This is a genomic window from Halopseudomonas formosensis (assembly GCF_900115905.1).
Lineage (GTDB): Bacteria > Pseudomonadota > Gammaproteobacteria > Pseudomonadales > Pseudomonadaceae > Halopseudomonas > Halopseudomonas formosensis.
The window spans coordinates 56,424-169,359 of the sequence record NZ_FOYD01000003.1 but is presented as its reverse complement, the minus strand read 5'-3'; the positions used below and the strand labels follow the sequence as shown (position 1 = coordinate 169,359).

The following is a 112,936-nucleotide window of genomic DNA, read 5'->3' as shown; positions in this document are numbered from 1 at the left end:
AGCCCCTTGCCGATCAGCAGCAGACCGCCGCCGATGGACAGCCACTTCTCGGTTGAGGTGACATTGTGGGTAGGTGGTTTGACCAGATCACGCATGGCGCGGTACATGGTTGTTGCCTCCCTCAGTTGCTGCGGCGCAGGACGGAAATCAGCTCCTGCTTGCGCATGGTCGAGCGGCCGCGGATGTTCTGCGCCCGGGCTTTCTTCATCAGCTGCTCCTTGGTCTGGTCAGCCAGGGATGCCGAGCGCGATCCGCTCTGGCGGGTCGCTGCGGCCTGCCTGGCCGAATCGCTGCGGTCGGCAGACTTGGCCTGTGACGACTTCTTCTGCCCGGAGCCGCCGCTGCGGTTGCCCCCTCCGGACTGCTTGTTGACCGTGGCCCAGGCGCGGGCTTCCGCCTCCTTGCCGGATACGCCCTTGCGCTCGTAGCTTTTCTCGATGTGTTCGGCCTTGCGTTTCTGCTTGTCGGTGTACTTGTCTTTATCGCCCTGTGGCATGGCGGTGTCTCCTCTGGAGGTCAGGGGCGGAGAATGACCTTGCGGCAGTTCTGTTCCTTGCGGTCGAACATGCGGTAACCGTCGGCGGCCTGCTCCAGTGACATGCGATGACTGATGATCACGTCCGGGTGCAGTTCGCCGCGTACTATGTGTTCCAGCAGTGTCGGCAGCAGCGGGTGTACATGGGTCTGACCCATCTTGAAGGTCAGCCCCTTGTCGAAGGCGTCTCCGAACAGGAATCCGTGGATGAAGCCGGCGTATACCCCGGGCACGCTGACCGTGCCGCCTCGGCGTACGACGGCTATGCACTGACGCAGGGCCTTGCCGATGCTGCCTTCGAGCTTGAGGTTCTTGAGGACGGTTTCGGTGGTGCTGCCCTTGGCCTCGAAACCCACAGCGTCGATGGCCGCATCAACGCCGCGGTAACCCGGGGTCTGCTCGATGATTGCGTGGGCCGGGTCGTCGTACTGGTTGAAATTGATCGGTATGACCCCGTAGGTACGGGCGGCGAACTCCAGGCGGTGCTCGTCGTCATCGACCATGTAGATATCCTCGGCCCCCAGCAGACGTGCACAGGCGGCGGACATCAGCCCCACCGGGCCGGCGCCGAAGATGGCCAGCGAGCTGCCCGGCCGTACGCCGGCGTTGACCACCGCCTGATAACCGGTAGGCAGGATATCGGTCATGAACAACACCTTTTCGTCATCCAGCTCCTGGGGAAAACGGAAGGGGCCCGCATTGGCCTTCGGCACCCGCACATACTCCGCCTGCCCGCCAGGGACGCCGCCATACAGGTGGCTGTAGCCGAACAGGGCAGCCCCGGAGGGGATCTGCTTCTTGTTCAGAATCGCGCCTCGTCCGGGGTTGGTGGTCTCGCAGGCGGCGTGCAGGTCCATGTTGCAGAAGAAGCAGCTGCCGCAGGCGATCACGAAGGGCACTATGACCCGCTCGCCCTTGCTCACAGCGGTTACGCCCCTGCCGGTTGCCACCACTTCGCCGAGGAATTCGTGGCCGAAGATGTCACCCTCCTTCACCTGCGGAATGGAACCGCGATACAGGTGCAGGTCGGAGCCGCAGATGGCCGTGGAGGTGACCCGCAGAATGATGTCGTCATCCTCCAGAATGGTCGGATCCGGTACCGTTTCGACGCGGACATCATGACTGCCGTGGTAAGTAAGTGCGCGCATGCGTTACTCCTCTGGCTGGATCAGGGCTGGTAGTTGTGTCCCGGCTCGGAGTCCGGATGCAGGATGGGGGTGATGCGGATATCGCTGATGCGACCGCCAGCATTCACAGCCGGGTGGGCTTCGATATGCGCCCGGGCCTGCTCGGGGGTGAGGTCGTCACCTGTGCTGTTGACCTCGATGGTGGTGGGCTGATCATCAACGATGAAACTGACGAGAAAGCGTTTTTCGTGCATGGGCGTAGCTCCCGGACAGTGCCCTCCCTGGCCGGTGGTCATATCTGATCTGACCATCGATACGTGGGTCGGGGTTCATTGTTTTTTCCGTTGTCTGCGCCGGCAGGCTGCGGCGGGCCTGAACTTTTGCCCAGCGGGCCGGGTCATCCGTAGACAAGGGCCTGGGCCCTGTTCCGTCATCGTCTGGGAGGTCTGTCATGGCACGGGCAATCTGGAAGGGCGCCATCAGCTTCGGACAGGTGCATATTCCCGTTTCACTGGTTTCGGCGACCACCAGCAGCGGCATCGATTTCGACTGGCTGGATGAGCGCAGCATGGACCCGGTGGGGTACAAGCGCATCAACAAGACCACCGGCAAGGAGGTGGCGCCCGAGCATATCGTCAAGGGTATCGCCTACGAAAAAGGGCGCTACGTCATCATCAGTGAGGAGGAGATCAAGGCGGCCCTGCCCAAGGCGACGCAGACCATCGATATCTTCGCCTTCCTCGACAGCGCGGACATTCCGCTGCTGAACATCTACAAGCCCTATTTCCTGAGCCCGGACCGGCGGGGCGAGAAGGTTTACGCGCTGCTGCGCGAGACCCTGATCAGCACCGGCAAGGTGGCCCTGGCCCATGTGGTGGTGCGCACCAAGCAGAGTCTGGCTGCTCTGATGCCGCTGGAGGATGCACTGGCGCTGATCATGCTGCGCTGGCCCTCCGAAGTGCGCGGCGTGGACTATCTGGATCTGAAGGACGAGGTGCGCAAGCCGGAACTGACCAAGAAGGAACTCGACATGGCCAAGCGCCTGGTCGAGGACATGGCCACTGGCTGGGAACCGGGGGATTACCACAACAATTTCGAGGAGCAGATCATGGCTCTGGTCGACCAGAAGGCCGAGGCGGGCGAGATCGAGGCGGTGGAGACCGAAGAGGCGGACGAAGAACGCCAGACCGCGGACGTGGTCGATCTTACCGAGCTGCTCAAGCGCAGTCTGGGTGGCAAGGCCAAAGGCAAGAGTGGCGGCAGCAGCAAAGGTGGCAAGCGGGCCAAGGCCTGATAACGCCGCTGCGTCGCACCCCCGTTATCGAGTGAACTGACCATGCCCAGACCTCTTACCGAGTACAACCGCAAGCGGGACTTCAAGAAAACCCGGGAACCACCGGGACAGTCTGCCCGGCACCGCGGTGCGCCCGATACTGCCCTGAGTTTCGTCATCCAGAAGCATGCCGCCCGCAATCTGCATTACGACTTTCGCCTGGAGCTGGATGGCGCTCTGGTCAGCTGGGCGGTGCCCAAGGGGCCCAGCCTGGATCCCGCAGACAAGCGCCTGGCAGTACACGTCGAGGATCACCCCCTGAGCTATGGCAACTTCGAGGGCAGCATACCCGAGGGGCAGTATGGCGGCGGTGATGTCATCGTCTGGGATCGCGGCATCTGGCAGCCCCATGGGGATCCGGCAAAGGCCTACCGCGACGGCAAGCTCAAGTTCACCCTGGTCGGCGAGAAACTGGCCGGGGACTGGACACTGGTGCGCACCCGCCTGCGTGGCAGCGGCGACAAGGAGCAGTGGCTGCTGATCAAGGAGCGGGACGGGGAAGCCCGCCCGGCGGGGGAGTACGATGTCCTGGCCGAGCGGCCGGAAAGTGTACTGTCCGAGACCCTGATCGACGCCTCCGGCAAGCGGGTGGCCAGCGGCCCGGCCACTCCCCGCAAGGCGGCTGCGCCGGCAAAGCCGACAGGCAAGGGTGCTGCCACCGGCAGAAAATCGCCCAGCGACAAGGGGGCGAGCAAGCGCAGGAAACCCAGTGGCAAGACAGCGTTCCCGCAGACCCTGTCGCCCCAGCTCGCCACCCTGGCCAGCCAGCCTCCCGAGGGCAACTGGCTGTATGAAATCAAGTTCGATGGCTACCGGCTGATGATTCGTTTCGACGCCCGGGGCAAGGTCACCCTGTTCACCCGTAACGGTCACGACTGGAGCCACCGGCTGGCGGCACAGTGCAAGGCACTGGCCAGCCTCAGACTGAAGAACACCTGGCTGGATGGCGAACTGGTGGTACTCAACGAGGATGGCATGCCGGACTTCCAGGCGCTGCAGAATGCCTTCGACGCCAGCCACACCGGCGACATGTTGCTGTATCTGTTCGACATGCCCTTTCTCAGCGGCGAGGACCTGCGTCAGCAACCGCTGGAAGCTCGGCGACAGACGCTGGAGCAACTGCTGGCAGCCCACGAACATCCCCTGCTGCGCTTTTCGGAGACCTTCGAGGCCGACTATCACTCGATCTTCCGCAGCGCCTGCGCCATGTCGCTGGAGGGTCTGATCGGCAAGCGCGCCGGCAGCCCCTATGTGTCGCGGCGCAGCGCCGACTGGATCAAGCTCAAATGCAAGCAGCGGCAGGAATTCGTGATCATCGGCTTCACCGAGCCCAAGGGCAGCCGCAGCGGCTTCGGCTCATTGCTGCTGGGTGTCCATGACGGGGAGAAGGGCGAGCTGCGTTACGCCGGTCGCGTGGGCACCGGTTTCAGTCAGGCAAAGATCACCGAGCTGCATGCCCAGCTGAAGAAGCTGAGCCGCACCAGCCAGCCGGTGGGCGGCAAGATCCCCGATGCCCGGACCGCCACCTGGGTGAAGCCACAGCTGGTGTGCGAGGTCGAGTTTGCCGAGTGGACCGGCAGCGGTGTCATACGCCAGCCGGCCTTCATCGCGCTGCGCAGCGACAAGCCCGCCGAGGAGATAGTACGCGAGGAGCCGATGTCCGCCGAACAGGTGGAGAAGGTCATGGGCCGCCGGCTGCTGTCGGGCAAGGTGGCCGGGGTGAAGATCAGCAATGCACAACGGGTCATCGATGAGCAGAGCGGTTTCACCAAGGGCGAGCTGGCCGAGTTCTACGCCAGCATCTGTGAATGGATCATGCCCCATCTGAGCGGCCGTCCGGTGTCTCTGTTGCGTGCACCGGATGGGGTGGGCGGCCAGCAGTTCTTCCAGAAGCACGCTGAGAAGCTGGCGATACCGCACATCCGGCATCTGGACCCCGACCATCAGCCCTACATGGAGGTGAACAATATCCGTGCTCTGGTCGGTGCGGTGCAGATGGGGACTATCGAGTTCCACAGCTGGGGGGCGCGCAGTACCAATCTGGATCAGCCCGACCGCATCACCCTGGACCTTGATCCGGATCCCCGGCTGCCGTGGAAAAGCATGTTGGAAGCGACCGAGCTGGTACTGGCCGTACTTGACGAACTGGAGCTGCAGAGCTGGTTGAAGACCAGTGGTGGCAAGGGCATCCACATCATAGTCCCGATAGCCCGGCATACCGACTGGGAACAGGCAAAGGCATTCAGCCGGGCGATCTCCTCGTTCATGGCGCGGCAGTTGCCGGACCGCTTCACCGACAAGATGGGCCCGCGCAACAGGGTCGGCAAGATATTTATCGATTACCTGCGCAATCAGCACGGCGCCAGTACCGTGGCGGCTTATTCGGTGCGGGCGCGCCCGGGTTTGCCGGTGTCGGTCCCCGTATCCCGGGAAGAGTTGTCAGGGCTGCGCGGTGCCGACCAGTGGCACGTGGGCAATCTGGCCCAGCGGCTTGCGGCGCTGGACGAGGATCCGTGGAAGGACTATCACCATCGCCAGCGCATCCGCAAGGAACACTGGCGCCAGCTGAATGCAAAAGCCCCCTGACGGAGCAGGGGGCCTGGGACGCAAGACTATGCGCTGTGCTCAGTTGGAAGCGGTCTTGCCGGTCACCCGGCGCCGCTCCCAGAGGCTGGCTGCACGGGTCTTGTACAGACGGCCATTGGTGTAAGTCGGCAATGTCGAGACATCAATGGTACCGATGACTTCCCGAGTGGGTGCCTGTCCCTTCGCCAGCATCAGATCCAGCCGAACCCTGCGAATCAACTGATCCACATTTTTCTGATCCCGGGGAAGCACGCGCCGAAGCTCCTTGCCATCGGCGGACTTCACCACCAGTACACAACTGCCGTCCGGGCGAGGGGCTGCTGAAATCTTGCAATCAGGCAAGGCAGCATGCCATCTGGCCAGATTGGTAAGCATCGTTTCCTCCTGTTCGTTCAGTTGAAGTCTGAATCTAGTACACGGTTATCGCTTTGCCAGATATCGGTTCGAATCACCGATGAAAGGGGGTTATCCGGAGCCATCTGATATTGCGGTGATGTGCCCGGGAGCCAAATTAGTGGCCCAATGGAATAAGGCATTTTCTCCCTGCCTTTCCCCTTCTGTTTCTTGCTGCTGGGTGCACTTGTCCGGTGTAGGCAAGATTGCGCTCCGTTCCGAATAACACGCTGAATTACCGACTTTTTAGCGATACGAGAGTTCCGGGAACCTTTTTTCGCGGGTGTTATATGGCAAGCGCGAGCCAATAAGAATTGGGTCTATAAAGGCCTTGAACGAACAATTGCCCTGTCTGCCTATTGCTATGAGTGCCGATGTCGGACTCATAACCACCGTTTCGAGCTGCTCGAGAACTTCGACCATCTCTACCGCTACGCCGCAATGCTGGGCCGGCTCGAAGCCAGGGATGCGAACAACATCCTGCAGGGCGGCACCGATCTGGTGCCCGGTCGTCCGACCTCCGAGCAGCACCACCGCGCACTGGAGATCGATCCCATGGCAAGCGAGATGACAAGCGAGGCAGGTCATGACTGACAAGCAGACACCCCCGGCTCAGCATCAGGAGAAACGTCCTGGATCTGAGCGGCGCATGGACCCGCAACCGGTATTCATCACTGAGCAGTGCCGCGGTGTGGGGATGAGCCTCAGCGAGCGCGGCATCCGCGTCAACGGTGGAACCGTGGTCAATGGCTGAACGGGCATCGGTTGAGCAGGCGCTTGCCTCGCCCAGGATTGCCATCGAAGCGGTTACACCTGCAGTGGAGGAAGGCCGCTTTGCCGCCAAGGCATTGATCGGCCGGCCCGTGGCCCTGTCCGCGGTGCTGATCTGCGATGGCCACCGCAAGCTGGGCGCCGAGGTGCTATGGCGCATGACTGCGGACGAGGAATGGCAGGCGCTGCCCATGGTGCACCTGGGCAACGACCACTGGCAGGTGGAGCTGACCCCCGAACACCTGGGCATGCTGCATTTTCGCATCCAGGCCTGGGTTGATGACTGGGCCAGCTATCGCGACGAACTGGAGAAGAAGCATCAGGCCGGCGTGCCGGTGGAGCTGGAGCTGCAGGAGGGTGAGCGCCTGATCCATGAGGGTCTGGCCCAGGCCGCGCCCGAGCATATCGACATGCTCGAAGAGCTGCTGGTGGCCCTTGCCGAGCCGGGTACCACGGCGCGGCGGGTGGAACGCCTGCTGGCGCCGCAGACCGAAGACATCATGCGGCTCAGCGGCACGCGCCCGCATCTGACTCGCTCGGGTTGCTACCGGTTGGATATCGAGCGCCGACGCGCTGAGTTTGCCAGCTGGTATGAGCTGTTTCCCCGCTCGGAGAGCGGTGATCCGGACCGCCATGGCACTTTCGCCGATGTCATCAGACGGCTGCCGGACATCGCCCGCATGGGTTTCGATGTGCTGTATTTCCCGCCGATTCATCCGATAGGCCTGACCCACCGCAAGGGACCGAACAACAGCCTGCAGGCCGGCCCGGACGACCCCGGCAGTCCCTACGCCATCGGCAGCGACGAGGGCGGTCACGACGCCATCCACCCCCTGCTGGGTGATCTGGCGGACTTCCACCGGCTGGTGGCAGCCGCCCGCGAGCATCACCTCGAGATCGCCCTGGATTTTGCCATCCAGTGCTCCCCCGATCATCCCTGGCTGCGCGATCATCCCGGCTGGTTCAACTGGCGGCCGGACGGCAGTATCCGCTACGCGGAAAACCCACCGAAAAAGTACGAAGACATCGTCAACGTGGAGTTTTACAACGAGGACGCCATGCCCGATCTTTGGCTGGCCCTGCGTGATGTGGTGCTGTTCTGGGTGGAGCAGGGCGTATCCCAGTTCCGGGTGGACAATCCGCATACCAAGCCCCTGCCATTCTGGGAGTGGCTGATCGCCGAGGTGCGCGGTCGCCACCCAGAGGTGATCTTCCTGTCCGAGGCCTTTACCCGCCCGGCGATGATGGCCCGGCTGGGCAAGGTCGGCTTCAGCCAGAGCTATACCTATTTCACCTGGCGCAATACCAAGGCCGAGCTGCAGGAATACTTCACCGAGCTGAACCAGTCACCCTGGCGCGAATGCTACCGCCCCAACTTCTTCGTCAACACCCCGGATATCAACCCGCGCTTTCTGCACCACAGCGGCCGGGCCGGTTTTCTGATCCGCGCGGCACTGGCCACCATGGGCTCAGGGCTGTGGGGCATGTATTCGGGCTTCGAGTTGTGCGAAAGCCAGCCGCTGGCGGGCAAGGAGGAGTATCTGGATTCGGAGAAATACCAGCTGCGCCCGCGCAACTGGCACGCCCCGGGCAACATCGTGGCCGAGATCGCCCGGCTCAACCGTATCCGCCGGGACAATCCGGCTCTGCAGACCCATCTCGGTTTCCAGGCCTACCACGCCTGGAATGACAACATCCTGTACTTCGGCAAGCGCACCGAGGACCTGTCCAATTTCATTCTGGTGGCGGTAAGTCTCGATCCCTTCAACGCCCAGGAGTGCCATTTCGAGTTGCCGCTCTGGGAGTTCGGGTTGCCCGACGAGGCGGTCACCCAGGGGGAGGATCTGATGAACGGCCATACCTGGCAGTGGTACGGCAAGACCCAGTGGATGCGTATCGAGCCCTGGCATCTGCCGTTCGGAATATGGCGTATACGGCCCATGGCCTGAGGGGAGAGCAATGGCGCGCAAGAACCGGGCTCCGGTATTTCTTCATGACCCGTGCTGGTACAAGGACGCGGTCATCTATCAGCTGCACGTCAAATCCTTCTTCGATGCCAACAATGATGGCATCGGCGACTTCGCCGGACTTATCGAGAAACTCGACTACCTGGTGGATCTGGGCGTCAACACCCTGTGGCTGCTGCCCTTCTATCCATCACCGCGGCGCGACGACGGTTACGACATTGCAGACTATCGCGGTGTGCACCCCGATTACGGCAACATGGCGGACGTGCGCCGCTTCATCCGCGAAGCCCATCGTCGCGGGCTGCGGGTCATCACCGAGCTGGTGATCAACCATACCTCGGACCAGCATCCCTGGTTCCAGCGCGCCCGTCAGGCACCCAGGGGATCCTGGGAGCGGGATTTCTACGTCTGGTCGGATACCGATCAGAAGTACCAGGGCACGCGGATCATCTTTCTGGATACCGAACAGTCCAACTGGACCTGGGACCCGGTTGCCGGGCAGTTCTTCTGGCACAGGTTCTACTCGCACCAGCCGGATCTGAATTTCGACAATCCCCGGGTACTCAAGGCGGTGCTCTCGGTAATGCGCTTCTGGCTGGACATGGGCGTGGACGGCATGCGGCTGGACGCCATTCCCTACCTGATCGAGCGCGACGGCACCAACAACGAGAATCTGTCGGAAACCCACGTGGTGCTGAAGAAGATCCGCGCCGAGCTGGACAGGCTGTATCCGGACCGCATGCTGCTGGCCGAGGCCAATCAATGGCCGGAGGACACCCAGCCCTATTTCGGCGGGGAGGATGGCGGCCCGGGTGATGAGTGTCACATGGCCTTTCACTTCCCGCTGATGCCCCGCATGTACATGGCCATCGCCCAGGAAGACCGCTTCCCGATCACCGATATCCTGCGCCAGACCCCGGCGATTCCCGACAACTGCCAATGGGCGATTTTCCTGCGCAACCATGACGAGCTGACCCTGGAGATGGTTACCGAGCAGGAGCGCGACTACCTGTGGAACTACTATGCGGCCGACCGTCGGGCGCGCATCAACCTGGGTATCCGCCGCCGCCTGGCGCCGCTGGTGGAGCGTGATCGACGGCGCATCGAGCTGCTCAACAGTCTGCTGCTGTCGATGCCGGGTACCCCGACCCTGTACTACGGCGACGAGATCGGCATGGGCGACAATATCTTTCTCGGCGACCGGGACGGCGTACGTACACCCATGCAGTGGTCGGTCGACCGCAATGGCGGCTTCTCCCGGGCGGACCCGGCGAGCATGGTGTTGCCACCGATCATGGACCCCCTGTACGGCTATCACACGGTCAATGTCGAGGCGCAGATCCGCGACCCGCACTCCCTGCTGAACTGGACGCGGCGGATGCTCAGCGTGCGCAAGCAGCACCAGGCCTTCGGTCGGGGAACGCTGAAGATGCTGGCGCCGGCCAATCGCCGGATTCTCGCCTATCTGCGCGAATACACCACCACCGAGGGTAACCGGGAAATCATACTCTGCGTGGCCAACCTGTCCCGCTCGGCCCAGGCCACGGAGCTGGATCTGTCGGCCTGGGCCGGCAAGGTGCCGGTGGAGATGCTCGGGGGCAGCAGCTTTCCGCCGATAGGTCAGCTGCATTATCTGCTGACCCTGCCGCCCTACGGCTTCTACTGGTTCGTGCTGGCCGATGAAAGTCAGATGCCGGCGTGGCACGTGGAGCCGGTGCAGCAGATGCCCGAGCTGGCGACCCTGGTGATCAAGCGCGATCTGTCGGAGCTGCTCAACCCGGCCTGCCGTCAGGTCCTGGAGCAGGAATCCCTGCCCCAGTGGCTGACCAAGCGGCGCTGGTTCGCCGGTCACGCCGATGACGGAGTGCGCCTGTTGTACGCCGTCCCCTTCTGCGCTGACCCCGCGCCCTGCGTGCTCTGTGAGCTGGAGGCAGGGGACAGCCACTACCAGCTGCCGCTGGGGTATCTGTCGATGGAGGAAGCGGACCAGAACGCCGGCCAGGCAGCGGCTGCCTTCGCCGTGGCGCGACTGCGTCGGGGCCCGCGGTTGGGGCTGTTGACCGACGCGGCAACCCTCGCCGGATTCACCCGGCAGGTGTTGGCCGCCATGGGCCAGGGGCAGGTGCTGGGTACCGGCTCGCAGCAGATTGCCTTCCTGCCAGCCCCAGACCTCGACTCTGAGGATCTGGCGGAGGAAGAGATCCAGGCTCTGACCGCCGAGCAATCCAATACCTCGGTGCTGATCGGCGAGCGCATGATGCTCAAGATCATCCGCAAGGTCATGCCGGGTGTGCACCCGGAAACCGAAATGGGCCGTTTCCTGACCCGGCGGCAGTTCCCCGCCATAGCGCCTCTGCTCGGCGAAGTGCGACGCACTGCCGCCGATGGCGAGCAGTACACCCTGATGATTCTGCAGGGGTACGTTGCCAGCCGTGGTGATGCCTGGCAATGGACCCGGGACACCTTGGAGCGGGCGGTGCGGGACGAGTTGGTGGGTGGCCTCTCCGAACAGGAAAACCAGTTCACCGCTCTGGCCGAACTGGAGGCCTTTGCCGCCGTTCTCGGGCAGCGTCTGGGGCAGATGCATCAGCTGCTGGCCGACCCCGAGGGGGGGCAGGACTTCGGTTTCCTGCGTTCGGGCCCGGATAACTGTCGAGCCAGCGGTGAGCACATCAACGCCCAATTGCAGGCGGCGCTGGATACCCTGGCCGAGCATGTCGGCCACCTGTCGGAGCTGGCGGGGCAGCAGATCAGCTGGCTGCTGGAGCATCGTCAGGGACTGGGCGACAAGGTGCAGCGTCTGGCACAACACGTCGAAGGTGCCATCCGTATCCGCGTGCATGGAGACCTGCATCTGGGACAGGTGCTGGTGCTGCCCGGTGATGTCTGCTTCATCGACTTCGAGGGCGAGCCAGCGCGGCCATTGGAGCAGCGGCGTCAGCGCCACAGTCCGTACAAGGACGTCAGCGGATTGCTGCGCTCCTTCGATTATGCGGCAGCCACAGCCCTGCGCAGCCTCCATGGCACCGAGCAGTCGGAGGCGGCTCAGCAGGCCAGGGCGGTCATCAGTGAAAGATACCGGGAACAATCGGTGCAGGCGTTTCTCAAAGCCTACCGGGAGGCCGCATCCGGTCTGCCCCATCTCTGGCAGCAGGACGATGGAGAACAGGCAGCGCTGGCGCTGTTCAGTATCGAGAAGGCCGCCTACGAGATTGCGTACGAAGCCAGCTACCGCCCGGAGTGGCTGGATGTGCCCCTGGCTGGGCTGGTAGAGCTGTGCAAACCCCTCATGGAGAATGACGATGGATAACGGCAAGGCGGTCGAAGAACGGATGGACGCAGCCCAGGTGCAGGCGCTTATCCGCGCCGAGCACGGTGACCCCTTCGCGTTTCTCGGACCCCACCAGCAGGGGGACAGGATCCTGGTGCGGACCTGGCAGCCCGGTGCTCTGGAGGTGGAGCTGCTCAATGGCCAGGGAGACTCCCTGGGCTTCATGCAGGAGCAGGTACCGGGGCTGTTCATCGGTCAGTTGCCCGAGCGTCAGCCCTATCGGCTGCGCATCAACTGGAGTGGCGGCAGTCAGGAAACCGAGGATCCCTACGCCTTCGGTCCGCAGCTGGGGGAGCTGGACATTCATCTGTTTGCCGAAGGCAACCACCGTCAGCTGGGACGCTGTTTCGGCGCACAACCCTGGCAGGTGGATGGCGTGAGCGGCGTGCGCTTCGTGGTCTGGGCGCCGAATGCCCGCCGGGTCTCCGTGGTGGGCAACTTCAACAGCTGGGATGGCCGCCGCCATCCCATGCGGCTGCACCCGGCGGCCGGTGTCTGGGAGATCTTCATTCCCCGGCTGGCTGCCGGCGAGGTCTACAAATACGAGATTCTGGGAGCCGATGGGCTGCTGCCCCTGAAGGCCGACCCCCTGGCACTGATGACCGAACATCCGCCGGCCACGGGCTCCGTGGTGGCGCCGCCCCTGGCATTCGACTGGCGGGACGAGCAGTGGCTGAGCCAGCGCCGGGAACGCCAGGGCAGGGATCAGCCGCTGTCCATCTACGAGGTACATGCCGGCTCCTGGCGCCATACCGACAGCGGCGAGCCCCTGGACTGGATCCAGTTGGCTGAGCAGCTGATTCCCTATGTGCAGGACATGGGCTTCACCCATATCGAGCTGCTGCCGGTGATGGAGCACCCCTTCGGCGGCTCCTGGGGTTATCAGCCCCTGTCGCAGTTCGCCCCCAGTGCCCGTTACGGGACGCCGGAGCAGTTCGCCGCCTTCGTTGATGCCTGCCACCGGGCCGGCATCGGGGTGATTCTGGACTGGGTACCGGCGCATTTTCCCGGTGATGCCCACGGGCTGGGCATGTTCGATGGCACCGCCCTGTATGAATACGCCCACCCCTTCGAGGGCTGGCATCCGGATTGGGATACCCATATCTACAACCTGGGCCGGACCGAAGTGCACGGCTTCATGATCGCCTCGGCCCTGCACTGGCTGCGCGAGTACCACATCGACGGCCTGCGGGTGGATGCGGTGGCTTCCATGCTCTACCGCGACTATTCGCGCAAGAGCGGCGAGTGGATACCCAATCGCCACGGTGGTCGCGAGAATCTCGAGGCCATCGATTTCCTGCGCCATCTCAACGACGTGGTGGCCGAAGAGGTGCCGGGCGCGCTGGTGATCGCCGAGGAGTCCACCGCCTGGCCGGGGGTCAGCCACCCGACCCGGGAAGGCGGACTGGGTTTCTCCGGCAAGTGGAACATGGGCTGGATGCACGACACCCTCAAGTACATCAGCGAGGATCCGCTGCACCGGCGCCATCATCATCAGCAGATCACCTTCGGGTTGCTGTATGCCTTTACCGAGCACTTCATCTTGCCCATCTCCCATGACGAGGTGGTGCACGGCAAGGGCTCGCTGCTGGGCAAGATGCCGGGGGATCGCTGGCAGCAGTTCGCCAATCTGCGGCTGTACCTGTCGTTCATGTGGAGCCATCCGGGCAAGAAGCTGCTGTTCATGGGATGCGAGTTCGGCCAATGGCGGGAATGGGGACACGACCGCCAGCTCGACTGGTATCTCTTGCAGTATGAAGAGCATGGCGGCGTGCAGAGCCTGCTGCGGGATCTCAACCGAGCCTACCGCGAGCAGCCGGCACTGCATCAGCGGGACGACCGGGAGGATGGCTTCCAGTGGCTGATCGGTGACGACAGCACCAACAGCGTCTACGCCTGGCTGCGCCGCGGCGAGCAGGGACAGATGCTGCTGGTGGTGCACAATTTCACCCCCGTGGTGCGGCACGGCTACCGCGTTGGCGTGCCCGAAGCCGGCCCCTGGCAGGTACTGCTCAACAGCGATGCCGAGCGGTATTGCGGCTCAGGCGCAGGCAGCTGTGGCGAGCTGCACACCCAGCCCCAGCAGAGTCATGGTCAGCCCCAGTCCCTGGAGCTGGACCTGCCGCCGCTGGGCACGCTGATCCTCATGCCCGCACGCGGCCCTTGATGCCGCGGTTCGCCGGCGCCGCCGCTTCGCACCCGGGGCGGGTGCTCCTACAGAATGAATCTTCACGCGAGCGTTGCGAAGGTGTTGCCGGGTTGCGTCGGCGCCATGGGGATGGCCTGCATTCGCACCCGAGACGGGTGCTCCTGCAAAAGGGGCTGGCGTCGGCTGCCGTAGGAGCACCCGCCCCGGGTGCGAACAGGGGCGTTCCCGGGAGGGACGAGCACCAGCTCGTCCGCGGAGTAACGGGGTGTAGCGCGCCTGCGCTACGCCTGCAGGAACCTGGTACAGCTGGGGCATTGTCGTCGAGCGGGCGCTCGACAACCCGCCTCCTTTATCGCGCTGGCTCGTGGGCGCGTTGGCGCTAACGGGATGGCCTGTATTCGCACCCGAGACGGGTGCTCCTACAAAGGGGGGCTGGCGTCGGCTGTCGTAGGAGCACCCGCCCCGGGTGCGAAGGGGCTTTCCCGGGAGGGACGACCAGCTCGTCCGTGGAGGAGCGGGGTCTAGCGCCCCGGCGCTCGACAATCCGCCTGCGCTGGCTCCTGCTGCTCCCGGGGTTCGGTGTGGGCTTCGGTGTTGCTCTCGCGCATGGCCTTGGCGCGTTTTTCCATGATCAGGTAGGTGACCAGGGCGATGCTCAGTGGCAGCAGGTAATAGAGCGCGCGATAGGCAATGAGGGCGGCGATCACTCCCCCCTTGGGTACCTCCTGGAGCAGGGCGAGGAAGATGGTTTCCAGCACGCCGAGCCCGGCAGGGATATGGGCGACGGCACCGGCGATGCTGCTGATCAGCAGTATGCCCAGCACCGTGGGATAGGCCACGTCCTCGGGTAGCAGCAGCCACATCAGGCTGGCCATCAGCAGCCAGTTGAAGGCGCCGAGCAGCGCCTGGAAAAGCGCCAGCCGCCAGCCGGGCAGCTCTATGGTATGACGCCGGACATGCCACTTGCGCTTGCGCGAGAAAGCGCAGGCGGCCAGATAGCACAGCGCAACGATGACCATGACCACGCCGATCAGCCGCAGGCCGTTGCTGCCGATTTCCCAGCTCGCGGGCAGGGGGACCACGCCGAGCGCGAAGATGATTCCGCCCAGCCACAGGTAACCGAGCCAGTTGGTAATGACACTGAGACTGAATACCTTGGTGATGGTGGGCACATCCAGACCGAGCCGGGAATACAGGCGAAAACGCAGGGCGATGCCGCCCACCAGGGCGTTGAGGTTGAGGTTGAAGGCGTAGCAGACGAACACCAGGGGCAGCACCTGGCGTACCGGCAGCGTATGACCAGTGTAATGCCGGCCCAGCAGGTCATAGCAGCTGTAATTGAGATAGCTGGCAAGGGCCAGCACAGCACCAAGGCCCAGCACCCACAGCGGATAGCCGCGCAGCGACTCGCCCACTTCCTGCCAGTCGGTGTCACGCAACTGCAGATACAGCAGGATGGGTATGGCGATCAGCAACGCCAGGGTCAGAACAGGCTTGGCCCAGCGCTGCAGCCGCTGGAACAGCGGCGCCGAGGCCGCCGAGCCGCTCACAGTGCTTTCTCCTGCTGCTCAAGGGCAGGAATGCCGCTCGGCTCTTCCGGTTCCTCCTCGGGGACCAGCGGCTCCAGCCGCGGAGTATGCGCCGGCAGGCTGCCGGCGATAGCCGGGAAGTGGCGCAGGAAGTGAAAGCTGAGGAAGGTCAGCGGTGCGCGCCACCAGAGCCCGCGGGCGGCCTTGTTCTCGGTGATCTGGCTGCAGTGCTTGCGTGACAGGGCCATCAGGTGGTCGTGGAGCTGCTGGTTGAGTTTCGGATCGCGGATGAACAGGTTGGCTTCCAGGTTCAGCGCCAGACTCAGCGGGTCGAGGTTGCTGGAACCGACGGTTACCCACTCACTGTCCATCAGTGCGACCTTGCCATGCAGGGGGCGTTCGCAGTACTCGTGGATCACCACACCACCCCGCAGCAGGTAGGTGTAGAGGAAGGTGGAGCAGTTGCGCACCCAGGGCATGTCCGGTTCGCCCTGGAGTACCAGCGTTACCTGCACACCCCGCCGCGCAGCATTGCGCAGCTCGCGCAGCATCCGGTAGCCGGGGAAGAAGTAGGCGTTGGCCACCACCAGCCGGTAGTTGGCCGAGCGGATCGCCCGCAGGTAGTGGTCCTCGATGTCCGAGGTGTGATGGCGGTTGTCGCGCAGTGCCAGCATCACCCGCGAGCTGCCGGCAAAGCGCTGGCTGTGCCGGTTCTCCGGGCGCAGGGGCAGTGGCGGTTCCTTGCGCGCATGACGGAACAGGTTGAGGCTGGCATGGCGGATATCCATGACGATGGGCCCGCAGACCTCGACCGCGTAGTCCTGTTTGGCCCCGGGGCCGTAGTCGCCCAGATGCACGGCGGTGAAGTTGATGCCACCAACGTAGGCGACTTCGCTGTCGACCACCACTATCTTGCGATGCAGGCGGCGGAACAGGTTGGTACGCATGCCGAAGCGCCGGGGCTGGGGGTCGAAGACATGTACCCGGACACCGGCATCGCGCAGGGCGGCGAGGTACTCGTTGCTCAGGTCCACTGTCCCGTAGCCATCGACTATGACCTCGACATGGGCGCCGTTGCGCGCGGCGCAGATCAGCGCCTGTTGCAGTTCCAGGCCCACCTTGTCCTCAAGCACGATGAAGGTTTCCAGCAGAACTTCCTGCCGTGCCTGGCGAATGCGTTCGAACGCCCGCGGGAAGAACTCCTCCCCATTGATCAGCAGATCGACAGAATTGCCTTCACGCCATATGTGTTTCATTGGAAGCGTACCTCGACAGCGAGAGGCGCATGGTCCGACAGGTGGGACCAGGGGCGCCGGTAGAGAGTCCTGGGTTCGTGGATGTCCAGATTGCGTACATAGATTCGGTCGAGGCGCAGCAGCGGGAAGCGTGCAGGAAAACTCCTGGCCGGCGCGCCGTGGGCCTCGACGAATACCTCCTTGAGCTCGCAGCCGGCGAGCTGGGCATCGGCCCGCTGACGCCAGTCGTTGAAATCGCCTGCGACTATCACCGGCTCATCGGCGGGCAACTGGTCGAGCAGGCGGCACAGCAGCCGCAGCTGCTCGCGCCGATGCCCCTCGCGCAGACCCAGGTGCACACAGATCGCATGCAGATCCAGCTGGCCGGGCACATCCAGAATGGTGTGCAGCAGGCCGCGTTCTTCGGTACCGGTTATGGACACGTCGAGATTCTCGTAATGCAGTATCGGGAATTTGGACAGCAGCGCGTTGCCGTGGTGCCCGTCCGGGTACACGGCGTTGCGGCCATAGGCGAAATCCGGCCACATGGTGTCGGCGAGAAACTCGTAGTGCGGGGCGTCCGGCCAGTTGTCATAGCGTTCGCCATGGCGATGATGGGTACCCAGTACTTCCTGCAGGAAGACCACATCCGATGACAGGGTGCGCACCGCATCTCGCAGTTCCGGCAGGATGAAACGCCGGTTGAGAAAGCTGAAGCCCTTGTGGGTATTGATGGTCAGTACCCGTACCGCATCCACCGTGGGAGCGGTATTGGTCAGGTGGCGTTCGGGGGATTGGTGAGAGGTCACTGAAACTCCTCGCGCAGCCGCTTCCACTCAGCGTTTCGGTGCCGCAGGCGAGGGCGGATCACTGGCAGGGAAACTTGCCTCGAGGGCTTCGTCCAGCCGTTTGTCGGCTTCTTCGGCCTTGTCGATTTCTTCGGCTGTCTTGCGAGCCGGGTCAGTCTTTTCTTCCCCGGGGCGGGTGTTGCCAACGCTGTTGAATACCACTGCTTTCATGCCATACCCTCCAGAATCATGGCGCTGGGGGCAACAGGCCCTCAGCGTCTGTTATGAATTCCGACTGGAGGCTCGCGGCTTGGTTCAGCTTTTTCACGCTCCAGCCGCAACAGCAGGACAGAGCGCCCGGTCAGCAGAAGCTCGCTTTCAAAGGCATGCTGCTCGCCGTCGCGCAGTTCCGGCCGATTGGTGTCCAGCAGGCACAGCCAGTGGCTGCCGCCGGTAACCTGGGGCAGGCAGAAGCTGACCACGTCGTGGTGCGCATTGAGCAGCAGCAGGGTGGTGTCGTCGCTGCGTCGGCGGATCCCGGAGGACTGGGCGCGTCCGTCCAGCAGCATGCCCAGACAGCGGGCATGCGGGTCATCCCACTGTTCGTCGCTCATGGGATCGCCGGAGGGGGAAAGCCAGGTGACGTCGTTGACGTCCAGCTCCTCGTTGTACTCGCCGACCAGGAACCGGCCACGGCGCAAGATCGGGTACTGGTGGCGCAGGCTGATCAGATAGCGGGTGAACTCCAGCAGTTCACGGCCGTCGTCGTCCAGGTTCCAGTCGATCCAGCCGATTTCGTTGTCCTGACAGTAGACGTTGTTGTTGCCCTGCTGGGTGCGGGCGAACTCGTCGCCGGCCAGCAGCATGGGCGTACCCTGGGACAGGAACAGGGTGGACAGCAGGTTGCGCATCTGGCGCATGCGCAGGCCATTGATCTCGGGATCATCGGTCGGCCCCTCGCATCCGTGATTCCAGGACAGGTTGTGGTCGCTGCCATCCTGGTTGTTCTCGCCATTGGCCTCGTTGTGCTTGTGGTCGTAACTCATCACGTCGCGCAGGGTGAAACCGTCATGGGCGGTGATGAAGTTGACCGAGGAGTAGGGACGCCGGCCGCGCTGATTGAAATGATCGCCCGAGGCGGTGAGCCGGCTGGCCAGGTCGGCAATCTTGCCCTCCTCACCCATCCAGAAGGCCCGCGCGGTATCCCGAAAACGGTCGTTCCATTCCGCCCAGCCCGGCGGAAAACCGCCCACCTGGTAGCCCCCGGGACCGCAGTCCCAGGGCTCGGCAATGAGCTTGCACTGGCTGAGTACCGGGTCCTGGCGGCAGGCCACCAGAAAGCCGTGGCGCTCATCGTAGCCATGGGCATGACGGGCCAGGATGGTCGCCAGATCGAAACGGAAGCCGTCCACCTGCATTTCCGTTGCCCAGTAGCGCAGGGAGTCGGTGACCATCTGCAGCACACAGGGATGGCTGAGATCCAGGGTGTTACCGGTGCCCGAATCGTTGATGTAGTAGCGTCGCTCCTCGGGCATCAGCCGGTAGTAGGTGGCGTTGTCGATACCGCGCATGGACAGGGTCGGCCCCAGCTCGTTGCCTTCGGCGGTGTGGTTGTAGACCACATCGAGGATCACTTCCAGCCCGGCGTCATGCAGATGAGCGACCATCTCCTTGAATTCGCTGATGTTTTCCGTGGCCAGATAGGCAGGGTGGGGGGCAAAGAAGCCGATGCTGTTGTAGCCCCAGTAGTTGCTCAGGTCCTTGTCCAGCAGGTGCTGGTCATTGACAAAGGCATGGATCGGCAGCAGCTCGACGCTGGTGACGCCGAGGGAGCGGATATGCCTTAGCACCTCGGGGTGCATGAGACCGGCGAAGGTTCCGCGGATGGATTCGGGAACCTCGGGATGGCGCATGGTCAGTCCGCGTACATGGGCCTCGTAGATCATGGTGCGATCCCAGTGGGTCTGCGGCCGGGGATGACGCCCCCAGGTGAACGCCGGATCTATGACCCGGGCCTTGGGCACGAAGGGCGCACTGTCGCGCTCGTCGAAGCTCAGGTCCGCGTCAGGCGAGCCTATGGTGTAGCCGAACAGGGCCTCGGACCATTGCAGCTGGCCGACCAGCTGCTTGGCGTAGGGGTCGATCAGCAGCTTGTTCGGGTTGAAACGGTGGCCGGCATCCGGCTCGTAGGGCCCGTAGACCCGATAGCCGTAGATCATGCCCGGGTGGGCATCGGGCAGGTATCCATGCCAGATCTCGTTGGTATATTCCGGCAGTTCGATGCGCTCCAGTTCGCGCTTGCCCTGGCTGTCGAACAGGCAAAGTTCGACCTTGGTGGCATGCGCGGAGAACAGCGCAAAATTCACCCCCAGGCCATCCCAGGTGGCGCCCAGGGGAAAGGGCTGGCCTTCGGCAATACGCGAGCGATGCTGGGCTGTGCGGCCCTGGTTGCTACCCTTGCTGGCATTCATGGTGGATTACTCTTGGGCGGAATCGGCGTCGGACTTCGGCTCTTTGATCTTGGTGGTGCGCGTTACCGGCGGCTTGCGCGCCTTGGCGCTGCTGCGGGCTGCCGGTTTGCCGAGCAGCGCCGGCTTTTCCAGCTGAGTCTCATCAGCCGGGACGGTGCCTGCCTTGCTGCGCGGCTTGCGGGGAGCCGCTTTCTTCTTCGGGGCCGGTTGCAGCTCACCCTGCTGCTCACTGTGCAGCAGTCGGGTTGCCATCTCCCAGTGACGCTGTTCCTGGCCCTCGGGGCGGCCCTCGCTTTCCCAGATCTGATAGGCAAGTTCACGGGTACGCTGTTCGATATCACTCATGACGTGGTGCCTGATGGTAGAGGGGTACAAGAAGGTTGACCGGGGTCTCGGCCAATAGCTCACTGACCGGCACAGCTGGTCCGCTGTGTACCGGGGTGCCGGTGAGGGCACTGCACAGCGGCACGGCGGGCAGGTCGACAAGGGTGTCACCCCAGTTGCCTGGCGGGATGAGTGGCTGTTCGCTGTCGCGCAACAGCGGCGCGGCGAGCCGGGGGACCAGAACCACCGCCAGATGCTCACCATGACGCCGGCAGAAGGCAACCAAGCGATGTGCGTGCTGGCCCTGGACCCGGAGCGGCTGATAATCGCCTCGACTGAAAAGCTCCGGAAACTGCCGACGGGTAGTCAGGACACGGCCGATGAACCACTGCTTGATCCGGCCATCGGTCCAGCTCCGCAGCAGCTCGGTCGGATCCGGACTGGAGCTCAGGCTGGACATCCGCGTGGGGTAATCCACCGGGCGACGGTTATCCGGGTCGACCATGCTGAAATCCCAGTACTCACAGCCCTGATAGAGGTCCGGCACCCCGGGGCAGGTCATGCGCAGCATGCTCTGGGCCAGACCGTTCAGTGCGCCGTTGCAGCCGGTGAGTTGGACCGCATGGGCCAGGGCCCGACGCAGCTCGATGCCCTCGCGGGCGGTCAACAGGCGCTGCAGATAGCTTTCGCAGGCTTGCTCGTAGGTCGCATCCGGTGCTGTCCAGCTGCTGCGCAGCTTGGCTTCGCGCAGGGCCTTCTGCTGCCACTGGCCGGCGCGTTCGGCCAGCGCACCGCAGCCCTGCTGATCATCCGGGTCCAGGCCCAGCGGCCAGTGGGCAAACAGCGTCTGCAGCAGCATGAGCTCGTCAGCCGGCTCCGGCGCCGGGCGACCCGCTGCCAGGGAGCGCAGTGGTTCCGCGAGCTTGTGCCAGAAGCGCACCTGGATACTGAACCAGGGGGCATGCTCGCTGACCACCGCCAGGCGCGCCCGGGCATCCTCGCCGCGCTTGTGGTCGTGGCTGGCGGTGGTCAGCAGGCCCAGGGGGAAATGTTCGGCCTGATCGATGCACTCGGCGTGGAACCACTCCGGTGAGGCACTGAAACGCCCGGGGTCGGAGCCCACATCGTTGCGCGAAAACAACACGGCGGAGCGGTAGAAGGCGGTGTCCTCCACCGCCTTGGCGGCCGCCGGCGCCGTCAGCTGGTGGAAGCGCGCCAGCAGACGCCGTTGAAAGCGCCGTTTACTGCCAGGCGGGGAGGCGTGCAGCGGATCCCCGCCAAGCCAGCGTTCGAGCTGGTCGAGTACCGGCCAGTCGTTCTGGCCCAGCTCGCCCCGGGCCCCCTCCAGCGCCCGATCGAACAGCTGCCGGTCCTGGGGTGTATGCCCGCAGACCCAGGTGTAGGTGCGGTAGACCGGGTAGTGCATGATGAGTGCGCGCAGGCTGCGGCGGATGGCGCCGAGGGTGATGTCCCGGGTGGCCAGGCTGCTGCGGGCCAGACGCAGCAGGCCACGGGCCACTACCTCGAAATCCGCCGCCAGGGAACCTTCGAGTACCATGGCACGCGCCTGGCGTACTTCCTCACTGAAGTCCCCCGGCCTGCCGGTGAGCGAACTCCACAGCTCCGTCAGTTCCCGCTGACCGTCCGAATCGTGCTGCAGCAGGGCTACCCGATTCATGAAGTCGTAGCCGGTAGTACCGTCCACCTGCCAGTCGTTCGGCAGTCGCTCACCGTCAGCGAGGATCTTCTCGACATGGATGGTGAAGGGGCCATGACCGGGCGGCAGCAGGCGTTCGACCCGCCGTCGCAGCCGCCGGCAGTAGGCCCGCGGGTTGGCCAGACCATCGATATGGTCGATGCGCAGGCCGTCAATGAGACCGTCCTGAATGAGTTCAAATACCTTGCGGTGGGTGGCCTCGAATACCTGAGGCAGTTCCGCCCGCAGGGCTATCAGTTCATTCACATCGAAGAAGCGCCGCCAGTTGATATCGTCATTGGCGGTGCGCCAGTGCGCCAGTCGGTAGTGCTGCTGCTCGAGCAGCTGATGCAGAGCCACAGCCGACTCCGGCGTCCGGTTGTTGTACCGGGCCACGGCACGCTCCAGTGCGGCGGCGGCCGGGCCGCGGGCGAGGTCAATCAGCTCGCCATGGATGGTGTGACTGATGCCGGCAATATCCATCTGATCCTCGAGAGCCGCGCAGCGGTCAGCGATGCGGGTAAGGCTGTCATCACCGCTGTCGTCGAGGATCCGGGCGTAGCTGGGAAGGGCCACGGGCAGTTGATGATCGTGGTGGTACAGGTAGAAACAGCCGGTGACCGGGACGAAGGTCAGCCGCAGATTCTCCTGTTTCAGTGTCGTCAGATAGTCGTCGGCGAGGATCGGCAGCAACACCCGGCCACGATTGTACGGATCCTGGCATTGCCAGTTGATGTCGAAGAAGCTGGCGTAGAGGCTGGTACTGCCCCACAGCAGCACATCCTGCCACCAGGGGTTGTGGCAGTCGGCGGCCATGTGGTTGGGTACCAGGTCCAGGATCAGGCCCATACCCCGCTCGCGCAGGGCATGAACCAGGCGGCGCAATGCCTCTTCACCACCCAGTTCAGGGTTGACCCTGGTGGGGTCGATCACGTCATAGCCGTGCAGGGAGCCGGGGCGCGCAGTGAGCAGGGGGGAGGCGTAGATATGGCTGATGCCCAGACGGTCGAAATAGTCCACCCATTCCACGGCGTCGTCCAGGGTAAACCCGGCATGGAATTGCAGGCGCATCGTAGCACGCAGGTCGGTCATTTCGTTTGTTTCCTGGCCAGGTTACGGCGTTCTTCATCAAGGTTCTTCAGGCGCTGTCGGGCGCCCGGTTGTTCCAGCATCCGGCTGGCGGGCAGGGGCCAGCGCCGCCGCCAGTTCGGGTGAGAGTCGGGCGCGCCGGGCAGATTGGGTTGCTCCATCTCGGCCATCACATCCTCCAGTGGCACGATCACCAGGGGCGCCGGGGTGCGGCCGAGGAAGCGGATGCTGGCGTCCAGTCGCAGCTCGTCATCAGTGCCTGTCGGCAGGTTCTCGGCGTGCAGCGCGCTGTCCAGTACCCGAATCTGATGCCGTCGTTCCTGGCGCTGCTCATCGGCCTGCCGTTGATCGCACTGGTCAACTTCCTGGCGCCACTGGATGTCGCGGCCGTTGAGCCAGCCGCAGGTGGTAGGCAGATCGTGGGTGCTGGTGGTGGCGAGGGCTCGGTCGGACCATTGGCCGGGCGCCGGCAGCTCATCATCCTGCTGCTCGAACTGCAGTACCCGCATACCGAGGATCTGGCGCTGCGCCAGGGTCTCCTGAAGGTCGTGGGGGACCGTGCCCAGATCTTCCCCTATGATCAGCGCCCGGTGTCGCCAGGCCTCCAGCGTCAGCAGGCGCAGCAGGTCTTCCAGCGGATAGCGCAGGTAGGCGCCCTGGCTTGCATCGGCGCCGTCGGGGACCAGCCACAGACGCTGCAGTCCCATGATGTGATCAATGCGCAGGCCACCACTGTGGCGCAGGTTGGCCCGCAGCATCCGGATGAAGGCGCTGTAGTCGTGATCGCGCAGGCCCTGGGGCGAGAATGCCGCCACGCCCCAGTTCTGACCTCGGGCATTGAGCAGATCGGGCGGTGCGCCGATGCTGACCCCGGCGAGCAGCTGCTCCTGACAGGCCCAGCCGAAGCTGCCGGCCGGGTCTGCGCCTATGGCCATGTCGGCTATCAGCCCTATGCCCATCCCGGCTTCCCTGGCGCTGTGCTGAGTCCGGGCCAGACCGCGCTCGGCCAGCCACTGGCCGAAGGCGTGGAACTCCAGCTCCTCGGCATGCTGACGGGCAAACTGGCGCACTTCCGGAGACCGGGGTTGACGCCAGTGCGCAGGCCAGCGTCGCCAGTCCGCCCCTTCGCCCTGTTCCAGCAGGTGCTGCTGGAGGGCCTCATGGCAGCAGTGCAACTGCAGCTGCTCGCCGCCCTGCAGGCGAAAGTGCTGAAAATCCTCCTGCGCGGCGACCGGCGCACTGCTGAAGCGCTGAAACAGCCTGCGCAGTATCTTCATGCGCAACGCGGCGGCAGCCGGCCAGTCGATCAGCGCAAGCGCCTCCAACTCGGTACTCTGTTTCTCCAGATTGCAGTCACGCAGGGTCTGTTCGACCCAGGCCGCATCGAGCACCTGAGACGGTGTCGCGTGCAGAACGTTGAAATGATTGCGACTGGAGGGGGAATAGGGGCTGTACTGCTGGGGCAACTGGGTAAACATGGCATGCAGCGGACTGATCGCGAGGACATCGGCGCCCAGGCCACCGGCACTGATGGCCAGCTCTTCGAGTGCGCCGGTGTCGCCCAGACCTCCATCACCCGGGCGGCGCAGGGAATAGACCTGGGCGGCGATACCCCATATGTGATTGCGTCCGGTCAGCTGCGTCACACTCGGGCAGGCGCCGGGGGCACAGGCCAGCAGCCACTCCCCCTCGTCACTGAACAATCGATGGTAGCCACCGGGCTGACCCGGCAGGTGGCCGCGGGCGTTTGTGTGCAGGTCGATTTCACTGCCGTCTTCGCGCTGCAGTCGACAGTGGCTGCCGGGCGGCAATCGCTCACCCAGGTCTATCGGCAGATCAGCGTCGGTGATGATCAGGTGGCCGGACTCGGCCTCCCTGCGCTGGCGCACTTCGCCAAGGCTGGCGCGGATCTGCGCTTCGCTGTCGACGGCCAGGTCCAGCGCCCTGAGCACTGCGCGCATGGCATCCTCGTCCAGCTGGGCGGCCTCGCCATGGGCATCGGTCCACTGGCGCAGCAGACCGACTTCATCGGCCAGTTCGATCAGCGGTCGGCTGCTCATGTTGCTGGATCCAGTACAGCCCGGGAGCTGAATCCGGGAAGCAGCGCTGCATCCTTCGACAGACTGGCTCGGTCGTCGTGGATGACGGTGCTGCCCGGCTCCGGCGCGCTGACCGTGACCGGATGCTCCGACAGGTTGAGATCGATACGCAGTCGGCTGCCGTCGCCCAGTCGCCAGCAGGCGGAGATGGCCTTCTCGCCGAGAATGCGTGCGCCATCGGACTCGCTGCCCGGCAGGCGGGGAATGATATGGGCACGGCGCAGTTGCAGCAGGGTGCGGTAGTAGGCGCGCCAGTCGTCCACCAGTGTCGGGTTGGCGGCTTCCCGATTTGGTACCGATGCCAGGAAGGTAGCCGGATCATTGGGGTCGGGAATGCGCTGGCGCGCTGCTTCGTCGTTGAATGCGCTGAAGTCGGCAAATTCCCTGCGTCGCCCTTCGCGTACCGCCTCGCCCAGTTCCGGCGGGTGATCGGTAAAGAACAGGAAGGGCTGCTCGCAGCCCCACTCCTCACCCATGAACAACAGCGGGATCATGGGGCAGAGCAGGACCAGACCGAGGGCGGCACGCACTGCACGATGGTCCGCCAGGGAAACGAGGCGCTCGCCCAGGGCACGGTTGCCGATCTGGTCGTGATTCTGCAGGAACAGGATGAACGCGGTCGGTGGCAGGTGGCCGCTGGGTTCGCCACGGCTCTTGCCGCTGCGGCTGACTTCGCCCTGGTAGATGAAACCCTCGCGCAGGCAGCGGGCCAGCTTGATGGTGGTGTCCCGGGCAAAATCACTGTAATAGCTTTCCTGCTCACCGGTCATCAGCACGTGCAGGGCGTGATGTCCGTCGTCGTTCCACTGGGCGTCGTAGCCGGCTTCGAGAAGGCTGGCCTGATTGTTCTCGTTTTCCAGCATCAGGTGCACCTGACGGTTGTCAGGCACACTTTCCCTGATCCGCCGTGCCAGATCACGCAGGAAGTTGTCGTCGCCGATGGCATGCACGGCATCCAGACGCAGGCCGTCGATACGATAGTCGATCAGCCACATCAGGGCGTTCTCGAGGAAGAAATTCGCCACCTCGGGCCGACTGAAATCGATCGCTGCACCCCAGGGGGTATTGCTGAGCGGGTCGAAGAAGGCGCTGGCATAATCACCCAGGTAATTGCCCTGCGGACCGAAGTGGTTGTAGACCACGTCCATGAACACCATGAGCCCGAGACCATGGGCGGTGTCGATCATGTCCCTCAGCTCGTCAGGGGTGCCCAGACTGGCCTGGGGAGCGAAGGGGAACACGCCGTCATAGCCCCAGTTGTGTCGGCCCGGGCACTGGCTGACCGGCATCAGCTCTATGGCGGTCACGCCCAGCTCGCGCAGTTCGGCCAACTGCTGGCGAATCCCGGCGAAACCGCCGCAGGCCGCCGGGTGCAGTTCGTAGATCACGGTTTCGTGCCAGGGTCGCCCGTGCCAGTCGCTGTTTTGCCAGGGGTAGGCAGCGGGGTCGACCACGCAGCTCGGGCCCTCCAGTCCCTGGGGCTGATAGCGCGAGGCCGGATCAGGTACCGACAGGCGATCATCGATCAGGAAACGGTACAGGGTGCCGGCGCCGCAGTTGACTCGAACGCTGTACCAGCCCTCGTCCTGATGCAGCATGCGGTGCACGCTGCCGTCCCCCAGACGGACGGCGACGCTGCGCGCATCCGGTGCCCACAGGGAGAAGCAGGTGGCACCGTCGGGTTGCAGCGTAGCGCCGTGCAGATGCGTCAGCTCGCGCATGCGCGGACTCTCCGGCGGCTGGAGAAGGCCGCATCAGTGCCATCTATGAGGCGACGGTAAAGCCGGTCATAGGGCTGCACGGCCTGGTGCCAGTACAGCGGGGCGGCCATCGCCTTGCGCCGCATGGCATTGAGCAGCAGTGGCCGCCGATGCACGTTCAGGGCGCGGCCTATGGCTTGCAGATAACTGTCCAGCGTGGCTTCGCGGAACAGGAAACCTGTTACCCCGTCCTCGATGGTATCGGCCAGGCCACCGGTGCGACGCGCGATCGGCAACGAGCCGTAGCACTGCGCGTAGCTCTGGCTCAGGCCGCAGGGTTCATAGCGCGAAGGCATGAGCAGGAAGTCGCTGCCGGCAATGATCCGCCGGGCCTCCGTCTCGCAGAAGGTGAGGTTGACTCCGACACGACCGGGGAAACGGGTGGCCAGCGCTTCCACTTGTTGCTCCAGAGCACGTTCACCCTGACCGATGATGGCGATCCGGCCGCCACCGGCGACAATGTGCTCGGCCGCCGCCAGGGTCAGATCGATGCCTTTCTGGTGAACCAGGCGTGACACCACGGCGAACAGCGGGCCGTCGTCGTGCAGGTCGAACGTTCGTGCCACGTGGCGGGCATGAAGCTGCTTGGCTTCCCACTGTCCGGACTTGAACCCCTGGAGCAGGCGGGGATCATTGGCCGGATCCCAACTGTCGTCAATGCCGTTGACGAAGCCGCACAGCAGGCCCTCGCTGGTCTTGCGCCGCAGCAGCCCTTCCAGCCCGCAACCGAAGGCAGCCGAGGTGATTTCGTGGGCATAGGTATGACTGACGGTGGAGATGCGGGTGGCATAGTTGATCCCGGCCTTCATGCAGGACAGCTTGCCGTAGTATTCCATGCCCTCGGGGCTCAGCGCTTCGGCGGGCAGGCCCAGCTCCACATGGCTTTCCATCTCGCACAGGCCCTGGTAGGCCAGATTGTGGATGGTGAAGATGCAGGGCGTGTTCTGGCCGCTCCACTTCATGTACGCCGGGGTCAGGCCGGTAGGCCAGTCGTTGGCATGCACCAGGTCCGGTGTCCAGTTGCGGATCCCGCTGCCACCGGCAATCTGCGCGGCCGCCAGGGCCAGGCGGGCGAAGCGGATATGATTGTCCGGCCAGTCGTTGCCCTGACTGTCGCCGTAAGGGTTGCCCTCGCGATCATACAGTTGCTGACACAGAACCACGTGCACCACCAGCTGATCAGGCAGTGTCAGTTCGCCGATCAGGCAGGGCGGGATGGCACCACGTCCCGGCAGCTTGCCGATGACCCGCATCGGCAGGCCACTGCGCATCACCTGGCGATAACCGGGGATGAGTACCCGGACATCATGATGCCGGGACAGCGCCCGGGGCAGGGCAGCGGATACATCGCCGAGCCCGCCCACCTTGACCAGATCAGTGAACTCCGACGTGACAAAGAGAATACGCTGGGCATCCGGTGGAGTGGACCGGGTCAGTGACAAGGGTGTCAGTGTTGATGCAGCGTGTTTGAACGACTCTTCCGGCAGGACCGCCGCGGCATTTCCCATACCATCCTCCAAACCCTGTAGATTGCAGCTCGATAATGTGTAGCCGACTTGGCTGACTCGGTGCCGGCAATTGCTGCCGGGGACGCTTGCTGTTCTGTCCATCACTCAATTCAGTGACCGATGGGTCTGATAGAAGTTTCGACTTTTTCGTCTGGCTGTGATCGTCGGTTGGGGGAACTTGCATGCAGGGCCAGGCGCTCTAAACCGGTATTGATCCGCGCAACGGCCAGAGGAGAACAGCAAGATGCATGAATTGCAGCCCGTGGTGGACTATCTGAAGAACAACGAACTGATTCTGGCCACCGCCGAATCCTGTACCGCCGGCCTGATTGCGGCCCGCTTGGCCGAGGTGTCCGGCAGCGGTGCGGTGATGGAATGCGGCTACGTGGTGTATGCGGTGGAGGCCAAGCGCGAGATGCTCGGGGTAAGTCAGCGGACGATCGATGAATTCGGCCTGACCAGCGAGGAGGTGGCGCGGGAAATGGCCCTCGGTGCGTTGGAAAACTGCGGTGCCGGCATCACGCTGGCCAATACCGGTCTGGCCGAAGCCGATGGCGAGCTCGATGGAACCCTGTGCTTTGCCTGCGCCATGCTGGTGGAAGGTGAACCCCGGGTGGTCAGCGAGACCATCAAATTCCCCGGTGAGCGCAACGAGGTGCGCGAGCAGGCGGCGCGCCATGCGTTGCTGTCAGTGGAGCGTTATGTGGCCCGGCTGCGCAATCCCTTCGAGAACCACTGAGTGGTTACCAGAAGCCCTCGGGATGGCGTTCGCGCAGTTCCGGCAGGGATAGCTGGAAGGCTTCACGGAACAGGTCGTCGAGCTGGGTATCCAGCACCATGCTGTTGATCGATTCCAGTCCCGCGCTGAGCCGGCGACAACTGCCCTCCGGAACCAGCAGCAATTGATGCAGCACCCGGCCGTCGCTGTCGAGTCGGATCAGATAGTGACTCGAGCGGCTGTCAGCGTCGCGGCTGACCTGCAGGCACAACTCCGGGGGCGTGCCCTGCACATGCACCCGGGCATGCAACCCGGCTTCACCGGCCGCCAGTGCGGTCCGTTCGAACAGCGGCGCAGCCCTGGCCAGCAGGACCTCGCTGTACTGCTGGCGGTGCTGGTCGGTCACGGCGGTCATGCTGGTCATGGCGGCTCCTGTCAGGACTCTGTGGTTAGAAGCTTTGACCGGCGCCCGGGCGACGAGTTGTACCGCCAGGGGGAAAAAATAACGCGAACCTCTGCCAGAGGCGGGCCTCCAACCCTACAGGTGCCCCTGCACCTGCATGTACAACCTGATTGGAGGCCAAGCACATGACTCAACGTAGAGGTGGTAAAGGCAATTTTGCTGAAAACCCGCAACGTGCAGCGGAAGCTGGCAGAAAAGGCGGTCAGGCCAGCGGTGGTAACTTCAAGAACAATCCGCAGCGGGCGGCGGAGGCCGGACGCAAGGGCGGGCAGCAGAGCAGACGGAGCTGATTGACGACGGCGGAGGTCGCCAGACCTCCGTTCCCGCCCCGTCGCCGCCCGGGCGGCGGGGTTCAGCAGTACCCCCGATCGCGGTTTACCCATCTTTGTAAATTGCAAACCTGATCATTATCCCGGTCCGGGTGGACTGTAGCCGGGCTGGGGCTGCACTGTTATGCTTCAGGCATCATCCTTCGCCCACAACGGGCCAACTCAAGAGGTAAGCATGAAGCGGAATCTGCTGGCAGCCACTGTAGCGATAGGTATTGTGACCCTGGTGGGCTGCAATAATAAGGACAAGGAACAGAACGTGGAACTCACCACGTCGATTCAGCAGGCCTCCTACGGCATAGGTCTGAACATGGGTCAGACGCTGGCGCAGGACGGTCTTAACGATCTGGATCTCGATGCTCTGAAACTGGGCATGCAGGATGCGCTGGGTGGCAAGCAGCCGCGCCTGGAGGACAAGGACATTATTGCCGCCTTCGGTGACCTGCAGGCCAGGCTGGAAGAGAAGGCCAGCGAGGCGGACGAGGCCAATCAGCAGGCCGCGGCCGACTATCTGGCGGACAATGCCAAGCGTGAAGGTGTCACTACTACCGATTCCGGTCTGCAGTACGAGGTCATTGAATCCGGTAATGCCGACGGCGCCCAGCCCGGTGCCGATGACGTGGTAACCGTGCACTACGAGGGTCGCCTGATTGATGGCACCGTATTCGACAGCTCCCTGCAGCGCGGCGAGCCCATCGATCTGCCGGTGGGCCAGGTGATTCCCGGTTGGGTAGAGGCCCTGCAGCTGATGCGTGTGGGCGACAAATGGAAAGTCACCATTCCCAGCGAGCTGGCTTACGGCCCGGTGAGCCCGAGTCCGCTGATTCCGCCGAATTCCGTGCTGGTGTTCGACATGCAGCTGCTCGGTATTCAAGGGAACGGCGACACCGAGTGAGTAGAAAGGTAACGCCCTCGGAGGGGCAGGGCAGACGCACCTGTCCCCTCGGTGTTACTGTTATGCACATTTCCCGGTGACGGTCCAGTCCCGGGAAGACGTCTCCCAGCAGATTTTGTGCCAAGCGCAAGTGCCTGTTTTTCAAGTCTTTTCTTCCTGATTAAAAAATACCCAGCAGTGTCCAGCTGCATTTTCATGCGGCTTTGGGCGATTTGATCAGGGCTTGTTCACAGAGTTATCCACAGGATCTGTGGGTAACCCCGGCGAAGGCGCCGGGGTTGTCGGGAAGGGAAGGTCAGCCCGCTTTGGCTACCTGAGCCTGCAATTGCAGCAGGTCGATGAGGATGTGGCCGGTTTCGGCGAGGAAGGGGTCCTTGGCGGCATCGACTTCGTCATCGGTATCCGGAATGCCGGCGGTCTCGAGCAGCGGATCTTCCTTCTCCAGTTTTTCCAGCGGCTCTTCGCCCAGGGCCCGGCGGCGGGCATTCTCCATGGCCAGCAGCTTCTCTTCGAACTCTTGCTGCTCGGCCCGGCGACGCTCTTCGTTCAGCGGCAGGTATTCCCGCTCCTGCATGGCCCGGTTGAGGTCGATGCGGGCCATGGTGTAGATGAACTCGGGATTCTTCTCCGCCCGTGCCTTGTGCCGGTCGATCAGCTGGGGTACCAGTACCTGCAGCATGTTATCGGCCTTGTACGGCACCGGCGGGATGGTATCCCAGGGCAGGGCGCGGGGCAGGCTGCTTTCACCGAAATCGGCGGTTTCCAGGAGCGACGGATAGAGGATGTCCGGGACCACGCCACGGTTCTGCGTGCTCTGTCCGGACACCCGGTAGAACTTCGCCAGGGTGAACTTGAGTTCGCCATGGTTGAGCGGCTGGATCGACTGCACCGTCCCCTTGCCGAAGGTCGGCTCGCCGATCACCAGGCCACGCCCATAGTCCTGCACCGCGCCGGCAAAGATCTCCGAGGCAGAGGCAGACAGCTTGTTGACTATCACCGCCAGGGGGCCGTGGTAGACCACGCCGGCATCGGGATCATCCAGCACCTGCACCTGTCCCTTGGCGTCGCGTACCAGCACACTGGGGCCCTGACCTATGAACAGGCCGGTCAGCTCGGTGGCCTCCTGCAGGGAGCCGCCGCCATTGTTGCGCAGGTCCAGAACGATGCCGTCAATGTTCTGTTCCTGCAGCTCGCTGAGCAGCCGGCGAACATCGCGGGTGGTGCTGCGATAATCCGGATCACCCCGGCGATAGGCCTTGAAATCGATATAGAAGCCGGGCACCTCGATCACCCCGATACGGTAATCCTGGCCCTGCTCGTTGAATTCCAGCACCGAGGATTTGGCGGCCTGGTCCTCCAGTTTGACCGCTTCACGCACCAGAACCACCTCGCGGCTGGTCATGTCACTGGGCGGGTTGCTGGCGGGAATGACTTCCAGGCGCACGGTGGAGCCCTTGGGACCGCGGATCAGCTTGACGACTTCATCAAGCCGCCAGCCGACCACATCGACCATTTCGCCGTTGCCCTGGGCCACGCCGATGATGCGATCGGCCGGAGCCAGCTGCTTGCTCTTCTCCGCCGGACCGGCCGGCACCAGACGGACGATCTTGGTGTGGTCGTTGTCGCTTTGCAGCACGGCGCCGATGCCCTCGAGGGACAGGCTCATGTTGATGTCGAAGTTCTCCGCGTTATCCGGAGACATGTACTGGGTATGGGGGTCGTAGACCTGGGCCAGGGCATTGATGTAGTTCTGGAAGATGTCCTCGCTGCGGGTCTGGTACAGGCGCTTCTGCTGGTTGGCGTAGCGTTTCTCGAGCAGCTCCTGGATGGAGTCGGTTTCGCGGCCGGCCAGTTTCAGCCGCAGCACCTCATCCTTGATCTGCTGGCGCCAGAGGCTGTGCAGCGCGCTGTCGTCAGCGGGCCAGTCCGCCTTCTCGCGATCGATCAGGATCATCTGGTCGCCGCTGAAGTCCAGCTTGTCTATGCCTTCGCTCAGCAGCTGACGGGCAAAGGCGATACGCTGGTCGGCACGCTGGATCTGCCGGGTATGCATGGCGAAACCGACGCTCAGGTCACCGGCCTGCAGCAGGTCATCGAACTTGTAGCGGTATTCGGAGAAATCACGGATGTCCGCTTCGGTAAAAAGACTGCGCTGTGGATCCAGCTGGCGCAGGTAGGTGTCGAAAACCTCGCTGGACAGCTCATCGTCCAGGCGGATCCGGTTGTAATGGTGACGACGCAGCAGTTCGACGGTATTGAGACTGGCGATCATCTGCTCACGGGTCGGCTGCAGACTCTCCAGATCCAGAACAGGGATAGCGCTAACTGCCTCGTCAGCGACGGCATTGCCCACGCCCAGACAGAGGAGGGCAATGAGGCAGGATTTGCGCAGGGTGGTAGATAGTGTCATCTGAGGTATCGTGTCCGGAGAGCTGAAGGTATGCTTTCTTTAGTGTGCTGACGGAAGCCGTGGGTTCCCGTTTTCAGGTCATTCAACGAATCAATATTGGAGGCACAGTGAGAGGATTGCAAGCTGAAGGTGGGGTGCTGAGCTGGCGTACGGAGCCGGCTGTCGCCCTGCAACCCGGGCAGGTTCGGGTGAGGGTCAAGGCTGCTGGAATCAACCGTGCGGACCTGCTGCAGAAAGCCGGCCACTATCCGCCGCCGCCGGGTACAACCGATATTCTCGGGCTCGAATGTGCCGGCGAGGTGATCGAAACGGCCGGTCAGACCCGCTGGCAGGTGGGGGACAGGGTATGCGCGCTGCTCGCCGGTGGCGGCATGGCCGATGAGGTGGTGGTCGATGCCCGGCACCTGCTGCCGGTACCCCGGGATATGGCCTGGGAAGACGCAGCGGCGATTCCCGAGGTGTTCAGTACTGCCTGGCTGAACGTGTTTGAGCTGGGCGCAGCCCAGCCCGGGGAGAAGGTGCTGATCCACGCCGGGGCCAGTGGTGTCGGCACCGCGGCGATCCAGTTGTGCAAGGCCTTCGGCAACCCCTGCTGGGTGAGCCTGGGCTCCCAGGAGAAACTGGAAACCTGTCAGGCCCTGGGGGCTGAGGGCGGGGTGCTGCGCCATGATGGGATTGCCGCTCTGAAGGACTTCGGGCCCTTCAATGTGGCGCTGGATCCGGTCGGCGCCACCTATGCTCCCGAGCATCTGGATCTGCTGGCCCAGGACGGGCGCTGGGTACTGATCGGTCTGATGGGCGGTCGTAATGCCGAGCTGGATCTGGCCAAGGTACTGGTCAAGCGGCTGCAGCTGACCGGCTCCACGCTGCGCACCCGCAGCGCCGACTTCAAGGCCGGACTGCTGGCGCGGATGGAAGAGAAGCTCTGGCCCCTGTTCGAATCCGGACAATTGAAACCTCTGGTGGCCCGGACCTACACCTTCGATCAGGCCGAGGAGGCCTTTGCCGAGCTGGCCAGGGATCAGGTGGTCGGCAAGATAGTGCTGGTCAACAACTGAGGAGTGAGGGGCGGCGGTCCGACGGTCCGGTGCCCGGGGTTCGCACCGGGGCGGTGCTCCTACAGTTGCGGCCTTGATGTCTAATCGTTTTTGTGGGAGCCGCCGCCCCGGGGGCGAATGGGGGCGAATGGGGGCGAATGGGGGCGGTGCCCATGCCGACTGCGTTTTGCACGGAGCGGCCCGGCGTTGCCTGCGGTTCGCATCGAGCGGTCCGGCGTCCCGGCGGTGCCTGGGGTTCGCACCGGGCGGTCCGGCGTCCCGGCGGTGCTCCTACAGTTGCGGCCTCGATGTCTGTTTGTTTTTTGTAGGAGCCCCCGCCCCGGGGGCGAATGGGGTGTCGAGCGCCTGCGCTACACCCCGGCCTTCACACCTGCGTACTGTTGAGAAACGCGGTCAGCACCTTCTGCAGATATTCCACATCCTTCACCCCCGCCAGCTCGCGGATCGAGTGCATGGCGAAGGTCGGCGCGCCTATGTCGACGGTACGCACGCCCAGACGACTGGAGGTGATGGGCCCTATGGTGCTGCCGCAGCCCATGTCGCTGCGCACCACGAAGGTCTGCACCGGTACCCCGGCCTGCTGGCACAGATGGCGGAACAGGGCCGCGGTTTCGCTGGTGGTGGCGTAGCGCTGGTTGTTGTTGATCTTGATCACCGGACCGGCATTGAGCTGCGGGCCGTGATTGCCGTCATGACGGTCGGCATAGTTGGGGTGGATGCCATGGGCGTTGTCCGCTGATACCAGCACCGAACGCTGGATGGTGCGGATGCGCTGCTGGTCGTCGGGAATCAGGCGACGCAGGACATCCTCCAGGAAGGGGCCGTCGGCGCCGCAGCAGGAGCTGGAGCCGACCTCTTCGTGGTCGGTACAGACCAGCAGGCAGGCCTGCTCACCATCGCTGGCCAGCAGCGCCTCCAGCCCGGCATGGCAGGACAGCAGGTTGTCCAGCCGGGCCGCAGCCAGAAAATCGCCATCCAGACCCACCACCGCCGGCGCCTGGGTGTCGTAGAAGCTCAGCTCGTAATCGAGCACGGTCAGCGGGCCGTGTTCGGGGTGACGGCCCTGCAGTTCGCTGGCCAGCAGGGCGCGCAGGTCCCGGCCGGGTTCGATGCTGTGGGCCAGCACCGGGGGCAGGTCGGTTTGGGGGTTGACCGCAAAGCCGCTGTTGACGTCGCGGTTGAGGTGGATGGCCAGGCTCGGAATGATGGCAATGGCGCGCTGGAAATCCACCAGCAGGTTGAGCAGCTGCCCCTGGGCATTGCGCGCAGTCACGCGACCTGCCAGCGACAGGTCACGGTCGAACCAGGGCGCCAGCAGAGCGCCGCCGTAGACTTCCACGCCCAGTTGCCAGAGCCCCTGACGGTTCAGTTCCGGCTGCGGCTTGACCCGCAGGCAGGGACTGTCGGTGTGCGCGCCGATCAGCCGGATGCCGCGCTCCAGCGCGCCGGGCTGACCCAGGCTGAAGGCAATCAGCGAAGACTGGTTGCGCAGCACGTAGTAGCGCCCACCAGCCGTGAGATCCCACTCGTCACGCTCGTTCAGCTGCTGATAGCCGGCGGCCTGCAGACGTTCCGCCAGGCTGCGGGCGGCATGGAAGGGCGTGGGGGAAGCCTGGATGAAATCGGCGAGGGATTGACTGGTGCTGTTGTGCAACGTGAATTCTCCTGTTCAGAACGGGGCCGGGCTGTCGAATACCATGCGCTGACCGGTCTGCGGATGGTTGATCTCCAGCCGCGCGGCATGCAGGGCCAGTCGCGGGCAGGCGTTGAGTGCCTGTTCATGGGCGTAGAGCCGGTCGCCCAGCAGCGGATGGCCGATGCTGAGCATGTGCACGCGCAACTGGTGGGAGCGTCCGGTTATGGGGGTCAGCTCCACCCGGCAGTAATCGCCAAGGCGTTCCAGGACCTGCCAGAAGGTCTGCGCCGGCTTGCCCAGCTCATGGTCGACAATGTGCCGGGGTTTGTTCGGGGGATCATACCGCAGGGGCAGGTCGATATGCCCGGCATCGGCCTCCGGCTGGCCCCAGCACAGGGCAATGTAGCGCTTGCCGGTCTCGCGGTCGTGGAACTGGCGGGACAGCTCGCGGTGACTGTCCGGGTCCCGGGCGATGACCAGAATGCCGGAGGTTTCCCAGTCCAGACGGTGCACTATGCGCGCTTCGGGGTAGCCGTTGTCCTGCAGGCGGGTGATCAGGCAGTCCTTGTTGTCCTCGGCACGCCCGGGCACCGAGAGCAGCAGGGTGGGTTTGTCAACGATCAGGAAGGCGGGATCCTCATGGAGGATACCGATATCGGTCAGGGGCATCGGGGGTCCAAGGTGCCGCCCGGGGACGGCACCTGTCTGTCAGCGATCGGGGAGGGTGATGTTCAGTTCGAGGATGGAGCAATCGTCCTGATTATCCAGGGCTACATGCACCTGATCCCGGTCGATGGGTACGTACTTGCTGATCACGTCGATGATTTCCTGCTGCAGCTGCGGCAGGTAATCGGGCTGACTGCGCTGGCCACGTTCATGGGCAACAATGATCTGCAGGCGCTCCTTGGCCACGGAAGCAGGGGATTCCTGCTTCTTGCGCCGGGTGAAGTAATCGAACAGGCTCATGGTCATCCTCCGAACAGGCGCTTGAGCAGCCCTTTCTTCTGGGCTTCGAGGAAGCGGTGGGGCACTTCCTTGCCAAGCAGGCGTTCGACGGCATCACTGTAGGCCTGACCAGCATCGCTCTTGTCGTCCATGATCACCGGGATGCCCTGGTTGGAGGCCTTGAGGACGGCCTGGGACTCGGGGATCACGCCCAGCAGCGGAATCGACAGGATATCCTCGACGTCGCTGACCGAGAGCATCTCGCCGCTTTCCACGCGGGCCGGGCTGTAGCGGGTCAGCAGCAGGTGTTCCTTGATCCGCTCGCCCTGTTCGGCACGGCGGGACTTGCTCGACAGCACGCCGAGCATGCGGTCGGAGTCGCGGACAGATGACACTTCCGGGTTGGTGACCACGATCGCCTCGTCGGCGAAGTACATGGCCAGGTGAGCGCCCTTCTCGATACCCGCCGGCGAATCGCAGACGATGTAATCGAAGGTTTCGCTCAGCTGATTGAGAACGCCTTCCACTCCCTCCAGAGTCAGCGCGTCCTTGTCCCGGGTCTGGGACGCCGGCAGGATGTAGAGGTTGTCCGAGCGTTTGTCCTTGATCAGCGTCTGATTGAGGTTGGAGTCGCCGTTGATCAGGTTGACGAAGTCGTACACCACACGACGCTCGCAGCCCATGATCAGGTCGAGGTTACGCAGCCCCACATCGAAGTCGATGATGACCGTCTTGTATCCACGCAGAGCGAGCCCGGTACCGATGGCAGCGCTGGTAGTGGTTTTGCCAACGCCCCCCTTGCCTGAGGTAATGACTAGGATCTTTGCCAAAATGACCTTCCTGACTGATCTTTGAATGTTTGATGGGGCGCACAAAATGCTGTGACTGGGCGCCGTTGCTGCTGACCGGCCTGGCCCGGTAACAGCGCTCCAGGCCACGGCATACGGGTGTTTCCGACTGGGAAAACAGTATCTGTCAAAGGGCTGTTATCTTCAAGCTGTCCCCCTCAAGTGCGATCTGCGACGCCGCTTTCCACAACGGCTGCCGGCGCAGGTCCTCGGCGACCTTGTACTGACCCGCCACCGAGACCAGTTCGGCCTCCAGCGACTGACAGAAGATCCGTGCCCCGGTGTCCCCACGCACCCCGGCCAGGGCGCGGCCGCGCAGCGGGCCGTAGACATGGATGTGGCCGTCGGCAAGCAGCTCCGAGCCGGCGCTCACCGGTGCCAGTACTATCAGGTCTCCACCAGGTGCATATACCTGCTGCCCGGAGCGTACCGGCGTGGTGATGACCCTGGTCGGCGTCGGCTGGGCGGGAGCCACTTCCGGCGCCGGCGGGTTGGCGGTTGGTTGTTGGGCAACAGCCTGCGGCTGGGGTTCCGTGGTTTCCAGCGGTTTGTCGCGGCCGCCCCGTCCCGGGGGCAGCAGCACCAGGCTCGACTGCTGCGCCAGCGGGCGGTAATCCTCGGAGCCACGCAGGGCGACCGGCAACAGTCCATGGTCGCGGCAGATGCGCAGCAGCGCAATCAGGCCGGAGATGTCCAGCCGGTCATCAAGTTTTTCCAGGCTGATCAGTACCGGGGTGTCCTGGAAGAAATTCGGTGCCTGCTCGACCTTTTCCGCCAGCTGAATGGCGAAGCGTTCCGGTGCCTGGCGCACCAGTTCCACCACGGTCATGGCCAGCATGCCGCCCTTGAGGTGGAAGACGGGGTCGCTGTCGAGCAGGTCGAGGTTCGAGTTGGAAGTCATGATGGATCCATAGAGCATTGGGTGGGCACACTTATATAGTCTGCAAGAATTGACGGCAAGCCGAAACCGGAATTGATCTTCCTGCCGGGATTTTCCCTCCCGGCGACGGGCCGGGTAGAATGGATGCCCCGTTTCTGTCTGCATGGTTCTGCGATGACTCGTCCCGGCTTCAAGGCTGCACTGCTTCACCCCCGCTACTGGCCGATGTGGCTCGGCCTGGGGGTGCTCTGGCTGATCATCCAGCTGCCCTATCGGGTTCTGCTTCCTTTGGGGCGGGCCGTGGGCTGGCTGATGTACCTGTTCATGCGCGAGCGGCGGGAGATCGCCAGGATCAACCTTGAACTGTGCTTTCCGGACTGGAGTTCGGAGCGCCGGAAGAAGGTGCTGCGGGAGAACTTCGCCTCCAACGGCATCGCCCTGTTCGAGATGGCCATGGCCTGGTGGTGGCCCAAACGGCGACTGGCGCGACTGGCCCGGATCGAAGGTCTTGAACATCTGCAGCAGGCGGCGGCGCAGGGGCAGGGCGTGGTGCTGATGTCAGCGCACTTCACTACGCTGGAAATTGGCGCCGCGCTGCTCGGCCAGAAAGCCACCATCGACGGCATGTACCGAGAGCACAAGAACGCGGCTTTCGACTACGTGCAACGCCGGGGCCGCGAACGGCACAATGCCGACGCCGTGGCGGTGGAGCGCGAGGATGTGCGCAGCATGCTCAAGTCTCTGCGCAAGGGGCGGGCCATCTGGTATGCACCGGACCAGGACTACGGTCGCAAGGCCAGTGTCTTCGTGCCGCTGTTCGGCGTGACCGCTGCCACGGTGACGGCGACCGCGACCTTTGCCCGCCTCGGCAAGGCTCTGGTGGTTCCCTTTACCCAGACCCGGCTGGCGGATGGGAGTGGCTATCTGCTCAGGGTGCATCCGCCACTCGAGGACTTCCCGAGCGGGGATGATGAAACCGACGCGCGGCGGATCAACCAGTGGGTCGAGCAGGAGATACTGCAGCAGCCGGAGCAGTACATGTGGGTACACCGGCGCTTCAAGACACGCCCCGAGGGCGAGCCCCGGCCCTATCCCAAGCGCAGTCGCAAGCGCCGCAAGCGGAGGAGCGCGGCCTGATGAACCGGCCCGGCAGGGAGGCAAGCCAGCGTCTGGCGCTGATTCTCTCCGGAGGCGGCTCCCGGGCCGCCTATCAGGTGGGAGTACTGGCCGGCCTGCGCCAGCTGACCGGGGCGAATGCGCCCAATCCGTTTCCCATCATCACCGGTACTTCCGCCGGGGCGATCAACGCCCTGGCACTGGCGACGCACTCGGCCAGTCTGCATACCGCGGTCGACAGCATGCTGGCGGTCTGGGCCGGCTTTCGCAGTGACCACGTGATGCGCACTGACTGGCCGGGGCTGCTGGCCCAGGCCTGGCGCTGGTCGCACACCAACCTTCTGGGCACGAGCGGTGGGAATACCACCGCGCTGCTGGACAATAGCCCCCTGCGCTCCCTGCTTGCCCGGCACATGCGTTTCGGTTGTATCGAGGAAGGGCTGCAGGCCGGACGCCTGCAGGCGGTCTCGGTCTGCGCCTTCGACTACCATGCCTCGCGCTCGGTGTACTTCTATCAGAGCCACCACCGTATCACCCCCTGGCGGCGGCACCGACGGGTCGGGGTGCAGACCCGGCTGGGGCTCGACCACCTGATGGCCTCGGCGGCGATTCCCCTGCTGTTCCCGCCGGTCTATCTGAACCGCAGCTGGTACGGCGATGGGGCCGTGCGCCAGCAGGCGCCGCTGAGTCCGGCGCTGCACCTTGGAGCCAATCGGGTTCTGGTGATAGGCGTTACTCACCGGACCGGCAGCGGTCCGTCGTCGATGCCCGCGGCTGCGGCCGATCAGACGCCACCGCCACCCACGCTGGCACAGCTGGGCGGCCATCTGCTGCACAGTACCTTCATCGACAACCTGGAAACCGACCTGGAACAGCTGGAGCGCCTCAACTTCCTGGCGTCGCACTCGGCACTGGACGGGCGGGACACCGGTCTGCGGCATGTGGACGTCATGGTGATATCGCCCAGCGAACCGCTGGATGTGATCGCGGCGCGTCACCGGCGCGCGTTGCCGGCGGCGCTGCGGCTGTTTCTGCGCGGCAGTGGTGCCACCCGAAGCTCTGGCAGTGACCTGCTGAGCTACCTGCTGTTCGAGGCGGAGTACTGCAATGAACTGATCGAGCTGGGCCGGCGCGACGCTCTGGCCCGGGCCGATGACCTGTGCAACTTCCTGGGTCTGGAGAGGGTGCAAGCCGGGGCCTGACGTCGGTGCGCCAGACCCCGGGGCGGATCAGCCGACCACCATGATGCGCAGGGCATCCAGGCGGATCTTGGCCTGGCCCAGCACTTCCATGCCCTGTTCGCGCTGGCTCTGCAGCGCATCGATCTCGCTCTGGCGTACCAGCGGGTTGACCTGCTGCAGGGCCTTGAGTCGGGCAATCTCCTCATCCAGCTCACTGGTGAAACGCTCGCTGGCCTGCTGTACCAGCTCGGCATGCTGCAGATCGGCCAGGGCCTCGGCCCGGTCCAACAGCTGCTCCACGGTATCTCGCTGGCTCTTGGCGATCTTGCTGGCCAGGTGCTTGGGCAGACTCTCGAGCTGGGCATCCAGCGTCTCGAAGGCGACCTTGGCAGCCAGGTCGTTGCCACCCACATCCAGCAGCACACGCACCGGTGTCGGCGGCAGATAGCGCTGCAGCTGCAGCTGGCGCGGGGCGATGGCCTCGCTGACGAACAGGCATTCCAGCAGCATGGTGCCGGGCTTGAGTGCCTTGTTCTTGAGCAGTGCCACGGCGCTGTTGCCCATGCTGCTGGACAGCACCAGATCCATGCCACCCTGTAGCATGGGGTGTTCCCAGGTGATGAACTGCATGTCCTCGCGCGACAGGGCGGTGTCCCTGTCGTAGGTGATGGTCACGCCCTCGTCGTCGCCGAGGGGGAAACCGGCATCCAGCATGCGTTCGCTGGGACGCAGCACCAGGGCGTTGTCCGAGTGGTCCTCACTGTCGATGCCGAAGACGTCAAACAGGCGCTCCATATAGATGGGCAGCTGGAAGTCGTTGTCCTGCTGCTCGATGGCGTCGATCAGCTTCTGCGCATCGCCGGTGTGGCCGCGCGAATGCAGCTCCAGCAGGCGGTCGCGACCGCGCTGCAGTTCTGCCTCCAGCTCGCTGCGGGTGCGGGCAGCCTCGGTGAGCAGGGACTGCCATTGCTGCGGGTCCGGATGGTCGAGCTGGCGCAGCAGGCTGGCGCCGAACTGGTGCTGCAGGGCGCTGCCGGCGGGGCAGGTGGCGCGGAAGGCGTTCAGTGCCTGGTCGTACCACTGGAACAGATATTCCTGGGCAGTGCCTTCCAGATAGGGGACATGCAGCTGGATGGTGTGGCGCTGGCCGATACGGTCGAGACGACCGATGCGCTGCTCCAGCAGATCCGGATGGGCGGGCAGGTCGAACATCACCAGATGGTGGGCAAACTGGAAGTTGCGGCCCTCGCTGCCGATCTCGGAACAGATCATCACCTGGGCGCCGAATTCCTCGTCGGCGAAGAAGGCCGCCGCGCGGTCGCGCTCGACTATGCTCATGCCCTCGTGGAAAACCGTGGCCGGGATGCCACTGCGCACGCGCAGGGCATCGTCCAGATCCAGGGCGGTCTCGGCATGCGCGCAGATGACCAGTACCTTGCTGTGCTTGAGCATCTTCAGGGTGTCGATCAGCCAGTCGACCCGGGGGTCCAGTTGCCACCAGCGGCTGCCGTCCGCTTCGGTCTCATCCTGCAGGCCGTTCTCCGGATAAAGCGCGGCGCGCCCTTCCAGGTCCTCATAGATGGCCGGACAGGCCAGCGGGTAGGCGTGCAGCTCCCGCTCGGGGAAACCGCTGATCACCGCGCGGGTGTTGCGGTAGAGCACTCGACCGGTGCCGTGGCGGTCGAGCAGCTGGCGGATCAGACTGCGGCGCGCTTCCTCGGCGACAGTCTCATCGGCGTCGTCCAGCCTGTCGATGATGGCAGTCGCGCTGGCACCGAGCCAGTCGATCAGTGCCAGTCGGTCACTGTCGGCCAGCTGGCGGGTATCGAGCAGGCGCTGTACCGCATCGGCAATCGGCTGATAGCGCTCGTTTTCCTCGCGGAAGGCCTGCAGATCATGGAAACGGTCCGGGTCGAGCAGGCGCAGGCGGGCGAAATGGCTGGCCTGGCCCAGCTGCTCGGGGGTGGCGGTCAGCAGCAGCACGGCGGGAATGCGTCCGGCGAGCTGTTCGATCAGCTGGTATTCGGCGCTGGCGCCGTCCTCGTGCCAGACCAGATGGTGCGCCTCGTCCACTACCAGCATGTCCCAGTCGGTGGCCTGCAGCCATTCGGCGGCGCGGGCATCGGCCAGCAGATACTCCAGGGACACCAGTCCTAGCTGTTCTTCCTCGAAGGGATTGTCCTCGGCGCCCTGGCAGCGCTCGCTGTTGAACAGGGCAAAGCGCAGATTGAAGCGGCGCAGCATTTCCACCAGCCACTGGTGCTGGAGGTTCTCCGGTACCACGATGAGCACCCGGCGGACCCGTCCGGTCTGCAGCTGGCGGTGCAGGATCAGGCCGGCTTCGATGGTCTTGCCCAGGCCGACCTCGTCCGCCAGCAGCACGCGAGGGGCGATACGGTCGGCCACGTCACGGGCGATATGCAGCTGATGGGCAATGGGCTGGGTACGTACACCCGCCAGTCCCAGCAGCGGCGAGCGCTGGATGCGGCAATAATGGCGCAGGCTCTCGTAACGCAGGCCGAACCAGGGCAGGGGGTCTATCTGGCTGGCGAACAGCCGGTCGCTGGCCAGGCGGAACTGGATGAAGTTGTCCAGCATGGTCTCGCTGAAGTCGGCCTCGCTGCCATCCTCGCGCAGTCCGCGGTAATGCAGCAGCCCGTCCCGTTCGCTCACGTCGCTGACGGTCAGGCTCCAGCCCTCGTGATGGGTAATGGTATCGCCGGGACTGAAACGCACCCGGGTCAGCGGGGCGGTGCGAATCGCATAGTGACGGGTCTCGCCACTGGCAGGGAACAGCATGACCACCAGGCGGCCGTCCTGTGATAACACGGTACCCAATCCCAGCTCTGCCTCGCCGTCACTCACCCAGCGCTGTCCGGGGGTAAATACTGTCATGCCTCACTCCTGCGGTACCGAGAAAAGGGCGCTATGGTAACTGATACATGGGTGTGTAAAAACCGCTGGCTGGCGTTGCAACCCAGCCGTACGGGGATAATTATGAACCCGAGCCGACCAACGCACTCTACTAAGGCGATAAGCCGCCGATAATTTGCCTTGAGGCGGTCATACGGGACAGAGCGGATCATTCGGTAGCGAGGCAGGCGATGCAGATTCCAGGATTACCCCCGGCGGGCACCCAGCAGGAGGTGTTCAAGCCGGACCGGCAACCCCGGCCTACCGGGGCGCAAGCGCTGGCACAGGATCCGCTGGCGGATCTGCCAGTGGATCAGGACACTTCCGGTGGTACAGGCCGGCAGCCCCAGCCGCAGGCCGAAACCGCTACGGCTGATGGTGAGACCGATACCGTCCAGACTCAGCCGGACGCTGCCCCGGTCGCAGCGGAGCTGCCGCGCAAGGGGCTGCTGGTTGACATCAGGGCCTGAGCTTTTCATGCTTGGTGGGCCAGATTTCCCAGGAGCCGAGATGTCCGATCCCACCGTGCCCGCCACTGTCATCGATCTTGCCGAAGCGCGCCGTGATCGGCTGCACGATATCCACGAAGCCCGACTGCTCGAAGTGCGCAAAGCCTTCGAGAAGGCATTTCCCCTGCCTGAACCCCCGCCGAAAAAGCCCCGCTCGAAGAAGAAGTCGCGCAAGCGCTGAAAGTCGCTTTAATTGATCCCGGTCAATTACCCTGATCGACCATATGGGTATTCTCTAGCCATACACGGATGCGGAGATGCCCAGATGTTTATTGATGACGCAGTGATTGCCGGTCTGCTTACAGTCGGTCTTATGGTTGTGTTCCTCACCGGGGTAGGCGTGTTCATCTACAAGGATGCGCAGAAGGCCCGCAACAGGAACTCCTGAATTCTCGATTTTCAACGTGCATGGCTCGCAAGGCCTTTAAGCGGTTACTCCGGTAACCGCTTTTTTTTGTTTCAGCGCCAGCCCCGGCAGTCGCCGGGTCCGCTGAAGTTGAATGCGCCACATTCGGGACAGTGATATTGCTGTTTTCCGTTCCTCCAATACCCCGCAGCCCGCTAGACTGGCAGCATCACCTGACTGAGACAGATAACAAGAATGACTCGATGTCGTCGGGGTGGAAACTGGAGGCGGTATGACGAAGAAGATGCGAGTGGTGGTAACCGGAGCGGGCAGTGGACTGGGGCGCGAGCTGGCGTTGCGCTATGCCCGGGAGGGCGCCTGGCTGGCCCTGGCGGATATCCAGGAAGCCGGACTGGGGGAGACGCTTCGCCTGGTCGAACAGGCCGGTGGCAGCGGTTTCACCCGGCGCTGCGATGTCCGCGATTACAGTCAGCTGGCGGCGCTGGCGCAGAGCTGCGAAGAAAGCATGGGTGGCATCGACATCCTGATCAATAACGCCGGGGTCGCCTCCGGTGGCTGGTTCGAGGATCTGACCCTCGACGACTGGGACTGGCAGATCAGTATCAATCTGATGGGTGTGGTCAAGGGCTGCAAGGCCTTCCTGCCGCTGCTGCAGAAGGGTGGGCGCATTATCAATATCGCCTCCATGGCCGCCCTGATGCAGGCCCCGGCCATGAGCAACTACAACGTGGCCAAGGCCGGGGTGGTCGCGCTGTCGGAAAGTCTGCTGTGCGAACTCCAGCCCAAGGGCATCGCCGTGCATGTTGTCTGCCCCTCCTTCTTCCAGACCAACCTGATGGATTCCTACCGCGGGCCGGATTCCGGATCCAAGGAGGACATTGCTCGCTTGCTGGAAAGCTCGCCGATTTCGGCAGCAGATATCGCCGAGATCATTCACCGCGAAAGTCAGGCCGGCACCTTCATGATCCTGCCCCATGACAAGGGGCGCGAAGCCTGGGAGCTCAAGCAGAGCAACCCCCGGCTGATCCATGAAGAAATGGTGAAGCTGGCTGTCAAGAAACTGGCCAAGCGCGCCTGATTCCCTTCCAGGGGGAAGTGCTCTGCTTCCCCCTTCGCCTACCGTTCGTCGCCCGAGTCAAGTCCATTCGTCTCGTTGGTGCCTCTCTTTTTTTGAGCTAGTTCAAATATTTAACCTATGCCATGGCGATATCGTATCGCCTGCATGTCAAAAATATGTCTCAATTTGATTGACTTGGATCGATTCGCTGGTAAATTGACGCTTGCCCCGGTTGGTGGGCAGGGAGTGCCAATATGGAAATCAGCGTTTTCGGTACGGGATACGTAGGACTGGTTCAAGCCGCCGCTCTGGCGGATGTAGGACATCAGGTCATCTGCGTCGACATCGATCCAAGGAAAATAGCCCAGCTGCAACGCGGCGTGCCGACCATTCACGAGCCGGGTCTGGCGGAAATGCTGGAACGCAATCTCGCCGAGGGCCGGCTGGGGTTCACCACCCAGGCATCGGACGCCGTCCTCCATGCAGACATCATCTTCATTGCCGTAGGTACGCCGCCCAACGAGGACGGTTCCGCCGACCTCGGTCACGTCCTCGACGTGGCTCGGGAGATCGCCCGGCTGATGGACCGCGACAAGACTCTCATCATCAAGTCCACTGTACCAGTGGGTACCGCCGACCGTGTGCTGGCGGTGGCTCGCGAAACGCTGGCCGAGCTTGGCAAGGGCATGTTGAACGTCAGCATAGTCTCCAATCCCGAGTTTCTCCGTGAAGGCTCGGCGGTCAACGACTGCATCCGCCCGGACCGTATCGTTGCCGGTTGCCCGGACGAGGCAACCAGGCAATGCATTGCCAAGCTCTATGCGCCCTTCAACCACAACCATGATCGTATCCTGTTCATGGATAACCGCAGTGCCGAGCTGGTGAAGTACGCCTCCAACGCCATGCTTGCGACCCGTATCAGCTTCATGAACGAGATTGCCCTGCTGGCGGACCGCCTCGGGGTGGATGTCAATGCCGTGCGCAAGGGGCTGGGATCGGATTCGCGCATCGGCTATCACTTCCTTTACCCGGGTTGCGGGTTTGGCGGCTCCTGCTTTCCCAAGGATCTCAAGGCACTGATCCGCACCGCCGAGGAGCAGGACGTGCCGCCCCTGCTGTTGCGGGCGGTCAGCGAGGTGAACAACCAGCAGCGACTGGTGCTGTTCAGGCGGTTGCAGGAGTTCTTCGAGGGTGATCTGCGTGGCAAGGTCATTGCCCTGTGGGGGCTGGCTTTCAAGCCCAATACCGATGACATGCGCGAAGCCCCCAGCCGCTATCTGATGGAGGCGCTGTGGGCGGCCGGGGCCGTGGTCCAGGCCTATGACCCGGAGGCCATGACCGAGTGCCGGCGCCTCTACGGTTATCGCCCGGACCTGCAATTGTGCGCCACCCGCGATGACTGTCTGCAGAATGCCGATGCGCTGGTCATCTGTACGGAGTGGAAGACCTTTCGCGTTGTCGACTTCGACCTGCTGCGGGACAAGCTGCGCTCCCGCCTGATTCTGGATGGCCGCAATCTCTATGATCCGGCCGAGGTGGCCCGCGCGGGGTTGCACTACCGAGGCATAGGGGTTCCCTATCAGGCGCCTGCAGCATGAGAATCCTGGTTACCGGAGGTGCCGGGTTCATCGGCGCCCACTGCGTTCATCGCCTGGTCCGTGAAGGACACCAGCTGTGCGTGGTGGACAACTTCAACGACTATTACTCGCCCCAGCTGAAGGAGGATCGGATCACCTGGCTGCGTCGGGAAGTCGACAGTTTCGACCTGCACAGACTGGATATCGCCGACAGCAGTGGCCTGCTCGAACTCTTCGAGCAGTTTCGACCGGAGGTGGTACTGCATCTGGCCGCTCAGGCCGGGGTTCGCTATTCGATCGAGCGTCCGGATGTCTACCTGCAATCGAATCTGGTGGGCTTTCTCAATCTGCTGGAAGCCTGTCGCGCATTCATGCCCCGGCATCTGGTCTATGCCTCGTCCAGTTCGGTTTACGGCGCCAACGAGCACATTCCCTACTCGGAAAAAGACAACGTGGACCATCCGTTGTCGTTGTACGCCGCAACCAAGAAGGCCAACGAAGGCCTGGCGCACGCCTATGCCCATCTCTACGACATCCCCTGCACCGGCCTGCGGTTTTTTACGGTATATGGTCCCTGGGGGCGCCCCGACATGTCGCCGATGCTGTTTGCCCATGCCATCAGTGAAGGGCGGCCGGTCAAGCTGTTCAATTACGGTCGTCACCGGCGGGATTTCACCTACATCGATGACGTAGTCGAATCCATCACCCGGTTGCTGGACAAGGCACCGGCCCGGAGCCTGACCTGGGATGGCAGTGCTTCGACCAGCTACGCGCCCTGGCGGATCTGCAACATTGGCGGCCAGCGCCCGGTACATCTGATCGATTACATCGCGATTCTGGAGCGTCGGCTCGGGCGCGAGGCGGTTCTGGAGTTTCTCCCGCTACAGCCCGGGGACGTACTGGAGACCTGCGCCGATACTCGCGCCCTGGAGCAGCTCACCGGGTTCGCCCCCCGGGTGGATCTGGAGCAGGGGCTGGCCCTGTTCGTGAAGTGGTTTCGTACATATACCTGTTAACACCGCCATGGAGAAGTGGACATGGACGACGCATCACCCGTGCTGGAAGTCGGCAGCATAGTCTCCCCGTCGGCAGACCGACGGGATCATGTATTCAGACAGAAGATGGACAATGCCCTGCGGGTGCACGACCGGGGCTGGATCACCGGCCGAATCGGTGGCCGGCCATGGACGCTGTCCCGTTGCAATCGCTGGGTGTCGGCATTGATCGCCGCGTTGCTGCTGGTGCTTATATCGCCGCTGCTGCTGGCTATCGCGCTGGCCATCAAGCTCGGCAGCCCTGGGCCGGTATTCTTCATTCAGGAGCGTACGGGCTTTCGCGGCAGGCGCTTCGGCATGTTCAAGTTCCGCACCATGGTGGTCAATGCCGAGGAGCTCAAGGAGTCTCTGCGGCATCTGAACAAGCATGGCAAGGATTCGGTCGACTTCAAGATCGACAGGGATCCGCGCATCAAGGGGATCGGTCGCCATCTGCGCCGCTCCAGTCTGGATGAGCTGCCCAATCTGATCAACGTGGTGCTGGGCCACATGCGTCTGGTGGGCCCCCGACCGACGTCATTCAAGGCCACCACCTACCATGACCACCATCTGGGTCGCCTGAGCATCTATCCCGGTATCACCGGGTTGTGGCAGGTGTCCGGGCGCAGCGATGTGGGCTTCGACGAGCGGGTCGAGCTGGACATGAAATACATCGCCCAACAGGGTCCGCTGATGGACCTGAAGATACTTCTGATAACCCCCTTCAAGGTGCTGAACGGCCAGGGAGCAAGTTGATATGGAAAGGATGTCGAATGCGATTCGCGCGCGGCGACCGAGCGAGAGCAATCTCGCCGCGCTGGCCGTGGATCAGGACCTCAAGGTGATACTGGTCACAGCGGCCAGCCCGGGCAGCGGGACATCGTCCTGCACCCTGACACTGGCGGGGGAACTGGCGCAGACTAGCCGGGAACCAGTGCTGGTGGTGGATGCCTGCCTGTCCGATGCGGGGCTGACCCGGGCGCACAAGCTCGAGGACCGGCCGGGTTTTCTCGACCTTCTGGCGACGTCACAGATGGCGCCCCAGTCCTGTGTAGTCAAGCTGGAGCAGCAACCCTTCGACTTTCTGCCGCTGGGCGGCAACGGGACACTGGATCCCAAGGCCCTGCCGCAACTGTTCGCTGCGCTGGGGCAGCATTATCGCTTCGTGATTCTCGATGGCGACGCCGTCTATGCCAACTCCGGCCTGGTCAGTCTGGCCGCTCGGGTCGACGGTGTGGTGCTGGTGGTACGCGCGGAGGAAACGCGCTGGGAAGTAGCCCAGGCAGCGGTGCAGCGGCTGAATCAGGCGGACGCCCGCGTGATCGGCAGCATATTCAATGCCCGGCGCTATTACATGCCGAAATGGATTTACGACAATCTTTGAGCGAGCGACCCATGAGAATACCGTTATCGACCCTGATGCTGGGGCTTGTGCTGGGCGGCTGCTCGAGCGTGCAGGAAAGCCAGTTGCCGGTACAGCTGGTGACAGCACCGGCGGAACACAGTCAGGCATCCGAAGTAATGCCCATCAAACAGCTGCTGCGTCCCGGCGACGTACTGGATGTGATCTTTCATCTCAATACCTCCAGCGATGGCCCTTACCGCATCCAGCGCGGTGACCATCTGGAAATGATGTTCCTGACCACCAGTGAACTCAATGGTACGCGCATCGTCATGCCCGATGGCGTGGTCGACATGCCCTATGTGGGAGCCATAGAGGTGGCCGGCCTGTCGGTGGCTGATGTTCAGCGCAAGGTGATCGAGCAATACAGTCGGGTACTGCGCCGACCGGAGATCGTGGTCTCGGTGGCCAGGCCCATGGCCCAGCTGGAGAACCTGCGCATGACGCTGAACCACCCGGCTACTGGCATGAGCCGCGAGATCACCGTCGGCGCGGACGGTCGTGCAAGCTTTCCCCTGGTGGGCACCCTGGCACTGCAGGGCAAGAGCGTCGAGGACGTGGTGGCAGAGCTGAATCAGCTGTATGCCGCCGAGTTCGGCGAGATCCGCGCCGATGTGCTGCTCAAGTCGACCGTGGCCAACGAGGTCTACGTGCTTGGTGCCGTCACCCAGCCCGGTGCCTACCCGGTGCGGCGTCCGGTCTCGGTGCTGGAGGCCCTGACCATGGCCCAGGGGCCGCTGCTGGGTGCCAACCTCGAGACGGTGGCGATCATGCGCCGGCGCGGTAACGAGGTGGCCGTGCATCTGTACGATGTGGATGCGGCTCTCAAGGGCCAGGCGCAGGCCTTTGCCTATCTGCAGCCCGATGACCTGATCTATGTACCCAAGACCCGCCTGACCAGAGCCGGCGAGGTCAGCCGCCAGTTGGCGGACGTGGTGCTTTTCCAGGGCGTCGGCTTCAGCTTCTCCTACCGTGTGGATAACAAAGATGACGACTGATCAAGGACGGGTCATGAACAGAATGGAAAACTATCTGCACGACTTCCTGCGAGTACTGTTCGTGCACAGGCGACTGATCAAGCGGGTGTTCCTGCTGTTCGCACTGATCACGCTGTTGCTGCCGCTGGTGCTCAAGCAGACCTTCGAGATCAGTGCGGATATCATCGTGCAGTCCAAGAAGTTGTCCCAGGCTGACGTCAGCACGGCGCTCAGCCAGGAAAGCGACAAGTTCATTCCGCCGACGCTGACGGACATGGAAACCGAGGTCAATATCCTGCGCTCCACCACCCTGATCCGGCAGACCATCGCCGAACTCCGGGAAGAGGGCAGCTACGATCCGCGTCCGGGCCTGCTGAACAAATGGCTGGTCCGGCCTCTGAAGACCTACATCGCCAATCCGATCCGCAATCACGTGGTCAATCCGCTGCGTCACCTGCTCGGACTTGAGACCGACCCGGTGCGCGACACTACCCTTGATGCCTGGACCGAACAGGCAGCGAAGGCGTTGACCATCGAGACCCGCCCGGGTTCGAACGTAATAACCGTGGTCTACGACTTCCCGGACCCGGTGCAGGGTACCCGCTTTGTCGAGCGCCTGCTGGCCAACTACCTGCTCAATCGGCAGATGCTGCAGTCCAACGACCTGCCACAGCATTTCTATGAGCAGAAGAAGGCACAGTACGAACAGCGCCTGGATGATCTGGAGGCGCAGCGTCTGGAGCTGCTGGCTGCGGCCAACGCATCGGACCCGGCGGAAGAGATCACCTTCCGTCTCAACGCCATCAATACCGAGGAGCAGGCGCTCAACCAGTACCGCGACCGCGCTCTGGAGAGCCAGCGCTGGCGTGACTACCTGCAGGCCAGTCTGCAGGAGGCGCGCAGGTCGGGCCTGACCGATTACACCTTCCCCTATGCCTTCGCCAACATCATCGACAACATCGCCTACGAGGATCGGGAGATCAAACAGCTGGGCGAGCAGCTGGCGGAGCAGGTCGGACGTTACGCCAGCGCGGCAGCGTCCTATCAGGATGACAGTCTGCCGATCCGCGAGCAGCGCCGGCAGATCACCCAGACCCGCAATCAATTCCTGCAGGTGGTTGAGAATCGCATCCGCGAGCGCAGTGAAGACCTGGCGATCATGCACTCGGTGATCACCCAGAAGGAGGAGCGGATCGCCCAGTACAAGGATCGCATCCGCCTGCTGCAGGAGGTGCAGAGCAAGCTGCGCCAGCTGGATACCGAGATTGACGCGCTGCACAAGGCGTTCTTCACCTATACCCAGCGCTCCGAGGAAAGTCGCAGTCAGGGTCTGATCGATGGTTCCCTGTCCAATGCCCGGATCCTCAGTCAGCCCTATGAGCCGACTGAACCGGCGTTTCCCAAGCCGCTGCTGATCATCCCGCTGGGATTGCTGACCGGGCTGCTGCTCGCTCTGGCGCTGGCCTATGTGCGGGAGTTCTTCGACCATCGCTTCAAGCAGCCGTCACAGGTGCCCCAGCATCTGGGCCTGCCGGTGCTGCTGGTGATCAATGCTGACGAGACGCCGGTGATCAATCAGCACCGCCCGGGCAGCTGGCGCTGGTTCTGGCATTGGGCACGGACGTGAACATCAATCACGTGATTCACAGCGGGGGCTTCTACGGCGCCGAGCGCATGCTGCTGGATCACTGTCTGCAGGTACCGGGTCGTCATCGAGTGATCTTCCTCGACGGGCCCGGCGAGCTGCTGCGCCGCTTCAGTGAAGCCGGGGTGACCGCGGTCCCCTGTGCCGGACTGAAGAGCCTGTATACCGAGCTGCGTCGGCACCCGGGTCTGCTCAATGCGCACAACTTCCGTGCGCAGCTGTTCAGCTGGCTGTGTGCCCGACGGCTGGCCATGCCGCTGGTGTGGACGCAGCATGGTTTCACGCCCAGAAGCCTGAAGCAGCAGTTCTATACCTGGCTGGCGTTGCGCATGGGGCGCAGCAGGACAGTCACCCGGGTGGCCTGCGTTTCCCGTGGAGTCGCCGAGCTGCACCTGAGCGCGGGGGTCTGCGCCGGCAAGCTGCGGGTGATTCCCAATGGTCTGCCGCCACGAGCGTCGCTGCCCCGGGCGGTGACCACGCCGCTGGTAGGCTACGTCGGGCGACTGAGCCACGAGAAGGGTCCAGATCAGTTTCTCGACGCGCTGTTACCGGTGCTGGTGCGTCGTCCGGAAGCCCAGGCGGTGCTCATCGGCGATGGCCCGCTGGAGGACAGCCTGGCTGCGCGGATCCAGGCGGCGGGGCTCGGGCGGCGTATTCATCTGGCCGGTTACCAGACCGATATCGCGGCCTGGCTGGCGCGCCTTTCCGTTCTGGTAATCAGCTCCCGAACCGAGGGCACACCCATGGTGCTGCTGGAGGCCATGGCGGCGGGCACGCCGGTGGCCGCCTTCGCTGTCGGCGGCATCCCGGACGTGGTGGAGAACGGGGAACATGCCCTGCTCGCGCCGCCGGGACAGAGTGCCTTGCTGGGCGACTGCGTGCTGCGCCTGCTGGAAGACAAGTCGCTGGCAGATCGTCTGGCACGCGCCGCGCGGCTGCGCCAGGCCAGCGAGTATGCCTTGCCTCAATTGGCGGTGCGCTGGCAGGAACTGTATCGCCAGGCGCAGGAGGAGCGAGCATGCTGATAGTCGCGATGATGGGGATGATGTTGGGCCTGGCCTGCGTGCTGGCCCTTGCAAGTCCCTGGCCCTGGCTTGCGCCCATGGTGATAGGCGCGTTGGCCGTGGTCGCCTTCCTCTACCGGCGACCGGGCTGGGGACTGCTCGGACTGGTGGTACTGGTGCCGCTCGAGGGGTTGTTCAAGGAACTGGCGTTTTCCCCGGCCAAGTTCCTGGGGGCCTCGCTGATCGGCATTCTGCTGATGCAGCTGCTGCTGCGCCAGTTACCGGAGGGACGGGCGCGCAGCAATCTGTGGCCGCTGCTGTTGCTGTTCCTGCTGTGGGTGGGATTGAGTTTCCTGTTCAGCAGCAACCATCCGGCATCGCTGGGCAACCTGCGGGAACTGCTGATAGGCATGACCCTGTTCGGCATAGTCCTGCTGGTAGGGCGAGACGTGCCATTGCTGCCGCTGTGCCGGTTGCTGGTGATCAGTGTGGCGGCCACCTGCCTCATCGCCCTGTTTTCCGCCCGGCACCAGGTACAGGGGCGTGCGGTCGGCCTGTTGCAGGACGCCAACTACTTTGCCCTGCTGATCACGGTTGCCATGCCCCTGGCGGTATTGCTGGCCATGCGCGCCCGGCACTGGCTGACGCGGTTGTTGTGGCTGGGGCTGGGGGTGGTACTGCTGGCGGGGATGACCCGAACCGACTCGCGGTCAGGGTTGGTGGTGCTGCTGCTCGCTCTGCTCGTTGGGCTCTGGCACCACCGGGCACGCTTGGCCCGCATCCGGCCCAGACACCTGGGATTCATCATGCTGGGCGCGGCGCTGCTGGTGCCGCTGGGGCTGATGTCGGTGCCGGACGACTACGTCGAGCGCATCAAGTCCCTGTCGATCCTCCGGTCCGGGGTCAATGCCCATCAGGACGCTTCCCTGGGTCGCCGGGCCTCCTATCTGCTGGTCGGTGGCGAGATGATCCGGGAGGATCCGGTGTTCGGCGGCGGTCCCGGCACCTTCGCCCTGCGCTACGCGACTACCGGTTACGCCAAGGCCTTCTCCGACAGCAGTGACAGCCTGGACATCTACCGCCGTGCGCACAACACCTACCTGGAGATCTTCGCCGAGATGGGTATTCCCGCAGGGTTGCTGTTTCTTGCGCTGCTGCTGATGGGCTGGCGCAACTTCGAGCGGGCGCGGCGCGCCTGGCTGGACCGCGGGGAGCGCGAGCTGGCCGATCTGGTAGTGCACCTGGGCCTGGCCTTCTTCTCCATGACCCTGTTCCTGTTGTTTCTCAGCGTGCCCAACCACAAGTTGCTCTGGTTGCTGCTGGGCCTGTCCTGGGTGTTGCGTCAACAGGCCGAGTCCGGTGGCCCGGCGGAGGTCCGTAGCGCATGAAGCTCAGCGTGATCATCCCCATGTTCAATGAAGAGCGGCATATCGCCCGTACCCTGGCGAGCGTACGCACCGCCGCCGAGCATGCTGGTATTGCCTGCGAGCTGCTGGTGGTGGATAACGGCTCCACTGATGCCAGCTCGCAGCTGGCCCGGGAGGCCGGTGCCCGCGTGCTGGATGGTGCCGGCCTGGGGATAGGGGCCCTGCGTAACCTCGGGGCACGGTCGGCGCAAGGTCAGTGGCTGGCCTTTCTGGATGCCGACATGGAAATGCCGGCGGACTGGTTCATTCTCGGGCGCAACATCTTTGAGCAGGACAGGGCTGATGTCTTTGCCCTGGAATGCGCCGCGCCGGCGGAAGCCCCCTGGTTCGCCCGGAGCTGGCAGCTACGTAATCAGAGCACCGGTGCTGCACGCCTGCGTGACTGGCTGCCCAGTGCCAACCTGTGTCTGCCGAGAAACTGGTTCGAACGGGTAGGGGGGTTCGACGAGCAGCTGCGCACCGGCGAGGACAAGGAACTGGGCCTGCGCCTGCATGCCGCCGGTGCCCGCCTGCTGCTGATGCCGACTCCCCCAGCGTTGCACTGGGGTTATGAGGCCAGCTGGGCAGAGTGGCTGGGAAAGGAGTGGTGGCGCCAGGGCAGTCATCTGCAGCTGCTGCGGGAACATCCCGGCTTGCGGCAGTGGCGCTTTCCGCTACTGGCCTTGGCGGTATCGGCGGCTTCTCTGCTGAGCCTCGCATCGGTGTTGTCCATTCGCCCAGATATGGCTTTCCTGCTGCTGTTGCCCGGTGTCCTGATCGCCCTGGCCCTGTCTCTGCGCCAGAGCTGGCGGCATCGTGATCCGCTGCTCAGCCTGCAGCTGGCCGGCCTGCACTGGTTGCGTCTGCACCTGACTGCCGCAGGTCTGATCGCCGCGCTTTTCAACCATTCCTCGCGGAGGCCCGCCCGTGGCTGAATTCCTTTTCTGGACCTGTCTGCTGCTGCCGGCCTATGCCTGGCTGGGTTATCCGCTCGTTCTGCGGGTACTTGGAACCTTCATCTCACGCCCGGTGCGAAGCGGCAACAGCGCGCTGTCGGTGAGTATCATCATCGCTGCACATAATGAGGCGGCGCACATCCAGAGCAAGATCCGCAGCCTCCTGGGGCAGGGCTATCCGGCCTCGGCGCTGGAGATTCTGGTGGCCAGCGACGGCTCCAGCGATGATACCGTTGCCCTGGCCGAAGCGGTGGGAAACGCACGGGTGCGGGTGCTGGATCTGCCACGCATGGGCAAGACCCGGGCGCTCAACGCCGCGGTCGCGGAGGCTCGGTACGAGGTGCTGGTATTCACCGATGCGGATAACGTCTGGACGGCCGAGACTCTCAATCATCTGCTGGCCCCCCTGGCTGATCCCACTGTCGGCTGTTGCGGCGGCACCCTGGTAGTGCACAGGTCGGGTTCGTCGCTGAGCATCGGTGACCGCTGGTATCGCCGTTACGAGGCCTGGTTGCGTGAGCTGGAGAACCGGGTTGGTTGCATGGTCTCCGCCGATGGCGCACTGCTGGCCCTGCGCCGGGAGCTGTGGCAGCCGATTCCGGACGAGGTGAATGACGACTTCTTTCTGAGTACCTGTGCCCCGGTTCAGGGGCAGCGTATCGTCCATGTGCCGGGCGCCGTGGTGCTGGATCATGGACTGGCCGAAGCGGACAAGCAGCTGCATCGCCGCATCCGGGTGACGGTGGGCGGCCTGCAAAGCCTGCTGGTACGACGTCAGCTGCTCAACCCCATGCGCTATGGTGCCTACGCCCTGGCACTGATCAGTCACAAGGTACTTCGACGGTTTGCACCGCTGTTGTTGGTTCCGCTGCTGCTCGCCAATCTGGCGCTATGGGACGCCGGTCCGCTGTACCGGTTCAGTCTGCTGCTGCAACTGACCGGCTATGCCGTTGGCCTGGCCGGTCTGTTCGATCGGAGTGATCGCCTGCCGTGCGCCTTTCGCCTGGCCGGCTTCTTTCTGGTGACGCTGGTCGGCATGGCAGTGGGCCTGGTTCAGTTCATCCGCGGGCGGCGCTACAGCCTGTGGAATCCGCAGCAGAGTCGATGACATGGTCATGAAGCAGCAGGTCAAGCGGTTGATGGGCAGCATCTGGCTGGCAGCGCCTCCGGCCCGGGTCCGGCTGGCCCGCCGGGGAACCGTGCTGATGCTGCACCGGGTGCTGGCCAGTGATGCCGAGGCGGATCTGCCGCATCGTCGAGCCCTGTGCATCGGCGCCGGCGCCTTCGACCGACTGCTCGGCTGGCTGAAAAAGCATTTCGACTGCGTACCTCTGGAGGATCTGCTGAGCGCGCCGGCCGGTCAACGTCCGCGGATCAGTCTGACCTTCGACGATGGCTGGCACGACAACGCCGAACAGGCCTTTCCTCTGCTGCAGCGCCACGGCGTACCGGCCAGCATCTTCCTGGCGACTGATTACATAGGTACCTCGCGCCGTTTCTGGTGGGAAGCAATCGGCGAGAGCCTGTGGCAATGCGGCGGGGCCTGTACCGCCCTGCTCTCGGCCCTGGAGGCCGAGGGCCACCCGGTGCCCGCCATCATCCGGGGCGGACAGATGAGCGCGGCGCGCAGCAAGGCGATTGCCCGTTATCTGCAGGGCCTTAAACCGCTGCCACCGGCTCGTCTGGAGCAGCTCACGGGGTTCTGTCCGCCGCAGGACCACTGCGATGCCCTGTCCTGGGAGCAGGTGGCGATGATGGAGGCCTCAGGTCTGATCCGTTTCGGCTCCCACGGTGCCGGCCATGCGATTCTCACCGGGCTGGACGATCCGCAACTGCGGGCCGATATTGCGCGCTCGGCGACAGTGCTACGTGAGCGTTGCCGCCACCCCCTGGAAGTGTTCTGTTACCCCAACGGTGATGTGGATGCGCGGGTGCGCGCAGCGGTCGCCGTTCAGGGTTATCCCCGTGCGCTGGCCACCCGGGCCGGCCTCGTTGCACCGGAAAGCGATCCCCTGGCCTTGCCGCGCATAGATGTCGGCCACAGCGCGGCGCGCTGGCCAGGACTGCTGGGATGGCGGTTGATGCAGGGGGCGTTGCGATGAAAGGCGGCGACTACCTGCGCCACCTGGCGCTGAGCCTGGCTACCCGCCTGACCATGATAGCCCTGCGTCTGGTGCGCAACGTTCTGCTCGCCCGGCTGCTGGGCCCCGCCGACCGTGGCATCTTCGCACTGCTCGCAGCGCTGCCTGACATGATTGTTGCCGTTACCAGCGGCGGGCTGACCAGCGCGGTGGCCTTCCATGCCGCGCGGCAACGGGGTATGGGGCCGCTGCTGGCCCATATCCTGGTGCAGGGGTGCGCACTGGCTGGCGTGCTGACCCTGCTGGTCCTGCTTGCCATCCATAGCCTGGGGAGCCTGCCCGAGTTTGTCGAGCGGCTGGGTCCCTGGGTCTGGGGGCTGCTGATTGCCGTGCCCGTGGTGATCGGCAAGAACGCCTTGCTGGTGCTGCACAATGCCGATGGCCGGGTGGGGCCGTTCAACTCCCTGCGCCTGTTGGAGTCCCTGGGACCCTTGCTGCTTTTCGTGGCGCTGTGGGCGCTGTTTCCCTACGCCGCACTGGAGGCGGCCATCGGCAGCTGGCTGATCGGCCTGGTAATGGTGGTGGTGGTGGGTATCTGCTGGCTGGGACGGTTCCACCAGCTGCGCCCGCGTTGGCAACGGGACGAGCAGGGGGCACTGGCCCGCTACGGCCTGCGCAGCCACCCCGAGGTGCTCTTCCAGCAGGTGCTGCTGCGCGCCGATTATCTGCTGATCGGCATGTTGCTGCCAGCCGCCGAGCTGGGTTATTACGCCATGGCCAGTGCGGCGGTGGAGCTGCTGCTGATTGTTCCCGAAGCGGTCACCACGCCGCTGATGAAGCGCCTGCTGCAGCAGGGCGAAGGCATGGAGCGATTGACACCGCTGGCGCTGCGCCTGACCGCCAGCGTGATGCTGCTGGCCTGCATCCTCATGGCCCTGCTGGGCGAGTGGCTAATCGTCACCCTGTTCGGCGACAGCTACGTCCCGGCCTCGGTGGCACTGCTGGCGCTACTGCCCGGGGTATTCGCCCTGTGCTATGCCAGCATCCTGCGGCTGGATCTTCTGGGCAAGCAACGACCGGGCACCCTGTCGCTGATCACCGGCGTTGCCGCCGGGGTGAATCTGCTGCTCAACCTCTGGTGGATCCCGGGCTGGGGCATTCTCGGCGCGGGCCTGGCCTCCTCGCTGGCTTACGTGCTGGCGGCCACGGCCATGCTCTGGCAGTTCTGCCGGCTGTCCGGGGTGGCCTGGTGGCGGACGCTGTTCCTGCTGCCGGAGGACCTGAACATGCTTCGGTCACTGCTGCGCTCGCGGCAGGGGAGCACAGCCTGATGCGGGGGCTGTTGATGCTCATGCTGGTCATCTGGAGCTGCTGGGGCCTGGCCGATACTCTGGTCTGGGGCAAGCTGCGCGATGGCGATCTGTATCTGAACACGGAGCGGGAAGCCACACTCAGCCTGCGCTGGCAGCCGGCCTGGCAGGCCGATGCCAATCATGAGCAGCTGTATCTGCTGGACGGACACGGCAGGCTCATGCACCAGATTGATGTCGACGCAAGCCAGACCCGTGGGGTGCGCCAGTTCGCCCTTGGCCCCGGCGATGGCGATCATCGTCTGAGCGTGCCCGGATACAGCTTCCGTGCCTGGGAGGTAGAGCTGCCGGGATACGTGCAGGCTCTGTACGAGCCGGTCAAGCTGCACTTCAACTCGGAGGTCGGCCCCGGCGTCCAGCTGTATTTCCGCGTGGCGGCGCGGCAGCAGGCCAGCCTTGCCGGCAAGTACCACGGTGGCGTGAATCTGCTGGTAGCCACGCGTCTGTCCGATGGCCGCCAGGTTCGCCTGCCGTTGCGCGAGCACGAACAGTACTGGGCGTTCGATAACCTGCCACTGCCTGATTCCGAGCGGGACGAGATCTGGCGCCTGGACCTGGGCGGACAGGGCAAGGCAGCCTTCTGGCTGGATGGGACTGACAACCTGTTTGCCATGAAGGTACAGCATCTGCGGCAGGTGCAGTTGCCTCCGGGGCAGGTCGAGCTGACCCTCGGCGCTGCCAGGGTTGGTCGTACCCCCGAGCTGGGCGTGGCCTTGCCCTACACTGACCCGCCCGAGGCGGTCCATCCCCTGCTGCGTGAACTGGGGCTGAGGGCAGCAACCTACTACAGCTTCGTCGATGTCCTGCCCGAACAGCCCGGCCGCGAGATTGGCTATCGGCGACTCTACGCTGAAGAGTTCGGACTGCGCACCAGTGTGACCCTGCTGGCCGGCACCGGAAGACGTGCGGTGCTGGCTGCGGATCCGCAGACGCTGGCGGGGCTGGCCGCCTGGCTGGCTGACAGCGCGCTGCTGGGGCAGGGCCCTCACTATCTGGGATTTGCCGATGAGCCCAATCTCAACTACCCGGACTACCCGAGCTTTGCCCGCTATTTCGGCCGCATGCTAGAGGCGCTGCAGGGTGATCCCCGTGCTGCGCAGGCGGGCATCAGGGTGGTCGCGCCGGCCAGCTCCCGCTGGTTGGATGGTCCCTTCAGGCCCGGGGCGGCACGGCGCCGGGGGGTGGATTGGACGCAGCAGCTGCTGGCGCAATACAGCGATCGGATCGACGCCCTGGCCTGGCATGAATGGATGGTGCGTGATCTGCTGGCAACCCGGCGCTATCGCCAGAGTGTGGCGGCTGCGGCCCGCCTGGTCGGGCTCGACGAGCACGGCCGCCCGCGCAAGGCGCTGCTTCTGGATCAGACCAATATCTCCAGCGGCGCCGCGCTCAGTCCCTATGAGCAGGACAGTCATTTTGCTGCCCTGTGGTGGGCCTCGGTGGTGATCAATTCATCGCAGGATGGCCTGCTGGAGCTGTTGAGCTGGTTCCTGGCGGCGGACGAGCCGGATTATCCCAAGGGCATGCTGAGAATGGATGAGTCTGGCAGTTTCCAGCCCAAGCCGGTGGCTCAGGCTCAGGCGCTGATCGCCCGCCACTGGCTGCCGCAGGTACAGGAGTTGGCCAACGACGCCTTCGAGGTTGATGCCCTGGCTCTGGCCGGCGGACAGCGCCGGGCCGTTCTCGGAGTGAACAAGGTCGGCCGCGAACAACAGGTGCGTCTGATCGGATTGCCCGACGATTGTCGCGGCCTGCGGTTGGAGGGGTTGGGTCCCGAGGGACCACTGGCAAGCCACGCAATTGATTGCACAGAGGGTCAGGGTCGCTTCCGGGTGCCCGGCAATACCCTCTTCATCCTTTACTGGGAGGTATAGCATGCCACAGCAACTGTGGGAAAAGCTGAGACGCAAGGGACTGCGAGGCAGCCTGCGCATCCTGCGTGAACGTTTCCTCTACAGACACTGGGTGCTGCTGGTGCTGGAGCGGGAACTGGTCACACCCCTGCCGCTGCCGCCGCGGCTGGTGGAAGCGAACTGGCCTGCGGTTACGGTGACAGCCCGGCACCTGCCGACGCTGCGGCGCTATTTCCCGGCCTATCTTCCCACGGTGACCGATCTGCTGAAGCGGGAGGGGGTGACAGGCTTCGCCCACCTTGATCGCGAGGGGCATGCTGCCTGTATGGTCTGGGTCAGCGACCGGGACTACTACGATAATCATCTCTACCGCTGCTGGGTGCGGGTGCCGCATGAGTGCATCTACCAGTTCGCCGGGGAGGTGGCACAGCCCTATCGCGCCCGAGGGCTGCCGCTGTTGGTGCTGGACCGGGTATGGGCACACTACCGGGATAGGGGTTTCACCCGGACTCGGGCACTGGTCAGCTGTTCCAACCCACCGGCATTGACCATGCACACCCGACTGGGCTTTCGTGAGATAGGCGAGAGTGTGCATGTCTATTGTCTGTTCGGCTGCCTGCACCTGTCCCGCAGTGAGCGCTACGCTGGGCGTCGTCTGCCTGCGCCCCGTCCACGCGCAGTCATCGGAGGGGCGGTGTGACTGAAACCTACACCTGGTATGACAGTCTTGACCCGGCGATTTTTCCTGAGACGGCCTATGCGCAGCTGCTGGAGCGGTTACCCGAGGTGACTCCCTTCAATCAGCTGGCCTGGCTGCGGGCCTGCGCCGACCAGCTCGCGGGGCGGCAGCTACGCATACTCGCGGCCTGGCAGGGGGAACACATGGTGCTGTGTCTGCCCCTGACCATCGGCCGGGAAAGGCTGCTGGGCATGCCCTGGCGGGTAGTCCGGCACCTCGGATATCCCCTGGCCGACCGTATCGTGCTGGCGGTGGACGGTGTTGACTCCCCTCTGCTCGGGAAAGCCCTGCGGCAGATTCGTTCGCGCCTGCCGCACAGCCTGCTCGAGTTCAACGAAGTGCTGGCCACCGAATCGGCGGACCGGCTGGCGGCGGTCTGGAGCGATCTGTGCTCCTACCGGGAGGACAGGCTGAGTTGCCGGGTACCCGAGCACCGGATCACCGAGGCGGATCACAAGGACCCCACCGGCGTACTGGGCTCGGAGTTGCGCCGGGCGCGCCGGCGGGCGGGGGAGGCGACGGCCCAGCTGCGCCGCCTGGCGCCGGATGCCGGGCAGATGCGCGATCTGGTGGGCGAGCTCGCCGCGGTGGAGCAGGCCAGCTGGAAAGGTGAAGAGGGCGTGGGGCTGTTCTCCCCCGAGCGGCTGCCATTGATGACTGCGGCACTGACCGCCCTGGCAGCCCAGGGCAGGGTGCGGGTGGTCTATCTGGAGCGGGAAGGGCGCTGCATCAGCTACCGACTGGGCCTTCTGGAGCGCGGCCGGCTGTACGATTACAACATCGCCTATCTCCCCGAGTACTCGGCGCTGGGCAGCGGTCGTCTGCTGCTGCATGAATGGCTGATGTGGGGGCTGGAGGAGGGCTGGCAATGGGTGGATGCATCCCGCGTGAGTCTGCACAACTCCAATCACCAGCTGCATGAGCGGATGGATGGGCTGATAGACAATCACCACTGGCGCTTCTGCTCCCGGCGCCCCGGCGGCATCCTTCTGGGCATCGCCTATCGGCTCTGGGCCCGAGTCAAACCACGGATCAGGAAGGAGAAGATGTCATGACCGACTCACGGGTAATAGTCAATGCCGATGATCTGGGTCTGGACAGTGAGACCAATGGCCTGATCTGGGAGGCTTTCGCCCTGGGTTGCGTCTCCTCTGCGACCCTGATGGCCAACATGCCCGCATTCGAGGAGGCCTGTGCCGGTATCGCCGAGCGGGGGCTGCATGGAGCGGTGGGGTTGCACTTCAATCTCACCTACGGCGAGCCGCTGACCGACGGGCTGCGCCGGCACCGGCTGTTCTGCCGCGATGGACAGTTTGACCTGAATCTCCCGCCCTGGCGTCTGCGCCTGGATTCCGCCTCCCGGCAACTGGTGGCGGCCGAGCTGCAGGCGCAATGGGATCGCTGCGTTCGCCATGGTGTCGTGCCCAGCCACATCGACTCCCATCAGCATGTGCACAACCGCCTGCCGGTCGGCAGCGTGGTGGCTGTCTTTGCCGGGCAAAACAGGGTTCCGGTGCGGCTGGCGCGCAATCTGGGACGCAACATAGGGCCACTGAAACGCGCCTACAAGGGATTGCTGAATGCCCACCTGCGTCGGCATTGTACGGCGACCGTCAGGCAGGTCTGCACCCCCCGCGACCTGCTTCACGGCCTGCGCCCCGGTGCGCTGGTCGAGATCGTCGCCCATCCTCGGCGGCTGCCGGACGGCCGTCTTGGTGATGACTACCTGCCGGACGACCAGTCGCTGCAGGCCGTGTTGCAGCGCTGCCTGCCGGGATACCGGAAGATCAGCTATTCCGAGTTGCGGTGACACCACCTGATCCACTCTTCGCTGCCGGCCCCGGCCTGTGGCACAATGCGCCCTTGGACTCCAAAACGGACTCGGGCGTGACCATGAGCGCTTTTCTCAGCCACAGGCGGACCAGCGGATGACCGTACGGCGCACGGCGTTTCTGCTGTGGCCGGGCTGTCACCCGGCGATAGTCATGCCTGCCCTGACGGTACTGCGCTCGGCCAATCGCATGGCCGAGACGCAGCTGTATCGGGTCGACTGCTATACCCTGGACGATGAGTCCCTGGTGTCATCCGAAGGCTGGCAGCTGCCGGCGCGGCGCTGGGATCAGGTGCCTGAGGATCTGGACCAGCTGTGGCTGGTGGCCGATGTGGCGCAGTTGCCGACATCCATTCCACCGGCGCTGGCGCAGCAGCTGCGCAGTCTGGCCCGGGAGGGCGTGACGCTCGGCGGGCTGGAGGAGGGGGTGTTCCCGCTGGCCATGGCCGGTCTGCTGGATGGGCGTCGCTGCGCGGTGCACTGGCGGATGCTGGAGGAGTTTCGCGAGCGCTTCCCGACGGTGCAGGCGGGCACCCGGCTGTTCGAGCGTGACGAGGGACGGATGAGTGGCAGCGGTTACGCCATCACCGATCTGTTCCTGACCCTGGTGACCGAGCACCACGGAGCCGATCTGGCAGCGCTGGTGGCCGAGGACCTGAACATCGAACGCATTCGCCTGGGAAGTGAACAGCAGCGGGTGCCGCTGCGCAACCGTCTGGGCAGTACTCATCCGAAGCTGACCCAGGCCGTGATCCTCATGGAGTCCAATATCGAGGAGCCCTTGACCACCGACGAGATCGCGCGGCACGTGTGTGTCTCCCGGCGGCAGCTGGAACGCATATTCAAGCAGTATCTCAACAGCGTTCCATCGCAGTATTATCTTGAGCTGCGCCTGAATCGGGCGCGGCAGATGCTGCAGCAGACCAGCAAATCCATAATCCAGATAGGTCTGTCCTGCGGTTTTTCCTCTGGCCCGCATTTTTCCAGTGCCTACCGCAACTGTTTCGGTGTCACTCCCCGGGAGGACCGGAACCAGTACCGTGCCCAGCAGGCACAGGACGGACGGGTCAGTTTGTAAGCACGGCATGCACGGCATGCCGATTCGTATGCGCCTCAGGCGATCACAGGAGAGTTGAGTAGATGTCGCAGTCCATGCAGGTCAGCCGCGCCGACTTCGATCGGTACATGATGCCCAATTACGCCCCCGTCGATATGGTGCCGGTGCGAGGGCAGGGATCGCGCCTGTGGGACCAGGAGGGTCGCGAATACATCGACCTGGCCGGCGGCATCGCGGTCAACTCGCTGGGTCACGCCCACCCGGAACTGGTCGAGGTACTCACCCGTCAGGCGCAGAAGCTCTGGCATGTATCCAACATCATGACCAACGAGCCGGCGTTGCGCCTGGCGGCCAAGCTGGTGGCGGCGACCTTCGCAGACCGGGTGCTGTTCGTCAACTCCGGCGCCGAAGCCAACGAAGCGGCCTTCAAGCTGGCCCGGCGCTGGGCGAACGACAATGTCGGTCCGGACAAGCACGAGATCATCGCCTGCAGCAACAGCTTCCATGGTCGGACCCTGTTCACCGTCAGCGTGGGTGGCCAGCCCAAGTACTCCCAGGGCTTCGGTCCGGCCATCGGTGGAATCAGCCACGTGCCTTACAATGACATTGCTGCCCTGGAAGCGCAGATCTCCGAGCGCACCTGTGCCGTGGTGCTGGAGCCGGTACAGGGCGAGGGCGGGGTGATCCCGGCCAGTACCGAATACCTTCAGGCGGTGCGGGCGCTCTGTGACAAGCACAATGCACTGCTGATCTTCGATGAGGTGCAGAGCGGCATGGGTCGTACCGGCAAACTCTACGCCTACATGCACAGCGGCGTGACCCCGGACATCCTGACCAGCGCCAAGGGTATCGGCGGCGGTTTCCCGATTGCCGCCATGCTCACCACCGACCGGGTGGCCCCGGCCCTGAGCGTCGGCACCCATGGCAGCACCTACGGCGGCAACCCGCTGGGCTGTGCCGTGGCTGAAAGGGTACTGGACCTCATCAACACCCCCCAGGTGCTGGAAGGGGTGACCGAACGCCACAACCTGCTGACGCGCGGCCTGCGGACCCTGAATGATGAGCTGGGAGTGTTCTCGGCGGTCCGTGGACAGGGCCTGCTCATCGGTGCGGTATTGGCCGAGCGCTATCAGGGCCAGGCCGGGCAGCTGATGAAACTGGCCCAGCAGGAAGGGGTACTGGTGCTGCAGGCCGGCGCCGACGTTATGCGTCTGGCACCGAGTCTGATCATTCCCGAGGCGGATATTCGTGAAGCGCTGGGACGGCTGCGTACAGCGCTGCTGAAACTGGCGCAGTAACCGGAGGAGACCATGCTCATCCAACGCCTGTGTACCCTGGCGGATCTACCCGAAATCGAGCGGCTGGCCATCGCCAGCCCGGTAGGGATCACCTCCCTGCCGGCCGACCGCGAGCGCCTGTCGGTGATCATCGAGGGTACCGAAGCGGCGATGGATGAGGATGTGGTCTTCACCGGCGACGAGCGTTATTTCTTCGTGCTCGAGGATGTGGACAGCGGCACCCTGGTCGGCTGCAGCAGCATCATCTCCGCTGCCGGCTTCAGCCAGCCGTTCTACACCTTCCGCAACGAGATGTTCGTTCACGCCTCCCGCGAGCTGGGCCTGCACAACCGCATCCATGTACTGTCGCTGTGTCATGACCTGACAGGCCACAGCCTGCTGACCGGCTTCTACATGGATCCGCGTTGGCGCAGCCACGACTCGCTCAAGCTCAACGCCTGTGGCCGGCTGCTGTTCGCCGCCTCCCATCCCCAGCGCTTTGCCGACTCGATAGCGGTGGAGATCTCGGGCATCAGCGACGAGCAAGGCAACTCGCCGTTCTGGGATGGCGTATGTCGGCATTTCTTCGATGTGGACTACGCCGAGGCGGAGCGCCTGGGCAGCAGCCTGGGTCGCAGCGTGCTGGCCGAACTGCTGCCGGGCTACCCCCTGTACGTGCCCATGCTGCCGGATTCGGCCCAGGAAGTGATCGGTCAGGTGCGGCCTGCCTCGCAGATGGTCTATGACATCCTCATGGATGAAGGCTTCGAAAGCGACAACTACATCGATATCTTCGACGGTGGCCCCGTGGTACAGGCGCGCACGGCCGAGCTTCACACGGTACGCGCCAGCCAGGTGGCCAGTGTCCGGATCGGCCAGTCCCTGGAGCCGACCGGCAGCTGGCTGGTGGCCAACGAGAAGGTCAGGGACTTTCGTGCCTGTCTCATCCCGCTGGCCTGGAACCCCGGTGAGCCGGTAATTCTGGATGCGCAGCTGGCGCAACTGCTGAATGTCACCGAGGGTGACAGTCTCAGACTGATCGGAGGGGCCTGAGCATGCTGGTACGGGCGGCAACTGTTGCGGATCTGCCGGCGCTGCTGCAGCTGGCTCTGGAGGCCGGGTCGGGTCTGACCAGTCTGCCCGCCAGTGAGGAGCGTCTGGAACGACGACTGCAGACGGTGGAGGCGAGCTTTGCCGGTACCCTGCCGATGGCCGACGCGGACTACCTGTTCGTGCTGGAGGATGCCTCGGGCCAGGTGATCGGTACCAGCGGTGTGCTGGCGGCGGCGGGTTTGCGTGAGCCCTGGTACAGTTATCGTCGCGGGCTGACGGTCACCGCCAGCCGTGAACTCAACGTGTACCGCCAGCAACCGACGCTGTTTCTGACCAATGATCTGACCGGTGCCTCTGCCCTGTGCTCGCTGTTTCTGAGTCCGCCGTATCGGCACAGTCTCAATGGCCGGCTGCTGTCGCGGGCGCGCTTCATCCATATGGCCGAGTTCGCTGCCGACTTTGCCCCCAGGGTCATAGCCGAGATGCGTGGCCTGTCCGATGCCGAGGGTCGTTCTCCGTTCTGGGACAGTCTGGGCCGGCACTTCTTCCGCATGGACTTTGCCCGGGCGGATTACCTGACAGGCACCGGCAGCAAGTCCTTCATCGCCGAGATGATGCCGAAGTTTCCGCTGTATGCGTGTTTTCTCAGTGAGGCGGCGCGCGCGGCCATGGGCCGGGTGCATCCGGATTCCGAGCCGGCGCTGGTGATGCTGCTGGAGGAGGGGCTGCAGGATCAGGGGTACATCGATATCTTCGACGGCGGCGTCACCATAGAGGCGCCCTTCAATCACATCCGCAGCATCCGCGACAGCCAGACGCTGCTGCTGGCCATAGGCACGCCCGGAGACGAGGCGCAGACCTATCTGATCCACAACCGTGGGCGGGCCGATTGCCGCATCACCGCCGCACCGGGGCGCCTTGCTGCCGGAACCCTGGTGGTTGCCGCCGAGACGGCTGAACGTCTGCGCCTGCGGGCCGGTACGCCGGTGCGGGCCGTCCCACTGCTGGGTGGGGTCGCCGACGTGGACCCCTATGCCGGACCGGTGGCCGGTTGAGTTGATCGGCAGACTCAATCGCCACGATAGAACTATCTGATCCCGCAGGTAATGCATGCCCTGCGGCTATGCCTATATAATGACTCACTTTGCCCGGCGTGAGCCCGGCTGACCTGATCCGTGGTAAGGGACCTATGAAAAGCGCTGAGATCCGTGAAGCTTTCCTTCGCTTCTTTGAAGAGAAGGGCCATACCCGAGTCGCCTCCAGTTCGCTGGTGCCGGCCGATGACCCGACCCTGCTGTTCACCAATGCGGGCATGAACCAGTTCAAGGACTGCTTCCTTGGACTGGAAAAACGCGCCTATACCCGGGCGGTCAGCAGCCAGAAGTGCGTGCGTGCCGGCGGCAAGCACAATGACCTGGAGAATGTGGGCTACACCGCACGGCACCATACCTTCTTCGAGATGCTGGGCAACTTCAGCTTCGGCGATTACTTCAAGCGTGATGCCATTCACTATGCCTGGGAGTTTCTGACCTCGGACAAATGGCTGAATCTGCCTGCCGAGAAGCTCTGGGTCACCGTCTATGCCAGTGATGACGAGGCCTATGACATCTGGACGAAGGAGATCGGTGTACCCGCCGAGCGCATGGTGCGCATCGGTGACAACAAGGGTGCGCCCTACGCCTCGGACAACTTCTGGGCCATGGGTGATACCGGTCCCTGTGGTCCCTGCACCGAGATCTTCTATGATCACGGCGAACATATCTGGGGCGGCCCTCCGGGCAGCCCGGAAGAGGATGGCGATCGCTATATCGAGATCTGGAACAACGTCTTCATGCAGTTCAACCGCACCGCCGATGGTGTGTTGCATCCCCTGCCTGCCCCGAGCGTGGATACCGGCATGGGCCTGGAGCGCATCAGCGCGGTGATGCAGCATGTGAACTCTAACTACGAGATCGACCTGTTCCAGAATCTGCTCAAGGGCGCCGCCGAGGCCATCGGCTGCGCTCAGGAGAACCAAGCCTCGCTGAAGGTGGTGGCCGATCATATCCGCTCCTGCAGCTTCCTGATTGCCGACGGCGTGCTGCCATCGAACGAAGGCCGTGGCTACGTGCTGCGCCGCATCATCCGCCGCGCCTGCCGTCACGGTAACAAGCTTGGTGCGACCGAGACCTTCTTCCACCGCATAGTGCCGACGCTGGTCGCGGAGATGGGCGAGGCCTTCCCCGAGCTTCAGGCGCAGCAGGCCCACATCGAGCGGGTGCTCAAGACCGAGGAAGAGCAGTTCGCCCGTACCCTGGAGCAGGGCCTGCGCATCCTCGAGCAGGATCTGGCCGAGCTCAAGGGCAGCGAGATTCCTGGGGACATCGTCTTCAAGCTGTACGACACCTACGGCTTCCCGATGGACCTGACCGGCGACATCGCCCGCGAGCGCGGGCTGACCATCGACGAAGCCGGGTTCGAAGTCGCCATGGAGGCCCAGCGCGAGCGTGCCCGGGCTGCGAGTCAGTTCGGGCTGGATTACAACCAGCTGGTCAAGGTCGATGCCGACACCCGGTTCGAGGGTTACACCAGCACCAGCGGCGCCGCGCAGATCGTCGCGCTGTTCCGCGATGGTCAGGCGGTAGACAGTCTGGCTGAGGGCGAAAAGGGTGTGGTGGTACTGGACCAGACCCCCTTCTACGCCGAATCCGGCGGGCAGGTCGGCGACAGCGGCTATCTGAGCAGCGCCGGGGTGCGCTTCGATGTACGCGACACCACCAAGGCCGGCGGCGCCCACCTGCACCATGGTGTGGTAACCAGCGGCAGTCTGGCGGTAGGTACCAGCGTCAAGGCGGTGGTGGATGACAGCATCCGCGATGCAACCAAGGCCAACCACTCGGCGACCCACCTGCTGCACGCTGCCCTGCGCCAGATACTCGGCGAACACGTTCAGCAGAAGGGCTCGCTGGTTGACAGCCAGCGCCTGCGCTTCGACTTCAGTCATTTCGAGGCCATCCGTCCCGAGCAGCTGCGCGAGCTGGAGCAGCTGGTCAACGAACAGATCCGCGCCAACTCGGCGGTGGAGATCGAGGTGACCGATATCGAGACCGCCAAGGCCAAGGGCGCCATGGCCCTGTTCGGTGAGAAATATGGTGACCAGGTGCGCGTGCTGACCATGGGAGGCGGCTTCTCCGTCGAGCTCTGCGGTGGCACCCACGTCAGCCGCACCGGGGACATCGGTCTGTTCAAGATCATCAGCGAAGGCGGTATTGCTTCCGGGGTGCGCCGGATCGAGGCGGTCACCGGTGCGGCAGCCATGGCCTGGGTGAATGAGGCCGAGGATCAGCTGCGTCAGGCCGCGCAACTGCTGCGTGGCAACCGGGAGAACCTGCTCGGCAAGCTGTCGGCGGCGCTGGAGCGTACCCAGCAGCTGGAGAAGGAAGTGCAGCAGCTCAAGGCCAGGGCCGCCAGCGCCGCCGGCAGCGACATGGCCGGCGAAGCCCGCGAGATCAACGGCATGCGGGTGCTGATCAAGCGCGTCGACGGTGTCGACGGCAAGGGTCTGCTGGCACTGATCGATCAGCTGAAGAACAAGTTGGGTTCGGCGGTCATCCTGCTCGGTGGCGAGCTGGATGGCAAGGTGGTGCTGGTAGCCGGTGTCACCGGTGACCTGACCGGTCGGGTCAAGGCCGGCGATCTGATTCGCCAGACTGCCCAGGCCGTCGGCGGCAAGGGCGGCGGTCGCCCGGACAGGGCGCAGGGTGGTGGCACCGACGTTGCCGCCTTGGACGCAGCGCTGAACAGCGCGGCCGAGTGGGTGGCACAGCAGTAGGAATTTGAGGGGTCGGCCCTGAGGGCGGACGCAACAAATCGGGCAACCGATTACGGCATGGGGGTTGGTGCAACAAATGGCACTTATTGTCCAGAAGTTTGGTGGTACCTCGGTGGGCAGTGTGGAACGCATTACCCAGGTAGCCGAGAAAATCAGGAAGTTCAGAGCCGAAGGGCACGGGCTGGTGGTCGTGGTCTCCGCCATGAGTGGCGAAACCAACCGGCTGATCGCGCTGGCCAGGGATATCAGCGAGGATCCGGATCCCCGGGAGCTCGATGTGATCCTGTCTACCGGTGAGCAGGTGACCATAGGTCTGCTGGCCATGGCGCTGAAGGCCATTGGGGTGCCGGCCGTGTCCTTTACCGGACCCCAGGTGCGCATCGGTACCGACAACGCCTTCGGCAAGGCGCGTATCCAGCATATTGATGATGGCAAGCTGCGCGATGCGCTGGACAGCGGCAAGGTAGCCATTGTCGCCGGTTTCCAGGGTATGGATGACAACGGCAATATCACCACTCTGGGCCGGGGCGGCTCCGATACTACCGCGGTGGCGCTGGCCGCTGCGCTGAAAGCAGATGAATGTCAGATCTATACTGATGTGGATGGCGTCTACACCACCGACCCCCGGGTGGTAGACAGCGCCCGCCGGCTGGACAAGATCACCTTCGAGGAAATGCTCGAGATGGCCAGTCTCGGCTCCAAGGTATTGCAGATCCGGGCGGTGGAGTTCGCCGGCAAATACAACGTGCCACTGCGTGTGCTGCACAGTTTCAAAGAGGGTCCCGGGACCCTGATTACCCTTGAGGAAGAGCTTTCAATGGAACAGCCCGTCATCTCCGGCATTGCATTCAACCGTGATGAAGCCAAACTGACCATTCGTGGTGTGCCGGACACTCCCGGCGTGGCATACAAGATTCTGGGGCCGGTCAGTGCGGCGAACATCGAGATCGACATGATCGTGCAGAACGTGGCACAGGATCACACCACCGATTTCACCTTCACCGTCAACCGCAGTGACCAGCGTCGTACCGAAGAGATACTGCACAGGGTAGCGGCGGAGATCGGTGCTCGCGAGGTCGCAGGCGACAGCGGCATTGCCAAGGTCTCCATTGTCGGGGTCGGGATGCGCTCCCATGCCGGTGTGGCGAGCAAGATGTTCGAGGCGCTGGCCAAGCATGGCATCAACATCCTGATGATCTCTACCTCGGAGATCAAAATCTCCGTGGTGATCGATGAGAAGTACCTGGAGCTGGCAGTCCGCAGTCTGCATTCGGCCTTCGAGCTGGATGCGCCCTCGGAGCAGGTTACCGAGTAAGGGACGTCGTTTCGGGCGAAAATGGGGCGGGCGCAGCAGCGTCTGCCTCTGGCCAGGGCATTAAAAGGTTCATCCAATCGAACGCCCGGGCAAGGTTGTGGTCACACTTAGGCGAACGTGACGGCCAATACAAGGGCCCGGGTTTTTCGGACTGTGTCCTGATTAAATGAGCAAGGAGAAATGGAATGCTTATTCTGACTCGCAGGGTGGGTGAAACCCTGATGGTAGGTGATGAAGTAACGGTAACTGTGCTGGGTGTGAAGGGCAATCAGGTCCGAATCGGCGTCAACGCTCCGAAAGAAGTGGCGGTTCACCGCGAGGAAATCTACCAGCGCATCCAGAAAGAAAAGGATGAGTCATCAAATACCTAATTTTCTTAAATTTTTCATTGCATTAGCGCAGCGGCACGGTTAATATTCTGCGCGTGTTACGGAGAGGTGGCCGAGAGGCCGAAGGCGCTCCCCTGCTAAGGGAGTACACCTCAAAAGGGTGTCGAGGGTTCGAATCCCTCCCTCTCCGCCACTTTTGTATTGTAGAGTTGTCAACAGGTAATTTCTTGAATTAAAAAGAAAAAACAGGTTGACAGGCAAAGAGAACACTCTATAATACGCACCCACAACGCACTCGTAGCTCAGCTGGATAGAGTACTCGGCTACGAACCGAGCGGTCGGAGGTTCGAATCCTCCCGAGTGCGCCATACGGAAAGCCCACTGCCCAGGCAGTGGGTTTTTTTTCGTCTCGAGTTTCTCCGTGCTGGCCCGCGCACGCGCCGCTTGCTCGGACCAGTGCCTGGCGGCTTTCCTGATCACTACCGTTCGAATTGGCGGTCTACTTCCGCTTTGTGATTGATTGGAAGCCCGAGCACAGGTACATTCAACCGGCTCATCAGGATCCGGATACCTGACCAAGGGGGAATAACAATGACGTCCAATGAGTTGCTGATGGAGGGGGTGGAGCTGATGTTCGTCGGAATGGGGGCGGTATTCCTGTTCCTCATCCTGCTGGTCGGCTGCACCAATCTCATGTCCTGGCTGGTATCGCGTTTCTTTCCGGAGCAGGCGCCGGTTGCTGCTGCGCCGGTCCGCAAGGCGCCCGCAAGCGAGCCGGCTGTTGATCCCGAGATGCTGGCGGTCATCACTGCCGCGATACGCCAGCATCGCTCCCGTCGCGCAGCCTGACCGATTCTGCGCATAACGCAAAAGACAAGATAAACAATAAGGTCTGACCTACATGAGTGACTTGCAACCCGGTGCACTGGGTATCACCGATGTCATCCTGCGGGATGCGCACCAATCCATTCTTGCTACCCGCATGCGTCTTGAAGACATGTTGCCCATTGCCGAGAAGCTAGATCGGGTGGGGTTCTGGTCTGTCGAGTCCTGGGGCGGAGCCACCTTCGACGCCTGCATCCGTTATCTGGGCGAGGACCCCTGGGAGCGCATCCGCGAGCTGAAACGGGCCATGCCCAATACCCGGCAGCAGATGCTGCTGCGCGGTCAGAACCTGCTTGGCTACCGCCATTATGCCGATGATGTGGTGGAGAAGTTCGTCGAGCGCGCCGCGTACAATGGTGTGGACGTGTTCCGAGTGTTTGATGCGATGAACGATCCGCGCAATCTGGAGACCGCATTGCAGGCGGTGCGTCAGGTCGGCAAGCATGCTCAGGGCACCATCTCCTATACCACCAGCCCGGTGCATACCCTGGATATGTGGGTGGACCTGGCCAGGCGAATCGAAGACATGGGTGCCGACTCGCTTGCCATCAAGGATATGGCCGGCATTCTCACCCCCTATGTCGCATTCGAACTGGTTTCCAGACTCAAGCAGACCCTGAGCATCCCGATCCACATGCAGTGCCATGCCACTGCCGGTTTGTCTTCGGCGGCCATCCTCAAGGCCGCAGAGGCGGGTATCGACAACGTGGATACCGCCATTTCGTCCATGTCCATGACCTATGGCCATTCGCCGACCGAGTCCATCGTCGCGATGTTCCAGAACACGCCCAGGGACACCGGACTGGACCTCAATCTACTGGAGGAGATTGCGGCCTACTTCCGCGAGGTGCGCAAGAAGTACGCGAAATTCGAGGGCAACCTCAAGGGTGTGGACGCACGCATTCTGGTCGCCCAGGTTCCCGGCGGCATGCTCACCAACATGGAGAGCCAGCTGAAGGAGCAGGGCGCCGGAGACAAGTTCGACCAGGTGCTCGAGGAGATTCCCCGGGTACGTGAGGATCTGGGCTTCATTCCGCTGGTAACGCCCACCTCGCAGATCGTCGGTACCCAGGCGGTACTGAACGTGCTCACCGGTGAGCGTTACAAGTCCATCACCAAGGAAACCGCCGGTGTACTCAAGGGCGAGTATGGTGCCGCGCCGGCGCCGTTCAATGCCGGCCTGCAGGCCCGGGTTCTGGATGGCGCAGAGCCGATCACCTGTCGCCCGGCGGATCTGCTCGAGCCGGAGCTGGATCGTCTGACCGAAGAGCTGCGCGAAATTGCTGCGCAGAAGGGCATCCAGCTCGGCGCCAATGAGATCGATGATGTGTTGACCTACGCCCTGTTCCCGCAGATCGGCCTCAAGTTTCTGGAAAACCGCGGCAACCCGGCGGCCTTCGAGCCGGTGCCCACGGGCCGGGAGACAGCGGCAGCACCGGCGACGGGACCGGAGGTCTACACCGTCTCGGTCAATGGTCGCGATTTCGTGGTTCAGGTGGCCGAGGGCGGTGATATCAGTGGCATCAAGCCGCTGAGTGGTGTCAGCAGCGCTGCACCCGCTCCGGCGTCGGCGGCTGGTGATGGCGAGCCGCAGGGCGCGCCACTGGCCGGCAATATCTTCAAGGTGCTGGTCAATCCCGGCGATCAGGTCGAGGAGGGTGAGCTGATTCTCATCCTGGAAGCCATGAAGATGGAGACCGAGGTCCGTGCCAAGCGCTCGGGTGTCATTGCGTCCGTCGCAGTCAAGGCCGGCGATGCCGTGGCCGTGGGCGACACCCTGGTGACCATAGGCTGAGGAGAGCTCCATGGAAAAGCTGGCACTCTTGTGGCAGACCACAGGTCTGTACCACATTGCACCCGGCCAGGTGCTGATGATCCTGGTCTGTCTGCTGTTGATCTATCTGGCCATCCGCAAGGGGTTCGAGCCCCTGCTGCTGATTCCCATCGGTTTCGGCGGTGTGCTGGCCAACCTGCCGGTGGCGGGCATGGCCGAGGCCGGGGGGTTGCTCAGGCTGATCTACGATATCGGCATTCCCACCAGTGTGTTCCCGCTGCTGATCTTCATGGGCGTGGGCGCCATGACCGATTTCGGTCCGATGCTGGCCAACCCCCGCACCCTGCTGCTGGGCGCGGCGGCGCAGTTCGGCATCTTCGGTACTCTGCTCGGGGCGCTGGCGTTGACCGCTTGGGGCGTTCCCGGTTTCGAGTTCACCCTGCGTGAAGCGGCCTCGATCGCCATCATCGGCGGGGCGGATGGTCCGACCTCGATCTTCGTCACCTCCAAGCTGGCGCCGGATCTGCTCGGCCCCATTGCCGTGGCAGCCTACTCCTACATGGCACTGGTGCCGCTGATCCAGCCACCGATCATGCGTGCGCTGACCACCGAACAGGAGCGGGCCATTGTCATGACCCAGCTGCGCACCGTGAGCAAGACCGAGAAGATCGTCTTTCCGCTGGTGTTGCTGCTGCTCATCTCCCTGCTGCTGCCGGATGCCGCGCCGCTGGTAGGCATGTTCTGCTTCGGTAACCTGATGCGCGAGTGTGGCGTGGTGGAGCGTCTGGCCGATACCACCCGTAACGCCCTGATCAATATCGTCACCATTGCCCTGGGGCTGGCGGTGGGCTCCAAGCTGTCGTCCGATGCCTTTCTGCAGCTGACTACCCTGGGGATTCTGGTGCTGGGCATGATTGCCTTCTGCATGGGCACCGCCGGTGGGGTGCTGATGGCCAAGCTGATGAACCTGTTCAGCAAGCACAAGATCAACCCCCTGATCGGGTCGGCAGGGGTGTCGGCGGTGCCTATGGCAGCGCGGGTGTCGAACAAGGTGGGGCTGGAGTCCAATCCGCAGAACTTCCTGCTAATGCACGCCATGGGTCCGAACGTGGCGGGTGTGATCGGCTCCGCGGTCGCCGCTGGTATCCTGCTGGCCTTCGTCAGCTGATATCCGCTTTGCGGAAACGAAAGAGCCCGCCAGGCAACCCTGGCGGGCTCTTTCATTTCCGGTCCCCGGCGGGGGTGTCTGGAGCTGACTGCCGATCAGGCCTGTTCGGCGGCCAACAGGGCAAGCAGCGCGTTCTGCTGGCGGCGGCTCATCTCACGGAAGCGCAGCAGCAGTTCACGCTCGGGTTGATTCAGTGCATCGATCTGCTGATCGTTGAGCGCCTGGCGAGAGGGGTACTCGGGCAGGCTCGGCAGGTCCAGCAGACTGTGCTCCAGACGTGCAATGATCTCGGAGTTCATGCTGCGGTGATGTTGCTTGGCAACTTCTGCTATGCGGTCTCGCATGCCTTCGGGCAGTCGAACGACAAACTTGTCGGCGGTGCGGCTAGTGTAGTGCTGAAGTGCAGTTTTCATGGGCAAAAATATCGCTTTTAGCTGATGAATCGATCCCGGCCAGTTGGAACCCTATGGCTTCCTGCCATCCAAGCTGCCGTGTCGTTGGGCTGGCAGATGACCCACGAGCCCGTGACATGGACAACGGATAAAGGCATTTTGCTCAAATTCAATGCCCGATCTTCCTGCGTCCGCTCCCAAAGTGCCGGAAATACGTCCACAAGGTGACGACTTTCCGACGCTGGCCATTTGAGATCGAACTTTGGCAGCATTTGTCAAGGTGGTCAAGTATTCCTGTAATCGGGTAATATCCGCCACGCTGAAACCTGCATTTCCGTGCGCTTGTAGCTCAGCTGGATAGAGCAATCGCCTCCTAAGCGATAGGTCCCCGGTTCGAATCCGGGCTTGCGCACCATTTCCTCCCCATGCCGCCGTTGCGTTTTGCTTCGGGCGCAGCGCGAAACCTTCGCTAAACTTGTTCGGACCTCTCGCCGCAACCCGGGTTTGCTGCCAGAATACAGCGGTTTACCTCTCGTCCTGAATATGAAGGGAATGTTATGGGCGCTCTATCCACTCATCGTTGGAAATTCTTCCGTGCCGGCGGTTTCGACCAGGTGCAACTGGAAACTCCGGAAGACCTGGCTGCATTGCGTGGTCTGGACCAGAAGCTGTGGGCCGCGCTGGCCTGTCCCACCCGCAATCTTGAACTGGACCAGCGCATGCTGGCCTATATAGATACCAACGGCGATGGGCGGATCCGTGCGCCGGAGATCCTGGACGCGGTGGACTGGACCCTGGCCCATCTGGCCGATCCCCAGAGCCTGTTCCGGGAAGAGCCCCTGACGCTGGCGTCCTTCCCTGACACCGAGGACGGCCACCGTCTTGCCGCTGCAGCGCAGCGGTTGCTGAAGGTGCTGGGCCGTGACCCCGAGCAGGGGCTGACAGCGGCGGATACCGATGACCTGGCAGCGCTGTTCCCGCCGGGTGAGACCAACGGCGACGGTCTGGTGCCGGCCAGCCTGACCAGTGACGCCGGGCTGCAGGCGGCCATTGCCGATATCATCAGCTGTCTGGGTGGCGAGCAGGATCGCAGTGGAGAGCCTGCCGTCTCCGAAGCACTGATCAACGAGTTCTTCGATCAGGCCCGTCAAGTGCAGGAGTGGCAACAGGGCGGTGCGCAGCACGGCGTGCAGTCGCTTGGTCCGGACGAGGAGCAGGCGGTTGCTGCCATCAGTGCACTGCGCGACAAGATCGATGATTACTTCACCCGGGTGGAGATGGCGGCCTTCGACCCGCGGGCGGCCAGCATCATGAATGCCGATGAGGCCGAGCTGACACGCCTGTCTGCCCTGAACCTGGCCGATGCCAGCCAGATTGCCGATCTGCCCCTGGCCAGCCTGCAGTACGGCGAGAGCCTGCCGCTGCAGCAGGGCATAAACCCTGCCTGGCGACCGGCTATGCTGGCTCTGCGCGAGCATGTGGTGCGTCCGGTGCTGGGCGATGTGGAGTCCATCACACGCAGCCAGTGGCAGGAGCTGACCGCGCGCAGCGATGACTATTTTGCCTGGCAGGCAGCCAAGCCCCAGGTGCGCATTCTCGAGGTCCTGAGTGTGGAGCGCGTTGTCGAGCTGGTGGAGCAGGGCGTGCAGCCGCGCCTGCTGGAACTGGTGGCCAGGGACCTGGAAGTGGCCGAGGCCGCCGGTGGTCTGGTGGATCTGGACAAGTTGCTGCGTCTGCAACGGGGACTGGTAACCCTGCTGCGCAACTTCGTGTCCTTCCAGAACTTCTACTGGCGTCGGGAGAAGGCCATTTTCCAGGCCGGCCGGCTGTACATCGATGGCCGCAGCTGCGATCTCGTGGTGGAAGTGGGCGATGTGGATGCCCACAGTGCAGTGGCCGCCAACAGCGAGAGTTTCCTGCTGTATTGCGCCTGTACCCGTCGTGGCCAGCCGGTCAGGGACCGGGAGACGCTGAACATAGTGGCAGCGGTCACCGCGGGTGAGCAGAGCGAGCTGGCGGTGGGACGCAACGGCCTGTTCTATGATCGCGATGGCAACGACTGGGACGCCACCGTGGTCAAGGTGGTGCAGAGCGCCATCAGCGTACGGGAAGCCTTCTGGTCACCCTACCGCCGGATCTCCAAGCTGGTGTCCGACCAGATCCAGAAATTCGCCGCCAGCCGTGATGACGCCCTGGTCAACAACGCAGCCGCCCAGGTCGGCACCAGTGCAACCGCGCCGGCGGAAGCCAGTGCCGCCTCCAAGACCTTCGACATTGCCAAGTTTGCCGGGATCTTTGCCGCCATCGGCCTGGCGGTTGGTGCGCTGGGCGCCGCCCTGGCTGCCATCTTCAGCGGACTGATGTCGCTGCAGTGGTGGCAGTGGCCTCTGGTGGTGGTGGGTGTGCTGCTGGCCATTTCCGGTCCGTCGATGCTGATGGCCTGGTTCAAGCTGCGCCGGCGCAACCTGGGGCCGATCCTTGATGCCAACGGCTGGGCAGTCAACAGCCAGGCGCGGATCAACATCGCCTTCGGCACCGCGCTTACCCAGCTGGCCACTCTGCCCGGTGGGTCGGCCCGTTCCCTGCGCGATCCCTATGCCGCCCGCAGGCCGGTATGGCCCTGGCTGCTGTTGCTGGTGGTGGTACTGGGGCTGGCCCTGTTCGGTCTCCAGGCCGGCTGGTTTTCCGCCTCGGTGACGCCGCCTGCCGCGCCGCCGGCCTGACAACGGCGTGATCCGGAGAAGGCAGCCCTGGGGCTGCCTTTTTCGTTTGTGGGCAAACGGCTGCTATGCTTGTTCTGGCCAGCAGGGATGCGGCCATTGATCAACCCTTCAGCCAACCTGCTGTACGTTTTCGGGAGGCACCGTTGCCCAGTACCCTTTCCTCGTTCTCCTCGCTCTATTTCTCCACGTTGCTGATGCTGATCGGCAGCGGCCTTCTCAGTACCTATCTGGGCCTTCGTCTGGCGGCCGAAGGGGTCAACGCGGTCTGGATAGGACTGTTGATGACCGGCTATTACGTGGGGCTGGTCATGGGTGCCAGCGTGGGGCACCGGCTCATCGCCCGGGTCGGCCATATCCGCGCCTTCGTCGCCAGTGCCGGTGTGGTGACGGCGTCGGTACTTGGCCATGCGCTGACCTCCAGCGTGGAAGTCTGGCTGGCGCTGCGCTGGCTGGTAGGGGTGGCGATGATGTGCCAGTACATGGTGCTGGAGAGCTGGCTGAACGAACAGGCCGAGTCCCACCAGCGCGGCACCGTGTTTGCGGGCTACATGCTGGTGACCTTTCTCGGGCTGGGATTGGGGCAACTGATCCTGACCTGGATGCCCGAGCTGAGCTTCCGGCACGTGATTCTGGTGGCGATGTGTTTCTCCCTGTGCCTGGTGCCAGTGGCGGTAACCCGCCGTATTCACCCGGCGCCGCTGCATCCCGCGCCCCTGGAAATCCGCCATTTCATCAAACGCATCCCCCAGGCGTTGAGCACCATAGGTGTGGCCGGGCTGCTGCTCGGTTCCTTCTACGGACTGGCGCCGACCTATGCGGCCGCGTCGGGCCTGGATACCCATCTGGTCGGCGTCTTCATGGCGGTCACCATCGGTGCGGGGCTCTTCGCGCAGGGGCCGGCCGGCTGGTTGTCCGACCGCTTTGACCGCAGCCGCATGATCCAGGTGAATGCCATCATCCTGACCACGGTGTCCCTGCTGATAGCCCTGATTTCTCTGCCTGGGGTCCTCATGTGGCTGACTACCCTGTTCGGCCTGCTGGCGTTCACGCTGTATCCGCTGGCGGTGGCATTGGCCAATGACCACGTCGATCAGGAGCGGCGGGTGCAGCTGGCGGCGACCCTGCTGGTCACCTTCGGTGTCGGTGCCAGTACCGGTCCGCTGCTCGGCTCGGTGCTCATGCAGCTGGGCGGGCCCGGCATGCTGTACGTGTTCATGGCCTGCTGCAGTCTGCTGCTGGTGGTGTTCGTGCGCCCGGAGCGGGTCACCGGGGAGAATCTGGTGGAAGAGGCGCCCATCCAGTTCATGCCGGCGGCGGGTAACCTGGCGAGCTCTCCGCTGGCGGCGGCGATAGACCCGCGGGTGGATGAGCAGGTGGTGATGGAGCAGATGGTGGATGAGGCCGCCCTGGAGCCGGCCGGGGATCAGGATGAAGAGGAGCACCGGCCGGGCTGAGGGAGCCCTGGCCGGCACGGGCGATCAGAACAGGTCTTCGCGCGCCTGACGCCGCGCTTCGCGCTGCAACTGGGTTACGAAGCGCTCGATGTGGCGCTGGGTGACCGCCGGCGGCTGGTGGAAGTGCAGGCCCACATGGGTTTCATCGCCGGCCTCATGGTAGGTGCGATGGCGGATCTCCACCGCCACGTCCAGCAAGGGACTGTCCTCCAGTTGCAACTGGCTGCGCTCGTAGCGCTCGCCCGGTTGCAGGGCCTGAAGCTGGTTGCCGGCCAGGCGCAGCTTGCAGCCGGTAACGGAGATGTCGAGGAGTTCGCCGGCGAATGCGCGCTTGTCGGCGCTGTGCACAAGCTCGAGGCGGGTGTCGATGCTGCGCTGTACCGCTGCCCGGTAGGCGCCGCGGCGCTGGTGATAGGTCAGCTGCGTCGGGAAGGGGAGGCTGAAGGCCGGAGCGCCGTCATCCAGTTCGACCTGCGCGGCGTCGCTGTGCTGCCAGCGCAGGTGGACGCCGTCGAGCCAGGCATCGACACGGAAATTCTCGCGCTGGGTCATCCACTTGTCACCGACGGAGGGAATGAGCTCGTCGATATACAACATGCCGCTGGCGGTATCGAGTTCGACCAGATAACTCTGGAAGGTCTGGGCCCGCTCCTCGAAACGGACCTCCAGCGGCGTTCTCGCGGCGTGCAATGCCTTGAGCAGTGACTGGATCTCCAGCGGTGCGGTGACTTCCCTGGGGGGCTGCGGGCCGAGACCCTGTTCTAGGAGCATTGACACGTCAGCTTCTCATCCGTAATTCCTGACCGGTGACAGCGATCATATATCAGGCGCGGCTGATCGGTCGTCCCGGGCGTGCGCGGTTGGCATTGCCGAGGCGATCATACACATTCAGGCTGGTTTCCCCCTGGTTGCGCAGCAGGTCGAGCAGGTTGCTGTTGATGTGCTGGCTGTGGCGGATCAGGCGTGCATTACGCAGATTGGCTTCCTCGCAGGCCCCGGCTGCGTCGAGGAAATCGGCATGCTGCCGGGACAGCTGGTCGTCGCCCAGACCGCGGATGAAATCCCCGGGGCTGAGATCCTCGGGCATGCCGGCTGCCTGCAACTGCGCAGTCATCTCGGCGTGCACCTCATTGAGCGCAGCCATTGCCGCAGACTTCTCGTCAAGCAGCCCCTGCAACGCCGTCATGTCCTGATCGAGCAGGGCCTGCTTCTCCCTGTCGAGCAGGTCGGTGAACTGCTGGCACAGGGTTGTAGCCCTCGCGAACAGCTCGCTCAGTTGCCGCATCCTTCACTCTCCACCAGTGGGGCGCCGGCCGTCACTCAGGATTCCAGGTCGATCAGCTTGTCGGCAATGCGGCGACTGTCCGGCTGGTAGCTGCCGTCGGCAATGGCCTGCTTGATCCGCTCCACGCGCGCAGTGTCTACTTCCGGCAGCTCACGCAGACGCTCTTCTATCGCCTGCAGCTGCTGGGCCTGATTGCTCAGACGGACCTCGGCGTCGCCGGTTGCCGGCTGACCGGTATTCTGGGTGCCGGCCGGGCGATCGGCAGTGACCTCGCGCTTGCCGGCAGTAGCACTGCTCTGGCTGCTGCGCGAGGCGCCGTTGGTGCCCGGGTTGAAATCGATGACCATGTGTATGTCCTCAGCCTGAATGCTTCATCGGCCTCTGTAACGGCCGCGGGGCCGTAAACTTTAGGCTTTTCCTGAAAGATTCAGGGTTGGATATGTGATCTGCCTCACAGTGTTGCCCAATGGATGGCAGGCTGGCAAGTATAGCTTCCGTGGGAGGGGCACTACATGTGGACTTCCACCTGACCGGGCCCGACTATCCGGGCGCGCACGACGCGGTCGGAACGGGTGTTGCGCACCCGGATCTGCGCGCCGGTGCCACCGCTTTCCAGTGCTTCACCGGGCATGCGCACGGCGACCCGGCTGTTGGCTGCGGTGATGACCACCCGGTCGCCGCGTTTGACCGTCTCATCCTGCTCCAGCTGCTGGGGGCTGAGCACGCTGTCGGCCTGTACCGGGCGCCGCAGGCGCATGCCGATCGCCTGTTCAGGTTGCAGCAGGTAACCTCCGCTGATCTGGCCGATATTGCGCTCGCGCAGTGTGATGTCCTCCGGGCCGAGGATGGCGTGACGGGCGAGTGGTCGGGTGAGTACCACTACCGACTGGAAGAGGTCCACCTGGGCGGGCACAAACAGGCGCCATTGTACCTGGCTGCTGTCGCAGCTGACCCGGACCGTGACCCGGCCGACGGGGATCTCCGGGCTTTCGAGCTGGGCGCTGATCGCGTCCGCCGGGCACAGCGGCAGACGCAGCCTGGGGTCCAGGCGGTTGACGCTGATCTCATGCCGGGCCGGTTGGCTGCTGGCGGCCAGATGAAGCGCAACCTGATCCTCAAGATATGCGGTGGTGGTGCCGATAAGCTGGTCGATAAGCGGATTGGCGTGCAGGCTGCCACAGCCCGTGAGGGTAATGGCTATAATCAGCCGGATAAAAGGTGCCCGAAACTGCATATAATCCAACCTCGATCGTGCGATGTGTGTCAAATCGCCGGCGTCCCAAAGTGTCTGATGGATGCAAGCAAGGATCATGCCGTCTGCGCTTCCATTAAAGAAGGAGTAGTTTCATGGCTGGCATAATGGCCTCAGTGGATCAGCGCACCCAGTTGGTAGGACAGAACCGACTCGAGCTGCTGCTGTTTCGCCTGAACGGGCGGCAGCTGTATGGCATCAATGTGTTCAAGGTCAAGGAAGTACTGCAATGCCCTCGACTGACGCTGCTACCCAGGCTCAATCCCATTGTCCGCGGCGTGGCGCACATCCGCGGCGGAACGCTGCCGATCATTGATCTGGGGCGGGCTACCGGTGGCCGGGCGCTGGAAGACCTGTCCACGGCCTTCGTCATCATCACCGAATACAACAACCGGGTTCAGGGATTTCTGGTGCGGGCGGTGGAGCGCATCGTCAACCTGAACTGGAGTGACGTACATCCACCGCCAAAGGGGACCGGTCGCGACCACTACCTGACCGCGGTTACCCGGGTGGAAGACCAGATGGTGGAAATCATCGATGTGGAGAAGGTTCTGGCCGAGGTGCTGGCCGGGGACGAGGCCCTGCCGCAGCAGGCAACCACCACCGAGGCGATGCCGGAGGCTACCGGCAGCCGCATTCTGGTCGTGGACGATTCCTCAGTGGCGCGGCGGCAGATCATCCGCTGCATGGAATCGCTCGGCATCGAGGTCTTTGCCCTCAATGATGGACGTCAGGCGCTGGACTGGCTCAAGCAGCAGGCGGACCAGGGCAGGGATGTCACCGAGGATCTGCTGATGATGATCTCCGACATCGAAATGCCGGAGATGGATGGCTACACTCTCACCGCCGAGGTGCGCAGTGACCCCCGGCTGAAGGATCTGCACGTGATGCTGCACACCTCCCTGTCCGGTGTGTTCAATCAGGCCATGGTGCGCAAGGTGGGGGCGGACGATTTCCTGGCCAAGTTCAGCCCCGACGAACTGGCCGACAGGGTGCTCGCGCGGATGCGTGGAGCCGGAGTTGAACATGCTTGAATATGATTTCATGGGTCTGGAGTTGATGCGTGTCGGCAAATGATCCGGACTTCGACCTGTTCCGGGATTACCTGGAGCGCACCTGCGGCATCGTGCTGGGGGACAACAAGCAGTATCTGGTGACCAGTCGTCTCGGTCGTCTGCTGACCCAGCGCGGTATCCGCAGTCTGGGGGAGCTGGTACGTCAGGTACAGCAGCAGCCCGCGTCCGGCCTGCGCGAGATGGTGGTGGATGCCATGACCACCAACGAAACCCTGTGGTTTCGCGACGGGTACCCTTTCGAGGTGCTCAAATCACGGCTGATTCCCGAGTTTCTTGCCAGCAACCCCAACGGGCGGCTGCGGATCTGGTCGGCCGCGTGCTCCTCGGGACAGGAGCCCTATTCGCTGAGCATGGCCGTCGACGAGTTCGAGCGCGCCAATCCCGGACGTCTGCGCGGCGGGGTGCAGATCGTTGCCAGTGAGATCTCGGCCGGCATGCTCAATGCCGCCCGTGCCGGCTGCTATGACAGCCTGGCCATGGCCCGGGGCCTGTCCCGCGAGCGCCGGGACCGTTACTTTGATGAGACCGGTCCGGGGGAGTGGACCGTCAAGCCGGCCATCCGCAGTCGGGTGGAGTTTCGCCAGCTCAATCTGCTGGACAGCTACAGCGTCCTGGGGCGCTTCGATATCGTGTTCTGCCGCAATGTCCTCATCTACTTCTCGGCCGATGTGAAGAAGGACATATTACGGCGCATTCATGCCACCCTGCGCCCCGGCGGTTATCTGATGCTGGGCGCCTCCGAAGCGCTGAATGGGTTGCCCGATCTGTATTCCATGGTCCAGTGCAACCCGGGTATCGTCTACCAGGCCCGCTGAAGACACCCCTTCCTCTCCGTTCCTTGCCGACGGCAGCGTACAGCAAGGTTTGCCGATGACTGCGGCAGCCTTGCCGCCCGGCGGAAATCCCTTGCCGCTCCCCGTGCTAGGTTTCCTGCTATCCAATTGAAAATAAAAGAGTTTTCAATGGTGGCACAGGTATTGCTGTGTACTTGGCGACAGAACACTGGCCCTGGCCGATGTGAGGATTGCCACCATGAGTTTGAGTTTTGACCGCGCCCTGGGATTGCATGAGAAAGCGCTGGCTTTCCGTGCCGAGCGTGCCGCCGTGCTGGCCAACAATATTGCCAATGCCGATACGCCCAACTACAAGGCCCGGGATCTGGACTTTGCCAGCGTACTGGAGGCTCAGCAGAGCGGTGCAAACAGCACCGTGTCGCTGCAACGCACCCATGCCAATCACATTCCCGCCCAGAGTCTGATCGATCAGGCGGCAGGTTTGCGCTATCGCACACCGCATCAGCCGTCGATCGATGGCAACACCGTGGAGGTCCAGGCCGAGCAGGCCAGATACACGGAAAATGCCATCGACTTCCAGGCCAGCTTCACCTTCCTCAACAGCAAGTTCAAAGGGCTGATGACGGCCCTGCGGGGAGATTGACCATGTCCCTTGACCGAATCTTCGATATTGCCGGTTCCGGCATGAACGCCCAGTCGGTGCGCCTGAACGCGGTGGCCAGCAACATAGCCAACGCCGACACCGTGTCCAGCAGCATCGATCAGACCTATCGCGCGCGTCAGGCCGTGTTCGCCACCCTGTTCAACGAGCAGCAGCAATCGCTTGGCGGATCCCTGTTCGCTCCGGAGGATCAGGCCGGGCAGGGCGTCAGCGTGCTCGGTGTGGTGGAGTCGGATGCCGAGCTGCAGGCCCGCTATGAACCTGACCATCCCATGGCCAACGAAGAAGGCTATGTGTTTTACCCCAACGTCAACGTGGTCGAGGAAATGGCCAACATGATGGCCGCTTCCCGCGCCTATCAGACCAACGTGGAAATCATGAATACCGCCAAGAGCATGCTGCAGCGCGTGCTGACCCTCGGACAATAGGAGAGCAGGGAATGAGCATCAGTGTCGGCAGCAGTGTGCTTGACCAGTACCAGGTGGATCAGGGGCGCTTTGCCAAGGGTAACGAGCTGGGCAAGAACGAGTTCCTGCAGCTTCTGGTAGCCCAGTTGAACAACCAGGACCCGCTGGCGCCCCAGGAAAACGGCGAGTTCATTGCCCAGCTGGCCCAGTTCAGCACCGTCGAAGGCATCGAGAAGATGAACAGCAGTATCGATGCCATGGCCAGCAGCTTCCAGTCTTCCCAGGCCCTGCAGGCCTCCTCCATGGTCGGGCGCACCGTGGTATTTCCCAGTGACCGGGCCATGGTTGATCCGGCCGAAGGCTTTACCGGCCAGTTCGTGCTGCCCCAGCCCAGCCAGATGGTGCTGGTCAACGTCTATGACGAGGCTGGCAGCATGGTGGCTAGCATCAACCTCGGGGCCCAGGAAACCGGAATCCGCGACTTCGCCTGGGACGGTCAGGATGCCAGCGGCAATCCCTTGCCGGCCGGCAAATACCGTTTCGAGGCCCAGGCCAGCATCAATGGCGAAACCACCCAGCTGGCCACGCTGCTGCCGGCGAACGTGGACAGTGTCTCCCTCGGTGTGGGGCATGGCGGTGAAATGGTTCTCAACCTGGCAGGCCTGGGCAGCATCGGCCTGTCCGACGTCTTCACTATCGGTAAATAACCTCGTCCGAATAGCGCGAAAAGGAGTTTGATCATGTCTTTCAATATTGGTCTCAGTGGTATCCGGGCGGCATCTTCCGATCTGAATATCACAGGTAACAACATCGCCAACGCCAGCACCGTCGGCTTCAAGGCTGCACGGGCCGAGTTCGGTGATGTCTATGCTGCCTCGATTCTGGGCACGGGCAGCAATGCCCAGGGCAGCGGCGTGGTGCTGAACAACGTGGCCCAGATCTTTACTCAGGGCAATATCAACTACACCGAAAACAGTCTGGACCTGGCCATCAACGGCAACGGCTTCTTTGTCACCAGCAAGAACGGGGCGCTGAGCTACACCCGTGCCGGCTACTTTGGTACCGATCGCGAAGGCTTCATCGTCAACAACCAGGGCGAACGGTTGCAGGGCTATGGCGTCAACGCCGTGACCGGGCGCATCAATGAAGGGGTGCCCACGGACCTGCGGGTCGACACCAAGGCGGCCAACCCGAACCCGACCAGCGCGGTCAGCTCCACGCTGAACCTGAACTCCACCAGCGTGCGCCCGGCAGGTGCCCAGGCAGCCTATGACGCCGCTTATGCTACCGCCTACCAGACTGCCTATGACGACGCCTACGCGACTGCCATAGCCGGTGCCGCCGATCCGCTGAACCCTACCCCTGCCGAGATAGAGGCTGCCACCGCGGCAGCTGAGGCGGCAGGTGTGCAGGTGGCTTCCGCCGAGGCCGTACTCGCGGCTACCCAGGCTTCGCGCGCGCAGTTCGACCCCTCGGACTCTTCCACCTACAACAGCTCGACTTCCGTCACCGTGTACGACAGCCTGGGCAACTCCCACGTCATGTCCAAGTACTTCGTCAAGACCGACGCCAACACCTGGGATATGCACATCCTGATCGATGGTCGCAATCTGGACGGTGTGCTGGCGACGGATCCCGCTTTCACCAGCACACCGCGGGAACTGGTGTTCAACAATGACGGTGTGCTGGTCGGTGGCCAGATCAACGAGATTGCCGGTTGGACCCCTCTGGATGCCAACGGTCAGCCGGCAGGTGCACAGGTGCAGGCATTCACCCTGAACCTGACCGGGTCTTCCCAGTACGCCTCCACCTTCGGAGTCACCTCGGTGGTGCAGGATGGCTTCACCACCGGTGAGCTGGCAGGTCTGGAGATTGATGATCGCGGCATGCTGGTGGCGCGTTATACCAACGGTCAGACCAGGACCCAGGGCCAGCTGGTACTGGCTACCTTCGCCAACCAGCAGGGGCTGGTGCCCCTGGGTGATACCGCCTGGGCCCAGTCCAGCGCCTCCGGGGAGCCCGTGGTCGGAGCCCCCGGCAGCGGAACCCTGGGACTGGTGCAGTCCGGCGCTCTGGAGCAGTCCAACGTCGATCTGTCGGAGATGCTGATCAACCTGATCGTTGCCCAGCGCAACTACCAGGCCAATGCCAAGACCATCCAGACCGAAGATGCGGTAACCCAGACCATCATCAACCTGCGCTGATCCCTCCCCCGGGCGGCAATAGCGGCAATGACCTTGCCGCTATTGCCGCTTCTGACGCTCTACCGGCTCCTAACTCATTGATTTGACGTCTCTGTTGGCTCCCTCCGACTGTTGGCACGATCTCTGCTTGGTTATCTGCAAGCAAAATCAGATGCGGCAGATTTCCGTCAGGGATTGCCGGAGCGGAGTTACAGCATGGACAAATCACTCTTCATTTCCATGAGCGGAGCCAGCCAGAACATGCTGGCCCAGCGTGCCCACGCCAACAATCTGGCGAACGTGGCCACCACCGGCTTCCGCCGGGATTTCGAGCAGGCGCGTTCCATGCCGGTGTTCGGCGACAGTTTTCCGACGCGGGTCTATGCCATGACCGAACGTCCCGGCACTGACCTGTCGGCCGGCACGCTTCAGGAAACCGGGCGAGATCTGGACGTTGCCATCAATGGCGAAGGCTGGATTGCCGTGCAGGCGCCGGATGGCAGCGAGGCCTACACCCGGGCGGGCAGTCTGCAGATCGACCTGTTCGGCGTGCTGCGTACCAGCAGCGGCCTGCCGGTGCTGGGCAATGCCGGTCCCATTGCATTGCCGCCGGTGGACAAGGTTGAGATCGGCACCGACGGCACCATCAGCTTCCGAGCCCAGGGCGAGGCGCCGGCGGTACTGGCCGAGGTGGACCGGATCAAGCTGGTACGCCCGGAGCAGCGCATGATCAAGGGCGCCGACGGCCTCATGCGCACCGAGGACGGTCTGGCCCAGCCGGCGGACGGGGCCGTGACCCTGGTCACCGGTTTTCTGGAAGGCAGCAACGTCAATGCGGTAGAGGAGATGACCGCCATGCTGTCACTGGCGCGGCAGTTCGAACTGCACGTCAAGATGATGCGCACCGCGGAAGAGAACGCCCAGTCCACCAACAAGCTTCTGCAGATCAGCTAAGCGGATTTTCATCAGCCGGGTCAGGCCACTGACAGGCAAGGAGACAGCACATGCACGCAGCACTTTGGGTAAGCAAGACCGGACTGTCCGCCCAGGACACCATGCTCACCACCATTTCCAACAACCTGGCCAACGTGTCCACTACCGGCTTCAAGCGTGACCGGCCCGAGTTCGAGGACCTGCTGTATCAGATCAAGCGCCAGCCCGGTGCCCAGAGTACCCAGGACACCCAGTTGCCTTCGGGCCTGCAGCTGGGTACCGGTGTGCGTGTGGCCGGGACCCAGAAGATCTTCACTGCCGGCACCCTGCAGACCACCGAGCAGCCGCTGGACATGGCCATCAACGGCCGCGGCTTCTTCCAGATCCTGATGCCCGACGGCAACATCGGTTATACCCGTGATGGCAGCTTCCATCTGGATGCCGATGGCCGCATCGTCACCTCCAACGGCTACCCCCTGGAGCCGGGCATCGAGCTGCCGCAGGATGTGCAGACCTTTACCGTCGGTGAGGACGGCACCGTGTCCATCTCGGTATTCGGTGACCCTGGCGTACAGCAGCTGGGCGTGATCCAGACCGCCGACTTCATCAACCCGGCCGGACTGCAGGCCATTGGGGGCAACCTGTTCCTGGAGACCGCCTCCAGTGGCGCTCCCCAGGTCGGCAACCCCGGTGAGAACGGCCTGGGTACCGTGCTGCAGAACACCCTGGAGAACTCCAATGTCAGCGTGGTCGAGGAGCTGGTGAACATGATCACCACCCAGCGCGCCTACGAGATGAACTCCAAGGTCATCTCCACCGCCGACCAGATGCTGCAATACATCAGCCAGAACCTGTGATGACGGGTTCGGGGAGTAGATGAGAATGAAAGCCCTGCGTGCCACCCTGATGCTGTTGAGCCTGTCGACCCTGGCCGCCTGCGTGCAGACCCCGCCCAAGCCGGACGATCCGGCCTATGCGCCGGTGATGCCGCGCACGCCGATTCCCCAGGAGCTGAACAACGGCGCCATCTACCAGGCCGGGTTCGAGCGCAACCTCTACGAGGACCGCAAGGCCAACCGGGTGGGCGATGTCATCACCGTGGTGCTGACCGAGCGCATGGCGGCGCAGAAGAAGGCCGAGAACGAGATCAGCAAGGGCAGCAATACCAGCATTGCCAATCCCATGCTGTTCGGACGCGCGGGCATCGCCGGCATCAACACCGGTGTCGAGTTCGGCGGTGAACGTGGCTTCAATGGCGAGGCCGATGCGAACCAGAGCAACAGCCTGACCGGCTCGATCACGGTGACCGTGGCCGATGTGCTGCCCAATGGCCTGCTGGCAGTACGCGGCGAGAAATGGATCACGCTGAACAACGGTGACGAGCTGATCCGCCTCTCCGGCCTGATCCGCCCCGAGGATGTGGGCCCGGACAACTCGGTGCTCTCGACCCGGATTGCCGACGCGCGCATCACCTACTCGGGCACCGGGGCCTTTGCCAACGCCAGCAAGCCCGGCTGGCTGAGCCAGTTCTTCATGAGCCCGGTGTGGCCTTTCTAGGATCCAGGAGTCATCCATGCGCACATTGCTGATCTGTCTCTGCCTGGCCCTGGTAAGTCCGTGGGCGCAGGCCGAACGCCTGAAGGATATCGCCAGCATCGCCGGCATCCGCAGCAACCAGCTGATCGGCTACGGCCTGGTGGTCGGTCTGGATGGGTCCGGTGATCAGACCACGCAGACGCCGTTCACCGTGCAGACCTTCAACAACATGCTCACCGAGTTCGGCATCACGGTGCCGCCGGGGACCCGCATCCAGATGAAGAATGTGGCAGCGGTGGCCATCCACGCCGAGCTGCCACCCTTCGCCAGCCCCGGGCAGACCATCGACATTACCGTGTCCTCCATCGGTAACGCCAAGAGCCTGCGCGGTGGCAGCCTGCTGATGACGCCGCTCAAGGGCATCGATGGTCAGGTCTACGCCATTGCCCAGGGCAATCTGGTGGTCGGCGGCTTCGGTGCCGAAGGGGCTGACGGCTCGCGCATCACGGTCAACGTGCCCAGCGTCGGGCGGATTCCCAACGGTGCCACTGTGGAACGTGCGGTGGCCAACCCCTTCGCCAGTGGCGACCATCTGGTATTCAACCTGAACCGGCCGGACTTCACCACGGCCAAGCGGGTGGTGGATCAGATCAACAGCACCTTCGGGCCGGATGTGGCCCAGGCGCTGAACGCCGGTTCCATTCGCGTGCGCGCGCCGCTGGACCCCAACCAGCGGGTCGACTACCTGTCCATGGTCGAGAACCTGCAGATAGAGCAGGGCACCGCGGCGGCACGGGTGGTCATCAATTCCCGTACCGGCACCATCGTCATCGGCCAGGACGTGCGGGTGCAGCCGGCGGCAGTGACACATGGCGGGCTGACCGTGACCATCAGCGAGAACTATCAGGTCAGCCAGCCCGAGCCCTTCAGTGGTGGCCAGACCGTGGTGACGCCCAGTTCCCAGGTCAGCATCGAGGAAGGGGACGGTCGCATGTTCGTGTTCAACCCGGGAGTATCGCTGGATGAGATCGTGCGTGCGGTCAACCAGGTAGGCGCCGCCCCCGGCGATCTGATGGCCATTCTCGAAGCGCTCAAGCAGGCCGGTGCGCTGAATGCCGACCTGATAGTGATCTGAGGAGTACTGACATGAACGGTCCGAGTCTCAGCTACACCGACCTCAACGCCATGGCCCAGATGAAGGCCGGCAGTCAGGCCGACAGTCCCGAGAACATGGAGCGGGTAGCCCGCCAGTTCGAGTCGCTGTTCCTCAATGTCATGCTCAAGAGCATGCGTGACGCCAACCAGGTGTTCGCCGAGGGTAACCCGCTGAACAGTCCCCAGACCCGCTTCTATCAGGACATGTACGACAATCAGATGGCGGTACACCTGGCGGAAAAACAGGGTATGGGTCTGGCGGACGTGATGCTGCGTCAGCTGCAGCCGAGCCAGGCCCGTCCGGCCCCGGCGGTCGGTGCGGTGGCGTCGGGCAGCGATGCCGGTGAGCGTGCGGACCAGTCCGCCCTGCTGGCGCGCCGCCGTCTGGCCATTCGTCTGGGTCACGGCGAGGCGACCCTGGGTGGCAGCAGTACAACCGAGGCCCCGGCAGCTGCTGCCCGAGACGCGGCTCCGGCGACCCGTACCGAACCCTCGGCCAGCTGGCAGCCCCTGCGCGGCCTGCGCGCCGCCGAGCGCAGCCAGGCGGCGCAGGCCGCTGCGCCGACCCGCTTCAACAGTCCGGAGGAATTCGCCGCGGCCATGCTGCCGATGGCGGAGAAGGCCGCTTCGCGACTGGGCGTGGACCCCCATTACCTGGTGGCTCAGGCAGCGCTGGAAACCGGTTGGGGCAAGTCCATCATCCGCAACGGCGATGGCAGCACCAGCTACAACCTGTTCGGCATCAAGAGTCACGGCCAGTGGCAGGGCAACTCGGCCGAGGTGCAGACCACGGAATACCGTGACGGGGTGCAGCGCAAGGAGCGGGCCGAGTTCCGCAGTTACGCCTCCTACGAGGAGAGCTTCAACGACTATGTGGACTTCCTGCATCGCAACGGTCGTTATTCCCGGGCGCTGCAACGCACGGACAATGGCGATACTTTCTTCCGTGAGCTGCAGGCGGCCGGTTACGCCACCGACCCTCGCTACGCCAGCAAGGTATCGCAGATCGCCCGCAAGCTGATCGGCCAGAACATTGCAGCCGCCAGCCAGGCGCCGGACAACCAGGGTAGGGTGTAAGTCATGGCAGACCTGTTCAAAATCGGCCTGAGCGGGCTGCGCGCAGCCCAGACCAACCTGTCGGTCACCGGCCAGAACATCACCAATGTCAACACGCCGGGCTACACCCGGCAGACCGCTGTTCAGACCACCGGTCCCGCCGCCTTCACCGGCGCGGGCTATCTGGGCAGTGGCACCAAGGTGGTGGATATCCAGCGTATCTACAACCAGTTCCTGACCAACCAGGTACGCACCACCACCTCGGCGGCAGCGGCGAACCAGGCCTACAACGCCCAGATTGAGGCACTGAACAACACCCTGTCGAGTACCGCATCGGGCATCACCGATGCCATGAAGAACTACTTCAATGCCCTGCAGACTGCCATCGAAGATCCCGCCAGCCTGCCTGCTCGCCAGCTGTTCCTGTCCGAGGCGCAGGGGCTGGCCGGGCGCTTCAACTCCGCCCAGGATCAGCTGTCGGCCCAGAACCGCTTCATCAACGAAGAGCTCACCTCGATAGCGCAGCAGGTGACGCGCCTGGCCAGCTCCGTGGCCGGCTACAACGACGCGATTGCCAAGGCAGCGGCCAACGGCGCCATGCCCAACGACCTGCTGGATGCCCGGGATGAAGCGATCCGCGAGCTGAGCAGCTATGTCGGCATCAATGTGGTGCCCCAGGATGACCACAGCGTCAATCTGTTCATCGGTTCCGGTCAGCCCCTGGTCATCGGCAAGGAAGCATCCAGCCTGCAGACCTTGCCGGGGCTGGATGATCCCTCGCGGCTCGAACTGCATGTGGTCAGCGGGCATACCGCCCAGAATGTGACCAGCCTGCTGAGTGGCGGGGAGCTGGGCGGGCTGCTGAGCTATCGCCGGGACGTGCTGGACATGGCGCAGAACGCCCTGGGGCGGATGTCGCTGGCATTGGCCAGCGAGTTCAATCAGCAGCTGGGCAAGGGGCTGGACCTCAACAGCGAACTTGGCCGCGGGCTGTTCAATGACATCAATGCCGATGCGCTGGTGGAGCTGCGCAGCCGCGGGCGGGATGGAAACCAGTCCACCGACCCCTTGACGGTGCATATCGGCGACACCAGCCAGCTGCAGACCTCGGATTATGAACTGACCTTCATCGGTGACACGGAATTCAGGGTGCGCCGGGTCAGTGACGGCCAGATGCTGGGGCCCTTCGATCTGAGCGTGACGGATGAGAGTGCGCCCGGTTACCCGGCCTTCGACGGACTGGATCTGAGCCAGAGCAACGGTAGCTATATCGAGGGCGACCGGTATCTGCTGACCCCGACACGCCACGCAGCGGGCAGCCTGTCGGTGGTAATGACGGATCCGCGTCAGCTGGCCTTTGCGGGACCTGTGGCAGTGGAGGCCGATCTGCAGAACCGGGGCACCGGCAGCATGACCCAGCCGGTGCTCAACAGCGGGCCCGAGCCCATGGACCTGCAGGCGTTGCAGGCGATGGGCGTGACCCTGACCTACGTCAACGGCACCCTGAGCATCGAAAGTACGGCAACCCCGCCGCGGACCATTGAAATACTGAACCCGACCGACCCGGCCAATCCCGGTGCATGGAGTCTGGAGGCAGGCGCGACCGCCGAGCTGCAGTGGAGCATAGACGGTTACAGCTTCAGCATGAGCATTTCCGGCAGACCGCTGGACGGGGACAGTTTTGCCGTCAGCTTCAACGAGGGGGGCGTGGCAGACAATCGCAACGCCTTGCTGATGTCCGAACTCCAGAGTCGCCAGGTTCTGGGGCAGGCCGACGGGGCTCGCGGCTTCTCCCTGCTGGATGGCTACGGTGATCTGGTTCAGCGGGTAGCGACACTGACCGCCCAGTCCCGTACCGAAGCCGAGGCCAATCAGGCCATGCTGGTGCAGGCGACCAATCAGCGAAACTCGATATCGGCAGTGAATCTGGACGAAGAGGCAGCCAACCTGATCCAGTTCGAGCAGTACTACAACGCCTCCGCACAGATAATTCAAGTTGCGCGCACCGTGTTCGATACATTGATCAGCACCATGCGCTGAAGGGGATAGACCGGCATGCGTATTTCTACCATTCAGGCATTCAACACCAGTGTGCGCGGCATTCAGGATAACTATTCCGCGGCCATGCGTACCCAGGAGCAGATCAGCTCCGGCAAGCGGCTGCTGAGTCCGGCGGACGACCCGGTGGCTTCCGTGCGCCTGCTGCAACTGGATCAGGAAGCCAGCAAACTGAGTCAGTACAAGGACAACCTCACGGCAGCGACCAACAGCCTCACCCAGCAGGAAGCGGTGCTGAATTCGGTGAACAATATTCTGCAGCGGGTGCGGGAAATTGCCCTGAGCGCGGGTAATGGCGCGCTGGATGCCGGCGGCCGACAGGCGCTGGCCCAGGAGCTGGCGGAACGGGAAGATGAACTCTATGGCTTGCTGAACAGCCAGAACGCGCGCGGGGAATATCTGTTCGGCGGGTTCAAGAGTGATGCCAGGCCCTTTGAACGTCAGGCCGATGGCAGCTATCGCTATCAGGGTGACGAGGGGCAGCGGTCGATCCAGATCGGCAGCTCCAGGATGGTGGCTATCAATGATAATGGCAAGGAGCTGTTTGTTGACGTGCCCAATGCCTCCCGCCTGGAGATGGCGGCGAGCTCCCGGGAGGGCTATATCGCTCAGGCCGGGGTGGTGGATGAAGCGGCCCTGTACCCGGGTGCGGGCTTCCGGGTAACCATCCATCGGGAAGCAACAGATCCATCCCTTCCGGAAGATGCAGATACCAACCCGGTTATCGACAAGTATTCGATCAGCAATGCGGACGGAAGCCCGGTTCTGGACGACAATGGCGATCCTGTCCCGGACTACACCGATGCTGACGGCAACCCGCTCAGACTGGCGCTGGAGCCCAACGCCGACGGGAATTACGACATCAGCTATGCCGGCATGGCGGTCACCTTGAGTGGAAACCTCGCCGCCGATGATCATTTCACTGTCGGCCATCGGGAAAAGCAGGGTGTGCTCGATACCGTACGCCAGCTACGCCAGGTGCTGGAAAACCCGGGGGACGCCGGCACCGACAGGCAGCGGTTGGCCGTTGCACTGTCGTTCAGCCTGCAGAACATCGACAACGCCATAGGGCAGGTCGATGGCGTGCGCACCAGCCTCGGTGCTCGTCTCAACGTGATCGAGTCGACCCAGCTGGAGAACGACGAGGCCACACTGATCAACACCCAGGTGCAATCAGGACTGAAGGATCTGGATTATGCCGAGGCCCTGAGTCGACTGAGCATGCAGAGCATAGTGCTTCAGGCGGCCCAGCAGAGCTTCGTCAAGACCAGCAATCTGAGTCTGTTCAACTTCCTGCGCTGAACTTCCCCGGCCCTGGGGTAGACTATCCCCTGACTCCAGGGCCCCGGCAGGGCTTTGATTTTCCTTAACATTAGATTATTCTAATTTAGTTTCTTGAGAAGCAGATCATGTCATTGAGTGCCGAGGACATCGAGCAGTTCGCCGAGGGGGCAGCACGTGCCGCAGCACTGCTCAAAGCGGTGGGTAATGAGCACCGCCTGCTGGTGCTGTGCCTGCTGGTCGCCCACGGTGAGCTGACCGTAGGGGAGTTGCTGCAGCGCATACCACTGAGCCAGTCGGCCCTGTCCCAGCACCTTGCGCGCATGCGGGAGGAGGGGCTGGTGGCTTTCCGGCGCGAGTCCCAGACGCTGTACTATCGCATCGCCGACCCGAGGGTCGAACGCTTGCTGGGTACCCTTAAGGAAATGTTCTGCCCCTGACACTACAGGAGGGAATGTTGATGTCTCTGAAATCCGTTTCGCCGCAGGCGGCCAGGCAATTGCTGGACGCCGGGGCTGTACTGGTGGATATCCGCGGTGCGGATGAGTATGCCCGGGAGCATATCCGTGGTGCGCGACACCTTTCGCTCGATCAGCTGAATGCTGCCGGCACCGAGCTGGTCGGCAGCAAGGCCGTCATCTTCCACTGCCGGGGCGGTCAGCGCACCCGCATGAACGAGGCCCGACTGGCGGCCTGCGTCAGCTGCGATGCCTACATGCTCGAAGGGGGCATCCAGGCCTGGAAGGCGGCCGGTCTGGAGGTGGAGCAGGATCCGACCCAACCGCTGGAGCTGCAGCGGCAGGTAATGATCGCCGCCGGCAGCCTGGTGCTGCTGGGCGTGCTGCTGGGCTACGCTCTGTCGCCCTGGTTGTTTCTGTTGTCGGGATTCGTCGGCGCCGGGCTGATCTTTGCGGGTATCAGCGGGTTCTGCGGCATGGCTCTGTTGCTGCAGCGTATGCCCTGGAACAGACGCCTCAATCAGCCCTGAGCGTGCCGCCGGGCAGCGGCTGGTCATCGGCCAGTCGCTCGAGAATCGGACAGTCCGGGCGATCATCACCCAGACAGCAGCTGGCCAGCTCCGCCAGGCTGGCGTGCATGGCCTGCAGGCCGGCGATCTTCTCCTCCAGCTCCTGCAGGTGCTGGCGGGCCAGCTGCTTGACCACGGCGCTGCTGCGTTCCCGGTCCTGCCACAGCGCGAGCAGCTGACCTATCTGCTCAATGGAAAACCCCAGACTGCGTGCCCGCTGGATGAAGCGCAGGGTATGGATATCCTGTTCATCAAACAGGCGGTAACCCGAGGCGGTACGTCGGGTATCGCGCAGCAGGCCGATCTTTTCGTAATGTCGGATCATCCGCGCTGTCAGGCCGGTCGCCGCTGCGGCCTGGCTGATGTTCATCATCTCGTCACCCCCGCTGCCGCAGGCTAACTGCGGCCATGCTGGCTCTCGGACTGGCCGCCCAGTTTCAGGCCGACCTTCTGAATCCAGCCATCTTCCATCTCGGCCACCACCCAGGTCAGCCCCTGCCAGTCAGTACTGTCACCGATGTCAGGGTAGCCATCGAACTGCCTGACAAAGAACTCGGCCAGGCTCATGCCGGCCATGTCTTCGGGCACCTCGAAATTATACACCTGGGCCACATCCTTCACCCGGGCGCCGCCGTCCAGAATGAAGTCTCCGAAGAACTGACGGTTGTTCAGGTGCTGCCGGGTGGAGGTGGTGCTGAACAGGCGTGACAGCGCCGGCAGATCCCGGCCACGTCCGACTACACAGAGAACGTCATTGAGCTCCAGTCGGGTGCTGCCGGAGGGGTGAAGCAGTTTTCGCTGGCGAAACACCGCTGCAATACGGGTATCAGGCGGCATCTTCAGCGAGCGCAGCTGGGTCCCCACGCACCAGTTGGCCTGGGACAGCTGGTAGACCATGAGTTCATAGTCGCTTTCCACAATGACGTCCAGACTGGTGCGGTACAGCGGTTCGGGCGTCGGGGGTATTTCCACCTTGCACAGCCGAGCGGCCAGCGGCAGGCTGGCGCCCTGCAGCAGGAGTGACAGCAACACCACGATGAAGGCAGCGTTGAACAGCAGCTGGGCCTGTTCCAGTCCGGCTACCAGCGGAAAGATCGCCAGCATCACCGGAACCGCGCCCCGCAGCCCCACCCAGCTGATGAACAGGCGCTCCATGGTGGAGAACCGGAAGGGGGCCAGGCACACCAGAACCGCCACCGGTCGTGCCACCAGCATGAGAAAGACAGCCACGGCCAGCGCCGGCAGGGCTACATCCAGCATGGCCGAAGGGCTGACCAGCAGACCGAGCATCAGGAACAGGCCGATCTGGCTCAGCCAGGCCATGCCGTCCTGCATGTGCAGGATGTTCTGCAGGCTGCGCAGGCGCTTGTTGCCCAGCACCAGGCCGGTGATGAAGATGGCCAGAAAGCCGCTGCCGCCGAGGATGTTGGTCAAGGCGAAAACCAGCACCGCACTACTGGTGATCAACAGGGGGTAGAGGCCGCCCTCCAGGGTCAGTCGATTCACCAGCCAGACGATGCCCAGGCCTCCGACCAGCCCACAGAGTCCGCCTATGCCGAACTGCTGGACCAGCAGACCGAGGAACGACCAACTGAAGGAAGTCTGACCACTGGCGACCATTTCCACCAGGGTAATGGTCAGGAAGATCGCCATGGGGTCGTTGGAGGCCGATTCCATCTCCAGGGTGGCGCTGACCCGGCGCTTGAGATTCAGCCCCTTGCCCTGCAACAGGGAGAACACCGCAGCAGCATCGGTGGAGCCGACGATGGAGCCCAGCAGCAGGCCTTCCAGCCAGTGCAGGCCAAGCAGCCAGGTGGCCGCCAGGCCGGTGAGCAGGGCACTGACCAGAACGCCGAAACTGGCCAGGGTCAGGGAAGGCCAGAGCGCTACCTTGAAATTCTCGGCGCGGGTACGCATGCCCCCATCCAGCAATATGACCGCCAGCGCCAGGCTGCCGAGGACATAGACGGTATCCACGTTGTCGAAGGCAATGCCGCCAGGGCCTTCCTCGCCGGCCAGCATGCCGATCACCAGGAACAGCAGAAGCAGGGGAATGCCCAGGCGGGAGGACATGGAACTGGCCAGAATGCTGATGGACAGCAGACCGGCGCAGATCACGAAGAGGGTATTCATTACATCCATGGATCAAAGCTCTGAGCGGCCGGGAGCCCATCCTACCATCACTGCCGCGGCGATAGGGGGCGTCCCCGCTTGGTTTGGCGCAGCGGCTCCAGCAGAGCCGAAAGGCCGTTGTGATCAATCTCCTGCATCAGTTGCAGCAGGCGGCCGATCTCGCCGGCGGGGAAGCCTTCGCGGGCAAACCAGTTCAGATAGTGGCCGGGCAGGTCGGCGATCAGCCGCCCCTTGTATTTGCCGAAGGGCATCTGGCGGGTAACCAGCAGTTGCAGATCTTCAGGTTGCATGAAGGGTCTCTTGCAGGTGGTACCGGGACAGTATACCGACGCCGGCCGGCCAGCGCTCGTCGGCAGGGGGATGGCCGATCCCGCACATGCCGGTTTGGTTGCAGGAGAAGAATCGGCTTGTAACTTGCGGGCAAGCCGTTACAATAGCGCGGCCCGCATCAGTCGGGTTCGTTATGGCGACCCTGTCGGTCCCCTCGCAACGATTCGCCGTGAACCCGGTCAGGCCCGGAAGGGAGCAGCCGTAGCGGTACCGTCGTGTGCCGGGGTGTGGCTGGCAGGGTTGCCACCCTTGTTTCCCCCCCCCTGTTGTTTTTTCCCAAGCCATCCCTTCTTCGATTCTGCCCTGCACCCAGCCGGTCACAGGCCATTCTGCATCTTTCGATTGTGATGATACATTCCTGGTGTTTGCACAATGGTGCTCCGGCATTCAGAATCATCCTGCTGGAAGACTCCAGCCGAATAACAACAAGAAGAGGGCATTTTCATGAGAAGTACCGCATACCTGCGTGGCGCCGGACTCATTCTGGGTCTTGGCATGGCAACGCTGCTGGCCGGCTGCCTGAGTGGTTCCGGCTCCAGTTCGGGGAGTGGACTGCTGCCTGGGCCGTCCATGCCGGACATACCCGAGGAGCGGGTTCTGCCATTGATCTTCGTGCATGGTACCGCCGGCTCGGCATCCCAGTACCAGACCCAGGCCATGCGCTTTTCCAGCAACGGTTATCCTGACGATCACGTTCTGGCCTTCGAGTACAGCACTGCAGGTATCGGCGAGGTGACGCGGGCGCTGACCGGTGAACTGAGTCCGGATCTGGACGCCTTCATCGACCAGGTGCTGAGTGATCTGGACGCTGACCAGGTCTATCTCGCCTGTCACTCGCTCGGTACTGCGGTATGTGGCTACTACCTGACTGATCCCGCGCGCGCCGCCAAGGTCGCTGGCTATGTCGCCATTGATGGCGCCACCGGCGAGAACTGCCCCGGTAACTCCAACTGCATGGGCATCTTTGTCAGCGAGGAGCGGAGCCTGGGCTCCAACAATGCCTACTTCCCGGATGAGACCCACGTTCAGGTGGCAACATCGGAAGCCTCCTTCGCTGCCCAGTTCGAATTCTTCACCGGGGTCGAGCCCGAGCGCGTGCGCATTCTGCCCGCCCGCGGTGATGTGAATATTTCCGGACGGGCGGTCTACTTCCCGGCCAACAGCGGTGCCGCCGGTACTGAGCTGCAGATCTGGGAAGTGGACGCGGATACCGGGGAGCGGCTGGGCGACAGTTCGCTGGCCAACTTCAATATAGGCACCGACGGTCGCTGGGGACCGGTCCGTCTCGACCCGGAGGCGCACTATGAATTCCTGCTGCTGCGCCCGGGCAGGGCCGATCATCACTTCTACCGCCAGCCGCTGATCCGTGACAGTCATCTGGTGCGGCTCAATACCTCGCCGGCGGGGTCCGAGATCGAGCTCAATACCCATGTCAGCGATGACCATGCCGCGCTGGTCATCAGTCGGGACATGGAATGGTGGGGCGACCGGGGTGCGGACAATGATGTGCTGGAAATCTCCACCACCAGCGCCTCCGGCGATCAGGCCGCCGTGGATATCATCAGCAGTGCCATGGGCAGCGCCAATATCGGCATCCATGTGCATGATGATGAGGCCACACCGCTGCTGACCAGTGGCGAGCCGCTGCCGTACTTCCCGGACCAGCCGTTCCAGTGGGGTGTGGATGTCTACATGCCCGCCGCTGAGCCGCCGGATGGCACCATCTCGATTGTCAGCTCGCCCCGCGGCGACACGGCCAATCAGCAGATACTGAACGTGCCCAATTGGGCCTCCTCGGGTCACCGCATATCGTTGATCTTCAACGACTACCAGCAGGACTGAGCGGGTCGGGGCCCGGTGGCGTGCATCTCGCCTTCACCGGGCCCTTTAAGGTACAGTAGCTGCCTATAGTTGACACCGGATAGCAGCCCATACGATGAGTTACCAGGTATTAGCCCGCAAATGGCGTCCGCGCCTGTTCCGTGAAATGGTCGGCCAGACCCACGTGTTGCAGGCGTTGATCAATGCCCTGGACCACAACCGGCTGCACCATGCCTATCTGTTCACCGGTACCCGTGGGGTGGGCAAGACCACCATAGCGCGGATTCTGGCCAAGTGCCTGAACTGCGAGGCGGGGGTCAGTTCCGAGCCATGCGGGGTCTGCTCGGCCTGCCGGGAAATCGACGAGGGGCGCTTCGTTGACCTGATCGAGGTCGACGCCGCGAGCCGTACCAAGGTCGAGGACACCCGCGAGCTGCTGGACAACGTGCAGTACGCGCCGTCCCGCGGTCGTTTCAAGGTCTACCTCATCGACGAAGTGCACATGCTCTCCGGGCACAGTTTCAATGCCCTGCTCAAGACCCTGGAGGAGCCGCCGGCACACGTGAAGTTCCTGCTGGCCACCACGGACCCGCAGAAGCTGCCGGTCACCATTCTGTCGCGCTGTCTGCAGTTTTCCCTGAAGAACATGCTGCCCGAACGGGTGGTCGAACATCTGCGCCATGTGCTGGCCGAAGAACAGGTACCCTTCGACGAGGAGTCCCTGTGGCTGCTCGGCCGGGCCGCTGACGGCTCCATGCGTGATGGCCTGAGCCTGACCGATCAGGCCATCGCCTTCGGTAACGGCCAGCTGCGGGCGGCAGAAGTGCGCGCCATGCTCGGGACCATCGATCAGGGGCAGGTATTCGATCTGCTCAACGCCCTGGTGGCCAATGATGCCCCCGGGCTGCTGGCCGCAGTGGCCGAGCTGGCGGAGCAGGGCGCGGACTTCGCCGGCGTGCTGGCCGAACTCATCACCACCCTGCAGCGTGTTGCCGTGGCCCAGGTTCTGCCCGAGGCGGCGGACAACAGCCTGGGCGATCAGCAGCGGGTACTCGAGCTGGCGGGTCGCGTCAGTGCCGAGGACGTTCAGCTGTTCTATCAGCTGGCGTTGCACGGGCGCCGGGACCTGCCGTTGGCACCGGACCCCCGTGGCGGCTTCGAGATGGCGCTGCTGCGCATGCTGGCGTTCCGCCCCGGCACCCTGACCCATACCGGGCCGACTGCTCCAGCGACGGAGCTGTCCCGGCAGGCATCTGCGGTACCGCGCTCCCAGACGGCAACCCCGGCCCCCCCGCCGCAGCCCGATCCGGAACCGGTGTCGGGAAAGTCGACGGGAGTCAGCCAGGCCAGGCCTGATTCCGATACACAGCGGCCAGCAGCACAACCGGTGGCTGCCCCTGCTGTTGTCGCGGCGCCAGCGATCACCGAGGCTTGCGTTGATGCAGCCACGGTCACCGACGTGCCGGCGCCTGGCGAAACCCGGTCGGGCATACAGCAGTCTGGCCAATCCGAGGAGCCTCCCGCCTGGTTGCAGGAGGCGCCGCCGGATGACGACTTCGAGGCCGAGAGCGAAGATCAGGACGTTGATGTCAGCCAGTACATGGATGGCTGGGAGCCGGCAGAGCCCGCAGCCCCTGTGGCCGATACAGCGGATGAAACCAGCGATCTGCCCCCTGCCACCGGGCTGGCAGCCCGCTGGCTGGATATCTACCCCGATCTCGGCGTGGCGGGCCTGACCCAGAGCATTGCCGCGCATTGCCAGCTGGTCGCCGTCGAAGGGGATCACTGGCGTCTGCACCTGGACCCCGGTCACAGCGCCCTGTACAACGAGAACCATCGTCTGCGGCTGCAGAATGCCCTTGTCGAGCTGGAAGGGCGTCCGCTCACCCTTGAGGTGCTGGTAAAGGCACCCGATCAGGAAACCCCCGCGGTGGCAGCGGCACGCCGTCGGGCGGCGCGCCAGCGGCAGGCCGAGGAGAGCATCCAGGCCGACCCGCTGGTACAGGCTCTGATCACCGATTTCTCTGCGCAGGTCTACCCTGACAGTATTCGCCCGATAGACGCGTAATCAAATCCATACCGAGGATACCGACATGATGAAAGGTGGCATGGCTGGCCTGATGAAGCAGGCCCAACAGATGCAGGAAAAGATGCAGAAGATGCAGGAAGAACTGGCCAACGCGGAAGTCACCGGCCAGTCCGGCGCCGGCCTGGTGTCAGTGGTGATGACCGGTCGCCACGACGTGCGCCGGGTCACCATCGATGAAAGCCTGCTGACCGAGGACAAGGAAGTGCTCGAGGATCTGATTGCTGCAGCGGTCAACGACGCCGTGCGCAAGGTGGAGAAGAACAGTCAGGAGAAGATGGCCGGCATGACCGCCGGACTGAACCTGCCTGACGGCTTCAAGATGCCCTTCTGAGCAGGCTAACCGAGCAATGAGTTTCAGCCCGCTGATCCGTCAGTTGATCGACGCCCTGAGGGGCCTGCCCGGGGTAGGTCCCAAAACCGCACAACGCATGGCGCTGCACCTGCTTGAACGCAACCGCGAGGCGGGGCGGCAGCTGGCCCATGCACTGGAAGCGGCGATGGATGGGGTGGGTTACTGCTCGCGCTGCCGCACCCTGAGCGAGACCGAGATCTGCGAGCTTTGCCGTGATCCGCGTCGGGATGACAGTCTGCTGTGCGTGCTGCAGAGCCCGGCGGATGTCTGGGCGGTGGAGATGGCCGGCAGTTTCCGCGGGCGCTACTTTGTGCTCAAGGGGCACCTGTCGCCGATCGACGGCCTCGGCCCCGAAGAGATAGGCGTGCCGGCGCTGCTGGAGCGGGTGCAGGGCAGTGAAGTGGCGGAGGTGATTCTGGCGACCAACCCTACGGTCGAGGGTGAGGCCACTGCACACTATGTCGCCGGGCTGCTCAAGCCGCTGGGTATCAGCGTATCGCGGATAGCCCATGGGGTGCCCCTGGGTGGTGAGCTCGAATTCATTGATGGCGGCACCCTGGCCCATGCCCTGGCCGGGCGCACCCGGATCGACTGATCAGGTGAAACGGCGGTGGCCCGGACGGGCATCACCGCTCAGATCTGCAAACGGAACCCCAGCTGGTCAGCTGGGGTTTTTCTCCTTCAGTTCCTTGATCACGCGGTCGTAGGCTTCGCAGGCCCCATGATCACTGCGGGTCGGATCGCGCTGTTGCAGCTCGATCAGCTGATTGTGCAGGCGTTCTGCCTTAGCGGCATCCCCGGCGGCAATCTCATTGATGGTGATGGCGGTTTCTTCCGCCTTCTTCAGGGCTTCTTCCGGGGTGCAGACATAGGGCGGTGTGTCAGTGGTCTCGACGCTTTCTGCCGATACCAGTGTGGCGAAGCCCAGCAGGGCAACAAGAATCAGGGGAGAACGCAGTTTCATCATTTACCTCATCGGACCCGCGTGGGTATAAGGCCATCTATATTAGTCCCTTGTCCGCCGTACTCCAAGCATCTCGGTCCGGGTGCGTCACCCGGTAGCAGGTGGGACTCAGAGCGTTTCCCGCAGTTCGCGCAGCAGTTCCGGCGGGACATCCCGGCGGTGGGCGAGGCTGGTATCACCGGTCTCGGGATGGAATACGATCAGCACTTCGCTGCGTTCGATCTGCCGGCGCAGGCGCTCGACCCGCTGCTGCAGGGTGGCCTCGTAACCGTTGTCGGTGCCGTCGCGGGTGACGAAGTCCTCCAGCAGGCGCTGCAGGGTTTCGGGGTCGAGCAGGGTGTGGGGTATCAGCATGGTGTCTACTTCCCGGATGACGGACTGAACAGGGGGAACCCACGGGCGGGGCTACGCGTCAATGATACACTGTCGGCTTTTCCATGCCTTTGCGGTGCCCATGCTAACTGATCCCCTGTTCTATCTCTGCGCCATCCCCGCCGTGCTGCTCTACGGCATAGCCAAGGGTGGTTTCGGCGGCAATATCGCCATACTTTCGGTACCGCTGATGACCCTGGTCATGCCGCCCCAGCAGGCGGCGGCGATACTGCTGCCGATACTCTGCACCATGGACCTGGTGGCACTGCGGACCTTCCGCGGGCGCTGGAGTCTGCCCAATCTGCGCATCATAGTGCCGGCGGCGCTGGTCGGCACGGTGCTGGCCTGGGTGGGCTTTCGCTGGATGAGCGAGGCGCATATCCAGCTGATGATCGGCATTATCGCGCTGGTCTTCACCCTGAATATCTGGCTGCGTCGGGGCGAGCCGCCGACCCGGGGAGTGAGCCGCTGGCGCGGCGGCTTCTGGGGTACCATCGCCGGTTTTACCAGCTTCAGCATCCACGCGGGCGGGCCGCCGATCAACGTCTATCTGCTGCCGCAGAAGCTGGACAAGACCCTGTTGATGGGCACCATCGCGGTCTTCTTCGCCGTGGTCAACTTCGCCAAGATTCCCTTCTACATCCAGCTGGGGCTGTTCGACACCAGCAACCTGCTGACTGCCCTGGTGCTGCTGCCGCTGGCCCCGATCGGCATTCGTCTGGGGTTCTGGATGCTGCAGCGCACCAATCAGGAACTGATCTACCAACTGTGCTACGTCTTCCTGTTCTTCACCGGCTGCAAGCTGCTGTACGACGGGATCACCAATCTGCTGGCCTGAGTTCAGCGGCCCCGGATCAGCCGGCGCAGCATGAAACGCGTCGGATGTACCGCTGCCACCACATCTGCGGGCAGGGGCAGTGGCTCGTCGTTCAGCCAGGCGGCGATCAGCTCGCCACTCAGCGGGCAGCTGATCATGCCTCGCGAGCCGTGACCGGCGTTGATGTAGAGCCCCGGATACCAGGGGGCCGGCGCGGTCGGCTGGCGCGAGGCATCCTTGGCCAGCTCTGCGTAGCGCTCGCGGAAGGCCTGGGCATCCACCACCGGGCCTATCAGTGGCAGGTAGTCCGGTGAAGTGCAGCGCAGGGCGGCGCGTGCCGGCAACCGGTCGGCGTCCAGCGTCTCGAGCTGCAGGTGTCCGGCAAGCTCCGGCGACAGCTGGCCGATCAGCTGCAGGTTGTTGTGGTTCTCCTCGCTGCTCGGCTCAGTATCCAGGCGATCGAAACGGAAGCTGGCACCCACATGGTGTTCGTCATGACGCGCCGGCGAGATATAGCCTTCGGCGCAGAGCACCGTCTTCAGTGTCTTGCTGCTGCTGGTGGCCGGCAACTGGGTGACCTGGCCGCGGATGGGCTTGAGTGGCAGTTCGGCGGTCTGGGCAAAGCGCTGGCTGTCGTTGGCCGAGCAGATAACGGCGACGCTGGCCCGGGCCAGTGACCGCCCCTTTTCATCCAGTGCCTGCCATTCGCCGTCCCGGTGTTGCAGAGACATGGCTTCGCTGTGGGTGAGCAGACGAATGTTGCCGTGCTGCAGCATGGCCCGGCACAGACTCGGTGGGTGCACCCAGCCGGCGCCGGGGAAGAACAGCCCCGGTCGATTTACTGCCACGCCCGCCAGCGTGCTGGCCCGGTCGGCATCCACCGCACACAGGAAGCTCTCCGGATAACCCTGTTCCGCAAGGGCCAGCTGCCGTTGACGCTCCCGGTCATCGGTGCACAGCTGCAGTACGCCGCAGGCCTGCCAGCTGTCCTGGCCCTGCGGCAGGATCTGATGCAGCAGGCGCAGGCCGAAGGCATAGCTGGCCTGAACGTAGCGCGACAGGGGCGTCTGATGAGCCGAGAGCTTGCAGTAGAGAATGCCCTGAGTATTGCCGGAGGCTTCGGCTGCGGCCCGGTCATGCCGTTCTATCAGGGTCACCTGCCAGCCGCGTCGTGCCAGGGCCAGGGCGGTAGCGCAGCCGGCCAGTCCAGCGCCTACGATCAGCGCGCTGCGCTCGCCGGCCGGCGACCCGGGGCGGGCCAGCCAGGGGGCGCTCCAGGCAGCGGCGCCGGCGCCGGCGCCGGCCAGGGTGCCGCAGAGCATTTCCCGCTTGCGCCCGTAACCCTTGACCTTGCGCATCTCGAAGCCGACCGCCTGCAGGCCGCGGCGGACCTCGCCGACGCTGGTGAAGGTGGCCAGGGTGGCGGCGGGGGCAGATAGCCGGGCAAGCTGGGCGTAGAGTGCCGGCTGCCACATGTCCGGGTTCCTGGCTGGAGCGAACCCGTCCAGGAACCAGGCATCGACTCGGGCATCCAGCTGGGGCAGGGTATCCAGGACGTCGCCGATCAGCAGGGTCAGGGTGACCCGTCCATCTGCCAGATTGAAGTGCTGCCAGCCGGGCGCCAGGTCGCTGTACTGGGCCAGCAGCTGGTCGGCCCAGGGAGTCAGCTCCGTCCAGAGTGCCAGGGCACGCTGCAGATCCTCGCGGCGGAGGGGATATTTTTCGCAGCTGACGAAATGCAGCCGGGCATCCGCCGGTGCCAGCTCGTCCCAGAGTTGCCAGGCGCAGAGAAAGTTCAGGCCGGTACCGAAGCCGGTTTCACCGATGCAGAATCGGGTTCCTGGGGGCAGGTTGCGCCAGCGTCGGGACAGATCATTGTGCTGCAGGAACACATGGCGGGTTTCCGCCAGCCCGGACTCCCGGGAGAAGTACACATCATCGAAGCGGGTGGAAAAGGGCTGACCGTCTTCCGACCAGCTCAACTGGGCAAAGGGGGGCGTATTCACGGTTACTCCGGCGCACACTGGGGCGCGCCATTGTAACCGGAAAAGCCTCAGCCCATATTGGGCAGGATCAGCAGCAACCAGGTCGCCAGAAAGATCAGCGCAACGCTCGGCAATTTCGCCTGAATGGAATATTTCATGGACACACCTTTTATTGTTCTGATCGCAGGCCCGGTACGGACGAATCCAGTCAATCCGCAGGGGGCGAGCATGGGTCCGACTATCCGTTGTGCGCGTTTTCCTCACAACGTCCATTTGTAGTATCGCCCGCTTTTCATACTATTCCAGAAGCCGGCGAGCGTCTTTTAGACCATTTGGCTACATGACCGAAGGCGCTTGTCGCGAAGCGACTGATACTTCCGCGGCTGTTAAGTCCTTGCCCCGGACCTTACAATGGACGCTGCCTTTCCTCTTCGAATCGAGAAATCCCCATGCATGTCACATCCGGTCGCTGGTTGTACGGATTCCTGTTGGCGTTGACCACCACGCTGCTCTGGGGCGTGCTGCCGATCATGCTCAAGCAGGTGCTGCAGGGCATGGATGCAGCGACTGTCTCCTGGTATCGCATGCTGTCCTCGGGGGTGGTGCTGCTGATCTGGCTCGGCGTCCGTGGCCAGCTGCCATCCCTGCGGTCGCTGTCCCCGGCAAACCGCTGGTTGCTGGCGGTCGCGGTGCTGGGGCTGGGCTGCAACTATGTGCTTTATGTTCAGGGGCTGGATCGCCTGACCCCCGGCACCATGCAGCTGATGATCCAGTTGGCGCCCATCATGCTGATGTTCGGCAGCATGCTGGTATTCGGAGAGCGCTTCGGTATCGGGCAACTGGCGGGTCTGGCAATACTGCTGCTGGGCTTCGTGCTGTTCTTCAATCAGCGGCTGGAGGAGCTCTTCACCCAGCTCACCGACTACACCCTCGGCATTCTCATTACCCTGGCGGCGGCCTTCGCCTGGGCGTTGTACGGGCTGGCCCAGAAGCAGCTGCTGACCGTCTGGTCGTCGGTCAGCATCATGCTGGTGATCTATCTGGCCTGCGCGGTACTGATGCTGCCGCTGGTGACACCCAGCCAGATCCTGCAGCTCGACGCGCTGCAGTTGTGGATGCTGCTGGGCTGCTGCCTGAACACCCTGGTGGCCTACGGCGCCTTTGCCGAAGCACTGGTGCACTGGGAAGCCTCCCGGGTCGGCGCCACCGTGGCCACCACGCCATTGTTCACCTTCGCCCTGGTTGGCCTGGGCTCCGCACTCTGGCCTACCGTTATCCAGCCCGAGCTGCTCAACAGCCTGGCCTATCTGGGGGCCCTGCTGGTGGTGTCGGGCTCGGCGCTCATCGCCCTGGCGCCGACCCTGCTGCACCAGTGGCGGACCCGGCGCCTGCGGCAAGGGGTCAATCGCTGAGCGGGGCCGGGTTGCCGAGCATGGATTCGGGGCGTACGGCCTGATCGAAGCCGGCTGCATCCAGATAGCCCAGCGCCAGGGCTGCCTCGCGCAGGGACAGTCCCTCGGCATAGGCCTTCTTGGCGATCTCCGCCGCCCGGTCGTAGCCGATGACCGGATTCAGGGCCGTCACCAGCATCAGACTGTTGTCCAGGTGTTCACGCATGCGTTGGGCATCGGGCTGCAGCCCCTGCACGCAGTGCTCGCGGAAGCTCCGGCAACCATCGGCCAGCAGCCGCACGGACTGCAGCAGGGTATGTATGATGACCGGCTTGTACACATTCAGCTGCAGCTGGCCCTGGCTGGCCGCCACCCCCAGGCTGACATCATTGCCCAGCACCTGACAGGCGATCATCGACAGGGCCTCGCACTGGGTGGGATTGACCTTGCCCGGCATGATCGAGCTGCCCGGCTCGTTGGCCGGCAGGCGCACTTCAGCCAGTCCGGCGCGCGGGCCGCTGCCGAGCAGGCGCAGGTCATTGGCCAGCTTCATCAGGGTGACCGCCAGTTGACGACAGGCTCCATGCAGCTGGACCAGCGGCTCATGCCCACTGAGCGCGGCGAACTTGTTGCTCGCCGAGGTGAAGGGCAGGCCGGTCAGCGCCCTGAGCTTATCCGCCAGCCGTTCGGCAAAACCGGCGGGGGTGTTGAGGCCGGTTCCCACCGCTGTACCGCCCTGGGCCAGGGCGCAGACCGCCGGCAGCGCCTGGCGCAGCGCGGCGATGCCCATGTCCAGCTGTGCGACAAAGGCCGACAGCTCCTGGCCGAAGGTCACCGGGGTGGCGTCCATCAGGTGGGTACGACCGATCTTGATCAGCTGCGCGTGGCGACGAGCCTGCGCCTCGAGGCTGTCGCGCAGTTCACTGACGGCAGGCAACAACTGCTGGTCTACCTGAATCACCGCCGCTACATGCATGGCGCTGGGGAAGGTATCGTTGGAACTCTGTGAACGGTTGACGTGGTCATTGGGATGTACCGGCGTCTTGCCCCCCAGGGGCTGGCCGGCCAGTTCGTTGGCACGGTTGGCCAGTACCTCGTTGACGTTCATGTTGCTCTGGGTGCCGCTGCCGGTCTGCCATACCGCGAGGGGAAAGTGTTCGTCGAGATGGCCGGTCAACACCTCATCCGCGGCCCGGGTGATGAGTTCCACGAGGGCACTGTCCAGATTGCCGAGCTCGCCGTTGGTCAGGGCGGCGGCCTTCTTGATCAGCGCCAGGGCATGCACGACCGGGAGCGGCATACGCTCTTCGCCGATCGCAAAATGCTGCAGCGAGCGCTGGGTCTGGGCGCCCCAGTAGCGATCTGCCGGGACTTCGATGTTGCCCATGCTGTCTGATTCGATACGTGTCTTCATCGTGTTGGCCTGTAACTGGAGAATGGCGTTCCAAGCTGCCAGTATAGTTAGCCCGACCTTCACTGGACCTTTCGTCATGCGCCCGCTCTGCCTGTTGCTGCTCTGCTGCCTGTCGATGTCATCCGTGGCGCTGGCCTCCGAGGCCGGTCACCGGGCAGCCGCCGAGCGTTTTCTCAAGCTGGCCAGGGCCCAGAGCATGACCGCGCCCCTCTATGTGCAGACCGACCAGCTGCTGGTCGCTCGCTTTGCCCAGCTGGGCGGCTCCATGCAGCACGAGACCCTGCTGCGCAAGTACCGGGAGCGTGCCAGAACGCTGCTGGACAGGCAGCTGGCCTGGGAAGCGATCCGCGACGAGCTGATCGAGCTGTATCTGCCGGTCTTTTCCGAGCAGGAGTTCGAGGAACTGGCCCGATTCTATGAGTCGGAGGTCGGCAGCAAGCTGCTCGAGCACCTGCCGGAGCTGACCCGGGGCTCCATGGCCATCGCCCGGGAGCGGGTCGAGGAGGTGCTGGCGCCGCAGCTGGAACAGCTGATCGAGGAGATGGGGCGCGAGCTGGAACTGCACCAGCTGGGGCCGACCGACGGGTGAATGCAGGGTACAATGCGGGGCATTGCCTCAGCTTTCCGGAGAACTGCCCATGACTACTACCCAAGCCGCCCTGGAACGAGCGCTGCAGAGCCTGGCGCCGGTGCATATGGAACTGCTCAACGAGAGTCACATGCACGCCGTGCCGCCGGGTTCGGAATCCCACTTCAAGCTGGTGATCGTCAGCCAGGAGTTCGAGGGGCTCAATGCGGTCAAGCGCCACCAGGCCGTTTACCGCACCCTTGGCGACCTGATGCAGCAGATCCATGCCCTGGCCCTGCACACCTACAGCCCGGCCGAATGGCAGGCGCGCAGCGCCGCACCGGACTCGCCGGCCTGCATGGGCGGCAGCAAGGCCGACCATTGACCGTTTGCCCGGCGGTACCTCGCCGCCGGGTATTTCCTGCTAGAATCGCCACCGCGCAGCACTGCGCTCTTTCAAGGTATGCCCTTTACGCGGGCGTCTACTGAACAACGAGGTATGCATGTCCAATATTGTCGTGGTGGCGCTGTACAAGTTCGTCACCCTGGAAGACTTTCAATCCCTGCGCGAGCCGCTGCTCGATACCATGAACCAGCATGGGGTCAGAGGCACCCTGCTGCTGGCCCTGGAAGGCATCAACGGCACCGTTGCCGGCACCCGCGAAGGTACCAGCGCGCTGCTGGAGTGGCTGCGCCGCGATCCGCGTCTGGCGGATCTGGACTGGAAGGAGTCCTTCTGTGACGAGATGCCCTTCTACCGCACCAAGGTCAAGCTGAAGAAGGAAATCGTCACCATGGGCATTCCCGGTATCAGCCCCAACGAGCGGGTGGGTACCTATGTCGAGCCCAGGGACTGGAATGACCTGA

Annotated in this window: 104 protein-coding genes, 3 tRNA genes and 1 other RNA gene (2 of these 108 only partly in view); 73 read left to right on the top strand and 35 right to left on the bottom strand. The window is 63.6% G+C overall.

The genetic code is table 11. The features are described from left to right. The 4 genes in view from BM046_RS06095 to BM046_RS06080 are tightly spaced (at most 20 nt apart) and all read right to left on the bottom strand, a layout consistent with a single transcriptional unit that may run on beyond the window. Window positions 1-107, bottom strand: partial view of a YgaP-like transmembrane domain gene (locus BM046_RS06095; protein WP_090538034.1) — the start only. It extends 163 nt beyond the left edge of the window; the window shows 107 of its 270 coding nt (coding positions 1-107); the start codon lies at window positions 105-107; its stop codon lies beyond the left edge, outside the window. A 14-nt stretch (window positions 108-121) separates the two neighbouring features. After that, window positions 122-496, bottom strand: coding sequence for a Rho termination factor N-terminal domain-containing protein (locus tag BM046_RS06090; protein WP_090538032.1), 375 nt, complete (start codon window positions 494-496; stop codon window positions 122-124). A gap of 20 nt (window positions 497-516) precedes the next feature. Beyond that, window positions 517-1,683, bottom strand: a complete 1,167-nt coding sequence (locus BM046_RS06085; RefSeq protein ID WP_090538030.1) for a zinc-dependent alcohol dehydrogenase — start codon at window positions 1,681-1,683, stop codon at window positions 517-519. A 20-nt stretch (window positions 1,684-1,703) separates the two neighbouring features. After that, entirely contained in the window at window positions 1,704-1,916 is a 213-nt protein-coding gene (locus tag BM046_RS06080; RefSeq protein ID WP_090538028.1) for a hypothetical protein, read from the bottom strand. 197 nt (window positions 1,917-2,113) lie between these two features. On the opposite strand from BM046_RS06080, the gene ku reads away from it, so the two are divergent. Together ku and ligD are read left to right on the top strand one after the other, a co-directional pair. Beyond that, entirely contained in the window at window positions 2,114-2,956 is an 843-nt protein-coding gene (gene ku / locus BM046_RS06075) for a non-homologous end joining protein Ku (protein ID WP_090538026.1), read from the top strand. Between the two features lie 42 nt (window positions 2,957-2,998). After that, the gene (gene ligD / locus BM046_RS06070) at window positions 2,999-5,581 is read left to right on the top strand and encodes a DNA ligase D (RefSeq protein ID WP_090538024.1); all 2,583 of its coding nucleotides are present in this window, start codon (window positions 2,999-3,001) and stop codon (window positions 5,579-5,581) included. 39 nt (window positions 5,582-5,620) lie between these two features. On the opposite strand, the gene BM046_RS06065 is transcribed toward ligD, so the two are convergent. Beyond that, entirely contained in the window at window positions 5,621-5,956 is a 336-nt protein-coding gene (locus BM046_RS06065; RefSeq protein WP_090538022.1) for a DUF3509 domain-containing protein, read from the bottom strand. A gap of 459 nt (window positions 5,957-6,415) precedes the next feature. Here BM046_RS06065 and BM046_RS16220 point away from each other — a divergent pair, with 459 nt between their 5' ends. Genes BM046_RS16220 through glgB form a run of 5 tightly spaced genes read left to right on the top strand, consistent with a single transcriptional unit; the run spans window position 6,416 to window position 14,210 of the window. Beyond that, window positions 6,416-6,568 (top strand): hypothetical protein, encoded by a 153-nt coding sequence (locus BM046_RS16220; RefSeq protein ID WP_177197802.1) that lies wholly within the window; start codon window positions 6,416-6,418, stop codon window positions 6,566-6,568. Continuing rightward, entirely contained in the window at window positions 6,561-6,728 is a 168-nt protein-coding gene (locus BM046_RS16215) for a hypothetical protein (protein WP_177197801.1), read from the top strand. Before BM046_RS16220 ends, BM046_RS16215 begins: the two co-directional genes overlap by 8 nt. Further along, window positions 6,721-8,694: an alpha-1,4-glucan--maltose-1-phosphate maltosyltransferase gene (locus BM046_RS06060; protein ID WP_090538020.1), complete on the top strand. Its 1,974-nt coding sequence runs from the start codon at window positions 6,721-6,723 to the stop codon at window positions 8,692-8,694. Before BM046_RS16215 ends, BM046_RS06060 begins: the two co-directional genes overlap by 8 nt. Window positions 8,695-8,704: 10 nt before the next feature. Next, a complete protein-coding gene (gene treS, locus BM046_RS06055; RefSeq protein WP_090538018.1) occupies window positions 8,705-12,022 on the top strand; it encodes a maltose alpha-D-glucosyltransferase in 3,318 nt (1,105 codons plus the stop codon). Continuing rightward, window positions 12,015-14,210 carry a 1,4-alpha-glucan branching protein GlgB gene (glgB, locus tag BM046_RS06050; protein ID WP_235818578.1) on the top strand — a complete coding sequence of 732 codons (2,196 nt, stop codon included), beginning with the start codon at window positions 12,015-12,017 and terminating at the stop codon, window positions 14,208-14,210. The genes treS and glgB overlap by 8 nt, the downstream gene beginning before the upstream one ends. Before the next feature lie 503 nt (window positions 14,211-14,713). On the opposite strand, the gene BM046_RS06045 is transcribed toward glgB, so the two are convergent. The 10 genes from BM046_RS06045 to glgA are packed head-to-tail and all read right to left on the bottom strand — an operon-like array spanning window position 14,714 to window position 28,691. Beyond that, the gene (locus BM046_RS06045) at window positions 14,714-15,742 is read right to left on the bottom strand and encodes a lysylphosphatidylglycerol synthase domain-containing protein (protein ID WP_235818577.1); all 1,029 of its coding nucleotides are present in this window, start codon (window positions 15,740-15,742) and stop codon (window positions 14,714-14,716) included. Further along, window positions 15,739-16,977, bottom strand: coding sequence for a cardiolipin synthase ClsB (gene clsB, locus BM046_RS06040; protein ID WP_090538016.1), 1,239 nt, complete (start codon window positions 16,975-16,977; stop codon window positions 15,739-15,741). Before clsB ends, BM046_RS06045 begins: the two co-directional genes overlap by 4 nt. Continuing rightward, window positions 16,974-17,765, bottom strand: coding sequence for an endonuclease/exonuclease/phosphatase family protein (locus tag BM046_RS06035; protein WP_407920434.1), 792 nt, complete (start codon window positions 17,763-17,765; stop codon window positions 16,974-16,976). Before BM046_RS06035 ends, clsB begins: the two co-directional genes overlap by 4 nt. A gap of 27 nt (window positions 17,766-17,792) precedes the next feature. Then, complete coding sequence (locus BM046_RS06030; protein ID WP_090538014.1) at window positions 17,793-17,975, bottom strand: hypothetical protein; 183 nt, start codon at window positions 17,973-17,975, stop codon at window positions 17,793-17,795. A 41-nt stretch (window positions 17,976-18,016) separates the two neighbouring features. Next, window positions 18,017-20,215, bottom strand: a complete 2,199-nt coding sequence (glgX, locus tag BM046_RS06025; RefSeq protein ID WP_090538012.1) for a glycogen debranching protein GlgX — start codon at window positions 20,213-20,215, stop codon at window positions 18,017-18,019. 6 nt (window positions 20,216-20,221) lie between these two features. Further along, the gene (locus BM046_RS06020; protein WP_090538010.1) at window positions 20,222-20,560 is read right to left on the bottom strand and encodes a DUF2934 domain-containing protein; all 339 of its coding nucleotides are present in this window, start codon (window positions 20,558-20,560) and stop codon (window positions 20,222-20,224) included. Continuing rightward, window positions 20,553-23,327, bottom strand: coding sequence for a malto-oligosyltrehalose synthase (gene treY / locus BM046_RS06015; RefSeq protein ID WP_090538007.1), 2,775 nt, complete (start codon window positions 23,325-23,327; stop codon window positions 20,553-20,555). The genes BM046_RS06020 and treY overlap by 8 nt, the downstream gene beginning before the upstream one ends. Next, the gene (malQ, locus tag BM046_RS06010) at window positions 23,324-25,384 is read right to left on the bottom strand and encodes a 4-alpha-glucanotransferase (protein WP_090538005.1); all 2,061 of its coding nucleotides are present in this window, start codon (window positions 25,382-25,384) and stop codon (window positions 23,324-23,326) included. The genes treY and malQ overlap by 4 nt, the downstream gene beginning before the upstream one ends. Continuing rightward, window positions 25,381-27,144, bottom strand: coding sequence for a malto-oligosyltrehalose trehalohydrolase (treZ, locus tag BM046_RS06005; protein ID WP_090538003.1), 1,764 nt, complete (start codon window positions 27,142-27,144; stop codon window positions 25,381-25,383). Before treZ ends, malQ begins: the two co-directional genes overlap by 4 nt. After that, window positions 27,132-28,691 (bottom strand): glycogen synthase GlgA, encoded by a 1,560-nt coding sequence (gene glgA, locus BM046_RS06000; protein ID WP_090538001.1) that lies wholly within the window; start codon window positions 28,689-28,691, stop codon window positions 27,132-27,134. Before glgA ends, treZ begins: the two co-directional genes overlap by 13 nt. Window positions 28,692-28,935: 244 nt before the next feature. Between glgA and BM046_RS05995 the strand changes: the two genes are divergently transcribed. Then, window positions 28,936-29,430: a CinA family protein gene (locus BM046_RS05995; protein WP_090537999.1), complete on the top strand. Its 495-nt coding sequence runs from the start codon at window positions 28,936-28,938 to the stop codon at window positions 29,428-29,430. Window positions 29,431-29,434: 4 nt separating this feature from the next. Here BM046_RS05995 and BM046_RS05990 read toward each other — a convergent pair whose 3' ends face one another. Further along, window positions 29,435-29,833, bottom strand: coding sequence for a hypothetical protein (locus BM046_RS05990; RefSeq protein ID WP_090537997.1), 399 nt, complete (start codon window positions 29,831-29,833; stop codon window positions 29,435-29,437). A 164-nt stretch (window positions 29,834-29,997) separates the two neighbouring features. On the opposite strand from BM046_RS05990, the gene BM046_RS05985 reads away from it, so the two are divergent. Together BM046_RS05985 and BM046_RS05980 are read left to right on the top strand one after the other, a co-directional pair. After that, window positions 29,998-30,162: a con-10 family general stress protein gene (locus tag BM046_RS05985; protein ID WP_090538417.1), complete on the top strand. Its 165-nt coding sequence runs from the start codon at window positions 29,998-30,000 to the stop codon at window positions 30,160-30,162. 214 nt (window positions 30,163-30,376) lie between these two features. Beyond that, the gene (locus BM046_RS05980) at window positions 30,377-31,096 is read left to right on the top strand and encodes an FKBP-type peptidyl-prolyl cis-trans isomerase (protein WP_090537995.1); all 720 of its coding nucleotides are present in this window, start codon (window positions 30,377-30,379) and stop codon (window positions 31,094-31,096) included. A gap of 295 nt (window positions 31,097-31,391) precedes the next feature. Here the strand turns inward: BM046_RS05980 and BM046_RS05975 are convergent, their stop codons facing one another. Beyond that, entirely contained in the window at window positions 31,392-33,506 is a 2,115-nt protein-coding gene (locus tag BM046_RS05975; protein ID WP_090537993.1) for a carboxy terminal-processing peptidase, read from the bottom strand. Window positions 33,507-33,613: 107 nt separating this feature from the next. Between BM046_RS05975 and BM046_RS05970 the strand changes: the two genes are divergently transcribed. Further along, window positions 33,614-34,564 (top strand): NAD(P)H-quinone oxidoreductase, encoded by a 951-nt coding sequence (locus BM046_RS05970; protein WP_090538416.1) that lies wholly within the window; start codon window positions 33,614-33,616, stop codon window positions 34,562-34,564. A 364-nt stretch (window positions 34,565-34,928) separates the two neighbouring features. Here the strand turns inward: BM046_RS05970 and BM046_RS05965 are convergent, their stop codons facing one another. The 5 genes from BM046_RS05965 to minC all read right to left on the bottom strand — a co-directional run bounded on the left by BM046_RS05965 (window position 34,929) and on the right by minC (window position 38,894). Beyond that, window positions 34,929-36,218, bottom strand: coding sequence for a M18 family aminopeptidase (locus BM046_RS05965; RefSeq protein WP_090537991.1), 1,290 nt, complete (start codon window positions 36,216-36,218; stop codon window positions 34,929-34,931). Window positions 36,219-36,233: 15 nt separating this feature from the next. Next, window positions 36,234-36,869, bottom strand: a complete 636-nt coding sequence (locus BM046_RS05960; protein WP_090537989.1) for an RluA family pseudouridine synthase — start codon at window positions 36,867-36,869, stop codon at window positions 36,234-36,236. 39 nt (window positions 36,870-36,908) lie between these two features. Then, window positions 36,909-37,166, bottom strand: a complete 258-nt coding sequence (minE, locus tag BM046_RS05955) for a cell division topological specificity factor MinE (protein ID WP_090537987.1) — start codon at window positions 37,164-37,166, stop codon at window positions 36,909-36,911. Window positions 37,167-37,168: 2 nt separating this feature from the next. Beyond that, a complete protein-coding gene (gene minD, locus BM046_RS05950) occupies window positions 37,169-37,975 on the bottom strand; it encodes a septum site-determining protein MinD (RefSeq protein WP_090537985.1) in 807 nt (268 codons plus the stop codon). A 145-nt stretch (window positions 37,976-38,120) separates the two neighbouring features. After that, window positions 38,121-38,894: a septum site-determining protein MinC gene (gene minC / locus BM046_RS05945; RefSeq protein ID WP_090537982.1), complete on the bottom strand. Its 774-nt coding sequence runs from the start codon at window positions 38,892-38,894 to the stop codon at window positions 38,121-38,123. A gap of 153 nt (window positions 38,895-39,047) precedes the next feature. Between minC and BM046_RS05940 the strand changes: the two genes are divergently transcribed. Further along, window positions 39,048-40,010, top strand: coding sequence for a lipid A biosynthesis lauroyl acyltransferase (locus BM046_RS05940; protein WP_090537980.1), 963 nt, complete (start codon window positions 39,048-39,050; stop codon window positions 40,008-40,010). Next, on the top strand, window positions 40,010-41,191 hold the full coding sequence (locus BM046_RS05935) for a patatin-like phospholipase family protein (RefSeq protein ID WP_090537978.1): 1,182 nt from the start codon (window positions 40,010-40,012) through the stop codon (window positions 41,189-41,191). Before BM046_RS05940 ends, BM046_RS05935 begins: the two co-directional genes overlap by 1 nt. A gap of 27 nt (window positions 41,192-41,218) precedes the next feature. On the opposite strand, the gene rapA is transcribed toward BM046_RS05935, so the two are convergent. Continuing rightward, entirely contained in the window at window positions 41,219-44,065 is a 2,847-nt protein-coding gene (gene rapA, locus BM046_RS05930; RefSeq protein WP_090537976.1) for an RNA polymerase-associated protein RapA, read from the bottom strand. A gap of 209 nt (window positions 44,066-44,274) precedes the next feature. Here rapA and BM046_RS05925 point away from each other — a divergent pair, with 209 nt between their 5' ends. The 32 genes from BM046_RS05925 to BM046_RS05775 all read left to right on the top strand — a co-directional run bounded on the left by BM046_RS05925 (window position 44,275) and on the right by BM046_RS05775 (window position 76,560). Further along, entirely contained in the window at window positions 44,275-44,553 is a 279-nt protein-coding gene (locus tag BM046_RS05925) for a hypothetical protein (protein WP_090537974.1), read from the top strand. A gap of 40 nt (window positions 44,554-44,593) precedes the next feature. Further along, on the top strand, window positions 44,594-44,773 hold the full coding sequence (locus tag BM046_RS05920; protein ID WP_090537972.1) for a hypothetical protein: 180 nt from the start codon (window positions 44,594-44,596) through the stop codon (window positions 44,771-44,773). Between the two features lie 84 nt (window positions 44,774-44,857). Then, on the top strand, window positions 44,858-44,980 hold the full coding sequence (gene ccoM / locus BM046_RS16485; RefSeq protein WP_268875170.1) for a cytochrome c oxidase subunit CcoM: 123 nt from the start codon (window positions 44,858-44,860) through the stop codon (window positions 44,978-44,980). A 250-nt stretch (window positions 44,981-45,230) separates the two neighbouring features. Beyond that, window positions 45,231-46,037: an SDR family oxidoreductase gene (locus tag BM046_RS05915; RefSeq protein ID WP_090537970.1), complete on the top strand. Its 807-nt coding sequence runs from the start codon at window positions 45,231-45,233 to the stop codon at window positions 46,035-46,037. Between the two features lie 233 nt (window positions 46,038-46,270). Then, entirely contained in the window at window positions 46,271-47,614 is a 1,344-nt protein-coding gene (locus BM046_RS05910; RefSeq protein WP_090537968.1) for a UDP-glucose dehydrogenase family protein, read from the top strand. Next, the gene (locus BM046_RS05905) at window positions 47,611-48,609 is read left to right on the top strand and encodes an NAD-dependent epimerase/dehydratase family protein (protein ID WP_090537966.1); all 999 of its coding nucleotides are present in this window, start codon (window positions 47,611-47,613) and stop codon (window positions 48,607-48,609) included. Before BM046_RS05910 ends, BM046_RS05905 begins: the two co-directional genes overlap by 4 nt. A 105-nt stretch (window positions 48,610-48,714) precedes the next feature. After that, window positions 48,715-49,383 carry a sugar transferase gene (locus BM046_RS05900; RefSeq protein ID WP_235818589.1) on the top strand — a complete coding sequence of 223 codons (669 nt, stop codon included), beginning with the start codon at window positions 48,715-48,717 and terminating at the stop codon, window positions 49,381-49,383. A 1-nt stretch (window position 49,384) separates the two neighbouring features. Further along, window positions 49,385-50,011, top strand: coding sequence for a CpsD/CapB family tyrosine-protein kinase (locus BM046_RS05895; protein ID WP_177197800.1), 627 nt, complete (start codon window positions 49,385-49,387; stop codon window positions 50,009-50,011). A gap of 11 nt (window positions 50,012-50,022) precedes the next feature. Continuing rightward, window positions 50,023-51,027, top strand: a complete 1,005-nt coding sequence (locus tag BM046_RS05890) for a polysaccharide biosynthesis/export family protein (RefSeq protein ID WP_090537963.1) — start codon at window positions 50,023-50,025, stop codon at window positions 51,025-51,027. Window positions 51,028-51,040: 13 nt separating this feature from the next. Continuing rightward, window positions 51,041-52,633, top strand: coding sequence for a GumC family protein (locus BM046_RS05885; protein WP_090537961.1), 1,593 nt, complete (start codon window positions 51,041-51,043; stop codon window positions 52,631-52,633). 47 nt (window positions 52,634-52,680) lie between these two features. Next, a complete protein-coding gene (locus BM046_RS05880; protein ID WP_090538414.1) occupies window positions 52,681-53,676 on the top strand; it encodes a glycosyltransferase family 4 protein in 996 nt (331 codons plus the stop codon). After that, a complete protein-coding gene (locus BM046_RS05875) occupies window positions 53,670-55,043 on the top strand; it encodes an O-antigen ligase family protein (RefSeq protein ID WP_090537959.1) in 1,374 nt (457 codons plus the stop codon). Before BM046_RS05880 ends, BM046_RS05875 begins: the two co-directional genes overlap by 7 nt. Beyond that, window positions 55,040-55,996, top strand: coding sequence for a glycosyltransferase family 2 protein (locus BM046_RS05870; RefSeq protein ID WP_090537957.1), 957 nt, complete (start codon window positions 55,040-55,042; stop codon window positions 55,994-55,996). Before BM046_RS05875 ends, BM046_RS05870 begins: the two co-directional genes overlap by 4 nt. Beyond that, a complete protein-coding gene (locus BM046_RS05865) occupies window positions 55,989-57,125 on the top strand; it encodes a glycosyltransferase (protein ID WP_090537955.1) in 1,137 nt (378 codons plus the stop codon). The genes BM046_RS05870 and BM046_RS05865 overlap by 8 nt, the downstream gene beginning before the upstream one ends. Window position 57,126: 1 nt before the next feature. Then, the gene (locus BM046_RS05860; protein ID WP_090537952.1) at window positions 57,127-58,119 is read left to right on the top strand and encodes a polysaccharide deacetylase family protein; all 993 of its coding nucleotides are present in this window, start codon (window positions 57,127-57,129) and stop codon (window positions 58,117-58,119) included. Further along, the gene (locus BM046_RS05855) at window positions 58,116-59,429 is read left to right on the top strand and encodes an oligosaccharide flippase family protein (RefSeq protein ID WP_090537950.1); all 1,314 of its coding nucleotides are present in this window, start codon (window positions 58,116-58,118) and stop codon (window positions 59,427-59,429) included. Before BM046_RS05860 ends, BM046_RS05855 begins: the two co-directional genes overlap by 4 nt. After that, window positions 59,429-61,342, top strand: a complete 1,914-nt coding sequence (locus BM046_RS05850; RefSeq protein WP_090537948.1) for a hypothetical protein — start codon at window positions 59,429-59,431, stop codon at window positions 61,340-61,342. The genes BM046_RS05855 and BM046_RS05850 overlap by 1 nt, the downstream gene beginning before the upstream one ends. A 1-nt stretch (window position 61,343) precedes the next feature. Then, on the top strand, window positions 61,344-62,021 hold the full coding sequence (locus tag BM046_RS05845; protein WP_090537947.1) for a GNAT family N-acetyltransferase: 678 nt from the start codon (window positions 61,344-61,346) through the stop codon (window positions 62,019-62,021). Further along, complete coding sequence (locus tag BM046_RS05840) at window positions 62,018-63,115, top strand: GNAT family N-acetyltransferase (RefSeq protein WP_090537945.1); 1,098 nt, start codon at window positions 62,018-62,020, stop codon at window positions 63,113-63,115. Before BM046_RS05845 ends, BM046_RS05840 begins: the two co-directional genes overlap by 4 nt. Continuing rightward, window positions 63,112-63,870: a ChbG/HpnK family deacetylase gene (locus BM046_RS05835; protein ID WP_090537943.1), complete on the top strand. Its 759-nt coding sequence runs from the start codon at window positions 63,112-63,114 to the stop codon at window positions 63,868-63,870. The genes BM046_RS05840 and BM046_RS05835 overlap by 4 nt, the downstream gene beginning before the upstream one ends. A 118-nt stretch (window positions 63,871-63,988) precedes the next feature. Beyond that, complete coding sequence (locus tag BM046_RS05830; protein WP_090537941.1) at window positions 63,989-64,969, top strand: GlxA family transcriptional regulator; 981 nt, start codon at window positions 63,989-63,991, stop codon at window positions 64,967-64,969. Between the two features lie 62 nt (window positions 64,970-65,031). Then, window positions 65,032-66,246, top strand: coding sequence for an aspartate aminotransferase family protein (locus BM046_RS05825; protein WP_090537940.1), 1,215 nt, complete (start codon window positions 65,032-65,034; stop codon window positions 66,244-66,246). Between the two features lie 12 nt (window positions 66,247-66,258). Then, window positions 66,259-67,278, top strand: coding sequence for an arginine N-succinyltransferase (locus BM046_RS05820; RefSeq protein WP_090537938.1), 1,020 nt, complete (start codon window positions 66,259-66,261; stop codon window positions 67,276-67,278). Between the two features lie 2 nt (window positions 67,279-67,280). Beyond that, window positions 67,281-68,333, top strand: a complete 1,053-nt coding sequence (gene astA, locus BM046_RS05815) for an arginine N-succinyltransferase (protein ID WP_090537936.1) — start codon at window positions 67,281-67,283, stop codon at window positions 68,331-68,333. 134 nt (window positions 68,334-68,467) lie between these two features. Continuing rightward, on the top strand, window positions 68,468-71,089 hold the full coding sequence (gene alaS, locus BM046_RS05810; protein WP_090537934.1) for an alanine--tRNA ligase: 2,622 nt from the start codon (window positions 68,468-68,470) through the stop codon (window positions 71,087-71,089). Between the two features lie 76 nt (window positions 71,090-71,165). After that, complete coding sequence (locus BM046_RS05805; protein WP_090537932.1) at window positions 71,166-72,404, top strand: aspartate kinase; 1,239 nt, start codon at window positions 71,166-71,168, stop codon at window positions 72,402-72,404. 185 nt (window positions 72,405-72,589) lie between these two features. After that, on the top strand, window positions 72,590-72,775 hold the full coding sequence (csrA, locus tag BM046_RS05800) for a carbon storage regulator CsrA (protein WP_090537930.1): 186 nt from the start codon (window positions 72,590-72,592) through the stop codon (window positions 72,773-72,775). Window positions 72,776-72,835: 60 nt separating this feature from the next. Continuing rightward, a tRNA-Ser gene (locus tag BM046_RS05795) sits at window positions 72,836-72,926 on the top strand. A gap of 98 nt (window positions 72,927-73,024) precedes the next feature. Next, window positions 73,025-73,101: transfer RNA gene (locus BM046_RS05790), tRNA-Arg, on the top strand. Between the two features lie 223 nt (window positions 73,102-73,324). Further along, complete coding sequence (locus tag BM046_RS05785; protein WP_090537929.1) at window positions 73,325-73,582, top strand: OadG family protein; 258 nt, start codon at window positions 73,325-73,327, stop codon at window positions 73,580-73,582. Window positions 73,583-73,634: 52 nt separating this feature from the next. Continuing rightward, complete coding sequence (gene oadA, locus BM046_RS05780; RefSeq protein ID WP_090537927.1) at window positions 73,635-75,413, top strand: sodium-extruding oxaloacetate decarboxylase subunit alpha; 1,779 nt, start codon at window positions 73,635-73,637, stop codon at window positions 75,411-75,413. A gap of 10 nt (window positions 75,414-75,423) precedes the next feature. Beyond that, a complete protein-coding gene (locus BM046_RS05775; protein ID WP_090537925.1) occupies window positions 75,424-76,560 on the top strand; it encodes a sodium ion-translocating decarboxylase subunit beta in 1,137 nt (378 codons plus the stop codon). A 95-nt stretch (window positions 76,561-76,655) separates the two neighbouring features. Here the strand turns inward: BM046_RS05775 and BM046_RS05770 are convergent, their stop codons facing one another. Further along, entirely contained in the window at window positions 76,656-76,973 is a 318-nt protein-coding gene (locus BM046_RS05770) for an Arc family DNA-binding protein (RefSeq protein WP_090537923.1), read from the bottom strand. A gap of 317 nt (window positions 76,974-77,290) precedes the next feature. Between BM046_RS05770 and BM046_RS05765 the strand changes: the two genes are divergently transcribed. The 3 genes from BM046_RS05765 to BM046_RS05755 all read left to right on the top strand — a co-directional run bounded on the left by BM046_RS05765 (window position 77,291) and on the right by BM046_RS05755 (window position 81,129). Then, a tRNA-Arg gene (locus BM046_RS05765) sits at window positions 77,291-77,367 on the top strand. A 142-nt stretch (window positions 77,368-77,509) separates the two neighbouring features. Further along, entirely contained in the window at window positions 77,510-79,675 is a 2,166-nt protein-coding gene (locus BM046_RS05760) for a hypothetical protein (protein WP_177197799.1), read from the top strand. A 143-nt stretch (window positions 79,676-79,818) separates the two neighbouring features. After that, complete coding sequence (locus tag BM046_RS05755) at window positions 79,819-81,129, top strand: MFS transporter (protein WP_268875169.1); 1,311 nt, start codon at window positions 79,819-79,821, stop codon at window positions 81,127-81,129. A 24-nt stretch (window positions 81,130-81,153) separates the two neighbouring features. Here BM046_RS05755 and BM046_RS05750 read toward each other — a convergent pair whose 3' ends face one another. From BM046_RS05750 to flgA, 4 genes are all read right to left on the bottom strand, one after another. Further along, window positions 81,154-81,900 carry a flagellar brake protein gene (locus BM046_RS05750; protein WP_090537919.1) on the bottom strand — a complete coding sequence of 249 codons (747 nt, stop codon included), beginning with the start codon at window positions 81,898-81,900 and terminating at the stop codon, window positions 81,154-81,156. Window positions 81,901-81,952: 52 nt separating this feature from the next. Beyond that, complete coding sequence (locus BM046_RS05745) at window positions 81,953-82,414, bottom strand: flagella synthesis protein FlgN (RefSeq protein WP_090537917.1); 462 nt, start codon at window positions 82,412-82,414, stop codon at window positions 81,953-81,955. A gap of 35 nt (window positions 82,415-82,449) precedes the next feature. Beyond that, window positions 82,450-82,761, bottom strand: a complete 312-nt coding sequence (gene flgM, locus BM046_RS05740) for a flagellar biosynthesis anti-sigma factor FlgM (protein ID WP_090537915.1) — start codon at window positions 82,759-82,761, stop codon at window positions 82,450-82,452. A 161-nt stretch (window positions 82,762-82,922) separates the two neighbouring features. Then, window positions 82,923-83,648, bottom strand: coding sequence for a flagellar basal body P-ring formation chaperone FlgA (gene flgA / locus BM046_RS05735; RefSeq protein ID WP_090537913.1), 726 nt, complete (start codon window positions 83,646-83,648; stop codon window positions 82,923-82,925). Window positions 83,649-83,761: 113 nt separating this feature from the next. Here flgA and BM046_RS05730 point away from each other — a divergent pair, with 113 nt between their 5' ends. From BM046_RS05730 to BM046_RS05660, 15 genes are all read left to right on the top strand, one after another. Further along, the gene (locus BM046_RS05730; RefSeq protein WP_090537911.1) at window positions 83,762-84,700 is read left to right on the top strand and encodes a chemotaxis protein CheV; all 939 of its coding nucleotides are present in this window, start codon (window positions 83,762-83,764) and stop codon (window positions 84,698-84,700) included. A gap of 29 nt (window positions 84,701-84,729) precedes the next feature. After that, window positions 84,730-85,557 carry a CheR family methyltransferase gene (locus BM046_RS05725; RefSeq protein ID WP_090537909.1) on the top strand — a complete coding sequence of 276 codons (828 nt, stop codon included), beginning with the start codon at window positions 84,730-84,732 and terminating at the stop codon, window positions 85,555-85,557. A gap of 217 nt (window positions 85,558-85,774) precedes the next feature. Next, window positions 85,775-86,179 carry a flagellar basal body rod protein FlgB gene (flgB, locus tag BM046_RS05720; RefSeq protein WP_090537907.1) on the top strand — a complete coding sequence of 135 codons (405 nt, stop codon included), beginning with the start codon at window positions 85,775-85,777 and terminating at the stop codon, window positions 86,177-86,179. 2 nt (window positions 86,180-86,181) lie between these two features. Further along, the gene (flgC, locus tag BM046_RS05715; RefSeq protein WP_090537905.1) at window positions 86,182-86,625 is read left to right on the top strand and encodes a flagellar basal body rod protein FlgC; all 444 of its coding nucleotides are present in this window, start codon (window positions 86,182-86,184) and stop codon (window positions 86,623-86,625) included. An 11-nt stretch (window positions 86,626-86,636) separates the two neighbouring features. After that, window positions 86,637-87,311 carry a flagellar hook assembly protein FlgD gene (gene flgD / locus BM046_RS05710; RefSeq protein WP_090537903.1) on the top strand — a complete coding sequence of 225 codons (675 nt, stop codon included), beginning with the start codon at window positions 86,637-86,639 and terminating at the stop codon, window positions 87,309-87,311. A gap of 33 nt (window positions 87,312-87,344) precedes the next feature. Beyond that, the gene (locus BM046_RS05705; protein WP_090537901.1) at window positions 87,345-88,808 is read left to right on the top strand and encodes a flagellar hook protein FlgE; all 1,464 of its coding nucleotides are present in this window, start codon (window positions 87,345-87,347) and stop codon (window positions 88,806-88,808) included. A gap of 195 nt (window positions 88,809-89,003) precedes the next feature. Beyond that, on the top strand, window positions 89,004-89,741 hold the full coding sequence (flgF, locus tag BM046_RS05700) for a flagellar basal-body rod protein FlgF (protein WP_090537899.1): 738 nt from the start codon (window positions 89,004-89,006) through the stop codon (window positions 89,739-89,741). A gap of 50 nt (window positions 89,742-89,791) precedes the next feature. Next, window positions 89,792-90,577, top strand: coding sequence for a flagellar basal-body rod protein FlgG (gene flgG / locus BM046_RS05695; RefSeq protein ID WP_090537897.1), 786 nt, complete (start codon window positions 89,792-89,794; stop codon window positions 90,575-90,577). Window positions 90,578-90,602: 25 nt separating this feature from the next. Then, complete coding sequence (gene flgH / locus BM046_RS05690) at window positions 90,603-91,277, top strand: flagellar basal body L-ring protein FlgH (protein WP_090537895.1); 675 nt, start codon at window positions 90,603-90,605, stop codon at window positions 91,275-91,277. Between the two features lie 16 nt (window positions 91,278-91,293). Beyond that, window positions 91,294-92,391, top strand: a complete 1,098-nt coding sequence (locus BM046_RS05685) for a flagellar basal body P-ring protein FlgI (RefSeq protein ID WP_090537893.1) — start codon at window positions 91,294-91,296, stop codon at window positions 92,389-92,391. Window positions 92,392-92,402: 11 nt separating this feature from the next. Beyond that, window positions 92,403-93,488, top strand: coding sequence for a flagellar assembly peptidoglycan hydrolase FlgJ (gene flgJ / locus BM046_RS05680; RefSeq protein ID WP_090537891.1), 1,086 nt, complete (start codon window positions 92,403-92,405; stop codon window positions 93,486-93,488). A 3-nt stretch (window positions 93,489-93,491) separates the two neighbouring features. Continuing rightward, the gene (flgK, locus tag BM046_RS05675) at window positions 93,492-95,507 is read left to right on the top strand and encodes a flagellar hook-associated protein FlgK (protein ID WP_090537889.1); all 2,016 of its coding nucleotides are present in this window, start codon (window positions 93,492-93,494) and stop codon (window positions 95,505-95,507) included. A 15-nt stretch (window positions 95,508-95,522) separates the two neighbouring features. After that, the gene (flgL, locus tag BM046_RS05670) at window positions 95,523-96,827 is read left to right on the top strand and encodes a flagellar hook-associated protein FlgL (RefSeq protein ID WP_090537887.1); all 1,305 of its coding nucleotides are present in this window, start codon (window positions 95,523-95,525) and stop codon (window positions 96,825-96,827) included. Between the two features lie 107 nt (window positions 96,828-96,934). After that, window positions 96,935-97,246, top strand: coding sequence for an ArsR/SmtB family transcription factor (locus tag BM046_RS05665; RefSeq protein WP_090537885.1), 312 nt, complete (start codon window positions 96,935-96,937; stop codon window positions 97,244-97,246). A gap of 20 nt (window positions 97,247-97,266) precedes the next feature. Continuing rightward, on the top strand, window positions 97,267-97,794 hold the full coding sequence (locus BM046_RS05660) for a rhodanese family protein (protein ID WP_090537883.1): 528 nt from the start codon (window positions 97,267-97,269) through the stop codon (window positions 97,792-97,794). Here BM046_RS05660 and cueR read toward each other — a convergent pair. The 3 genes from cueR to BM046_RS05645 are packed head-to-tail and all read right to left on the bottom strand — an operon-like array spanning window position 97,781 to window position 100,256. Continuing rightward, window positions 97,781-98,203 carry a Cu(I)-responsive transcriptional regulator gene (cueR, locus tag BM046_RS05655; protein ID WP_090538413.1) on the bottom strand — a complete coding sequence of 141 codons (423 nt, stop codon included), beginning with the start codon at window positions 98,201-98,203 and terminating at the stop codon, window positions 97,781-97,783. The genes BM046_RS05660 and cueR overlap by 14 nt on opposite strands. Window positions 98,204-98,229: 26 nt before the next feature. Next, a complete protein-coding gene (locus BM046_RS05650; RefSeq protein WP_090537881.1) occupies window positions 98,230-99,975 on the bottom strand; it encodes a potassium/proton antiporter in 1,746 nt (581 codons plus the stop codon). Window positions 99,976-100,013: 38 nt separating this feature from the next. Further along, window positions 100,014-100,256, bottom strand: coding sequence for a DUF3820 family protein (locus BM046_RS05645; protein ID WP_090537879.1), 243 nt, complete (start codon window positions 100,254-100,256; stop codon window positions 100,014-100,016). A gap of 183 nt (window positions 100,257-100,439) precedes the next feature. On the opposite strand from BM046_RS05645, the gene ffs reads away from it, so the two are divergent. The 5 genes from ffs (at window position 100,440) to recR (ending at window position 105,153) form a co-directional block, all read left to right on the top strand. Beyond that, an RNA gene (gene ffs / locus BM046_RS05640) (signal recognition particle sRNA small type) lies at window positions 100,440-100,536 on the top strand. Window positions 100,537-100,740: 204 nt separating this feature from the next. Then, the gene (locus BM046_RS05635) at window positions 100,741-102,138 is read left to right on the top strand and encodes an alpha/beta fold hydrolase (protein ID WP_090537877.1); all 1,398 of its coding nucleotides are present in this window, start codon (window positions 100,741-100,743) and stop codon (window positions 102,136-102,138) included. A 94-nt stretch (window positions 102,139-102,232) separates the two neighbouring features. Further along, window positions 102,233-104,185 (top strand): DNA polymerase III subunit gamma/tau, encoded by a 1,953-nt coding sequence (dnaX, locus tag BM046_RS05630; RefSeq protein WP_090537874.1) that lies wholly within the window; start codon window positions 102,233-102,235, stop codon window positions 104,183-104,185. 25 nt (window positions 104,186-104,210) lie between these two features. Next, window positions 104,211-104,537, top strand: coding sequence for a YbaB/EbfC family nucleoid-associated protein (locus BM046_RS05625; RefSeq protein WP_090537872.1), 327 nt, complete (start codon window positions 104,211-104,213; stop codon window positions 104,535-104,537). A 16-nt stretch (window positions 104,538-104,553) separates the two neighbouring features. After that, entirely contained in the window at window positions 104,554-105,153 is a 600-nt protein-coding gene (recR, locus tag BM046_RS05620; protein ID WP_090537870.1) for a recombination mediator RecR, read from the top strand. A gap of 66 nt (window positions 105,154-105,219) precedes the next feature. Here the strand turns inward: recR and BM046_RS05615 are convergent, their stop codons facing one another. Next, the gene (locus BM046_RS05615; protein ID WP_090537869.1) at window positions 105,220-105,522 is read right to left on the bottom strand and encodes a hypothetical protein; all 303 of its coding nucleotides are present in this window, start codon (window positions 105,520-105,522) and stop codon (window positions 105,220-105,222) included. A gap of 108 nt (window positions 105,523-105,630) precedes the next feature. Continuing rightward, entirely contained in the window at window positions 105,631-105,876 is a 246-nt protein-coding gene (locus BM046_RS05610; RefSeq protein WP_090537867.1) for a YheU family protein, read from the bottom strand. Window positions 105,877-105,976: 100 nt separating this feature from the next. On the opposite strand from BM046_RS05610, the gene BM046_RS05605 reads away from it, so the two are divergent. Then, window positions 105,977-106,732, top strand: coding sequence for a sulfite exporter TauE/SafE family protein (locus tag BM046_RS05605; RefSeq protein ID WP_090537865.1), 756 nt, complete (start codon window positions 105,977-105,979; stop codon window positions 106,730-106,732). 2 nt (window positions 106,733-106,734) lie between these two features. Here the strand turns inward: BM046_RS05605 and mnmC are convergent, their stop codons facing one another. Then, window positions 106,735-108,717: a bifunctional tRNA (5-methylaminomethyl-2-thiouridine)(34)-methyltransferase MnmC2/FAD-dependent 5-carboxymethylaminomethyl-2-thiouridine(34) oxidoreductase MnmC1 gene (gene mnmC / locus BM046_RS05600; protein WP_090537863.1), complete on the bottom strand. Its 1,983-nt coding sequence runs from the start codon at window positions 108,715-108,717 to the stop codon at window positions 106,735-106,737. Window positions 108,718-109,145: 428 nt separating this feature from the next. Between mnmC and BM046_RS05595 the strand changes: the two genes are divergently transcribed. Then, a complete protein-coding gene (locus BM046_RS05595; RefSeq protein ID WP_090537861.1) occupies window positions 109,146-110,108 on the top strand; it encodes a DMT family transporter in 963 nt (320 codons plus the stop codon). Here BM046_RS05595 and fumC read toward each other — a convergent pair. Continuing rightward, the gene (fumC, locus tag BM046_RS05590; protein ID WP_090538412.1) at window positions 110,098-111,501 is read right to left on the bottom strand and encodes a class II fumarate hydratase; all 1,404 of its coding nucleotides are present in this window, start codon (window positions 111,499-111,501) and stop codon (window positions 110,098-110,100) included. The genes BM046_RS05595 and fumC overlap by 11 nt on opposite strands. A 76-nt stretch (window positions 111,502-111,577) precedes the next feature. Between fumC and BM046_RS05585 the strand changes: the two genes are divergently transcribed. From BM046_RS05585 to trhO, 3 genes are all read left to right on the top strand, one after another. Further along, entirely contained in the window at window positions 111,578-112,090 is a 513-nt protein-coding gene (locus tag BM046_RS05585) for a DUF2059 domain-containing protein (RefSeq protein WP_177197797.1), read from the top strand. Between the two features lie 49 nt (window positions 112,091-112,139). After that, window positions 112,140-112,454, top strand: a complete 315-nt coding sequence (locus tag BM046_RS05580; protein ID WP_090537857.1) for a BolA family protein — start codon at window positions 112,140-112,142, stop codon at window positions 112,452-112,454. Between the two features lie 118 nt (window positions 112,455-112,572). Further along, on the top strand, window positions 112,573-112,936 hold the beginning of the coding sequence (gene trhO / locus BM046_RS05575) for an oxygen-dependent tRNA uridine(34) hydroxylase TrhO (RefSeq protein ID WP_090537855.1). 578 nt of this gene lie beyond the right edge of the window; 364 of the gene's 942 nt are visible here — the first part of the coding sequence; the start codon lies at window positions 112,573-112,575; its stop codon lies off the right edge, out of view.

Excerpts from the sequence above, each read along its gene's own strand:
- BM046_RS06090 (WP_090538032.1), bottom strand. The coding sequence starts at position 496 with ATGCCACAGGGCGATAAAGACAAGTACACCGACAAGCAGAAACGCAAG.
- BM046_RS06085 (WP_090538030.1), bottom strand. The coding sequence starts at position 1,683 with ATGCGCGCACTTACTTACCACGGCAGTCATGATGTCCGCGTCGAAACG.
- BM046_RS06080 (WP_090538028.1), bottom strand. The coding sequence starts at position 1,916 with ATGCACGAAAAACGCTTTCTCGTCAGTTTCATCGTTGATGATCAGCCC.
- ku (WP_090538026.1), top strand. The coding sequence starts at position 2,114 with ATGGCACGGGCAATCTGGAAGGGCGCCATCAGCTTCGGACAGGTGCAT.
- ligD (WP_090538024.1), top strand. The coding sequence starts at position 2,999 with ATGCCCAGACCTCTTACCGAGTACAACCGCAAGCGGGACTTCAAGAAA.
- BM046_RS06065 (WP_090538022.1), bottom strand. The coding sequence starts at position 5,956 with ATGCTTACCAATCTGGCCAGATGGCATGCTGCCTTGCCTGATTGCAAG.
- BM046_RS16220 (WP_177197802.1), top strand. The coding sequence starts at position 6,416 with ATGCTGGGCCGGCTCGAAGCCAGGGATGCGAACAACATCCTGCAGGGC.
- BM046_RS16215 (WP_177197801.1), top strand. The coding sequence starts at position 6,561 with ATGACTGACAAGCAGACACCCCCGGCTCAGCATCAGGAGAAACGTCCT.
- BM046_RS06060 (WP_090538020.1), top strand. The coding sequence starts at position 6,721 with ATGGCTGAACGGGCATCGGTTGAGCAGGCGCTTGCCTCGCCCAGGATT.
- treS (WP_090538018.1), top strand. The coding sequence starts at position 8,705 with ATGGCGCGCAAGAACCGGGCTCCGGTATTTCTTCATGACCCGTGCTGG.
- glgB (WP_235818578.1), top strand. The coding sequence starts at position 12,015 with ATGGATAACGGCAAGGCGGTCGAAGAACGGATGGACGCAGCCCAGGTG.
- clsB (WP_090538016.1), bottom strand. The coding sequence starts at position 16,977 with ATGAAACACATATGGCGTGAAGGCAATTCTGTCGATCTGCTGATCAAT.
- BM046_RS06030 (WP_090538014.1), bottom strand. The coding sequence starts at position 17,975 with ATGAAAGCAGTGGTATTCAACAGCGTTGGCAACACCCGCCCCGGGGAA.
- glgX (WP_090538012.1), bottom strand. The coding sequence starts at position 20,215 with ATGAATGCCAGCAAGGGTAGCAACCAGGGCCGCACAGCCCAGCATCGC.
- BM046_RS06020 (WP_090538010.1), bottom strand. The coding sequence starts at position 20,560 with ATGAGTGATATCGAACAGCGTACCCGTGAACTTGCCTATCAGATCTGG.
- treY (WP_090538007.1), bottom strand. The coding sequence starts at position 23,327 with ATGACCGACCTGCGTGCTACGATGCGCCTGCAATTCCATGCCGGGTTT.
- malQ (WP_090538005.1), bottom strand. The coding sequence starts at position 25,384 with ATGAGCAGCCGACCGCTGATCGAACTGGCCGATGAAGTCGGTCTGCTG.
- treZ (WP_090538003.1), bottom strand. The coding sequence starts at position 27,144 with ATGCGCGAGCTGACGCATCTGCACGGCGCTACGCTGCAACCCGACGGT.
- glgA (WP_090538001.1), bottom strand. The coding sequence starts at position 28,691 with ATGGGAAATGCCGCGGCGGTCCTGCCGGAAGAGTCGTTCAAACACGCT.
- BM046_RS05995 (WP_090537999.1), top strand. The coding sequence starts at position 28,936 with ATGCATGAATTGCAGCCCGTGGTGGACTATCTGAAGAACAACGAACTG.
- BM046_RS05990 (WP_090537997.1), bottom strand. The coding sequence starts at position 29,833 with ATGACCAGCATGACCGCCGTGACCGACCAGCACCGCCAGCAGTACAGC.
- BM046_RS05985 (WP_090538417.1), top strand. The coding sequence starts at position 29,998 with ATGACTCAACGTAGAGGTGGTAAAGGCAATTTTGCTGAAAACCCGCAA.
- BM046_RS05980 (WP_090537995.1), top strand. The coding sequence starts at position 30,377 with ATGAAGCGGAATCTGCTGGCAGCCACTGTAGCGATAGGTATTGTGACC.
- BM046_RS05975 (WP_090537993.1), bottom strand. The coding sequence starts at position 33,506 with ATGACACTATCTACCACCCTGCGCAAATCCTGCCTCATTGCCCTCCTC.
- BM046_RS05960 (WP_090537989.1), bottom strand. The coding sequence starts at position 36,869 with ATGCCCCTGACCGATATCGGTATCCTCCATGAGGATCCCGCCTTCCTG.
- minE (WP_090537987.1), bottom strand. The coding sequence starts at position 37,166 with ATGAGCCTGTTCGATTACTTCACCCGGCGCAAGAAGCAGGAATCCCCT.
- minC (WP_090537982.1), bottom strand. The coding sequence starts at position 38,894 with ATGACTTCCAACTCGAACCTCGACCTGCTCGACAGCGACCCCGTCTTC.
- BM046_RS05940 (WP_090537980.1), top strand. The coding sequence starts at position 39,048 with ATGACTCGTCCCGGCTTCAAGGCTGCACTGCTTCACCCCCGCTACTGG.
- BM046_RS05935 (WP_090537978.1), top strand. The coding sequence starts at position 40,010 with ATGAACCGGCCCGGCAGGGAGGCAAGCCAGCGTCTGGCGCTGATTCTC.
- rapA (WP_090537976.1), bottom strand. The coding sequence starts at position 44,065 with ATGACAGTATTTACCCCCGGACAGCGCTGGGTGAGTGACGGCGAGGCA.
- BM046_RS05925 (WP_090537974.1), top strand. The coding sequence starts at position 44,275 with ATGCAGATTCCAGGATTACCCCCGGCGGGCACCCAGCAGGAGGTGTTC.
- BM046_RS05920 (WP_090537972.1), top strand. The coding sequence starts at position 44,594 with ATGTCCGATCCCACCGTGCCCGCCACTGTCATCGATCTTGCCGAAGCG.
- ccoM (WP_268875170.1), top strand. The coding sequence starts at position 44,858 with ATGTTTATTGATGACGCAGTGATTGCCGGTCTGCTTACAGTCGGTCTT.
- BM046_RS05915 (WP_090537970.1), top strand. The coding sequence starts at position 45,231 with ATGACGAAGAAGATGCGAGTGGTGGTAACCGGAGCGGGCAGTGGACTG.
- BM046_RS05910 (WP_090537968.1), top strand. The coding sequence starts at position 46,271 with ATGGAAATCAGCGTTTTCGGTACGGGATACGTAGGACTGGTTCAAGCC.
- BM046_RS05905 (WP_090537966.1), top strand. The coding sequence starts at position 47,611 with ATGAGAATCCTGGTTACCGGAGGTGCCGGGTTCATCGGCGCCCACTGC.
- BM046_RS05900 (WP_235818589.1), top strand. The coding sequence starts at position 48,715 with ATGGACAATGCCCTGCGGGTGCACGACCGGGGCTGGATCACCGGCCGA.
- BM046_RS05895 (WP_177197800.1), top strand. The coding sequence starts at position 49,385 with ATGGAAAGGATGTCGAATGCGATTCGCGCGCGGCGACCGAGCGAGAGC.
- BM046_RS05890 (WP_090537963.1), top strand. The coding sequence starts at position 50,023 with ATGAGAATACCGTTATCGACCCTGATGCTGGGGCTTGTGCTGGGCGGC.
- BM046_RS05885 (WP_090537961.1), top strand. The coding sequence starts at position 51,041 with ATGAACAGAATGGAAAACTATCTGCACGACTTCCTGCGAGTACTGTTC.
- BM046_RS05880 (WP_090538414.1), top strand. The coding sequence starts at position 52,681 with ATGCTGCTGGATCACTGTCTGCAGGTACCGGGTCGTCATCGAGTGATC.
- BM046_RS05875 (WP_090537959.1), top strand. The coding sequence starts at position 53,670 with ATGCTGATAGTCGCGATGATGGGGATGATGTTGGGCCTGGCCTGCGTG.
- BM046_RS05870 (WP_090537957.1), top strand. The coding sequence starts at position 55,040 with ATGAAGCTCAGCGTGATCATCCCCATGTTCAATGAAGAGCGGCATATC.
- BM046_RS05860 (WP_090537952.1), top strand. The coding sequence starts at position 57,127 with ATGGTCATGAAGCAGCAGGTCAAGCGGTTGATGGGCAGCATCTGGCTG.
- BM046_RS05855 (WP_090537950.1), top strand. The coding sequence starts at position 58,116 with ATGAAAGGCGGCGACTACCTGCGCCACCTGGCGCTGAGCCTGGCTACC.
- BM046_RS05850 (WP_090537948.1), top strand. The coding sequence starts at position 59,429 with ATGCGGGGGCTGTTGATGCTCATGCTGGTCATCTGGAGCTGCTGGGGC.
- BM046_RS05845 (WP_090537947.1), top strand. The coding sequence starts at position 61,344 with ATGCCACAGCAACTGTGGGAAAAGCTGAGACGCAAGGGACTGCGAGGC.
- BM046_RS05835 (WP_090537943.1), top strand. The coding sequence starts at position 63,112 with ATGACCGACTCACGGGTAATAGTCAATGCCGATGATCTGGGTCTGGAC.
- BM046_RS05830 (WP_090537941.1), top strand. The coding sequence starts at position 63,989 with ATGACCGTACGGCGCACGGCGTTTCTGCTGTGGCCGGGCTGTCACCCG.
- BM046_RS05825 (WP_090537940.1), top strand. The coding sequence starts at position 65,032 with ATGTCGCAGTCCATGCAGGTCAGCCGCGCCGACTTCGATCGGTACATG.
- BM046_RS05820 (WP_090537938.1), top strand. The coding sequence starts at position 66,259 with ATGCTCATCCAACGCCTGTGTACCCTGGCGGATCTACCCGAAATCGAG.
- astA (WP_090537936.1), top strand. The coding sequence starts at position 67,281 with ATGCTGGTACGGGCGGCAACTGTTGCGGATCTGCCGGCGCTGCTGCAG.
- alaS (WP_090537934.1), top strand. The coding sequence starts at position 68,468 with ATGAAAAGCGCTGAGATCCGTGAAGCTTTCCTTCGCTTCTTTGAAGAG.
- BM046_RS05805 (WP_090537932.1), top strand. The coding sequence starts at position 71,166 with ATGGCACTTATTGTCCAGAAGTTTGGTGGTACCTCGGTGGGCAGTGTG.
- csrA (WP_090537930.1), top strand. The coding sequence starts at position 72,590 with ATGCTTATTCTGACTCGCAGGGTGGGTGAAACCCTGATGGTAGGTGAT.
- BM046_RS05785 (WP_090537929.1), top strand. The coding sequence starts at position 73,325 with ATGACGTCCAATGAGTTGCTGATGGAGGGGGTGGAGCTGATGTTCGTC.
- oadA (WP_090537927.1), top strand. The coding sequence starts at position 73,635 with ATGAGTGACTTGCAACCCGGTGCACTGGGTATCACCGATGTCATCCTG.
- BM046_RS05775 (WP_090537925.1), top strand. The coding sequence starts at position 75,424 with ATGGAAAAGCTGGCACTCTTGTGGCAGACCACAGGTCTGTACCACATT.
- BM046_RS05770 (WP_090537923.1), bottom strand. The coding sequence starts at position 76,973 with ATGAAAACTGCACTTCAGCACTACACTAGCCGCACCGCCGACAAGTTT.
- BM046_RS05760 (WP_177197799.1), top strand. The coding sequence starts at position 77,510 with ATGGGCGCTCTATCCACTCATCGTTGGAAATTCTTCCGTGCCGGCGGT.
- BM046_RS05750 (WP_090537919.1), bottom strand. The coding sequence starts at position 81,900 with ATGCTCCTAGAACAGGGTCTCGGCCCGCAGCCCCCCAGGGAAGTCACC.
- BM046_RS05745 (WP_090537917.1), bottom strand. The coding sequence starts at position 82,414 with ATGCGGCAACTGAGCGAGCTGTTCGCGAGGGCTACAACCCTGTGCCAG.
- flgM (WP_090537915.1), bottom strand. The coding sequence starts at position 82,761 with ATGGTCATCGATTTCAACCCGGGCACCAACGGCGCCTCGCGCAGCAGC.
- flgA (WP_090537913.1), bottom strand. The coding sequence starts at position 83,648 with ATGCAGTTTCGGGCACCTTTTATCCGGCTGATTATAGCCATTACCCTC.
- BM046_RS05730 (WP_090537911.1), top strand. The coding sequence starts at position 83,762 with ATGGCTGGCATAATGGCCTCAGTGGATCAGCGCACCCAGTTGGTAGGA.
- flgB (WP_090537907.1), top strand. The coding sequence starts at position 85,775 with ATGAGTTTGAGTTTTGACCGCGCCCTGGGATTGCATGAGAAAGCGCTG.
- flgC (WP_090537905.1), top strand. The coding sequence starts at position 86,182 with ATGTCCCTTGACCGAATCTTCGATATTGCCGGTTCCGGCATGAACGCC.
- flgD (WP_090537903.1), top strand. The coding sequence starts at position 86,637 with ATGAGCATCAGTGTCGGCAGCAGTGTGCTTGACCAGTACCAGGTGGAT.
- BM046_RS05705 (WP_090537901.1), top strand. The coding sequence starts at position 87,345 with ATGTCTTTCAATATTGGTCTCAGTGGTATCCGGGCGGCATCTTCCGAT.
- flgF (WP_090537899.1), top strand. The coding sequence starts at position 89,004 with ATGGACAAATCACTCTTCATTTCCATGAGCGGAGCCAGCCAGAACATG.
- flgG (WP_090537897.1), top strand. The coding sequence starts at position 89,792 with ATGCACGCAGCACTTTGGGTAAGCAAGACCGGACTGTCCGCCCAGGAC.
- flgH (WP_090537895.1), top strand. The coding sequence starts at position 90,603 with ATGAAAGCCCTGCGTGCCACCCTGATGCTGTTGAGCCTGTCGACCCTG.
- BM046_RS05685 (WP_090537893.1), top strand. The coding sequence starts at position 91,294 with ATGCGCACATTGCTGATCTGTCTCTGCCTGGCCCTGGTAAGTCCGTGG.
- flgJ (WP_090537891.1), top strand. The coding sequence starts at position 92,403 with ATGAACGGTCCGAGTCTCAGCTACACCGACCTCAACGCCATGGCCCAG.
- flgK (WP_090537889.1), top strand. The coding sequence starts at position 93,492 with ATGGCAGACCTGTTCAAAATCGGCCTGAGCGGGCTGCGCGCAGCCCAG.
- flgL (WP_090537887.1), top strand. The coding sequence starts at position 95,523 with ATGCGTATTTCTACCATTCAGGCATTCAACACCAGTGTGCGCGGCATT.
- BM046_RS05665 (WP_090537885.1), top strand. The coding sequence starts at position 96,935 with ATGTCATTGAGTGCCGAGGACATCGAGCAGTTCGCCGAGGGGGCAGCA.
- BM046_RS05660 (WP_090537883.1), top strand. The coding sequence starts at position 97,267 with ATGTCTCTGAAATCCGTTTCGCCGCAGGCGGCCAGGCAATTGCTGGAC.
- cueR (WP_090538413.1), bottom strand. The coding sequence starts at position 98,203 with ATGAACATCAGCCAGGCCGCAGCGGCGACCGGCCTGACAGCGCGGATG.
- BM046_RS05650 (WP_090537881.1), bottom strand. The coding sequence starts at position 99,975 with ATGGATGTAATGAATACCCTCTTCGTGATCTGCGCCGGTCTGCTGTCC.
- BM046_RS05645 (WP_090537879.1), bottom strand. The coding sequence starts at position 100,256 with ATGCAACCTGAAGATCTGCAACTGCTGGTTACCCGCCAGATGCCCTTC.
- BM046_RS05635 (WP_090537877.1), top strand. The coding sequence starts at position 100,741 with ATGAGAAGTACCGCATACCTGCGTGGCGCCGGACTCATTCTGGGTCTT.
- dnaX (WP_090537874.1), top strand. The coding sequence starts at position 102,233 with ATGAGTTACCAGGTATTAGCCCGCAAATGGCGTCCGCGCCTGTTCCGT.
- BM046_RS05625 (WP_090537872.1), top strand. The coding sequence starts at position 104,211 with ATGATGAAAGGTGGCATGGCTGGCCTGATGAAGCAGGCCCAACAGATG.
- recR (WP_090537870.1), top strand. The coding sequence starts at position 104,554 with ATGAGTTTCAGCCCGCTGATCCGTCAGTTGATCGACGCCCTGAGGGGC.
- BM046_RS05615 (WP_090537869.1), bottom strand. The coding sequence starts at position 105,522 with ATGAAACTGCGTTCTCCCCTGATTCTTGTTGCCCTGCTGGGCTTCGCC.
- BM046_RS05610 (WP_090537867.1), bottom strand. The coding sequence starts at position 105,876 with ATGCTGATACCCCACACCCTGCTCGACCCCGAAACCCTGCAGCGCCTG.
- BM046_RS05605 (WP_090537865.1), top strand. The coding sequence starts at position 105,977 with ATGCTAACTGATCCCCTGTTCTATCTCTGCGCCATCCCCGCCGTGCTG.
- BM046_RS05595 (WP_090537861.1), top strand. The coding sequence starts at position 109,146 with ATGCATGTCACATCCGGTCGCTGGTTGTACGGATTCCTGTTGGCGTTG.
- fumC (WP_090538412.1), bottom strand. The coding sequence starts at position 111,501 with ATGAAGACACGTATCGAATCAGACAGCATGGGCAACATCGAAGTCCCG.
- BM046_RS05585 (WP_177197797.1), top strand. The coding sequence starts at position 111,578 with ATGCGCCCGCTCTGCCTGTTGCTGCTCTGCTGCCTGTCGATGTCATCC.
- BM046_RS05580 (WP_090537857.1), top strand. The coding sequence starts at position 112,140 with ATGACTACTACCCAAGCCGCCCTGGAACGAGCGCTGCAGAGCCTGGCG.